This window comes from Curtobacterium pusillum, assembly GCF_007680845.1.
Taxonomy (GTDB): Bacteria; Actinomycetota; Actinomycetes; order Actinomycetales; family Microbacteriaceae; genus Curtobacterium; species Curtobacterium pusillum_B.
Genome location: NZ_VEIY01000002.1, coordinates 302217 through 415371, shown reverse-complemented (window position 1 = coordinate 415371; position 113155 = coordinate 302217). Strand labels below are relative to the sequence as shown.

At 72.4% G+C, this 113155-nt stretch carries 116 protein-coding genes and 1 pseudogene (1 of these 117 running past the window's edge); 73 read left to right on the top strand and 44 right to left on the bottom strand.

Going from position 1 to position 113155, the window contains the following annotated elements; translation table 11 throughout:
- On the bottom strand, positions 1-442 hold the 5' portion of the coding sequence (locus FS825_RS06385) for a class I SAM-dependent methyltransferase (RefSeq protein ID WP_144711625.1). 287 nt of this gene lie to the left of the window's left edge; only the first 442 of its 729 coding nucleotides appear in the window; the start codon lies at positions 440-442; the stop codon falls past the left edge of the window.
- A 36-nt stretch (positions 443-478) separates the two neighbouring features.
- On the opposite strand from FS825_RS06385, the gene FS825_RS06380 reads away from it, so the two are divergent.
- Positions 479-697 (top strand): hypothetical protein, encoded by a 219-nt coding sequence (locus FS825_RS06380; RefSeq protein WP_144711624.1) that lies wholly within the window; start codon positions 479-481, stop codon positions 695-697.
- 13 nt (positions 698-710) lie between these two features.
- On the opposite strand, the gene FS825_RS06375 is transcribed toward FS825_RS06380, so the two are convergent.
- The 3 genes from FS825_RS06375 to FS825_RS06365 form a co-directional block, all read right to left on the bottom strand.
- Positions 711-1616: a helix-turn-helix transcriptional regulator gene (locus FS825_RS06375; RefSeq protein ID WP_144711623.1), complete on the bottom strand. Its 906-nt coding sequence runs from the start codon at positions 1614-1616 to the stop codon at positions 711-713.
- 237 nt (positions 1617-1853) lie between these two features.
- The gene (locus FS825_RS06370) at positions 1854-3128 is read right to left on the bottom strand and encodes a hemolysin family protein (RefSeq protein WP_144711622.1); all 1275 of its coding nucleotides are present in this window, start codon (positions 3126-3128) and stop codon (positions 1854-1856) included.
- 83 nt (positions 3129-3211) lie between these two features.
- Entirely contained in the window at positions 3212-4153 is a 942-nt protein-coding gene (locus FS825_RS06365; RefSeq protein ID WP_144711621.1) for a M23 family metallopeptidase, read from the bottom strand.
- Positions 4154-4291: 138 nt separating this feature from the next.
- On the opposite strand from FS825_RS06365, the gene FS825_RS06360 reads away from it, so the two are divergent.
- Complete coding sequence (locus tag FS825_RS06360) at positions 4292-4786, top strand: hypothetical protein (protein ID WP_144711620.1); 495 nt, start codon at positions 4292-4294, stop codon at positions 4784-4786.
- 56 nt (positions 4787-4842) lie between these two features.
- Here the strand turns inward: FS825_RS06360 and FS825_RS06355 are convergent, their stop codons facing one another.
- On the bottom strand, positions 4843-6537 hold the full coding sequence (locus tag FS825_RS06355; RefSeq protein ID WP_144711619.1) for a cation:proton antiporter: 1695 nt from the start codon (positions 6535-6537) through the stop codon (positions 4843-4845).
- 27 nt (positions 6538-6564) lie between these two features.
- A complete protein-coding gene (locus tag FS825_RS06350) occupies positions 6565-6930 on the bottom strand; it encodes a hypothetical protein (protein WP_144711618.1) in 366 nt (121 codons plus the stop codon).
- 194 nt (positions 6931-7124) lie between these two features.
- Here FS825_RS06350 and FS825_RS06345 point away from each other — a divergent pair, with 194 nt between their 5' ends.
- From FS825_RS06345 to FS825_RS06335, 3 genes are all read left to right on the top strand, one after another.
- The gene (locus FS825_RS06345; protein ID WP_144711617.1) at positions 7125-9335 is read left to right on the top strand and encodes an NADP-dependent isocitrate dehydrogenase; all 2211 of its coding nucleotides are present in this window, start codon (positions 7125-7127) and stop codon (positions 9333-9335) included.
- A 230-nt stretch (positions 9336-9565) separates the two neighbouring features.
- On the top strand, positions 9566-10342 hold the full coding sequence (locus tag FS825_RS06340; protein WP_186377099.1) for a ThuA domain-containing protein: 777 nt from the start codon (positions 9566-9568) through the stop codon (positions 10340-10342).
- Positions 10339-11469 (top strand): PP2C family protein-serine/threonine phosphatase, encoded by a 1131-nt coding sequence (locus tag FS825_RS06335; protein WP_144711616.1) that lies wholly within the window; start codon positions 10339-10341, stop codon positions 11467-11469. Before FS825_RS06340 ends, FS825_RS06335 begins: the two co-directional genes overlap by 4 nt.
- A 9-nt stretch (positions 11470-11478) precedes the next feature.
- On the opposite strand, the gene FS825_RS06330 is transcribed toward FS825_RS06335, so the two are convergent.
- Positions 11479-11904 carry a hypothetical protein gene (locus FS825_RS06330; RefSeq protein WP_144711615.1) on the bottom strand — a complete coding sequence of 142 codons (426 nt, stop codon included), beginning with the start codon at positions 11902-11904 and terminating at the stop codon, positions 11479-11481.
- An 87-nt stretch (positions 11905-11991) separates the two neighbouring features.
- On the opposite strand from FS825_RS06330, the gene FS825_RS06325 reads away from it, so the two are divergent.
- The 8 genes from FS825_RS06325 to FS825_RS06290 all read left to right on the top strand — a co-directional run bounded on the left by FS825_RS06325 (position 11992) and on the right by FS825_RS06290 (position 18950).
- A complete protein-coding gene (locus FS825_RS06325; protein ID WP_144711614.1) occupies positions 11992-12654 on the top strand; it encodes a ScbR family autoregulator-binding transcription factor in 663 nt (220 codons plus the stop codon).
- 137 nt (positions 12655-12791) lie between these two features.
- Positions 12792-13670: an aminoglycoside phosphotransferase family protein gene (locus FS825_RS06320; protein ID WP_144711613.1), complete on the top strand. Its 879-nt coding sequence runs from the start codon at positions 12792-12794 to the stop codon at positions 13668-13670.
- Positions 13671-13730: 60 nt separating this feature from the next.
- Positions 13731-14342: a DUF6197 family protein gene (locus tag FS825_RS06315; protein WP_144711612.1), complete on the top strand. Its 612-nt coding sequence runs from the start codon at positions 13731-13733 to the stop codon at positions 14340-14342.
- Positions 14339-15034 (top strand): DinB family protein, encoded by a 696-nt coding sequence (locus FS825_RS06310; protein ID WP_144711611.1) that lies wholly within the window; start codon positions 14339-14341, stop codon positions 15032-15034. The genes FS825_RS06315 and FS825_RS06310 overlap by 4 nt, the downstream gene beginning before the upstream one ends.
- A gap of 206 nt (positions 15035-15240) precedes the next feature.
- Entirely contained in the window at positions 15241-15888 is a 648-nt protein-coding gene (locus FS825_RS06305; RefSeq protein ID WP_144711610.1) for an ABC transporter permease, read from the top strand.
- Positions 15875-17152, top strand: coding sequence for an ABC transporter ATP-binding protein (locus tag FS825_RS06300; protein WP_144711609.1), 1278 nt, complete (start codon positions 15875-15877; stop codon positions 17150-17152). The genes FS825_RS06305 and FS825_RS06300 overlap by 14 nt, the downstream gene beginning before the upstream one ends.
- Positions 17149-17910 (top strand): ABC transporter permease, encoded by a 762-nt coding sequence (locus FS825_RS06295; protein WP_144711608.1) that lies wholly within the window; start codon positions 17149-17151, stop codon positions 17908-17910. Before FS825_RS06300 ends, FS825_RS06295 begins: the two co-directional genes overlap by 4 nt.
- Entirely contained in the window at positions 17907-18950 is a 1044-nt protein-coding gene (locus tag FS825_RS06290; RefSeq protein WP_144711607.1) for a glycine betaine ABC transporter substrate-binding protein, read from the top strand. Before FS825_RS06295 ends, FS825_RS06290 begins: the two co-directional genes overlap by 4 nt.
- A gap of 4 nt (positions 18951-18954) precedes the next feature.
- Here the strand turns inward: FS825_RS06290 and FS825_RS06285 are convergent, their stop codons facing one another.
- The gene (locus tag FS825_RS06285) at positions 18955-19587 is read right to left on the bottom strand and encodes a TetR/AcrR family transcriptional regulator (protein ID WP_144711606.1); all 633 of its coding nucleotides are present in this window, start codon (positions 19585-19587) and stop codon (positions 18955-18957) included.
- Between the two features lie 80 nt (positions 19588-19667).
- On the opposite strand from FS825_RS06285, the gene FS825_RS06280 reads away from it, so the two are divergent.
- Complete coding sequence (locus FS825_RS06280; RefSeq protein WP_144711605.1) at positions 19668-20414, top strand: ABC transporter ATP-binding protein; 747 nt, start codon at positions 19668-19670, stop codon at positions 20412-20414.
- Positions 20411-21688: an ABC transporter permease gene (locus FS825_RS06275; RefSeq protein WP_144711604.1), complete on the top strand. Its 1278-nt coding sequence runs from the start codon at positions 20411-20413 to the stop codon at positions 21686-21688. Before FS825_RS06280 ends, FS825_RS06275 begins: the two co-directional genes overlap by 4 nt.
- Before the next feature lie 17 nt (positions 21689-21705).
- On the opposite strand, the gene FS825_RS06270 is transcribed toward FS825_RS06275, so the two are convergent.
- The gene (locus FS825_RS06270; protein WP_144711603.1) at positions 21706-21981 is read right to left on the bottom strand and encodes a hypothetical protein; all 276 of its coding nucleotides are present in this window, start codon (positions 21979-21981) and stop codon (positions 21706-21708) included.
- Positions 21982-22084: 103 nt separating this feature from the next.
- Between FS825_RS06270 and FS825_RS06265 the strand changes: the two genes are divergently transcribed.
- The 3 genes from FS825_RS06265 to FS825_RS06255 all read left to right on the top strand — a co-directional run bounded on the left by FS825_RS06265 (position 22085) and on the right by FS825_RS06255 (position 24715).
- Complete coding sequence (locus FS825_RS06265; RefSeq protein ID WP_144711602.1) at positions 22085-22756, top strand: hypothetical protein; 672 nt, start codon at positions 22085-22087, stop codon at positions 22754-22756.
- 67 nt (positions 22757-22823) lie between these two features.
- Positions 22824-24269 carry a phytoene desaturase family protein gene (locus FS825_RS06260; protein ID WP_144711601.1) on the top strand — a complete coding sequence of 482 codons (1446 nt, stop codon included), beginning with the start codon at positions 22824-22826 and terminating at the stop codon, positions 24267-24269.
- Between the two features lie 2 nt (positions 24270-24271).
- A complete protein-coding gene (locus FS825_RS06255) occupies positions 24272-24715 on the top strand; it encodes an SRPBCC family protein (RefSeq protein WP_144711600.1) in 444 nt (147 codons plus the stop codon).
- A gap of 65 nt (positions 24716-24780) precedes the next feature.
- Here FS825_RS06255 and FS825_RS06250 read toward each other — a convergent pair whose 3' ends face one another.
- Positions 24781-25599: a shikimate 5-dehydrogenase gene (locus FS825_RS06250; RefSeq protein WP_144711599.1), complete on the bottom strand. Its 819-nt coding sequence runs from the start codon at positions 25597-25599 to the stop codon at positions 24781-24783.
- 136 nt (positions 25600-25735) lie between these two features.
- Between FS825_RS06250 and FS825_RS06245 the strand changes: the two genes are divergently transcribed.
- On the top strand, positions 25736-25927 hold the full coding sequence (locus FS825_RS06245) for a PspC domain-containing protein (protein WP_144711598.1): 192 nt from the start codon (positions 25736-25738) through the stop codon (positions 25925-25927).
- Between the two features lie 34 nt (positions 25928-25961).
- Entirely contained in the window at positions 25962-27335 is a 1374-nt protein-coding gene (locus tag FS825_RS06240; RefSeq protein WP_144711597.1) for an L-serine ammonia-lyase, read from the top strand.
- 7 nt (positions 27336-27342) lie between these two features.
- Here the strand turns inward: FS825_RS06240 and FS825_RS06235 are convergent, their stop codons facing one another.
- The 5 genes from FS825_RS06235 to FS825_RS06215 are packed head-to-tail and all read right to left on the bottom strand — an operon-like array spanning position 27343 to position 32087.
- Positions 27343-28179: a class II fructose-bisphosphate aldolase gene (locus FS825_RS06235; protein WP_144711596.1), complete on the bottom strand. Its 837-nt coding sequence runs from the start codon at positions 28177-28179 to the stop codon at positions 27343-27345.
- Positions 28176-29213, bottom strand: a complete 1038-nt coding sequence (locus FS825_RS06230; RefSeq protein WP_260981042.1) for a 1-phosphofructokinase family hexose kinase — start codon at positions 29211-29213, stop codon at positions 28176-28178. Before FS825_RS06230 ends, FS825_RS06235 begins: the two co-directional genes overlap by 4 nt.
- Complete coding sequence (gene nagA / locus FS825_RS06225; RefSeq protein ID WP_144711595.1) at positions 29168-30298, bottom strand: N-acetylglucosamine-6-phosphate deacetylase; 1131 nt, start codon at positions 30296-30298, stop codon at positions 29168-29170. Before nagA ends, FS825_RS06230 begins: the two co-directional genes overlap by 46 nt.
- Positions 30295-31209, bottom strand: coding sequence for an ROK family protein (locus FS825_RS06220; RefSeq protein ID WP_144711594.1), 915 nt, complete (start codon positions 31207-31209; stop codon positions 30295-30297). Before FS825_RS06220 ends, nagA begins: the two co-directional genes overlap by 4 nt.
- Positions 31209-32087 carry an SIS domain-containing protein gene (locus FS825_RS06215; protein WP_144711593.1) on the bottom strand — a complete coding sequence of 293 codons (879 nt, stop codon included), beginning with the start codon at positions 32085-32087 and terminating at the stop codon, positions 31209-31211. Before FS825_RS06215 ends, FS825_RS06220 begins: the two co-directional genes overlap by 1 nt.
- Positions 32088-32219: 132 nt before the next feature.
- Between FS825_RS06215 and FS825_RS06210 the strand changes: the two genes are divergently transcribed.
- From FS825_RS06210 to FS825_RS06150, 13 genes are all read left to right on the top strand, one after another.
- Entirely contained in the window at positions 32220-33008 is a 789-nt protein-coding gene (locus tag FS825_RS06210; protein WP_144711592.1) for a DeoR/GlpR family DNA-binding transcription regulator, read from the top strand.
- A 159-nt stretch (positions 33009-33167) separates the two neighbouring features.
- Complete coding sequence (locus tag FS825_RS06205) at positions 33168-34382, top strand: Gfo/Idh/MocA family protein (RefSeq protein ID WP_260981041.1); 1215 nt, start codon at positions 33168-33170, stop codon at positions 34380-34382.
- Positions 34383-34404: 22 nt separating this feature from the next.
- Positions 34405-35730 (top strand): ABC transporter substrate-binding protein, encoded by a 1326-nt coding sequence (locus FS825_RS06200; RefSeq protein WP_144711591.1) that lies wholly within the window; start codon positions 34405-34407, stop codon positions 35728-35730.
- A gap of 10 nt (positions 35731-35740) precedes the next feature.
- On the top strand, positions 35741-36730 hold the full coding sequence (locus FS825_RS06195; protein ID WP_144711590.1) for a carbohydrate ABC transporter permease: 990 nt from the start codon (positions 35741-35743) through the stop codon (positions 36728-36730).
- The gene (locus tag FS825_RS06190; RefSeq protein ID WP_186377098.1) at positions 36727-37587 is read left to right on the top strand and encodes a carbohydrate ABC transporter permease; all 861 of its coding nucleotides are present in this window, start codon (positions 36727-36729) and stop codon (positions 37585-37587) included. The genes FS825_RS06195 and FS825_RS06190 overlap by 4 nt, the downstream gene beginning before the upstream one ends.
- 56 nt (positions 37588-37643) lie before the next feature.
- Positions 37644-38405: a hypothetical protein gene (locus FS825_RS06185; protein ID WP_144711589.1), complete on the top strand. Its 762-nt coding sequence runs from the start codon at positions 37644-37646 to the stop codon at positions 38403-38405.
- A complete protein-coding gene (locus FS825_RS06180; RefSeq protein ID WP_260981039.1) occupies positions 38402-38635 on the top strand; it encodes a hypothetical protein in 234 nt (77 codons plus the stop codon). The genes FS825_RS06185 and FS825_RS06180 overlap by 4 nt, the downstream gene beginning before the upstream one ends.
- A gap of 48 nt (positions 38636-38683) precedes the next feature.
- The gene (locus tag FS825_RS06175; protein ID WP_144711588.1) at positions 38684-40369 is read left to right on the top strand and encodes a bifunctional 3'-5' exonuclease/DNA polymerase; all 1686 of its coding nucleotides are present in this window, start codon (positions 38684-38686) and stop codon (positions 40367-40369) included.
- Positions 40370-40415: 46 nt separating this feature from the next.
- A complete protein-coding gene (locus FS825_RS06170; RefSeq protein WP_144711587.1) occupies positions 40416-41222 on the top strand; it encodes a phosphatase PAP2 family protein in 807 nt (268 codons plus the stop codon).
- Between the two features lie 10 nt (positions 41223-41232).
- The gene (locus tag FS825_RS06165) at positions 41233-42870 is read left to right on the top strand and encodes a serine/threonine-protein kinase (RefSeq protein ID WP_144711586.1); all 1638 of its coding nucleotides are present in this window, start codon (positions 41233-41235) and stop codon (positions 42868-42870) included.
- Between the two features lie 46 nt (positions 42871-42916).
- A complete protein-coding gene (locus FS825_RS06160; RefSeq protein ID WP_260981038.1) occupies positions 42917-46099 on the top strand; it encodes a GH92 family glycosyl hydrolase in 3183 nt (1060 codons plus the stop codon).
- Between the two features lie 34 nt (positions 46100-46133).
- On the top strand, positions 46134-46364 hold the full coding sequence (locus FS825_RS06155; protein WP_144711585.1) for a hypothetical protein: 231 nt from the start codon (positions 46134-46136) through the stop codon (positions 46362-46364).
- 64 nt (positions 46365-46428) lie between these two features.
- A complete protein-coding gene (locus tag FS825_RS06150) occupies positions 46429-46632 on the top strand; it encodes a hypothetical protein (RefSeq protein WP_144711584.1) in 204 nt (67 codons plus the stop codon).
- A gap of 20 nt (positions 46633-46652) precedes the next feature.
- On the opposite strand, the gene FS825_RS06145 is transcribed toward FS825_RS06150, so the two are convergent.
- The 4 genes from FS825_RS06145 to FS825_RS06130 form a co-directional block, all read right to left on the bottom strand.
- Positions 46653-47171: a GNAT family N-acetyltransferase gene (locus FS825_RS06145; protein ID WP_144711583.1), complete on the bottom strand. Its 519-nt coding sequence runs from the start codon at positions 47169-47171 to the stop codon at positions 46653-46655.
- 22 nt (positions 47172-47193) lie between these two features.
- Complete coding sequence (locus tag FS825_RS06140; RefSeq protein ID WP_144711582.1) at positions 47194-48120, bottom strand: aldo/keto reductase; 927 nt, start codon at positions 48118-48120, stop codon at positions 47194-47196.
- Between the two features lie 130 nt (positions 48121-48250).
- A complete protein-coding gene (locus tag FS825_RS06135; RefSeq protein ID WP_144711581.1) occupies positions 48251-48877 on the bottom strand; it encodes a CG0192-related protein in 627 nt (208 codons plus the stop codon).
- A 67-nt stretch (positions 48878-48944) separates the two neighbouring features.
- Complete coding sequence (locus FS825_RS06130; RefSeq protein ID WP_144711580.1) at positions 48945-49709, bottom strand: SDR family NAD(P)-dependent oxidoreductase; 765 nt, start codon at positions 49707-49709, stop codon at positions 48945-48947.
- A 35-nt stretch (positions 49710-49744) separates the two neighbouring features.
- On the opposite strand from FS825_RS06130, the gene FS825_RS06125 reads away from it, so the two are divergent.
- Both FS825_RS06125 and FS825_RS06120 read left to right on the top strand, forming a co-directional pair.
- On the top strand, positions 49745-50644 hold the full coding sequence (locus FS825_RS06125; RefSeq protein WP_144711579.1) for a putative RNA methyltransferase: 900 nt from the start codon (positions 49745-49747) through the stop codon (positions 50642-50644).
- Positions 50641-51198, top strand: a complete 558-nt coding sequence (locus tag FS825_RS06120) for a GNAT family N-acetyltransferase (RefSeq protein ID WP_260981037.1) — start codon at positions 50641-50643, stop codon at positions 51196-51198. Before FS825_RS06125 ends, FS825_RS06120 begins: the two co-directional genes overlap by 4 nt.
- A 33-nt stretch (positions 51199-51231) precedes the next feature.
- Here FS825_RS06120 and FS825_RS06115 read toward each other — a convergent pair whose 3' ends face one another.
- On the bottom strand, positions 51232-51651 hold the full coding sequence (locus FS825_RS06115) for a VOC family protein (RefSeq protein WP_144711578.1): 420 nt from the start codon (positions 51649-51651) through the stop codon (positions 51232-51234).
- Positions 51652-51713: 62 nt separating this feature from the next.
- On the opposite strand from FS825_RS06115, the gene FS825_RS06110 reads away from it, so the two are divergent.
- The 6 genes from FS825_RS06110 (at position 51714) to kdpC (ending at position 57392) form a co-directional block, all read left to right on the top strand.
- Positions 51714-52658, top strand: a complete 945-nt coding sequence (locus FS825_RS06110) for a helix-turn-helix transcriptional regulator (protein ID WP_144711577.1) — start codon at positions 51714-51716, stop codon at positions 52656-52658.
- A 61-nt stretch (positions 52659-52719) separates the two neighbouring features.
- Entirely contained in the window at positions 52720-52890 is a 171-nt protein-coding gene (locus tag FS825_RS18575) for a hypothetical protein (RefSeq protein WP_186377097.1), read from the top strand.
- Positions 52887-52976, top strand: coding sequence for a potassium-transporting ATPase subunit F (locus FS825_RS06105; RefSeq protein WP_144711576.1), 90 nt, complete (start codon positions 52887-52889; stop codon positions 52974-52976). Before FS825_RS18575 ends, FS825_RS06105 begins: the two co-directional genes overlap by 4 nt.
- Positions 52976-54661 carry a potassium-transporting ATPase subunit KdpA gene (kdpA, locus tag FS825_RS06100; RefSeq protein WP_144711575.1) on the top strand — a complete coding sequence of 562 codons (1686 nt, stop codon included), beginning with the start codon at positions 52976-52978 and terminating at the stop codon, positions 54659-54661. Before FS825_RS06105 ends, kdpA begins: the two co-directional genes overlap by 1 nt.
- Before the next feature lie 11 nt (positions 54662-54672).
- Complete coding sequence (kdpB, locus tag FS825_RS06095) at positions 54673-56787, top strand: potassium-transporting ATPase subunit KdpB (protein WP_186377096.1); 2115 nt, start codon at positions 54673-54675, stop codon at positions 56785-56787.
- Entirely contained in the window at positions 56784-57392 is a 609-nt protein-coding gene (gene kdpC, locus FS825_RS06090; protein WP_144711573.1) for a potassium-transporting ATPase subunit KdpC, read from the top strand. Before kdpB ends, kdpC begins: the two co-directional genes overlap by 4 nt.
- A gap of 8 nt (positions 57393-57400) precedes the next feature.
- On the opposite strand, the gene FS825_RS06085 is transcribed toward kdpC, so the two are convergent.
- The gene (locus FS825_RS06085; protein ID WP_186377095.1) at positions 57401-58165 is read right to left on the bottom strand and encodes an Abi family protein; all 765 of its coding nucleotides are present in this window, start codon (positions 58163-58165) and stop codon (positions 57401-57403) included.
- Between the two features lie 235 nt (positions 58166-58400).
- On the opposite strand from FS825_RS06085, the gene FS825_RS06080 reads away from it, so the two are divergent.
- Together FS825_RS06080 and FS825_RS06075 are read left to right on the top strand one after the other, a co-directional pair.
- Complete coding sequence (locus FS825_RS06080) at positions 58401-60893, top strand: ATP-binding protein (protein ID WP_144711571.1); 2493 nt, start codon at positions 58401-58403, stop codon at positions 60891-60893.
- Positions 60890-61597, top strand: coding sequence for a response regulator (locus tag FS825_RS06075; RefSeq protein ID WP_144711570.1), 708 nt, complete (start codon positions 60890-60892; stop codon positions 61595-61597). Before FS825_RS06080 ends, FS825_RS06075 begins: the two co-directional genes overlap by 4 nt.
- Here FS825_RS06075 and FS825_RS06070 read toward each other — a convergent pair.
- Positions 61581-62426, bottom strand: a complete 846-nt coding sequence (locus FS825_RS06070) for a helix-turn-helix transcriptional regulator (RefSeq protein WP_144711569.1) — start codon at positions 62424-62426, stop codon at positions 61581-61583. The genes FS825_RS06075 and FS825_RS06070 overlap by 17 nt on opposite strands.
- Before the next feature lie 111 nt (positions 62427-62537).
- On the opposite strand from FS825_RS06070, the gene hxlB reads away from it, so the two are divergent.
- The 4 genes from hxlB (at position 62538) to FS825_RS06050 (ending at position 65071) form a co-directional block, all read left to right on the top strand.
- Positions 62538-63101 (top strand): 6-phospho-3-hexuloisomerase, encoded by a 564-nt coding sequence (gene hxlB / locus FS825_RS06065; RefSeq protein WP_144711568.1) that lies wholly within the window; start codon positions 62538-62540, stop codon positions 63099-63101.
- 11 nt (positions 63102-63112) lie between these two features.
- On the top strand, positions 63113-63751 hold the full coding sequence (gene hxlA / locus FS825_RS06060) for a 3-hexulose-6-phosphate synthase (protein WP_144711567.1): 639 nt from the start codon (positions 63113-63115) through the stop codon (positions 63749-63751).
- 61 nt (positions 63752-63812) lie between these two features.
- A complete protein-coding gene (locus FS825_RS06055; protein WP_144711566.1) occupies positions 63813-64334 on the top strand; it encodes a GNAT family N-acetyltransferase in 522 nt (173 codons plus the stop codon).
- Entirely contained in the window at positions 64331-65071 is a 741-nt protein-coding gene (locus FS825_RS06050; protein WP_186377094.1) for an alpha/beta hydrolase, read from the top strand. Before FS825_RS06055 ends, FS825_RS06050 begins: the two co-directional genes overlap by 4 nt.
- A 118-nt stretch (positions 65072-65189) precedes the next feature.
- Here the strand turns inward: FS825_RS06050 and FS825_RS06045 are convergent, their stop codons facing one another.
- Positions 65190-66545 carry an APC family permease gene (locus FS825_RS06045; RefSeq protein WP_144711565.1) on the bottom strand — a complete coding sequence of 452 codons (1356 nt, stop codon included), beginning with the start codon at positions 66543-66545 and terminating at the stop codon, positions 65190-65192.
- A 172-nt stretch (positions 66546-66717) separates the two neighbouring features.
- Between FS825_RS06045 and FS825_RS06040 the strand changes: the two genes are divergently transcribed.
- From FS825_RS06040 to budC, 3 genes are all read left to right on the top strand, one after another.
- A complete protein-coding gene (locus FS825_RS06040) occupies positions 66718-67488 on the top strand; it encodes an HAD family hydrolase (protein WP_144711564.1) in 771 nt (256 codons plus the stop codon).
- Positions 67485-69995 carry a glycoside hydrolase family 65 protein gene (locus FS825_RS06035; RefSeq protein ID WP_144711563.1) on the top strand — a complete coding sequence of 837 codons (2511 nt, stop codon included), beginning with the start codon at positions 67485-67487 and terminating at the stop codon, positions 69993-69995. Before FS825_RS06040 ends, FS825_RS06035 begins: the two co-directional genes overlap by 4 nt.
- 161 nt (positions 69996-70156) lie before the next feature.
- A complete protein-coding gene (budC, locus tag FS825_RS06030) occupies positions 70157-70924 on the top strand; it encodes a meso-2,3-butanediol dehydrogenase (protein WP_144711562.1) in 768 nt (255 codons plus the stop codon).
- 28 nt (positions 70925-70952) lie between these two features.
- On the opposite strand, the gene FS825_RS06025 is transcribed toward budC, so the two are convergent.
- Complete coding sequence (locus tag FS825_RS06025; protein ID WP_144711561.1) at positions 70953-71465, bottom strand: DUF1697 domain-containing protein; 513 nt, start codon at positions 71463-71465, stop codon at positions 70953-70955.
- Positions 71466-71552: 87 nt separating this feature from the next.
- Here FS825_RS06025 and FS825_RS06020 point away from each other — a divergent pair, with 87 nt between their 5' ends.
- The 3 genes from FS825_RS06020 to FS825_RS06010 are packed head-to-tail and all read left to right on the top strand — an operon-like array spanning position 71553 to position 72879.
- Positions 71553-72017 carry a prevent-host-death protein gene (locus FS825_RS06020; protein WP_144711560.1) on the top strand — a complete coding sequence of 155 codons (465 nt, stop codon included), beginning with the start codon at positions 71553-71555 and terminating at the stop codon, positions 72015-72017.
- 3 nt (positions 72018-72020) lie between these two features.
- Complete coding sequence (locus FS825_RS06015; protein WP_144711559.1) at positions 72021-72365, top strand: hypothetical protein; 345 nt, start codon at positions 72021-72023, stop codon at positions 72363-72365.
- 46 nt (positions 72366-72411) lie between these two features.
- Positions 72412-72879: a hypothetical protein gene (locus FS825_RS06010; RefSeq protein WP_144711558.1), complete on the top strand. Its 468-nt coding sequence runs from the start codon at positions 72412-72414 to the stop codon at positions 72877-72879.
- A gap of 31 nt (positions 72880-72910) precedes the next feature.
- Here the strand turns inward: FS825_RS06010 and FS825_RS06005 are convergent, their stop codons facing one another.
- On the bottom strand, positions 72911-74383 hold the full coding sequence (locus FS825_RS06005; protein ID WP_144711557.1) for an NCS2 family permease: 1473 nt from the start codon (positions 74381-74383) through the stop codon (positions 72911-72913).
- A gap of 146 nt (positions 74384-74529) precedes the next feature.
- Between FS825_RS06005 and folE the strand changes: the two genes are divergently transcribed.
- The 5 genes from folE to FS825_RS05980 all read left to right on the top strand — a co-directional run bounded on the left by folE (position 74530) and on the right by FS825_RS05980 (position 78195).
- The gene (gene folE, locus FS825_RS06000; RefSeq protein WP_260981034.1) at positions 74530-75153 is read left to right on the top strand and encodes a GTP cyclohydrolase I; all 624 of its coding nucleotides are present in this window, start codon (positions 74530-74532) and stop codon (positions 75151-75153) included.
- Complete coding sequence (folP, locus tag FS825_RS05995) at positions 75150-76079, top strand: dihydropteroate synthase (protein WP_144711556.1); 930 nt, start codon at positions 75150-75152, stop codon at positions 76077-76079. Before folE ends, folP begins: the two co-directional genes overlap by 4 nt.
- On the top strand, positions 76076-76834 hold the full coding sequence (locus tag FS825_RS05990) for a pyrimidine reductase family protein (protein ID WP_144711555.1): 759 nt from the start codon (positions 76076-76078) through the stop codon (positions 76832-76834). The genes folP and FS825_RS05990 overlap by 4 nt, the downstream gene beginning before the upstream one ends.
- A 46-nt stretch (positions 76835-76880) precedes the next feature.
- Positions 76881-77534 (top strand): HAD-IA family hydrolase, encoded by a 654-nt coding sequence (locus FS825_RS05985; protein WP_144711554.1) that lies wholly within the window; start codon positions 76881-76883, stop codon positions 77532-77534.
- 115 nt (positions 77535-77649) lie between these two features.
- Entirely contained in the window at positions 77650-78195 is a 546-nt protein-coding gene (locus FS825_RS05980) for a type 1 glutamine amidotransferase domain-containing protein (protein WP_144711553.1), read from the top strand.
- 168 nt (positions 78196-78363) lie between these two features.
- Here the strand turns inward: FS825_RS05980 and FS825_RS05975 are convergent, their stop codons facing one another.
- Entirely contained in the window at positions 78364-78924 is a 561-nt protein-coding gene (locus tag FS825_RS05975) for an MOSC domain-containing protein (protein ID WP_144711552.1), read from the bottom strand.
- A 135-nt stretch (positions 78925-79059) separates the two neighbouring features.
- Between FS825_RS05975 and FS825_RS05970 the strand changes: the two genes are divergently transcribed.
- The 5 genes from FS825_RS05970 (at position 79060) to FS825_RS05950 (ending at position 84612) form a co-directional block, all read left to right on the top strand.
- Positions 79060-80643 carry a DNA-3-methyladenine glycosylase 2 family protein gene (locus FS825_RS05970; RefSeq protein ID WP_144711551.1) on the top strand — a complete coding sequence of 528 codons (1584 nt, stop codon included), beginning with the start codon at positions 79060-79062 and terminating at the stop codon, positions 80641-80643.
- A complete protein-coding gene (locus FS825_RS05965; protein ID WP_144711550.1) occupies positions 80640-81152 on the top strand; it encodes a methylated-DNA--[protein]-cysteine S-methyltransferase in 513 nt (170 codons plus the stop codon). The genes FS825_RS05970 and FS825_RS05965 overlap by 4 nt, the downstream gene beginning before the upstream one ends.
- A gap of 162 nt (positions 81153-81314) precedes the next feature.
- Positions 81315-82133 carry an alpha/beta fold hydrolase gene (locus FS825_RS05960; RefSeq protein ID WP_144711549.1) on the top strand — a complete coding sequence of 273 codons (819 nt, stop codon included), beginning with the start codon at positions 81315-81317 and terminating at the stop codon, positions 82131-82133.
- Between the two features lie 21 nt (positions 82134-82154).
- On the top strand, positions 82155-83036 hold the full coding sequence (locus tag FS825_RS05955) for a hypothetical protein (protein ID WP_144711548.1): 882 nt from the start codon (positions 82155-82157) through the stop codon (positions 83034-83036).
- Positions 83037-83136: 100 nt separating this feature from the next.
- Positions 83137-84612, top strand: coding sequence for an APC family permease (locus tag FS825_RS05950; RefSeq protein ID WP_144711547.1), 1476 nt, complete (start codon positions 83137-83139; stop codon positions 84610-84612).
- A gap of 130 nt (positions 84613-84742) precedes the next feature.
- On the opposite strand, the gene FS825_RS05945 is transcribed toward FS825_RS05950, so the two are convergent.
- Entirely contained in the window at positions 84743-85624 is an 882-nt protein-coding gene (locus tag FS825_RS05945; protein WP_144711546.1) for a LysE/ArgO family amino acid transporter, read from the bottom strand.
- Between the two features lie 69 nt (positions 85625-85693).
- Between FS825_RS05945 and FS825_RS05940 the strand changes: the two genes are divergently transcribed.
- The gene (locus tag FS825_RS05940; protein ID WP_144711545.1) at positions 85694-86602 is read left to right on the top strand and encodes a LysR family transcriptional regulator ArgP; all 909 of its coding nucleotides are present in this window, start codon (positions 85694-85696) and stop codon (positions 86600-86602) included.
- A 3-nt stretch (positions 86603-86605) separates the two neighbouring features.
- On the opposite strand, the gene FS825_RS05935 is transcribed toward FS825_RS05940, so the two are convergent.
- Entirely contained in the window at positions 86606-87151 is a 546-nt protein-coding gene (locus tag FS825_RS05935; protein ID WP_144711544.1) for a TetR/AcrR family transcriptional regulator, read from the bottom strand.
- A 122-nt stretch (positions 87152-87273) separates the two neighbouring features.
- Here FS825_RS05935 and FS825_RS05930 point away from each other — a divergent pair, with 122 nt between their 5' ends.
- Both FS825_RS05930 and FS825_RS05925 read left to right on the top strand, forming a co-directional pair.
- Positions 87274-88308 carry an aldo/keto reductase gene (locus FS825_RS05930; RefSeq protein WP_144711543.1) on the top strand — a complete coding sequence of 345 codons (1035 nt, stop codon included), beginning with the start codon at positions 87274-87276 and terminating at the stop codon, positions 88306-88308.
- A gap of 140 nt (positions 88309-88448) precedes the next feature.
- Complete coding sequence (locus FS825_RS05925; RefSeq protein ID WP_144711542.1) at positions 88449-88946, top strand: hypothetical protein; 498 nt, start codon at positions 88449-88451, stop codon at positions 88944-88946.
- Between the two features lie 22 nt (positions 88947-88968).
- On the opposite strand, the gene FS825_RS05920 is transcribed toward FS825_RS05925, so the two are convergent.
- Positions 88969-89748: an Fpg/Nei family DNA glycosylase gene (locus FS825_RS05920; protein WP_144711541.1), complete on the bottom strand. Its 780-nt coding sequence runs from the start codon at positions 89746-89748 to the stop codon at positions 88969-88971.
- Between the two features lie 92 nt (positions 89749-89840).
- Positions 89841-94631, bottom strand: coding sequence for an ATP-dependent helicase (locus FS825_RS05915; RefSeq protein ID WP_144711540.1), 4791 nt, complete (start codon positions 94629-94631; stop codon positions 89841-89843).
- Positions 94632-94792: 161 nt separating this feature from the next.
- Here FS825_RS05915 and FS825_RS05910 point away from each other — a divergent pair, with 161 nt between their 5' ends.
- Together FS825_RS05910 and FS825_RS05905 are read left to right on the top strand one after the other, a co-directional pair.
- Positions 94793-95458 carry a PadR family transcriptional regulator gene (locus FS825_RS05910; RefSeq protein WP_260981033.1) on the top strand — a complete coding sequence of 222 codons (666 nt, stop codon included), beginning with the start codon at positions 94793-94795 and terminating at the stop codon, positions 95456-95458.
- Between the two features lie 143 nt (positions 95459-95601).
- Positions 95602-96795: an MFS transporter gene (locus FS825_RS05905; RefSeq protein WP_144711539.1), complete on the top strand. Its 1194-nt coding sequence runs from the start codon at positions 95602-95604 to the stop codon at positions 96793-96795.
- A gap of 47 nt (positions 96796-96842) precedes the next feature.
- On the opposite strand, the gene FS825_RS05900 is transcribed toward FS825_RS05905, so the two are convergent.
- Complete coding sequence (locus tag FS825_RS05900; protein WP_144711538.1) at positions 96843-97466, bottom strand: NADPH-dependent F420 reductase; 624 nt, start codon at positions 97464-97466, stop codon at positions 96843-96845.
- 144 nt (positions 97467-97610) lie between these two features.
- Here FS825_RS05900 and FS825_RS05895 point away from each other — a divergent pair, with 144 nt between their 5' ends.
- Positions 97611-98153 (top strand): NUDIX hydrolase family protein, encoded by a 543-nt coding sequence (locus FS825_RS05895; RefSeq protein WP_144711537.1) that lies wholly within the window; start codon positions 97611-97613, stop codon positions 98151-98153.
- 545 nt (positions 98154-98698) lie between these two features.
- On the opposite strand, the gene FS825_RS05890 is transcribed toward FS825_RS05895, so the two are convergent.
- Together FS825_RS05890 and FS825_RS05885 are read right to left on the bottom strand one after the other, a co-directional pair.
- The gene (locus FS825_RS05890; RefSeq protein WP_144711536.1) at positions 98699-98902 is read right to left on the bottom strand and encodes a CsbD family protein; all 204 of its coding nucleotides are present in this window, start codon (positions 98900-98902) and stop codon (positions 98699-98701) included.
- A 139-nt stretch (positions 98903-99041) separates the two neighbouring features.
- On the bottom strand, positions 99042-100661 hold the full coding sequence (locus FS825_RS05885) for a DEAD/DEAH box helicase (protein WP_144711535.1): 1620 nt from the start codon (positions 100659-100661) through the stop codon (positions 99042-99044).
- Positions 100662-100895: 234 nt separating this feature from the next.
- Between FS825_RS05885 and FS825_RS05880 the strand changes: the two genes are divergently transcribed.
- On the top strand, positions 100896-101768 hold the full coding sequence (locus tag FS825_RS05880; RefSeq protein WP_144711534.1) for an endo alpha-1,4 polygalactosaminidase: 873 nt from the start codon (positions 100896-100898) through the stop codon (positions 101766-101768).
- A gap of 18 nt (positions 101769-101786) precedes the next feature.
- On the opposite strand, the gene FS825_RS05875 is transcribed toward FS825_RS05880, so the two are convergent.
- From FS825_RS05875 to FS825_RS05865, 3 genes are all read right to left on the bottom strand, one after another.
- Positions 101787-102152, bottom strand: a complete 366-nt coding sequence (locus tag FS825_RS05875; RefSeq protein WP_144711533.1) for a GntR family transcriptional regulator — start codon at positions 102150-102152, stop codon at positions 101787-101789.
- A 10-nt stretch (positions 102153-102162) separates the two neighbouring features.
- On the bottom strand, positions 102163-102732 hold the full coding sequence (locus FS825_RS05870; protein WP_144711858.1) for a DUF1684 domain-containing protein: 570 nt from the start codon (positions 102730-102732) through the stop codon (positions 102163-102165).
- A 170-nt stretch (positions 102733-102902) separates the two neighbouring features.
- Complete coding sequence (locus FS825_RS05865) at positions 102903-103394, bottom strand: hypothetical protein (protein ID WP_144711532.1); 492 nt, start codon at positions 103392-103394, stop codon at positions 102903-102905.
- A gap of 45 nt (positions 103395-103439) precedes the next feature.
- On the opposite strand from FS825_RS05865, the gene FS825_RS05860 reads away from it, so the two are divergent.
- The gene (locus FS825_RS05860) at positions 103440-104201 is read left to right on the top strand and encodes a carbonic anhydrase (protein ID WP_144711531.1); all 762 of its coding nucleotides are present in this window, start codon (positions 103440-103442) and stop codon (positions 104199-104201) included.
- A gap of 25 nt (positions 104202-104226) precedes the next feature.
- On the opposite strand, the gene FS825_RS05855 is transcribed toward FS825_RS05860, so the two are convergent.
- The gene (locus FS825_RS05855; protein ID WP_144711530.1) at positions 104227-104859 is read right to left on the bottom strand and encodes a GNAT family N-acetyltransferase; all 633 of its coding nucleotides are present in this window, start codon (positions 104857-104859) and stop codon (positions 104227-104229) included.
- Positions 104860-104955: 96 nt separating this feature from the next.
- Here FS825_RS05855 and FS825_RS05850 point away from each other — a divergent pair, with 96 nt between their 5' ends.
- Positions 104956-105564 carry a 2-phosphosulfolactate phosphatase gene (locus FS825_RS05850; RefSeq protein ID WP_260981031.1) on the top strand — a complete coding sequence of 203 codons (609 nt, stop codon included), beginning with the start codon at positions 104956-104958 and terminating at the stop codon, positions 105562-105564.
- 41 nt (positions 105565-105605) lie between these two features.
- Positions 105606-105908 carry a DUF427 domain-containing protein gene (locus FS825_RS05845; protein WP_144711529.1) on the top strand — a complete coding sequence of 101 codons (303 nt, stop codon included), beginning with the start codon at positions 105606-105608 and terminating at the stop codon, positions 105906-105908.
- Positions 105909-106032: 124 nt separating this feature from the next.
- Here FS825_RS05845 and FS825_RS05840 read toward each other — a convergent pair whose 3' ends face one another.
- From FS825_RS05840 to FS825_RS18840, 7 genes and pseudogenes are all read right to left on the bottom strand, one after another.
- Entirely contained in the window at positions 106033-107283 is a 1251-nt protein-coding gene (locus FS825_RS05840; protein WP_144711528.1) for an Nramp family divalent metal transporter, read from the bottom strand.
- A 101-nt stretch (positions 107284-107384) separates the two neighbouring features.
- Positions 107385-108353 (bottom strand): hypothetical protein, encoded by a 969-nt coding sequence (locus FS825_RS05835; protein WP_144711527.1) that lies wholly within the window; start codon positions 108351-108353, stop codon positions 107385-107387.
- Between the two features lie 209 nt (positions 108354-108562).
- Positions 108563-108895, bottom strand: a complete 333-nt coding sequence (locus FS825_RS05830) for a hypothetical protein (protein ID WP_144711526.1) — start codon at positions 108893-108895, stop codon at positions 108563-108565.
- A 649-nt stretch (positions 108896-109544) separates the two neighbouring features.
- The gene (locus tag FS825_RS05825) at positions 109545-109775 is read right to left on the bottom strand and encodes a hypothetical protein (RefSeq protein WP_144711525.1); all 231 of its coding nucleotides are present in this window, start codon (positions 109773-109775) and stop codon (positions 109545-109547) included.
- Positions 109776-109788: 13 nt separating this feature from the next.
- On the bottom strand, positions 109789-110724 hold the full coding sequence (locus tag FS825_RS05820) for a hypothetical protein (RefSeq protein ID WP_144711524.1): 936 nt from the start codon (positions 110722-110724) through the stop codon (positions 109789-109791).
- Between the two features lie 61 nt (positions 110725-110785).
- Positions 110786-111658, bottom strand: coding sequence for a hypothetical protein (locus FS825_RS05815; RefSeq protein ID WP_144711523.1), 873 nt, complete (start codon positions 111656-111658; stop codon positions 110786-110788).
- 89 nt (positions 111659-111747) lie between these two features.
- Positions 111748-113155 (bottom strand): annotated as a pseudogene (locus tag FS825_RS18840) (hypothetical protein); the annotation flags it as partial.

The window sequence follows — 113155 nt, the reverse complement described above, 5'->3', positions numbered from 1 at the left end:
CGTGGCCGAGCGCGTCGGCGATCCGCGTCAGCGACGGCCAGCGTCGAGCCTCGGCCGCCATCGCCTCGGGGGCGACCTCGGTGAGCCAGTGGTCCTCGATGCGGTCGGGGTCGAAGGTCAGCAGGGCGATCGGACCCGACGTGACCCGGCGCACCTCGGCCAGGCCGCTGTCGAGGTCGTCCCACTGGTCGAGGGTGAACGCCGTGACGGCGGCGTCGAAGGCGTCGTCCTCGTACGGCAGGCGCGCCCGAAGCGCATCGCCCGCCGGAGCGTCGATGGCGGTGACCTCGCGGCCGACCGGCTCGTACCTCGTCGATCCGTGGCCCACCTCCAGGACCGTGCGTGCGTCGCCCAGTGCCGCCGCGATCGCCCGGGCGAAGGCGGGCTCGGGGCGGCGGTGGCGGCGCAGGTCCGCGTCGGCCGGGCCCTCCGTCGTCGTCACGCCCCCACCCTCCGGACGCCCCAGTAGTGTCGGGGGATGCTCATGGACAGTGGCTTCGGCTGGGTCATCATCGTGTACCTCGCGGTCTTCGTTGCCCTCGCGGTGCTGACCGTCGCACTCATCGTGCTCGTCTTCGCCGCGATCCGCGTGCTCCGGCTGTCCGCGAAGGAGCGCGAGCTGCGCATCGAGCAGATGCGGCACCCCGCCCCGTTCGACGGCCCTGTCGACCGACCGGGCGACAGTCCGACCGCCTGACGCGACCGCTCCGTCAGTCGACCGGCTCGGCCTCGGACTGGCGGATCGCGGCGAGCTCCTCGGCCCGCTCGGTGGCCGCCCACGAGCCGAGCAGGGTCAGGGACCGCTCGGACTCGCTGCCCGGCTCCGCCGAGTACGAGAACATCACCAGGCCCGGGTCGCCGACGAGTTCGAGCGCCTCGTAGTCGAGCCGGAGCTCGCCCACGATCGGGTGCATGATCCGCTTCTTGCCGGTGCGGTGCACCCGCACGTCGTGTGCTGCCCACCAGGCCCGGAACTCCTCGCTCCGGGTCGAGAGCTCGCCGACGAGCGTCACGAGACCGGGCTCGCACGGGTTCGACACCGCTGCCGCGCGGAGGATCGCCACCGCGTCCCTGGCCGTCTGCGCCCAGTCCGGGAAGAACTCCTTCGCCGCCGGGTCGAGGAACGTGAAGCGGGCGGTGTTCACCGGACGCCCCGGACCGGCGAACATCGGCGCGTACATGGCCCGGCCGAGCTCGTTCGTCGCGACGACGTCGCCGCGCTCGTTCCGCACCCACGCCGGGGCACCGGTGATCGCGTCGAGGAGTCGTTGCACGCCGGGACGGACCCGGGTCGGGACGTTGCGGTGCATCACCTTCACGCCGGAGTTCGCCAGGCGAGCGAGGTCCCACAGGTGGACCCGCTCGTCCTCGTCGAGCTGGAGGGCGCCGGCGAGCCCCTCGAGCACGCTGTCCGAGACGCCCTTGAGGGAGCCCCGCTCGAGCCGCGTGTAGTAGTCGACGCTCACCCCGGCGAGCATGGCGACCTCGTGTCGACGGAGCCCGGGCACGCGCCGCACCCCGCCGCCGAACGAGGGCATGCCGACCTGCTCGGGGGTGAGCCGGGCTCGCCTGGAGGACAGGAAGTCGCGGATCTCGTTGCGCACGTCGATACCCATGTGTCGAGCGTACGACGCGCAGCCGGGAGCCCGAGAGGCACTGTCCGTACCCGGGTGCCGCGGGTGCCGCGGGTGCCGCGGGTGCCCGGGTGCCCGGGTGCCCGGGTGCGCGCCGGTCCGCCGAAGCGACACTTCTCGCGCGCCCTCGCCGTTCGTGCCGCCAGAGCGACAGATCCCCGCGAACTGTTCGCGGCAACCTGTCGCTTTCGCGAGGGTGCGCGGGCGGGCGCGGGCGGGCTACGCGGTCGCGTCGGCGGTGATGCGCACGCGCGCGACCCGGTGACCGTCCATGGCGGTCACCTCGAGCCGGTGTCCGTCGACGTCGACGACGTCCCCGACCACGGGCACCCGGTCCAACGCCACCTGGACCAGGCCGCCGACGGTCTCGTAGTCGCCGTCGGGCAGGGCCGGGCCACCCTCGGCGACGAGGTCCTCGAGGACGGTCGCCCCGTCCACGCCGTCGTGCTCGGCGTCCGGCTCGCCGGACGCGGCTGCGTCCCACTCGTCGCGGATGCGTCCGACGAGGTCCTCGAGCAGCGCCTCGAGCGTCACCATGCCCGCGCTCCCGCCGTACTCGTCGACGACCAGGGCGATCTGGTGCCCGCCGGTGCGCATGTCCGCGATGGCGCCGGACAGCGACTTCGTCTCGGGCAGCGCGAGCACCGGGCGGACGAGCGACGACACCGGTGCGGCCGGGTCCGTCGGGCGGAGCAGGTCGCGGAGGTGCACGAACCCGACGACGTCGTCCCGACCGCCGGAGGTCACGATGTAGCGGCTGTGCCCGGCGTCGATCGCGTGGTCGGTGGCCTCGGCGATCGGCAGTGCAGCGTCGATCGTCGACACGTCGTACCAGGGGCGCATCGACTCGCGCAGGATCCGGTCGCCGGCGTCCAGCGCGCTCCGGGCGATCCGGCGTCCTTGCGCGTCGACGCCGGTGTGCTCGTCCACGAGGCCACGGAGCTCCTCGGTGCTCATCGACTCGCCGCGGGCGTCCGGGTCGCCACCGAGCAGCCGTACGACGGTGTCGGTGGACCTCGACAGCAGCCAGATGACCGGGCGCATCAGCGTCGCGAAGCGGTCGAGCGTCGGGGCGACCGCCATCGCGAAGCCCTCCGCGCGCTGCAGCGCGAGCCGCTTCGGCACGAGTTCGCCGAGGACGAGCGACAGGTACGCGATGACGAGGGTCATCAGCACGAGGGCCACCGCCTCGGCCGGACCCTGCTCGAGCCCGAGGCCGGTGAACAGCGGCGCGACGTCCGGCGCGATCGACGACGCCCCGTACGCGGCGGAGAAGAACCCGGCGACCGTCACGCCGATCTGCACCGCGGACAGGAACCGGTTCGGGTCACGCCCGAGCTCGGCGACCCGCTGGCCCCGGGACCCGCGGCGCTCGAGCTGTTGCAGCTGCGACTCGCGGAGGGAGACGAGGGCGATCTCGGCAGCCGCGAAGACGCCGCCGACGAGCACGAAGAGGACCACGAGCCCGAAGGCGATCCAGGTGTCGGCGCCCATCAGCGGGCGGCCGGGTCAGATCGGCGACGGGCGGGCGGTCTGTGACAGTCGTCCATGCCTGTGACTCTGCACAGGGAAGCTGATCAGGCGGTGAGCGAACGCCCGATGCGGGCTTCGAGCCAGGCCTCGGGGTCGATCGGGGTGACGCCGTCCATGAGGACCTCGAGGTGCAGGTGTGCCCCGGTCGAGACGCCGGAGGACCCGACCTTGCCGATGAACTCCCCGGCCTCGACGGTGTCGCCGGCCTGGAGCGGCGAGGAGCCGGGGATCATGTGCCCGTACAGCGTGGAGACCTTGCGCCCGTCGATGACGTGGTCGATCACCACCGCGGTGCCGTACGAGAAGTAGGTGCCCGAGACCCGGACGGTCCCCGCGGCGACGGCACCGATGGGCGCCCCCATCCCGGGGTTGAAGTCGAGCCCCTGGTGCAGCGACGAGCACGCCCCGCACGGGGCCGAGCGGTAGCCGAAGCCCGAGCTCATCCGGACCGGCCCGGGGAACGGCGAACGGACCTCGCCGCCGTAGGACACCGCGGTGCCGGGCGTACCGGCCGTTCCGCCGCCGACCGTGAAGCCGTCGCGGTCGAGGGCGCTCGCCGCGATCGCCTGGGTCACGGCGTAGTCCTGCGTCCGGACGGCGGGAGCGAGGGTCGCGGTCGCGATCGACGTGCCGACGCTCGCGTGGGCCGGCATCGCGGAGGCGGCGAACATCGCGAGGGCGGCGAGGGCGCTCGTCAGGGTGATGCGGCTGGCGCGGGCTGTGCGGGACGGTCGGGAGGCGCGGGGTGCGCGCACCGGACGGCCCGCGGTGGGAGCGGGGCGGCGGACGACGTGCTGGATGCGTTGGTCGACGTGCTGGATGCGGCGGTCGACGTGCTCGGTCGTGGCGCGAGCGGCTGCGGCCTGACGGCCAGCGCGCGCGGGCTTCGTCTGGGCGGCGGCACGCTCGGCCTCGAGGGCGGCGCGTCGGGACAGGTGCACCACCGGGGTCGCCGGGTGCTGGTCGTGTTCGTCTGCAGTCGTCATGGCCGCCCACCATTCTGCACGACTCTGTCGCTTTGTACAGGTCCTTTCGTGATCTTCTCGTTACCAAGTGCCCGCTCCGGACCCGCACCGTCAGGGATCGGTAGTGTCCCCGGTGAGCGAGCGGAAAGGACCCTCCACATGGCCCGAACGCCGCGAGAGCGGCACGAACCCGTCGACCTGCGGTCGGCCGAGGTCGTGCTCGCCGGGACCCAGGACCTCCTGCCGGTGCTCCGTGCGGCAGCCGTCCGGGCCGGGGTCGACGCCGCGCGCATGCGGGTCGTGGGGGTCGACGACCTGCCGGACCCCGAGGAGGCCGGGCACGCGGAACTCGCGGTGATCGCGATCCGACGGCCGGGCGACGACCCCGCGTTCCACCGTGCGCACGAGACGGCGGACCACATCGCGCCGCTGCTCGCGCCGCACGCCGTGCAGATCGTCGTGACGGTGTCGGGGCTGACCCGGCTGGCGCCCAAGCTCGAGCGGACCCTCACGTCCGAGGTGCTCCACCAGATCGGGGCGGCGTCGGCGCCGTCCGGGTTCCAGCGACCGTTCCGGTCGTTCCGGATGCGCCTCGGTCTCGCGGGGCTGCAGACCGCCGGGGTCCGGGTCTTCCGGGTCCGCATCGGCGAGTAGCGGACGATCGCGCTCGGGGTTCTCGGGGTTCTCGGGGTTCTCCGGGTTCTCCGGGTTCACCGTGCGGGCGCCCCCCGGAGTTCGAGGGCGATCTGCTCGGCGTCGAGGTTCTGCAGCATCGACTCGAGCACCTCGGCGTCGAACGACCCGTCGTCGCGGGCGTCGAGGACGGCCGTGCGCTGGGCGTCGAGCACAGCCAGCCGTCGGGCCTTCTCGCGCCCCATCCAAGCCCGGAGCTCGGCCGGGTCAGCGGCCTCCAGGTCCGCTCTCGTGCGGGGCGGCTCCTCGCCGGTCCCGGGAACCTGGTCGGCGGCGGTCCGCATCAACTGGAGGAGTCGCTGGCGCTCCTCGGTGTCCTTCGCCGCGGTGTCCGTGGCCGGTACCGCGATCCGGCGGAGCAGCGGACCGATCGTGCCGCCCTGGACCACGAGCGACAGCAGGGCGACCGCGAAGGCGATGAACACCAGGAGCGACCGCTGCGGTGTGTCCTGCTCCGTCAGGGTCTGCGCGGCCGCCACCGTCACGGCTCCGCGCATCCCGGCCCAGACCACCGCCGTGCCCTCGCGCCAGCCGAGCGGCGCCTTCGTGTAGTACGCGATGTCGGCCAGTGTGCGCCGGACCCGGGTGGCGAAGCGGTCGAGTTCCCGCTCGGACGGCGCACGGTTGCCGGGTCGGTGTTCCCGGATGACGTCGCTCATGGCGTCGCGGTCGCCGGCCTGCATCTCGGTGAACCGATCGCGCATGCGGCCGCCGCGCCTGGCGCTGGCCGAGAGGGCGAGCAAGAGCGGCACGACGTACGCCGCGCGGACGACGATCGTGAGCACGAGGGCGCCGACCGCGATGAGGAAGGCCGGCCCGATGCCGATGTGGTCGTCCCGCACGGCACCGAGGATGCTCTTGAGCTGGTACCCCATCGTGAGGAACACCGCGCCCTCGAGCACGAGCTCGATGGTCTGCCAGTTCTGCGCGTCCGACAGTCGGTGCCCCGGCGGGAGCTTCCGGGGCCCGACGATCCCGGTGAACAGCCCGGCCACCACTGCTGCGACGAGCCCGGAGCCGTGCGCCAGCTCGGTCGGGACCGCGGCTGCGAAAGGCACGGCGAACGACAGCGCGGTGTTCACGGCGGCGTTCGGCACCCGCGAGCGGACCCAGACGTTCAACCAGCCGACGAACCAGCCGATGACCACGGCGATCGCGACGGCCCTGGCGAAGTCGCCGAGCGCGCCCCAGAACGAGAACGACGCGGCGGCGGCGGCGATCGCGGTGCGGAGGAGGACGAGCGCGGTGGCGTCGTTGAGGAGCGATTCGCCGTCGAGGATCGAGATCGCCCGGCGGGACACCGAGGTCTCCTTCACGATCGAGGTGGCGACGGCGTCCGTCGGACTGACGATGGCGCCGAGCGCGATGCCCCACCAGAACCCGAGCCCGGGGATCACCCAGGCGAAGAACAGCCCGAGGACGAGGCTCGATGCGATCACGAGCAGGACCGACAGGCCGCTGATGGCACCGAACTCACGCCGGAAGTTCATCGACGGCATGGACACGGCCGACGAGTACAGCAGCGGTGGCAGGACCCCGGCGAGGATCCACTCCGGGTCGATCGAGGCGTCCGGGACGAACGGCAGCAGGCTCGCGACGATCCCGACCGTCACGAGCACGAGGGGTGCCGCGACGCCGATCCGCGGCCCGAGCACGGCGGCTCCGGCGATGGCGATCACGGCGATGACGCCGACGACGAGGAATTCGGTCACGCGCCCAGCGTGGCACCGATCGGGGCGTCAGTCCCCGTCCGGCACCGGACTGTGGACGGCGGAGGCGTCGACCGCCCGGTGTGGAGGAGCGGTGTGCGCGACGACCGCGACGCTCCCCACCGCGAGGACGAGTGCGAGCGTCCCCGCGGTCACGGCGGTCCCGATCCGCCGCAACCGCGAGGACGACCCGCGCTCCCGCGGCGCGAACCGGGCGATGCCCCGCCGGGGTGTGGGTCCGACGAGCCACGGCCCGGAGCCGTCGTCGTCGTACGAGAAGGGCCCGGAGCCGTCCGGTGCGTACCGGTAGGGGCCGCTGCCGTCCACGGCGTAGGCGGAACGGAGGTCCTCTGCGGACCACCCGAAGTCCTCCGGTGTCCGACGTGACGTCGTCATGATCGCGCTCCCTGGTCGTGTGTGCTGCGGAAGACCAGTGCACGCGACGTGTCTATGTGTCGACAGTGCGCCTCCAGGACGTCAGCCGAGCGTCTGCTCGATGTCAGCGGCACCATGTATCTTGATGTCGAGACATCCCGCTGCGCGAGTAGCGTGGACGTACCGACGGCATGAACAAGGGAGTACCCGCCAGCATGGCCAAGATCATCTACACCCTCACCGACGAGGCCCCGTTCCTCGCCACCCACTCCTTCCTCCCGGTCATCCAGGCGTTCGCCGGCACCGCCGGCGTCGACGTCGAGACCCGCGACATCTCGCTCTCCGGCCGGATCATCGCCCAGTTCCCGGAGCGGCTCACTGCCGAGCAGCGCCTGGACGACGCCCTCGCCGAGCTCGGCGACCTGGCGAAGACGCCCGAGGCGAACATCATCAAGCTGCCGAACATCTCGGCGTCGATCCCCCAGCTCAAGGCCGCGATCAAGGAACTCCAGTCGCAGGGCTACGACCTGCCGGACTACCCCGACGAGCCGAAGACCGACGACGAGCGCGACGCCCGCGCCCGCTACGACCGCACCAAGGGCAGCGCGGTCAACCCGGTCCTGCGCGAAGGCAACTCGGACCGCCGGGCACCGCTCTCGGTGAAGAACTACGCCCGCAAGCACCCGCACCGCATGGGCGCGTGGTCGTCCGACTCGAAGACGAACGTCGTCACGATGGGCAAGGACGACTTCCGCTCGAACGAGCAGTCCTGGATCGCCCCCGCGGACGACACCCTGACGATCGAGTTCGTCGGGGCCGACGGCGCGACCACCGTGCTCAAGCAGTCGATCCCGGTCCTCGAGGGCGAGATCATCGACGGCACCGTGCTCCACGTCCGCGCGCTCGAGGCGTTCCTGACGGACCAGATCGCCGCTGCCAAGGAGCAGGGCGTCCTGTTCTCGGTGCACCTCAAGGCCACGATGATGAAGGTCTCCGACCCGATCATCTTCGGGCACGTCATCCGCGCGTTCTTCCCGTCGGTGTTCGAGCGCTTCGGCGCCGACCTCGTCGCCGCGGGCCTCAACCCGAACGACGGCCTCGGCTCCGTCCTCGCCGGCCTCGACGCGCTGCCGAACGGCGCCGAGATCCGTGCCGCGTTCGAGCAGGGCATCGACGCCGGCCCCGAGCTGGCGATGGTCGACTCGGACAAGGGCATCACCAACCTGCACGTCCCGAGCGACGTCATCGTCGACGCGTCGATGCCCGCGATGATCCGCACCTCCGGCCACATGTGGGGTCCGGACGGCGACGAGCACGACACCCTCGCGGTCATCCCGGACTCGAGCTACGCCGGCATCTACCAGGTCGTCATCGAGGACTGCCGGGCCAACGGCGCGTTCGACCCGGCGACGATGGGCTCGGTGCCGAACGTCGGCCTGATGGCGCAGAAGGCCGAGGAGTACGGCTCCCACGACAAGACCTTCGAGGTCCCGGCGGACGGCCGCGTCCGTGTCGTCACGAGCGGCGGCGAGACCGTCATCGAGCACGAGGTCGAGGCCGGGGACATCTGGCGCGCCTGCCAGACGAAGGACGTCGCGATCCGCGACTGGGTGAAGCTCGCGGTCACCCGTGCCCGCGCCTCCGAGACGCCCGCCGTGTTCTGGCTCGACGAGACCCGTGCGCACGACGCGAACCTCATCGGGCTCGTCCGCACGTACCTCGGCGACCACGACACCGAGGGCCTGCAGATCGAGATCCTCTCCCCCGAGGACGCCATGCGCTTCTCGCTCGAGCGCATCCGCCGCGGCGAGGACACCATCGCCGTCACGGGCAACGTGCTCCGCGACTACCTCACCGACCTGTTCCCGATCATGGAGCTCGGCACCTCGGCGAAGATGCTGTCCGTCGTCCCGCTGCTCGGCGGTGGCGGCCTGTTCGAGACCGGCGCAGGCGGTTCGGCGCCGAAGCACGTGCAGCAGCTCGTCGAGCAGAACTACCTGCGCTGGGACAGCCTCGGTGAGTTCCTGGCGCTCGCGGTCAGCCTCGAGCACCTCGCGGGCGTGACCGGCAACGAGCGGGCGAAGGTCCTCGGCGAGACGCTGGACCGGGCGACCGGCACGTTCCTCGACGACAACCGTTCGCCTGGGCGCAAGATCGGCACGATCGACAACCGGGGCAGCCACTTCTACCTCGCGAAGTACTGGGCTGAGGAACTCGCCGCGCAGACGACCGACACCGAGCTGGCGGCGGCGTTCGCGGACGTCGCGCGGACGCTCGGCGAGCACGAGGACACCATCGTCGCCGAGCTGAACGGCGTCCAGGGGCACCCGGCCGACATCGGCGGGTACTACCGTCCGGACGACGCCAAGACGAGCGCCGTGATGCGTCCGTCGGCGACGCTGAACGGGGTGCTCGCGGCCCTGTAGTCGCGCCGGTGGCGGACGGGAGGCGCGGTACCGGCTGGCACCGCGCCTCCCGTCCGTCGTGTGGTTCCGGCTGCCCCGGGCGGGCAGAACACGCCGCTCACGTTCGCCGAGCGGGCAGAACCCGACGGCCGGCGGCGCCGAGCGGGCCGTTTTTCGCCCGCTCAGCGGCGGGCGGGCCGCGGGCGCGCCGCGGGCGCGCCCGCGCCCCGGCTGCGGGTAGCGTCGTGGACATGTCGACGCCGACCGAATCCCGTCCCCTGAACATCGTCGTCTGGAACGAGAACGTGCACGAGAGCCGCGGTGACGCGACGGTCATCGAGCACTACCCCGACGGCATGCACACCGTGATCGCCGGAGCGCTCCGCGCACACCACCCCGACGCCACCGTGAGCACGGCCACCCTCCAGGAACCGGAGCACGGCCTCACCGCCGAGCGCCTCGCCGCCACGGACGTCCTGTTCTGGTGGGGGCACGCCGCCCACGACGAGGTCGCCGACGAGGTCGTCGACCGCGTGGTCGACGCCGTGCACGCCGGGATGGGCCTCGTGGTCCTGCACTCCGGGCACTACTCCAAGCCGTTCAAGCGCCTGATGGGCACGACCTGCTCGCTGAAGTGGCGCAACGACGGCGAGCGCGAACTCGTCTGGACGGTGGCCCCCGAGCACCCGATCGCCGCCGGGGTCCCGCACCCGATCGTCATCGAGCGCCAGGAGATGTACGGCGAGTACTTCGACATCCCCCGCCCTGACGAGGAGGTCTTCCTGTCCACCTTCGCCGGCGGCGAGGTCTTCCGCTCCGGCGTCGCGTACCGGCGCGGGCTCGGCCGGGTCTTCTACTTCTCGCCGGGCGACCAGGAGTACCCCGTCTACCACCACCCGGACGTCCAGCGGGTCCTCTCGAACGCGGCGGCATGGGCGGCTCCCGTGTCCGGACGACGCGAGCTGACCGCCGACCAGCACCCTCGGGACTGGTTCCTGCGGCCCGGTGCGGGTAGACAGGACGGGTGACACAGCTCGACACCGCAGCACACCGGACCGCCGTCGTCGAGGCGCTCGGCGTCCTCGGCAGCGGGCCCGAGGAGCGCTTCGACCGCATCACCCGGATGACGCAGGAGGCCTTCGGGGTCCCGCTCACGTTCCTCAACCTCGTCCACGGCGGCGTCGTGACCGCCCAGTCGACCCAGGGCTGGCAGCAGGGCGGGAGCGCGCCGGCCGAACAGGTCTTCTGCTCGACCACCGTGATGTCCGACGAGCCGATGGTGGTCCCGGACGCCAGCCTCGACCCGCGGTTCGCGCACCTCGCAGCCGTGACGGAGCAGGGCGTCCGGTTCTACGCGGGCGCCCCGTTGTCGATGCTCGACGGCACCCGGGTGGGGACGCTCTGCATCATGGACGCGGCTCCGCGGACCCTGTCCGCGGAGGACCTCGACCTGCTCGGCGACCTCGCGCGCTGGGCGGAGCGCGAGCTCGGGCACTCGATCGAACAGGACCGCGTCCGACGGGTCGTCGACGGCCTGGTCCCCGCACCGGTGACGGTCCCCGGGCACACGCTCCAGGTCCTGACGCTGCCGCGCGACGACTCCGGCGACGTGGCGGACTGGCGGCTCGCCGCCGACGGGCAGCTCCACGTGACGGTCGGTTCCGTCCCCGCCGCGGGTCGCGCCTCGGCGCTCCTCGCCGCAGCGGTCCGCGCGGCGGTCATCGCACGGACGGACGTCCCGATGGAGGACGCGATGGTCGGCCTGGAGGCGCAGGTCGCCGCCGACCTGTCGGCTGCGGACACGGTCGGCTCGCTGTTCCACCTGCGGCTCGACCCCGCGTCGGGGCACGTCGCGTACGGGGACGCCGGGCACGGCCTCGCGGTGCTCGTGCGCGCGGACGGCACCACGGAGTCGCTGCGGTCGCAGGACCTCCCGATCGGGCTGCAGCCGGCGGCGATCCCACGGACCCCGGGCTTCCTCGACCTCGCGTCCGGTGACCGGATCGTGCTGTGCACCGACGGGGTGCTCGCGGGGGTCGGCGCGTTGGACGACCTGCTCGGGCTGACCCGGGCCTCGGCGGACGGCGCCGAGCTGGTCGAACGCGTCCGTGCGGTGGCGACCGGCGGGTCGCTGGTCGTGCTCACCCGCGACTGAGCGGACCGGTCAGCGCTGGGCGGGCTTCGACGTCAGCGAGACGACGAGCAGGGTCGCGAGCATCCCGAAGCCGGCGAGCTCGATCCCGAGGCCAGCGAGCTGCCAGTAGGCGCTGCCGACGACCTGCGGCTGCGTGATCGACTCCGGCCACCACGCGTCGATGAGCGGGAAGGACCCGGGGAACGGGTCGAGGCCGAACACCACGAGCCCGCCGAGCAGCAGCACCACCCCGAGGCCCGCCATCGCCCCGCGGGAGCGCCGGAGCATGCGGACGACGAGTGCGGCCGCGATGCCGGCGAGTCCGACGACGGCGATCGCGAACGCGAGCACGACGATCGTCTGCGGCGTGAGGGCGACCCAGTCGAGCACGGCGATCGGCAGCAGCAGCCACCGTCCCGTCCGGGCCCACCGTGCCGGGTTCCGCCATCCGTCCATGCCGGGAACCGTACGACAGCCTCCCGGGGAGAACCCCGGTACCGCCCGGATGCCGACCGGCAACCGGGTCGGTACGATTGCAGGATCATGGCGCAGGACGGTGGCACGCGGCAGCAGCGAGCGGTCGCCACACGGGCTGCGATCATCGACGCCGCGGCACACGAGTTCGACGAGCACGGCTACCTCGGCACCTCGATGGACGCGGTCGCCGAGCGCGCCGGGCTGACCAAGGGCGCGCTCTACTTCCACTTCTCGTCCAAGGCGGACCTCGCCGGCGCGGTCGTCGCCCGGCAGCACGAGGTGTCCCGGCAGTACGGCGAGGCGGCGTTCGCCCGTGGCCGGACCCCGCTCGAAGTGGTGATGTGGCTGTCGCAGGGCCTGGCGACGCAGATGGTGCACGAGGTCGTGGTCAGTGCCGGCATCCGGCTGTCCACCGACACCGCGGCCGCCGAGGTGGACCGGAAGGACCCGTACACCGACTGGATGCAGCTGGTGGCCGAGCTCATGGGGCAGGGCGTCGAGGCGGGAGAGGTCGACCCCGTGTGGGACCCGGCGCTCGTCGGGCGCGTGGTGATCCCCGCGTACACCGGCGTCCAGACGGTCTCGGACGTCCTCGCGGACCGCGCCGACCTGTACGAACGGCTGCGCGAGCTCTGGACGCTGCTCCTCGCCGCGATCGTCACCGAGCGGACCCGCCCGGAGATCCCGCGGCTCGTCGGGATCATCGCGCCCCTGCCGACCGAGGTCTGAGCCCGGGGCGCGGCAACCCGAGCGACGCGGGTCCCCCCACGGACACCCACGTCACCGATCCCCATGAGGATACCCAGCGGTCGGTTTCCGCACTCGCCCCCGTTCACGGGTACCCGGGCCCTCGGTAGCCTGTCGCGATGGACACCCCAGCCGCCGAGGTCGACGTCGACGTGCCGCTCGTCCGGGCACTCCTCCTCGACCAGCACCCGGACCTCGCGGACCTCCCGCTCGCCGTCGTGGCCAACGGCTGGGACAACGTGATCGTCCGACTCGGCGACTGCTTCGCGGTGCGGCTCCCCCGTCGCGCCGCGGCCGCGGTGCTCGTCGAGCACGAGCAGCGCTGGTTGCCGGAGATCGCCCGACGGGTCGCTCCGGTGGCGCCGGTCCCCTTGCCGGTCCGGACCGGCCGCCCGGCGCTCGGGTACCCCTGGGCGTGGAGCGTGGTCCGGTGGCTGCCGGGGTCCCCGGTCGGCGAGACACCCGCCGGGGTGTCCGTCGCCGGGGCGCTCGCGGCCTTCCTGGGACTCCTGCACGTGCCCGCTCCGGAGGACGCTCCCGCGAACCCGGTCCGTGCCGTGCCGCTCGCGACGCGGAGCGACGCCGTGCTGACGCGACTCGCGACGGAGGACGTGCCCCGGGCCGGTGAACTCGCCGCGCTCTGGCGGACCGCGGCGGCACTGCCCGCGCACACCGCGCCTCCCGTCTGGGTGCACGGCGACCTGCACCCGTTCAACGTGCTCGTCGAGTCGACCGTCGACGGGCCGGACCGCCTGTCGGCGGTCGTCGACTTCGGCGACGTCACGGCGGGGGACCCGGCCGTCGACCTCGCGGCCGCGTGGTTGCTGTTCGACCGGGAGGCGCGGCGCGTCTTCCGCGCGCACGTGACGGCCGACGACGACACCTGGCTCCGCGCGCGGGCCTGGGCCGTCTCGATCGCGTCCACCCTGTCGCTGTCCGGCGACCGCGCGTTCCGGGCCGCGGCGCGCAGGGCCATCGGAGAAGTGCTGGACGACTGAGTCCGGGCGGGGCTATCGTGACCGCACCAATCCGTGCACGTGAAGATCGGAGGGGCCGTCATGACCCTCGAGTTCCGCGTCCAGCACGACGTCGCCACCGACGCCTCTCCCGTCCCGTCCGCCCCGACCCGCACCGGCATCCGCGGGCTCCTCGACCGGATGAGCGCGCGTCGCAGCGCCGCGCACGCCCGGCGCCTCGACGCCCGGCTGCAGGAGCTCGGTGACCTCGAGCGCCTCCTCTCCGGTGCGCGCACCGTGATCGAGCGGGGGTGGATCCAGCACGCGTGGTTCGCCTACATCGACGAGCACGGCCGGATGCGGAAGGCCTCCAGTGCCGCGGCGATGGACGTGCAGGGTCGGCCCCTGGTGGCCGCGTGCCTCGTCGGGTCGGTCGTCTCCGCCGCCGGCGGCCCGCACGCCGTGCACTCCCAGCAGGTCCAGCACGCCCTGGACCTCGTGTGGCACGCCCTCGCCGTGGACGAGGGCCAGCCGGTCCTCTGGTGCCCCGCGCCGGACGTCCGGATGGGACGCGTCCGTGACCTCACGAGCTGGAACGACGCCCCGTCGCGGAACTCGGCCGAGGTCGCGGGGCTCCTGCTCACGGCCGAACGCGTCGCCGTGCACGAGGCGGAGCGCGTCCGCGAGCGAGCGGTGGCACGATCGAGGGCATGAGCGACGTCGCCCCGGTCCCCGAAGTCCACCCAGCACCGGCCAGGGGGTCGATCACCTCGAGCGGCAACGCGCTGCTGTCCGACGAGGGGTCGACGCCCGCGGCCGACGTGGCGCTGGACAAGCAGACGCTGCACCGGTACCTGCAGAAGCACCGTGCCGCGCTCCTCGCGAAGCTCGACGGGCTGGCGGAGCGACAGGCCCGGTGGCCGGTCACGCCCACCGGCACGAACGTGCTGGGGCTGGTGAAGCACGTCGCCACCGTGCAGGTCGGCTACTTCGGCGAGGTCTTCGGCCGTCCGCTGCCGGATCCGCCCGCCTGGCTCGAGTCCGAGGAAGGCGACGACATGTACGCGACGCTCGACGAGACCCTGGACGACGTCGTCGCGTTCCACCACCGCAGCGCTGCGCACGCCGACGCCACGATCGAGGCGCTCGACCTCGACGCCCGCGGGGTCGTCCCGTGGTGGCCGGAGGGGCACCAGGAGGTCACGCTGCACCGGATCCTCGTGCACATGGCCCACGAGACCGCTCGGCACGCCGGACACGCGGACATCGTGCGCGAGATGCTCGACGGGCTCGCCGGTGACGGGGATGGCAACCTCGCCGAGAAGTCGGCCGACGAGTGGGTGGAGTGGCGCGAGATGCTCGTGGACATCGCCGAGCGGTCCGGGCTCCGAGGCCTCGCGCGATAGCCGACGGTCGTCCGGCATCGTTACCGTTCTCCCAGGGGCGACCACGAACACCGGCGCTGACCGGGGGTTCCCGGCGTGCTGCGGTCCCGCGCGCCCGCGGTGAACGTCCGTTCTCGTCCTGGGGCACGGCGCAACCTGCGTAGGTTCGAAGCCGATTGTGCCCCGGTCCGTGGGCACTTCGGCCGACCGGGAAGGAGCGCCTCCACGTGTTCCAGTACATCGGGGAGCGGTGGGACCAGATCTGGTTCGCGTCGTGGCAGCACTTCTCACTGGTCGTCCAGTGCACCGTGCTCGCCGCGGTGATCGCCGTGGTCCTCGCCACACTCGTCTACCGCAGCCAGCGCCTCACCTCGGTCGCGAACGGGGTGTCCGCCATCGGCCTCACCCTGCCGTCCTTCGCCGTCATCGGCCTCCTCATCGTCCCGCTCGGGTTCGGCGTCGTGCCGTCGGTCGTCACGGTGGTCTTCTTCGCCACGCTGCCGATCCTCCGGAACGCCGTCGTCGGCCTCGCCGAGATCCCGCCCACCGTGGTCGAGTCGGCGCGGGGCATCGGCATGAGCCGGTTCCGGACCCTGCTGCAGGTCGAGCTGCCGATGGCGTGGCCGATCATCCTCAGCGGCGTGCGCGTCTCCGCCCAGATGGTGATGGGCATCGCCGCGATCGCCGCCTACGCGCTCGGCCCCGGTCTCGGCGGCTTCATCTTCTCCGGGCTCTCCCGCCTCGGCGGCGCCAACGCCCTCTTCTCCGTCACGGTCGGGGTGGTCGGGGTCATCCTGCTCGCCCTCGTCCTCGACCTGCTCCTCCTCGGCCTCGGCCGACTGACCATCTCGAGAGGTATCCGTGTCCAGCACTGACTCCGCCACCACCACCGCCCCCGACGGGCACGTCACCGGCCGCAGCATCCTGCTCGACGAGGTCACCAAGCGGTACCCCGGCCAGACGAAGCCCGCCGTCGACGGCATCACGCTCGAGATCCCGGCCGGCAAGATCGTCGTGCTCGTCGGCCCCTCCGGCTGCGGCAAGACGACGACCCTGAAGATGATCAACCGGCTCATCGAGCCCACCGAGGGGCGGATCGTGGTCGGGGACGACGACGTCACCGGCATCGACGCGGACGAGCTCCGACGCCGCATGGGCTACGTGATCCAGGCCGGCGGGCTCTTCCCGCACATGACGGTCGCCGCGAACATCGCGATCGTCCCGAAGATGCTCGGCTGGTCGAAGGACAAGATCGCAGCCCGGGTCGACGAGCTGCTCGACCTCGTCTCGCTCGACCCCGACACCTACCGGGACCGCTTCCCCCGCGAACTCTCCGGCGGCCAGCAGCAGCGCGTCGGCGTGGCCCGGGCGCTCGCCGCGGACCCGCCCGTCCTGCTCATGGACGAGCCGTTCGGTGCCGTCGACCCGATCACGCGACAGCGGCTGCAGGACGAGCTCCTCCGCATCCAGGAGGAACTGCACAAGACGATCGTCATCGTCAGCCACGACTTCGACGAGGCCGTGAAGCTCGGTGACTGGATCGTCATCTTCACCGAGGGCGCGCACATCGTGCAGTACGACACCCCGGAGCGGATCCTCGCCGAGCCGGCCAACGAGTTCGTCGAGAACTTCATCGGGTCAGGCGCGGGGCTGAAGCAGCTCACGCTGAACCGGGTGCGCGACGTCGAGGTGGTCTCCGCCGTCACCTGCTCGCCGGGTGAGGAGACGAAGGCCGTGCTGCAGCGGATGAACGAGGCCGGCGGACACCAGCACGCCGTCGTCGTCGACCACCGCCAGCGGCCGATCGGCTGGCCGAGCAAGCGGCAGCTCGAGCGGCTCACGCGCATCCCCGACGGCGTCGAACCGGACCTGCCCGTGGTGGGCGAGGCGGCGACGCTGAACGACGCCCTCGACACCATGCTCGTCTCGAGCGCCGGCGCTGCGCTCGTCACCGGGCGCCGGGACGCCTTCCGGGGCGTCATCACGGTCGAGACGGTGATGGAAGCGATCACGCGTTCCCGGGCCGCCGCGGCGAGCGACCAGGAGTACACCCCGGTCGGGACGAACACGAACCCGATCGAGACGCTGCCGTCCGCGCCGGTCGCACCAGCGCCGGCGGCCTCCGGGGAGGAGCTGTGAGCGCCGTCGCCGCGGGGCCGGCCACAGGCGACCGCACCTCGTGGAAGGGCCTCCTCGTCCAGCCGATCGCCATCCTCGTGGTCCTCGCGGGGTTCGCGGTCTGGCTCGCGACGGCGGACCTGACCCCGACCGAGCGCACGACGCTCAACCCCGCGGACATCCTCACGCTCACGGGCCAGCACCTCGTGCTCACGCTCGAGGCGACGGTCCTCGTGCTCGTCATCGGCATCCCGCTCGGCATCCTGCTCACCCGCGGCCCGCTCCGGCGAGCGAGCACGTACGTGCTCGCGGTCGCGAACTTCGGGCAGGCGGCACCGGCGGTCGGCCTCATCGTGCTGCTCGGGGCGTGGTTCGGCCTGAACTCGTGGTCGGCGGTCGTCGCCCTCGTGCTCTACGCGATCCTGCCGGTGCTCCGGAACACCATGATCGGTGTGCAGAGCGTCGACTCCCGACTGGTCGAGGCCGGGCGGGGCATGGGCATGAGCGCGTTCAGCGTGCTCGTGAAGGTCGAACTGCCGCTCGCCGTCCCCGTCATGCTGTCCGGCATCCGGACCGCCCTCGTGCTGCTCGTCGGCACGGCCACCCTCGCGACCTTCATCGGCGCGGGCGGGCTCGGGCTGCTCATCACCACCGGGGTGAACCTCTTCCTGCCGAAGGTGCTCGTGTCCGGAGCGCTCCTGGTGGCGCTCCTCGCCCTGTCCATCGACTGGATCGGCCGCGTGGTCGAGACGGTCGCACGACCGAAGGGACTCCGATGACACACGCCGACCCGCGCGACGCACGCCGCGCCTCCCGTCCGACCACCCGACGACGCATCCTGACCGCCGGAGCCGTCGCAGGGGCAGCCGCTGTCCTCCTGACCGGCTGCGGACTGCAACCCGCGACCTCCTTCGTCCCGGCCACCGGGCCCGGCTCCATCGGCAAGATCGACGACCTGCCGGACGGCGCGCACATCACCGTCACGTCGAAGAACTTCACCGAGCAGCTCGTGCTCGGCAAGATCGCGGTCCTCGCGGCGACGGCCGCAGGGTTCGACGTCACCGACGAGACCAACGTGCCGGGCAGCGTCCCCGCCCGCCAGCTCATGACCACGCACGACGCCGACATGACCTACGAGTACACCGGCACCGCGTGGCTCACCTACATGGGCCACGCCGAGGGCATCCCCGACAAGACCGAGCAGTGGGAAGCGGTGAAGAAGGAGGACGCCCGCAACGGCCTGACCTGGCTCGAGCCCGCGCCGATGAACAACACCTACGCGTTCGCGGTGCGCAACGAAGCGGTGGCGAAGCTCGGCAACGTCAAGACGCTCTCCGACGTCGCGAAGCTCCCTGCCGCCGAACGCACGTTCTGCGTGGAGTCCGAGTTCAACTCGCGGGCCGACGGGTTCAAGCCGATGCTGGAGAAGTACGGCCTCGAGCTCGGCGGTTCCGGGCCGAACGGCATCCCGAGCAGCAACGTCAGCATCCTCGACACCGGAACCGTCTACACGGCGACCGACAAGGGCAAGTGCAACTTCGGCGAGGTCTTCACGACCGACGGCCGCATCAAGTCGCTCGGCCTGACCGTGCTCGAGGACGACAAGGGCTTCTTCCCGGCGTACAACGTCGCGCCGGTGCTGAACTCGGCGACGCTGGAGGAGTACCCGCAGCTCGCCGACATCTACGACCGGATCTCGCCGAAGCTCACCGACTCGGTGCTGCAGGAGCTCAACCGGCAGGTCGACGTCGAGGGACGGGAGCCGGCCGACGTCGCCTTCGACTGGATGGTGCAGGAGGGCTTCATCACGAAGCCCTGACGGCTCACCCCTGGGCTGCGATCCGGGACGCGGTGTCGCGGATCGTCCCGACCACCCGGGCGCGGACCTCTTCCGGGTCCGACCCCTCGTGCCGAGCGGAGCTCCGCAGACCGGTCATGCACATCCCGAGCAGCATCTCGGCCGCCTGGGGCGTCGCGGCGTCCGGCCCCCAGGCGGGGTCGCGCTCGAGGATCGTGCGCACGGCACCGGTCATCGCCTCGGCCACGGTCGTCATCCGGGACACCTGCCGGCGCATGAGCTGGGGGAAGCGGACGATCACCTCCTTGCGGGCGAGACGCTCACGCTCGTCGCCGAAGGACGAACCGAACACGAGGAACGCGAGGTCCACGACCGCCTGCGCCGCCGGCTCCCCCGCCACCGTCTCGAGGTGCGCGTCGAGGGTCTCCGGCCGCAGGTCGAGTTCGGTGTGCCCGAGGACCGCGTCCTCCTTGCTCTCGAAGTAGTTGAAGAACGTCCGCGGGGACACCTCGGCCCGAGCGGCGATCTGCTCGATCGTGGTGTGGTCGATGTCCTGCTCGAGGGCCAGCGAGCGAGCGGCCTCGGCGATCCGGTGGCGGGTCTCGATGCGCTTGCGGTCGCGGAGACCCATCTCGGCGGCGGGCGCGGTGTCGTGCATGCGCCGACTGTAACCCGAACGTCACAGGCCTTACAGGAAATGCAAACTTGCAGTCGTGCAGTGGACAGTACGGTTGGCGCATGACCACTCCCGTGCTCGAGGCGCGTGACCTCGCGAGGACCTACGGCCGCGGCGCCACGCGGTTCGATGCGCTCAAGGGGGTGTCGCTGCGGGTCGACCAGGGCGAGAGCCTCGCCATCGTCGGCAAGTCCGGTTCCGGCAAGTCGACGCTCATGCACCTGCTCGCCCTGCTCGACAAGCCGTCGGCGGGGCAGATCCTGCTCGACGGCACCGACGCGGCGACCCTGAGCGCCCGGCAGGTGAACCGCACGCGGAACAGCACCTTCGGGTTCGTCTTCCAGCAGTTCTTCCTGACGCCGAAGACCTCGGTGCTCGACAACGTCGTGCTGCCGCTGAAGATCGCCGGCGTGACCGGGGCCGAGCGGAAGCGGCGGGGCATGGCGGCGCTCGACGCCCTCGGGCTCGCCGACAAGGCCAAGAACGACGCGAACGACCTGTCCGGCGGGCAGAAGCAGCGGGTCGTCATCGCACGGGCGCTCGTCGGCGAGCCGAGCGTGATCTTCGCCGACGAGCCGACCGGCAACCTCGACACCAACACCGGGCAGGTGGTCGAGGACATGCTCTTCGGCCTGCAGCGGGAGCGCGGCATCACCCTCGTGGTGGTCACCCACGACGAGGAACTCGCCGAGCGCTGCGACCGACGGGTCAACGTCCGCGACGGGCTCATCGTCGCCGGGGGCGGGGACGGCGGTGCCGTCGACGGCGTCGTCGATGGCCGGGCATCGCACGGAAGGCACTCCGCATGAACTTCCTCGACCTGCTCCGCACCGCGGTCGCGAACACCTTCCGGTCGAAGCTCCGCACGACGCTCACGGTCATCGCGATCTTCATCGGCGCGTTCACGATCACGCTGACCTCGGCCATCGGCACGGGCGTCGGCAACTACATCGACGCCCAGGTCGCCTCCATCGGCGACACCGGGTCGCTCACCATCACGAAGGCCGTCGAGAGCTCCACCGACACCGGCCCGGCGAAGTACGACCCCGACGAGTCGAGCCAGAGCGTCGACCGTGGGCCCGCCTCGTTCGCGTACCTGTCGCAGTCCGACATCGACTCGATCAAGGGCGTCTCGGGCATCGGCAGCGTCCGGCCCGCCGTCGCGCTCAGCACGAAGTGGGTCGAGTACGACGGCCAGGGCAAGTACGTCGTCGACATCGCCGCGAACGCCGGCGAGCTCGACGCCGACCTGGCCGCCGGCAAGCAGCTCGACGACGCGTCGTCCGCCGGCAACCAGGTGCTGCTCCCGACGAACTACCTGAAGAACCTCGGGCTCGGCACGGCCGCCAAGGCGGTGGGCAAGCAGCTCACGATCGCCGTCGACGACTACCAGGGCAAGGAGCACACCCTCACCGCCACCGTCGCCGGCGTGCAGAACGAGTCGCTGTTCGGCGGCGGAGCCGGCGCGAACGCCGCACTGACCGACGCTATGCAGGCGGCGCAGGAGACCGGGAAGCCGTCGTCGATCGCCACCTCGTACGCCAGCGCCACCGCCACGCTCGACAGCGGCGCGTCGGCCTCGTCGGTCAAGAGCGCGCTGTCGAAGGACGGCTACACCGGGCAGACGATCCAGGACCAGCTCGGGCAGTTCCAGACGGTCATCAACGGCATCGTCGGTGTGCTCAACGCGTTCGCGGTCATCGCCCTCGTCGCGGCCGGGTTCGGGATCATCAACACCCTGCTCATGAGCGTGCAGGAGCGGACCCGCGAGATCGGTCTGATGAAGGCGATGGGCATGAGCGGCGGGAAGGTCTACACGCTGTTCTCGCTCGAGGCCGTCTTCATCGGGTTCCTCGGCAGCGCGATCGGTGCCGGGGTGGCGATCCTGCTCGGCACGGGGATCTCGAACGTGCTCGCCGGCTCCGTGCTCAAGGACCTGCCGGGCCTGCAGATCCTGCAGTTCGCGCCGTCCTCGGTCATCACGATCATCCTCGTCGTGATGTTCATCGCCTTCCTCGCGGGCACGCTGCCCGCGCGACGGGCGGCACGGCAGAACCCCATCGAAGCGCTCCGGTACGAGTGAGCGGGCGGGACGCGGGGTCAGGAACCCTGCGTCGCGCCCGTCCACACGGCGAACGCTCCGCCCACCAGCAGCAGCACGAGCAACAGGATCCACACCGCCACGGCGACGAGGTTGAGCAGGATGCCCCAACCGGCGCGGCCACGGGCAGCCGGCTCCCGGCTGCGCGACGCGATCCCGAGGCAGAGCCCCACGATCGGCGCGACGAACGTCCAACCGGCGAGCAGCGAGCAGATCCCGAGGACCAGACTCGCCGTGCCGAGCCCGGTGCGGGGCGGTTCCCTGTACGTGACCATGCGCTCGACGCTACGTGCCGACGGCTGGTGGGTCGTCCCTCCAGAGCGTGATCCCGGTCCGCCTGCGGACGGACGGTCGCCGGTCGCCGGTATCGTCGTCGGCATGGCCCTGTTCGGACGACGCAGCAAGCACGACGTGCGCGACCGACCCGTCAGCCAGGTCGAGCTGAAGCGCGCCGTCGACGAGGGCTTCCTCATCGCGAAGGCCGCCGTCACCATCGCCGTGGCGAACCGGATCATCACCAACGCGCTCCGCGACCAGGGGTACTTCGACCACGCCCTCATCGCCGAGGCGACGCGCGAGGAACTCCACCGCATGGCCGAGGAACAGCGCGGCGACGCCGAGCGCATGCGCGAGATCCGCTCGACGTCGAGCAAGCAGAAGGGCCGCTCGCGGCACCAGCACGACTACAAGCGCGGGGACGACCTCAAGCTCCGCACCCGCCAGGCCACGTACGAGCGGCTCGCCGAGATGCTCGACGCGCGCCGGTCCGACCAGGGGTTCGTCGACGGGATCGTGCTCCAGGCCCGTGCCCGCGCGTGGGACGACATCGGCACGACGGTCGTCGGCCGTCTCGGGTGGGCCCAGCGGCCGGCTGACGACTACGAGATCGGACGCGACGACCGGCTGCAGCAGATGCTCGACGAGGACTTCGCGACGCTGCTCGCCGAGCACCCGGTGGGGTCGACCGCGCCGGACGCGGACGAGCCGGACGAAGCGGATGCGGGGGACGACGGGACGGACCCGGCGGACCCGGACGCGGCGCGCGACTGACCCGGCGCGCCGGGCGTCCGTCATCTGACCGAGACCACGCGCAGCGCCGAGTCCCTAGGCTCGGGGCATGGTGGATGCGGTGGTCGTGGGAGCCGGGCCGAACGGGCTCGCGGCGGCGGTGACCCTCGCGCGCGCCGGCCTCTCGGTCGAGGTCGTCGAACGCGGCGACACGATCGGCGGCGGCGCCCGCACCTCGGAGCTCACCCTCCCCGGCTTCCTGCACGACGTCTGCTCCGCCGTGCACCCGATGGCGTTGCAGTCCGAGTTCTTCCGACGCTTCCGGCTCGAGGACCGCATCGAGCTCCGACTCCCCGAGGTGCAGTACGGCCACCCGCTGGACGGCGGCCGCGCCGGCATCGCGTACCAGGACCTCGCGAGGACCGCCGAGTCGCTCGGCGTCGACGGCCCCGCGTTCCGACGGCTGATGGAGCCGCTCTCCGCCAATGCCGACCAGGTCGCCGACTTCGCCACCGACGCCCTGCTGCACGTCCCGCGGCACCCGCTGACCGTGCTCCGCTTCGGCCTCCGTGCGCTCGAGCAGGGCACGGGCGCCTGGAACGTCCGCTTCCGCGACGAGGTCGCGCCGGCGATGGTCTCCGGCGTCGCGGCGCACTCGATCCAGCACCTGCCTTCCCTGGCCACCGCGGCGGCGGCGCTGTCCCTCGGCTCGTACGCGCACGCGCGGGGCTGGCCGGTCCCGATCGGCGGGAGCCAGGCGATCGTGGACACGCTCGCCGCCGACCTCGTCGCGCACGGCGGCCGGATCGAGACCGGTCGGGAGATCAGGTCCCTCGGCGACCTCACCCCCGCCAAGGCGGTGCTGTTCGACACGAGCGTGCCCGGGATGCTGCGCATCGCCGGGAAGCAGATCCCCGCGCCGCGACGCGGTGCCCTCCGTCGGTTCCGGTTCGGCAACGCGGCGTCGAAGGTCGACTTCGCGCTGTCCGACCCGGTGCCGTGGACCAACGAGGCGCTCCGGAAGGCCGGCACCGTGCACATCGGCGGGACGCGGGCGGAGATCGCCGAGGCCGAGGGGGCCGTCGCCCGCGGGCAGCACGCCGAGCGGCCGTACGTCCTGGGGTCGGAGCCCACAGTGGTGGACCCGGGACGCGCACCAGCGGGCAAGCACGTCTTCTGGGCGTACGCCCACGTGCCGGCGGGGTCGGACGTCGACCAGACCGAGGCGATCACGCGGCAGATCGAGCGGTTCGCGCCCGGGTTCCGCGACACGATCCTGCACGCGAGCAGCCGTACCGCGGTCGACCTCGGCGAGTACAACCCGAACTACGTCGGCGGCGACATCGCGGCTGGGGGTGCCAGCTTCTGGCAGCTCGTCAAGCGCCCGGTGCTGTCGTCCGACCCGTGGCGGATGGGCGGTGGCATGTACCTGTGCTCGGAGGCGTCCGCCCCCGGACCGGGCGTGCACGGCATGGCCGGCTGGCACGCCGCGCGGAGTGCGCTCCGCCACACGTTCGGGCTGCCCGAGCACGTCGAACTCGCACCGGAGGACTGATCATGGCGAAGAACGTCCGCATCCTGCACTGCCGACCCGAGGACGTCTTCGACGTGCTCGCCGACGGCTGGCTCTACACGACGTGGGTCGTCGGGGCGTCCCGCATGCGGAAGGAAGAGGCCGGCTGGCCACAGGTCGGCACGCACCTGCACCACTCGTTCGGGTCCTGGCCGTTCGTGATCAACGACGTGACGACCTCGCTCGAGTGGGACCCGCCGCGTCGCATGGTGATCCAGCCGAAGGGCTGGCCGATCGGCGAGGCACGGGTCTCGCTGACGGTCGAGCCGCACGCGCGGGGCTGCAAGGTCACGATCGTGGAGAACGCCGTGGAGGGCCCGGGCTCGCACGTGCCGAACGTGATCATCCAACCGATGATCTGGATCCGGAACCGCGAGACGCTGCGTCGTCTCGGCTGGGTCGCTGCAGGTCGCGCCGCCAACGGCTGACACTGCGCGGGACTGGAGGCGCGGTGCGGGCCCGCACCGCGCCTCCTGTCCCGTGCCGGGCCGCGTCACTCGCTGCGGCTGAACTCGCTCGCTCGGCGCACCTGGTCGTCGGTCAGCGCGACGCCCGTGTACCGCTCGAACTGACGAGCGGCCTGCAGCGCGATCACCTCGGCACCCGTGACGACCTGCTTGCCGGCCGCGCGGCCGGCACGGACGAGCGGTGTCTCGGAGGGGAACGCGACCACGTCGAACACGGTCTGCGCGGCCGCGATCCGGTCCTGGTCGAAGGCGGGCGCGTCCTCCTGGTCGCCGCGCATGCCGAGCGGGGTGACGTTGACGACGACGTCGGTCGCCGGCGCTTCGTGCTCCTCGGCCACCCACTCGTAGCCGTACTGGGCGGCGAGTGCCGGGCCGGTCTGCTCGTTGCGGGCGACCACGGTGAGCCGTTCGAACCCGGCGCCACGGAACGCGGCGGTGACGGCCTTCGCCATGCCGCCGGAACCGCGGAGGAGGACGCTGCCGGACGGGTCGACGGCGTGCGAGGCGAGCAGCGCGGCGACGGCTTCGTAGTCGGTGTTCGACGCCGTGAGGACGCCGCCGTCGTTCACGACGGTGTTGATCGACTCGATGGCCGCGGCGGAGTCCTCGACCACGTCGACGAGCGGGATGATCGCCTCCTTGAACGGCATGGACACCGAGCAGCCGCGGATGTCGAGCGCCCGGATGCCGGTGACCGCGCCGGCGAGGTCGTTCGTCGTGAACGCCTTGTAGACGAAGTTCAGCCCGAGCTCGTCGTACAGGAAGTTGTGGAACCGGGTACCGATGTTGCTCGGCCGGGCGGCGAGGGAGATGCAGACCTGCATGTCCTTGTTGAGGATGGGCATGCGGACAGTCTCGCAGCTCCGTGCCGATGGAGCGGTCCACGCGACGACGTTGTGGAGCGTGGTGGGGTTGTCCCCACCTCGGATCCGGGTGTCCCCCGGATGCGATCCGGCGTCGAAGATCCGTAGCGTCGTCCCCATGAACGCACTCATCCGTCCTCGCTCCGGCCGCCTCCTCGCGGGGGTCTGTGCCGGCATCGCCGACCGCTTCGGCTGGTCGCGCACCGTCGTCCGCATCGCCTGGGTGGTCCTGAGCCTCTTCCCGGGGCCGCTGTGGATCGCCTACGTCGTCCTCTGGATCCTCATGCCGAACGAGGGTTCGCGGCGCTGATCCCCCACCCGTCCGGACGGGTTAGTGTGGCGGGGTGCCGGTCTCCGTCTTCGATCTGTTCAGCATCGGGATCGGGCCCTCGAGTTCCCACACCGTCGGCCCGATGCGAGCCGGCTCCGCCTTCGCCTCGCTCGTAGCCGGTGCACCGGTCGCGACCGTGGACGTCCACCTGTACGGCTCGCTCGCCTCGACCGGGCACGGTCACGGCACGCTCGGCGCGGTCGTCGCCGGCCTGATGGGGTCCGACCCCGAGACGGTCGACCCCGATGCCCTGGCACGTGACCTCGACGCCCTCGAGGACTCCGGCTCGCTCCGGCTGGCGAGCGGCGCGGCGGTGCCGTTCCGCCCCGCCGACATCGTGCTCCACCCGCTGACCATGCTCCCCCGCCACCCGAACGCGATGCGGCTCCGTGCCCTCGACGCGTCGGGCCGCACGCTCGCCGAGGAGACGTACTACTCGATCGGCGGCGGCTTCATCACCACCGACTCGGACGGCGGCGTCGCCGAATCGGCGATCCCGGTGGACGACACGGTGCCGCACCCGTTCTCCAGCGGCGCCGAGCTCCTCGCCGCCTGCACGGCCCACGGGCTGCGCGTGAGCGAGGTCGCACTCGCGAACGAGACCGCCACCCGCAGCGCCGAGGCCGTCCGGTCCGGCCTCCTCCGCATCCACGGCGTGATGGAGTCCTGCGTCGCGCGGAGCGTCCAGCGCTCCGGGGTCCTGCCCGGCGGGCTCACCGTCCGCCGCCGCGCCGCGAACTGGTTCGAGCAGCTCACCCGCGACGACCCCGACCACGACCCGCTCTTCGCGATGGAGTGGGTGAACCTCGTCGCCATGGCCGTGAACGAGGAGAACGCCACCGGAGGTCGGGTCGTCACGGCGCCGACGAACGGTGCAGCGGGCATCATCCCGGCGGTGCTGCACTACGCGCTCACCTACGTCCCGGACGTGACCGCGGCGGAACGGGACGACGCCGTGGTCCGGTTCCTGCTGACCGCCGGCGCCATCGGCTCGATCTACAAGGAGCGCGCGTCGATCTCCGGGGCCGAGGTCGGGTGCCAGGGCGAGGTGGGGTCGGCGGCGTCGATGGCGGCGGCCGGGCTCGCCGAGGTCCTCGGGGGGACGCCCGAGCAGGTCGAGAACGCCGCCGAGATCGCGATGGAGCACAACCTCGGGCTGACGTGCGACCCGATCGGCGGGCTCGTGCAGATCCCCTGCATCGAGCGGAACGCGATCGCGGCCAACAAGGCGATCAACGCGGCACGGATGGCGCTGCGCGGGGACGGCGTGCACCACGTCTCGCTCGACCAGGTGGTCGAGACGATGCGTCAGACGGGCGCGGACATGTCGACGAAGTACAAGGAGACCGCGATGGGCGGCCTCGCGGTGAACGTCCCGCTCTGCTGACCGCAGGTCAGGCGTGCAGGAGCGTCAGGAGCCTCGCCGTCTCGGTCGCGATGGCGTCGCGTCCCGCGGACACGTACTTCCGGGGATCGACGACGTCCGGGCGTGCTTCGAGGGCCGCGCGCAGCGCGCGGGTGAACAGGCCGTTGAGGTGCGTCGAGATGTTGATCTTCGTCATCCCCGCATGGACGGCGCCGCTGAGCTCCGCGTCGGAGAGGCCGGACGAGCCGTGCAGGACCAGCGGGACCGGGACGGCCGCGCGGAGCCGACCGACCAGCGCACGGTCCACCGAGGCTTCCCGTGTCTGCATCGCGTGCGAGGTCCCGACCGCGACGGCCAGGGCGTCCACCCCGGTCGCTGCGACGAAGGCGGCGGCGTCGTCGGGGTCGGTGCGGACGCCGGGAGCGTGCACGCCGTCCTTGCCGCCGACCGCACCGAGCTCGGCCTCGATCGCCACGCCCTGGTCGTGGCACCGGAGCGCCAGCCGGCGGGTCGCCTCGACGTTGGCGGCGTACTCGAGGTGCGACCCGTCGTACATGATCGAGTCCACCCCGAGGTCGATGCCCGCGACCACCAGCTCCGGGTCCTCGACGTGGTCGAGGTGGACGAGGACGTCGACGTCGGCGGACCGGGCGATGGCCTGGGTCGCGGTCGTGATCGGGGCGAGGCCGCCGTGGTACCGGATGCAGTTCTCGCTGATCTGCAGGATGACGGGCAGTCCGGCCAGTTCGGCGCCGGCGACGATCGCCTCGGCGTGTTCGAGGAGCACGACGTTGAACGCGCCGACACCCCGGTCGGCGGTCCTCGCGGCGTCGAGCAGCCCGGGCAGGGCGAGGTCGGTGATCATGCGGGGCTCCCGGTTCGGTCGGCGTGGTGCAGGGGGACGTCGGTGTCTCGGAGGAACCGTGCGACGGCGTCGGGGTCGACCTCGCCCGCGACGGGGCTGAGGACCGCGGCGGCTCCGTAGGCGGCTGCGGAACGGAGCGCCGCGACGTCGACGGTCACCCGGACGGCAGCGGCGGCAGGGCTGGCAGGGCCGGCGGTCGGATCCGGCCGGCGGACCAGCGCGGCGAGGAGTCCGGCGGTCGCCGCGTCCCCCGCGCCCGTCGGGTTGCCGGAGACGTCGGCGACCGCGGGGACCTCGACCACGCCGTCCGCGGTGTGCGCGGCGATCCCGTCCGGTCCGCGCGAGACCACCACGACGGCTGCCCCGCGGCCGAGCAGCCGGAGTGCGCCCTGGCGCTCGTCGTCGGCACCGGTCGCCGCGAGCAGTTCGGACCGGTTCGGCTTGCAGACGGTGGCCCCCGCGTCGGCAGCGGCGAGCAGCGCCTCACCGGAGCAGTCCACGAGGCTCGGGACCCCGTGTGCCCGGGCGGTCGTGACCCAGCTGGCCACCACCGCGGGTTCGGTCCCACGGGGCAGGGAGCCGGCGACCACGAGCGCGTCGACGTCGCCACGGGCAAGGGCCCGCTCGACCGTCGACGTGACGGCTGACCACTCGGCCCTCGTCACGACCGGCCCGGGCTCACCGAGCATCGTCGGGTGCGCGCGGTCGTCGACGACGGTCACCGTGGTCCGGGTCTCCCCCGTGACCGCGACGTCGCTGTGCCCGAGCCCGAGGGCGTCGAGCGCGTCCGCGATCCACTGCCCGGACGACCCGCCGAGCGGCAGCACGGCGTGCGACTCGATGCCGGCCCCGGCGAGGACACGACCGACGTTGATGCCCTTGCCGCCCGGGCGCCGGGCGACGTCGAGGACGCGTTCGGTCTCGCCGATGCGCTGTTCCTCCACGCGGTAGGTCACGTCGACGGCCGGGTTGGGCGTCACGATGAGGATCACGGCGTGGGCTCCCGTCCCGAGGAGGTGTCGACGGTGCGCCATCGGCCGCTCGTGGCGTCGATCGCGACGAGGTCGGCGGGAGCCCCGGGGGTCAGCGGTGCGGGCAGACCGAGGAGCCGGGCCGGCCGGGTGGCGGCGGCCGCGACCACGTCGGTGAGCGGGGCGCCGTCGTCGAGCAGGCGACGCGCGGCATCGGCGACCGTGATCGTGCTGCCGGCGAGGGAGGACCCGTCCGCGAGCATCGCGATGCCGTCCCGGACGGACACCGGCGATCCGGCGATCGTGTGGTCGCCGTCCGGGCACCCCGTGGCCGCCATGGCGTCGGACACGAGCACGAGCCGGTCCGGTGCGGTCCGCCGGACGAGCTCGACCGTGGTGGAGTCGAGGTGGTGGCCGTCGACGATGCACTCGACGAGGACGCGTTCGTCGGTGAGCGCGACCCCGACGGGCCCGGGCGTGCGGTGGTGCAGCGGCGGCATGCCGTTGAACAGGTGGGTGACGAGCGTGGCGCCGGCGTCGATCGCGCGGCGGGTCACATCGGCCGACGCGTCCGTGTGGCCGATCGCCACGACGACGCCAGCGGCGACCAACCGGCGCACGGCCACGAGCGCTCCGGGGAGTTCGGGTGCGAGCGTGACGATCCGGAGCGCGCCGTCGGCGGCGTCGAGGTACGCGTCGACCTCGGCCGCCGTCGGGGCGTGCAGGAGGTCAGCGCGGTGCGCCCCGCGGCGGGCGACCGAGAGCCACGGCCCCTCGAGGTGGAGGCCGGCCAGGGTCCGGTCCGCGACGAGCGGTCGGAGGCGGGCGAGCGCGGCGACCGTGTCGCTGACGGGGCCGGTCGCGACGGAGGCGACCAGCGACGTGGTGCCGCGGGCACGGTGGTGCCCTGCCGCGACGAGGGCGCCGTCCCTGGTGCACGTGGCGAAGTCGTGGCCGAGGGCGCCGTGGGCGTGGAGGTCGACCAGCCCGGGCACCACCGTTCCGTCGACGACGGTCGTGGTGGCGGTCTCCGGCGGTTCACCGGTGCCGAGCGCACCGACGGAGCCGGCGTCGTCGACGACGAGCCAGCCGTCGCGCAGGTCGGTCCTGGCGGTGACGATGCGCCGTGCCCGCACGAGTGCACTCACGCCGGCACCCCGGCGCCCGACGCGGCGAGTGCCTGCCTGGCCAGCAGCCCCGCGCCGATCGCACCCGCGGCGTCACCGTGCCGTGCCGGCACCAGGCGGGGCACGCGGAGTCCGGCGAGCCGTTCGGACACGGCGGCCTCGAGCGGCGCGAACAGCAGCGGGCCGGACTCTGCCAGTCCCCCGCCGACGATGACGGTGTGGCACCCGGCGACGGCGGTGGTCCACACCAGGGCGTCCGCGAGCACGGCGACGCAGTCGGCCCAGGCCGCGGCGGCGACCGGGTCACCGGCGCGGACGCGGAGCATCGCCTCGTGCGCGGAGGACGTCCCGGAGCGACGCGCGACTCCCCCGGCCGACGCGATCTCCTCGACGCGGAGTCCGGCGTGCGGCCCGGCCGGGATGCGGACCTGGCCGATCTCACCGGCCCAGCCGTCCCCGGGTACGACCACGCCGTCGACGACGAGGGCGCTGGCGAGCCCGGTCCCCACGGGCACGAACGCGACGGATCCCCGGGTCAGGGTCCCGCCGGCGTCCGTGGTCTCCGCGAGGGCCCCGGCCCGCACGTCGTGGCCGAACGCGACCGGCATGTCGATCCCCCGGGCGCCGAGGGCGTCCCGCACACGGTCCCGGACGGGCACGTCGCGCCACCCGAGGTTCACGGCGAGGACCACCCTGCCGGCCCGGTCGTCGACCACCCCCGGGGTCACGAGACCGACCGCTCCCGGAACACGGTGCTCGTGCGCCCGGGCGACGAGGTCCGCGACGACGGCGGCGAGCCGCAGGGCATCGGGGTCGTCGCGTGGCGTCGGCACCCGGATCTCGTCGAGGACGAGCCCGTCGGCGTCCGTCAGCCGGGCCTTGATGCCCGTGCCGCCGACGTCGACCCCGAGCACCGCGCCAGCGCCCCGCATCAGGTGAGGATGACCGAGCGGGTGAGCGAGCGGGGGTTGTCCGGGTCGAGTCCGCGGCCCTCGGCCAGTGCGACGGCGAACCGGTGGACGACGACGAGCCCGGCGATGGGGTCGAGGTCGTGCTGGACGAAGCGGGCGCCGGTCGCGGCGACCTCGTCCGAGAGCCCTTCCGGCGCTGCGCCGAGCGACCAGACCAGGCGACCGGGCTGCGCGATCGCGATCGGGCCGTGGCGGTAGTCCATCGCCGGGTACGACTCGGCCCAGAACTGCGCGGCCTCCCGCGTCTTGAGCGCGGCCTCGAACGTGAGACCGACGGCGGCACCGCGCCCCACGAAGCTGACCTGCTCGGCGTCGAGCAGGTCGTCGATCGGCAGCGCGAGAGCGGTCTCCGCCTGTGTCGCCAGGGCATCGACGTCGTCCCCGATGGACGCACGGAGCAGGGCGAGCGCAGTGGTGGCGAACCGGGTCTGCACGACGGACCGCTCGTCGGCGAACGGCAGGGCGACGACGTCGTCCGCGACGAGCGCCGCCGGGCTGTCGGCGACGGCCGTCACGAGGACGGTGCGCTGCCCGGGCAGCGCCTGCAGCAGGTCGACGATCTCGGTCGTCGTCCCGGAGCGGCTGATCGTGACGACGCGGTCGTACTCGCGGCCGGTCGGGTACTCCGAGCCGGCGAAGGCATCGGTGACGCCGAGGCCGGCCTGTTCCCGGGCGACGGCGTAGCTCATCGCGATGAACCAGCTCGTCCCGCAGCCGACCACGGCCACGCGTTCACCGGGCTGGGGGAGCGCGGCGGCGAACGACGGCAGGAGCTCGGCAGCCGCGCGCCAGGTCTCCGGCTGGGACGCCAGCTCGGCGCTCACGAAGGTGTCGGTCATGGGGGCCTTCCGATCCGGATCGACCAGGGTGATCGATGATCAGGAAGCGTAGCGAGCGATCGTGCGCAACGGAAGGGTAATGCGTCATTTCCGATCACGGACCGCGTTCGGCGACGTCATAGGATGGCGTCCATGACTCCGCAACAGCGGCTCAACGCCCTGCTCGAACTCGTGAGCGAACGTGGCAACGTGTCGATCTCCGAGATCGGGGAGATGCTCGGGATCTCGCCGGCCACCGCTCGACGCGACCTGGCGACCCTGGCGGACCAGCGACTCCTCACCCGCACGCACGGCGGGGCCGCGGCACTGGGCGCCGGGTACGAGCTGCCGTTGCAGTACAAGATCGCCCGTCAGGCCGAGGCCAAGACCGCGATCGCCCGGGCCGCCACCCGCCTGGTGCAACCCGGCAACACGGTGGGCCTCAACGGCGGGACGACGACGACCGAGGTCGCGCGCGAGCTCGGCAAGAGCGAGCGGTTCACCCGTGCGGACGGCGAGTACGGCATCACGATCGTCACGAACGCGCTGAACATCGGCTACGAGCTGTCCGTCCGCTCGAACGTGAAGATCGTCGTGACCGGCGGGGTCGCGCGACGGCAGTCCTACGAGCTCGTCGGCCCGCTGGTCCGGGACACCCTCGACGAGTTCGCCCTGGACGTCGTCGTGCTCGGGGTGGACGGTCTGAGCGGCCAGTACGGTGCCACGACCATGCACGAGGGCGAGGCCGAGGTGAGTCGCCACTTCGCGTCGGTCGGCCGTCGCGTGATCGTGGTCGCGGACTCCACCAAGATCGAGCGCGCCACGTTCGCCCGGATCTGCCCGCTCGACCGCATCGACGCCCTCGTGACGGACCAGCCCGTCCCCGAGGCCTTCGCCGCGGAACTCGCGAGCGCCGGGGTGGAGCTCGTCGTCGCGGACTGATCCGCCCGCGTGGCCGCCCACCCGGCCACGATCGCTCGAGCGCCAGGTTTCGATCGTGTAAAACCCGCGGCTGCTTCCCCATGAGCGTTCTCTGAGCACCTATTGTGCATTCATGATCGATTCGGCATCATGGGCGTCACAATCACGCAAGGGAGCGAGATGAGCATGGGTGACGGTTTCACGGCACGACCACTGCGCGTCGGCGTCGTCGGGATGGGACAGCGCGCGGCCATCGCCCGCCACGTGGCGGAAGCGGCGGACGCCGCACCCGATCTGGAGGCGCGGGTCACCGCCGTCGCGGACGTCACCGACCAGGGGCGCTCGCGGGCACGGGCGGAGTACCCCGACGCCACGGTCGTCGAGCAGCACACGGACCTCGTCGGTCTCGTCGACGCGGCGATCGTCACGACGCCGGACTGGACGCACGCCGCGATCGCGGTCGACCTGCTGCGCGCCGGCATCGCGGTCTACCTCGAGAAGCCGCTCGCCATCACGGTGGAGGACGCCGACGCCGTCCTCAACACGGCGGCCGAGACCGGGACGCCGTTGTACGTCGGGCACAACTTCCGGCACGCGGCCGTCGTCCGCCTCATGCGCGAGATCGTCGACCGCGGTGAGATCGGGCAGGTCAAGGCGGTCTGGTGCCGCCACTTCGTCGGCAACGGCGGGGACTACTACTTCAAGGACTGGCACGCCGACCGTGCCAAGGTGAACTCCCTGCTGCTGCAGAAGGCCAGTCACGACCTCGACGTCATCCACGCCCTCGGCGGTGGCGACACGGCCCGTGTGGTCGGGATGGGGTCCCTGTCGGTCTACGGGGACGTCACCGATCGACGCGACCGGAGCGGTGAGCTCATGGGGGACTGGTTCTCCCTCGACAACTGGCCGCCGCTGAGCCAGACCGGCCTCAACCCGGTGGTCGACGTCGAGGACGTCTCGATGGTGATGATGACGCTCGACAACGGCGTGCAGGCGAGCTACGAGCAGTGCCACTTCACACCGGACTACTGGCGCAACTACACCGTCATCGGGACCGAGGGCCGACTCGAGAACATCGGCGACACCGGCGGCGGCGTCGTGAAGGTCTGGACCCACCGCCGTGGCTGGGACGTCGCGGGGGACCGCGAGTACCCGATCGACGGCGTCGCGTCCGGCCACGCCGACGCCGACCTCGTGACGATGACCGAGTTCCTCCGCCACGTCGCGCTGGGGGAGCCCACCACCCTGTCGCCCATCGCCGCCCGGGCGGCCGTCGCCGCCGGGGCCCTCGCGACCCGTTCCCTCCGGAACGGCTCGGTGCCCATCGACGTCCCGCCGCTCCCCGCCGCGACCGTCGCCCACTTCACCACCCCCACCCCGGCCGTCACCCGCTGACGGAACCGCGAAAGGACCCCTGATGCCCGCACACACCCCCGCGAAGGGCCGAGGCCGTCGCCGCGCGCTCCTCGGCGTCGTCGCCGCGATCGGTGCCGCAGCGCTCCTCGCCGGCTGCAGCACGTCCTCCGGCGCCACCGGATCCGGCAGCGACTACGAGAAGGCCGCGAAGGACACCAAGGCGACCCTGACGTACGCCGTCTGGGACGAGAACCAGGTCAAGGCGATCAAGGCGAACCTCGAGGGGTTCAACGAGGAGTACCCGAACATCAAGGTGAACGTCGACGTGACGCCGTTCGCCAGCTACTGGACGAAGCTCCAGACGCAGGGCTCCAGCGACACGCTGCCGGACCTCTTCTGGATGAACGGCCCGAACTTCCAGCTCTACGCGGCGAACGGCAAGCTCGCGCCCATCACCGGCGAGGTCAAGGCCGGCGCGATCGACCCGGCGAAGTACTCGTCCGCCCTCAACGACCTGTACACGTACGACGACACCCAGTACGGCGTGCCGAAGGACTTCGACACCATCGGCGTCTGGATGAACAAGGCGCTGTTCGAGAAGGCCGGCGTGGCCATGCCGTCGAAGGACTGGACCTGGGCCGACTTCCAGAAGACCGGAGCGGAACTCTCCGAGAAGCTCAAGGCCGACGGTGCGTACGGCGCCGCGGGCGGCATGGACGGCCAGACCACCTACTACGACACGATCCTGCAGGCCGGCGGCAACGTCATCAACGCGGCCGGCACGAAGTCCGAGTACTCGTCGAAGGCCGCCGAACAGGGCCTCCAGTTCTGGACGGACCTCATCGCCTCGGGTGCGTCGCCGTCCATCAAGCAGCTCACCGACACCACCGCCGACCAGTGGTTCACCTCGGGCAAGTTGGCGATGTACCAGGGCGGCAGCTGGTTCCGGTCCGCGCTGACGGGCACCGACCTCGAGAAGGACGTCGTGGTGTACCCGCTGCCGAAGGGCAAGGAGCAGGCGACCGTCATCCACGGTGTCTCGAACGTCGTCTCGGCGGGGAGCAAGCACAAGGCCGCCGCCCAGGCGCTCCAGGTCTACCTCGCGGGCAAGCAGGCCCAGCAGCAGCAGGGCGACATGGGCGCCGTGATCCCGGCGTACGAGGGGACGCAGGACGCCTTCACGAAGACCATGCCGAACGCGGACCTGCAGGTCTTCCTCGACGCGGTCGACTACGCGAAGCCGCTGCCGGTGTCGAAGAACACCGCCGCGTGGAACACCCTCGAGACGAACCTGCTGCCGAGCTCCTTCGACGGGTCGACCCCGGTCGACGACGTCGCGAAGCAGCTCGCCACGAAGATGGACGCCGCCCTCGCCAAGGAACAGTGAGTCGGACCCCGTGACGATCCACACCGAGCGGCACCCCACCGCGAACACGCCGGCCCGGACGCCGAACGCGTCCGGGCCGGCGGCCCCGGGGTCCGAGCTCCCGTCCCGTGGCTCGAGCCGCCGTCCGGCCCGCCGGACCGACGGCTTCTGGCCGTGGCTCTTCGTCCTCCCGCTGCTCGTCGGCGTCGGGACGTTCTACATCTGGCCGATCCTCCAGACCTTCTGGTTCTCCTTCACCACGTGGGGCGTGTTCGGCGGCGCGAGCTTCAGCGGGCTGGCGAACTACGCCCGGCTGGTGGCCGACCCGCAGCTGTACCAGTCGCTCCTCAACACGGTGGTCTACACGGTGATCGTGCTGCTCGGCATCCCGGTCGCGGTCTGGCTCGCGAGTCTGCTCAACACCCCCGGGCTGCGGTTCGCGCAGTTCTACCGCGTGCTGTTCTTCCTGCCCTACGTCGCGATGCCGGCCGCCATCGCCCTGGTCTGGCGGATCATGTTCAACGGCGACTACGGCATCGTGAACTGGTTCCTCGGCCGGTTCGGCATCGACGGCCCGTACTGGATCTCGACGCCCGGCTTCGCCCTCGTGGCCGTGTCGCTCGTCGGCCTGTGGTCGTCACTCGGCTTCTCGATGATCATCCTCGGCGCCGGACTCAAGGACATCCCGCCCGAGCTGTACGAGGCCGCCGAGCTCGACGGCGCGTCCCGGTGGCGTCAGTTCCGCTCGGTGACGGTGCCGCTCCTCAGCCCGAGCATCTTCTTCGTGGTGATCGTCACGACGATCTCGAGCTTCCAGCTGTTCGACCTGCTCTACGCGATCCTCGGCAGCACCAACCCGGTCATCCCGAAGACGATGTCCCTCGTCTTCTACTTCTACAGCGCCGGGTTCATCGACAACGACAAGGGCTTCGCGGCCGCCATCGCCATGGTCATCTTCCTGCTCATCGGCATCGTGACGCTCGTGCAGTTCCGGTTCCAGCGGAAGTGGGTGCAGTCATGACGAGCGCGACAGCACGACCCGGGGGGAAGCGGAACCGGCTGCAGCGTCGGGGCAGCCACTGGTGGATCCACGTGGTCCTCGGGGTCGGCGGGTTCGTCATGGCGTTCCCGTTCCTCTGGCAGATCATCATGTCGCTGTCCACCAACGCCCAGGTGCAGTCGGTGACCCCGACGTTCTGGCCGGGGGAGCTGCAGTGGCAGAACTACGCGCAGGTGTTCGAGCGGCTCCCGTTCCTCAGCCAGCTCGGCACCTCGGTGATGGTGACGATCATCCGCACCCTCGCGCAGATCGTCCTCTGCACGCTCGCCGGGTACGCGTTCGCACGGATGCGCTTCCGGGGCCGCGCGGTCCTGCTCGCGATCGTCCTGTCGATCCTCCTGGTGCCGTCGCAGGTGTACCTCATCTCGCAGTACCAGATCGTGCAGGGGTTCGGGTGGCTGGACACCCTCATGGGCATCGTCGCTCCGGGGTTGTTCAGCGCCTTCGGCACGTTCCTCATGCGGACGGCGTTCCTGAACCTCCCGCCCGAACTCGAGGAAGCAGCGCGCATGGACGGCGCGAACCCGTTCCAGACGTTCTGGCGGATCATGCTGCCGCTCGCCCGCCCGTCGATCAGCGTCCTGGCGATCACGACGGTGCTCTGGTCCTGGAACGAGCTGCTCTGGCCCCTCGTCGTGTCGACCAAGGCCGAGGACATGCCCCTCGCGGCCGGGCTGGCGACCCTGTCCAGCGACCGGACGATCGACTACCCGGTCCTCATGGCCGCGAGCCTCATGGCGATGGCACCCGTGCTGATCATGTTCATCGTGCTGCAGCGCCGGGTCATCGACGGGCTGGCGTCCTCCGGGCTCAAGTGACGACGGGACCACCGACAGGACCACCGACGAGCGCGACGTCGACCACCGCGGCCGGCGTGGCTGTCCTCGCCCGGGCGATCGGCACCGTGCCGGACCCGGGCGAGGTGGCCCACGCCCTCGAAGCCGTGGTCGCCCACCTGCCGTCACCCGCCCGCGACGCCGCACTCGTCGACGTGCTCCGCGCCTCCCGTCCCGCGACCGCGGCGTGGCTCCGAGCCCACGGCGCCACCGCGGCCCAGGCCGCCGACAGCGTCGCGGACGTCGACCGCAAGCTCGCGCGCTACGGCCTCCGCGGGACGGGTCTCGACTGGTTCTGCTCGGTCCTCACGGCGCGCGTGGTCACGGTCGGTCGGCTGCAGTTCGAGATCGGCGACGCCACGGCCGACGGCAGCGCAGCGTGGGGCGTGCACGTCCCCGAGGCCGGTCCGCTGGACCCCGACGCCTGCGACCGCTCGTTCGCCGCCGCCCCGACGGTCCTCAGCGCCGTCGCCCCGGACCACACGGCCGCGTGGTGGCAGTGCCGCTCGTGGCTGCTCGACCCCGGGCTCGCCGAGGTCCTCGGTCCCGACGCCAACTCCGTGCGGTTCGCGCGCCGGTTCCGCCTCGACCCGCCCGGGCCGGACGACGACGCCGAGGGGGACGACAGCGTCGCGAAGTTCGTCCTCGGCCTGACCGGTCCGGACGCACGGGCGACGGCACTGCGGCGACCGGTGCCACCCGGCCGGCTCGCGGCAGCCGTCCTCGACCGCTGGCGGGCCGGCGAGCACTGGACCGCCCGCACCGGCACCAGGAGCACCGGGGTACGGTCTCCGTCATGACGAAGCCCGACCGCGACCACCTCGACGACGGTGTGGACATGTCCTTCGAAGAGCGTCGCCAGGACACCCTCCGCCGCATGTCCGGCTCCGACGAGCACGACGCGGACCCCCGCGTCGAGGTGTCGCGTGCTGAGGACGGCGACGTCCGGATCGACGTCGCCGACTCCGCAGCGGTCCGTCCCGGCGACCCCGAGGGGACCGACCCGCGCTCCGCGACCACCGAAGCCTGAGACGCCAGCCGGTCACGGTCCGACGGTGGTGCACGGCATGATCGTTCCGTGCACCTCGTCCTCCGCCGCGTCGACGGCGGCGTCACCGCGACGCCCCTGACCGACGCGGGGACCGCTGACGGCGAGCCGATCCGTGTCGACGAGCCGCGCCTCCCGGCCTTCATCGCGTCCCGTGACGCTCCCGACGTGCGCTGGGTCTGGGACGACACCGCACGCTGGTACCCGGCCGTGCTCGCCGCCGGCGGCCGGGTCGGCCGCTGCACCGACCTGCGGCTGTGCCGCCGCATCCTGCGGTCCGCGCTCGCGGCACGGGGGTCCGCGCTCGCCGCGGCTCCCGCCGACGGGTGGGATGCTCCGGTCCAGGAGGCGCGGGTCGGCCGACCGGCGCAGGCCCGGCTCTTCGACGACGCTCTGTTCGACGTGTCCCCGCCGGACGACGAGCTGGACCCCGTGACCGAGCTGCGGGCGCAGCTCGACGCGGTCGCCGGGTCGCAGGCACCGGGGGCGCTGCGGTTGCTCCTCACGGCGGAGTCCGCGGGGGCGCTCGTCGCCGCGGAGATGCTCCACGCCGGCCTGCCGTGGCGCGCGGACGTGCACGAACGCCTGCTCGAGGACGCCCTCGGCCCACGCGTGCCGTACGGCGTCCGACCGCGCCGGCTCGAGGAGATCGCCGCGGTCGTACGGGAACGCCTCGGGGACCCGTCCCTCAACCCGGACTCACCCACGGACGTCCTCAAGTCCCTGCGACGCGCGGGCCTCATGGTCACGAGCACCCGGAAGTGGGAGCTGCAGGAGATCGAGCACCCGGTCATCGAGCCGCTGCTCGAGTACAAGCGGCTCGCTCGGCTGCTCACGGCGAACGGCTGGACGTGGCTGGACGAGTGGGTGCAGGACGGACGCTTCCACCCGAAGTACCTGGTCGGCGGTGTCGTCACCGGGCGGTGGGCGGCCGACGGCGGTGGGGCCATGCAGCTGCCGAAGCTCGTGCGGCCCGCGGTGGTCGCCGACGACGGGTGGAAGCTCGTCGTGGCCGATGCCGCGCAGCTCGAGCCGCGGGTCCTCGCGGCCATGTCGGGGGACCGGGCGATGGCGGCGGCCGGGGACGGGCGCGACCTCTACGACGGGGTGGTGGCCTCCGGCGCGGTCGAGACCCGACAGCAGGCGAAGGGCGCGATGCTCGGCGCGATGTACGGGGCGACCCAGGGTGAGGGCGGACGGCTCGTGCCGAGGCTGGCGCGGGCGTACCCGGACGCCCTCGCACTCGTGGAGCGAGCCGCTCGTGCCGGGGAGCGTGGCGAACCCGTGACGACCCTGCTCGGCCGGACCTCGCCGGTGCCTGACCCGTCCTGGTTCGAGTCCCGCAACCAGGCGTACACGGTCGAGGGCACCGCGGCGATGCAGCGCGCGGTGGAGTCGCGGGCGCGGAGCTGGGGGCGCTTCACCCGCAACTTCGTCGTGCAGGGCACCGCTGCGGAGTGGGCGCTGGCGTGGATGGGGTCGCTCCGGTCGCGGCTCGCCGAGCGGTTCCCCGGTCCGGTGACCGACGGGCCGCACCTGGTGTTCTTCGTGCACGACGAGATCGTGGTGCACACCCCGGCGGAGCACGCCGAGTGGGTGGCGGACCAGGTCCGCGCCGCCGCGGTCGACGCCGGCCGGTTGCTGTTCCGCGACTTCCCCGTGGTGTTCCCGCTGTCGGTCGCGGTCGTCGAGGACTACGGGTCCGCGAAGGACTGACGCGAGGCGGCGTCCGTGCACATCCGGGTTCGGGCAGGGTGGTCCGATGCAGTCCGAACACCACGAGGCACCCGACCAGCACCTCGGTGACGTCGACCTCACGACCTGGCGCACCCGCGCCGGGAGTGCCGCGGCCGACCAGTGGGCGTCCCTCGGTCATCGATGGGGAGCGCTCCCGCTGCTCGTGGTCACCCTCGCGATCGGCATCGGGGTGGCCGTCGCCGGGACGTGGGCTGCCTCCGAGGTCTACGACGCCGTGCGGGAGCACGACGACGTCGCCGTGCTCGACCGCCCGGTGCTCGACTGGATGCTGACGCTCCGATCGCCCACCGTCGACACCCTCGTGACGTGGTGGACCGACATCGCGGGCACGATCGGGATGCCGATCGTCGCGCTCGGGTTCCTCGTCGGCTTCACGATCCAGCGTCGGGCGTGGACCCCGCTCGTGCTCCTCGTCGCGGCGAGCGGGGGTTCGCTGCTCATGACGATCGCGGGCAAGGACCTCATCGGCCGGGCCCGACCGCCCCTCGCCGACGCGGTCCCGCCGTACGAGCACTCACCGTCGTTCCCGTCCGGGCACACGCTCAACGCGACCGTCATCGTCGGCACGATCGTGTACCTGCTGCTGCTCCGGCAGTCGCGACTCGTGACCCGGGTGTGGACGATCATCGTGGGCACCGCGTTCGTGGTGTCGGTCGGGATCTCGCGGGTGTTCCTCGGGCACCACTGGCTGACGGACGTCCTGGCGGCGTGGGCGCTCGGGCTGGCGTGGCTCGCCCTGGTGATCACCGCGCACCGGCTGTACCTGACGGCACTGCGCCGCGGTGCACGCCCCGTCAGGTCGCCCCGGTAGGTTGCCGGACATGGCAGAACGGGTCTTCGGCGGTCGGTACCGCGTCACGGGAACGCTCGGGCACGGCGGCATGGCCTCCGTGTACCGCGCAGTCGACGAACAGCTCGGGCGTGAGGTCGCCGTCAAGGTCTTCCGCATCGGCGCCGTCGACCACGGCGAACGGGCCCGGGCCGAGGCCGAGATCCAGACCCTCGCGGCACTCCGCAGCCCCGCGCTCGTCACCCTGTACGACGCCGCGCTCGACGACGAGGACGGCGACTCGTACCTCGTCATGGAGCTCGTCCCGGGCAGCGACCTCGCGACCCGGCTGCGTGAGGGACCGCTCGACCGGACGACCGCGGCGAACGTCGGTGCGCAGGTCGCGGACGGCCTCGCCGCGGCGCACGCGCAGGGGATCGTGCACCGTGACGTGAAGCCCGCGAACGTGCTGCTCGAGGCCGACGGTCGCCACGTGAAGCTCGCCGACTTCGGCATCGCGCTCCTCCGGGACGCGGCCCGGGTCACCGGCACGGGGACGATCATGGGGACGGCGGCGTACATCGCCCCCGAGCAGGTGCTCGCGCAGCCGATCACGGGCAAGGCGGACGTGTACGCCCTCGGACTCCTGCTCCTGGAGAGCCTCACCGGCACGCGGCCGTTCCCCGGCACCGCGGTCGAGTCCGCGACCGCCCGACTCACCCGCGGCCCGGAGATCGACCCGCACCTGCCCACGGCCTGGCGGACGCTGCTGCACGTGATGACCGCGCAGGACCCCGCGGAGCGTCCGACGGCTGAGGAGACGGCCCAGCGGCTCCGCGCCCTCGGCCACGACGACGTCGCACCAGCCACGCAGCTCCTGCCCGGGGGCCCGGGCACGTTCACGCGAGCCGCCGCCGGGGGAGCGGCAGCTGCCGGAGCCGCGGCCGGTGCGGCCGCAGCCGGTGCGGACCGAGCCGCCAGCGCGGACGAGGCGACGCAGGCGATGCCGGTGGGTCGCGCCTCCAGTCCGGACGACGCGACCCGGGTCCTCGGAACCCAGCAGCCGTCCGGATCGGACGACGTCGCGACGACCGTGCTCGGCACCCAGCGCAACCAGGCGGCCGGGGCCGGTACCGGGGCCGGGGCAGGTGCGGCGGCGGCCGGCGGTGGGCCGCGCGGACCCGTGGCCGCTCCGCCGACGCCCGCGGCGGACGAGCCGCGGAAGCGGCGGCGCGGACCGGTCATCGCGGCGGTGGTCGTCATCGTCCTGGTGCTGGTCGGCATCGCGGTCGCGCTCGTCGCGCTGAACGGCGGAGACGGCACGCCCGAGCCGACGGAGTCGAGCACGCAGTCGACCCCGACGGACGACCAGCAGTCGTCCGAGCCCTCCCAGCAGTCGAGCGAACCCGCGGAGCAGCCGTCCCAGCAGCAGCCCAGCGAGCCGTCCCAGCAGCCGTCCGAACAGCAGCCCTCCGAGCCGTCCGAGCCGTCCGAGGAGCCGAGCAGCCCCGCGGACGACCCGTCGGTCGGGCCGCAGCCGTCGAGCCCGGTGACGAACCCCGTCGAGGACCCGCAGAGCGCCGCCGACACCGCCGCCGACACTGCTGCGGACACCGCTGCGAAGGTCAAGGGTCCTGGGAAGTCCGACGATGCACCGGGGCACGACAAGGGCGGAAAGACCAAGCCCTGACACGCCGGGGTTTTCCTCCAGACGCTGGACCAAATAGGGTGGCAGCGTGCGAGAGCTGCAACGGAGCGGTGGGCCGACGACGGCCGTCGCCGCGCGGAACCACGGCGGATTCGAGTCCCGGGACGGGTACCTCGTCGAACGAGGAGCGGGGGAGTCGGCCGTCACCGCGGTCGTCCCCGGCTGCACCGGACGGGTGATCGCGGCCGGCGACGAACTCTCCTGGGTGTGGTTCCCGGAGCGCACCCTGCCCGACGGTGTGTCCGAGCCCACCGAGGCCGACCTCCCGCACTTCTGGGACGCGACGGCGTTCGCGCTCGACGTCGTCTTCACGGACGGCTCACGACTCAGCGACCCGGATGCCGGCGCTCGGGACCAGTACGGCGACGCGCTCAGCCCGGAGGCGCAGGACGCCGCCCGCAAGCAGTGGGTCGACCAGTGGAACCGGCGTGCGGTGGACCTCACGCCGTTCGCGGGTCGGGTCGTCGACCGACTGGAGGCGCGGCTCGGCTCCGCCCCGCAGCCGACAGCTGATGACGGCGAACCGCGCGCCCAGCACGCCACCGTCGTCGACGGTGAGCGTCCGGCGCTCCGCGGCTGGCTCGACGCCGTCCGGATCGAGCCCGCCCGCCCCACCCCGACGACCCCGCTCGGCCACGTCCGCACGACCCGAGGGACCCAGGCGTCCTCCCGGTTCTCGCGCGGCAACAACGCTCCGCTGGTGGGCCTCCCGCACGGTGGGGTCTTCGGCCTCCCGATGACCGACGCGTCGAGCAACCGCTGGCCGTACGCGTACCAGGAGCACGCCCGCGTCGACGACACCGGTCGGCTCCGTCCCGCGATCCAGGCGTTCGCGACGAGTCACATCCCGTCGCCGTGGATGGGGGACCGCGGCGTCTTCCAGGTGATGCCGTCCCCGCTCGAGACCCCCGACCCGGACCGGTCGGCGCGCGCGCTCGGCTTCGACCACGACCACGAGGACGACGGACCCCACCGGTACCGGGTCGACCTCGACGGAGGGGTCACGGCGGAGATGACCGCGGGGGAGTTCGCGCTCGGCTTCCGCTTCACCGGCGTCCGCAGCGTCGTGCTCGACCACCACGGCCGGGTGTCGGACGTCTCCGTGACGGTCACCGACGGCGTCGCCGTGGTGGAGGCCCTGCTCGACGACCGCCCCGGCACGCCGCCGCACTTCGTGCACGTCCGGATCCCGGGGGTGACCGCCGACCACACGACCGTGGGCGAGCAGGAGCTGCGCGGGTGGCTGTCGGTGTCGGGTGACACCGACGTGCTGCTCGGCATCTCCACCGTCTCCTTCGCGGACGCCCGCGCGAACCTGGACGCCGCCGGCTCCTTCGACGAGATGCGCTCCGAGGCCGAGCGGCGTTGGACCGGGGAACTCGCGACGCTGTCCTTCGGCGGCGCCACCCCGGACCAGCTCACCGCCCTGTACTCGGGCCTGTACCGGCTGTTCCTCTACCCGAACCGTGCCGGCGAGACCGCGCTCGACGGCACGCCCCGGCACCGCTCCCCGTACGGCGCCGTGCAGGCCGAACCCATCCGTGACGAACCCGGCCCCGAGGTCGTCGAGGGGCCGTTCACCACGACGAACGGGTTCTGGGACACCTACCGCACGGCCTGGCCGCTGCTGGCGCTCCTCACCCCGGACACGGCGGCCGAGCTCGCGCAGGGCTTCGTCGCGCACTTCCACGACGGCGGCTGGACCCCGCGGTGGAGTGCTCCCGGTGCCGAGGACTGCATGACCGGCACCACGAGCGACACCGTCTTCGCGGACCTCGCGGCGCGCGGCGTCACCGGGTTCGACCTGGCGGAGGCGTACCGGAGCGCACTGCGGAACGCGACCGCCCCGCCGCGGGACGAGCGGGTCGGACGGAAGGGGAGCCTCCCGGGTGCCTTCCGCGGCCACGTCGACACCGCGACCCACGAGGGGATGAGCTGGACGCTCGACGCAGCCATCAACGACTGGGGCCTGGCCGTGATGGCAGGCTTGCTCGCCTCGCGCGCGACGACCCCGGCGGACCTCGCCCGGTACGAGGCCGAGGCCGAGTGGTTCTCCCGCCGGTCCCTGCAGTACCGCAACGTGTTCGACTCCGAACGCGGGTTCTTCCTCGGGCGTGACCCCGACGGATCGTGGCGGGTCGGCTCCGAGTTCGACCCGCGCGACTGGGGCGACGACTACACCGAGACGAACGCGTGGGGGACCGCCTTCACCGCACCGCACGACGGTGCCGGCGTCGTCGACCTGCACGGCGGACCCGACCACTTCGATGCCGCGCTCGACGCGTTCTTCGCGACGCCCGAGACCGGCTCCTCGGAGCGCTCGGGGTCGTACGGGTTCCCGATCCACGAGATGACCGAGGCGCGCGACGTCCGGACCGGCATGCTCGGGCTGTCGAACCAGCCCGCGCACCACATCCCGTTCTTCCCGATGTTCACCGGGCGCCACGACGACGCGCACCGGATCGTGCGGGACTCCCTGGAGCGGCTGTTCGTCGGGTCCGACCTCGGGCAGGGCTACCCCGGCGACGAGGACAACGGCGAGATGAGCGCCTGGTACGTGTTCGCGACGATCGGCCTCTACCCGCTCGCCCCGTCGACCGGGTCCTACGTGCTCGTGCCGCCGTCCGTCCGCAGGACCGTGCTGCACCAGCGCGCATCGGGCAGTGGGACACCCACCGTCATCGAGGTCGCCGAGGGGTCCTCCGGCGCCTACATCGCATCGGTCACGGTCGACGGGGAACCGTGGACGTCGATCAGCATCCCGCACGCGGTCGTCGTGTCGGCCTCGCGCATCGAGTTCACCCTGTCGGAGACGCCCGAGGGCTGGGCAGCGGACACCCGTCCGGTCTCGGCGTCCGAGGTGCACGGGTACCGGGACACCCCGGTCGACCTGCTGCCCGTGGGGCTCAGCCCGCTCAGTGACGACACCGGACGGACCGTCACGGCGCTCACCGCGGGGACCTCGGTCGCCTTCGCGGTCCCGTCGACGCCGGTGTCGCTGTACACCGTCACCGCGTCGGACCCCGGTGTCTACTCGTGGGACGCCGCGCTCGGCGACACCCGCGTCACCGTGCAGGACGCGGAGTTCGAGTGGCCCGGCCAGACGCGGGTGTTCCGGCTGCAGGGTTCCGGGACCGCGTTCACCCTCACCGCCGTGTCCGACCTGCCGCTCACGCAGCTCGAACTCGTCGCGGCGGACGGACAGCGTTGACCCGCCGTTCACCGAGCCGGAGCATGCTCGGCCCATGTCGATGAGCACACCGTTCGATCCCGAACAAGACGGCCGGTCCATCCCCGTGGACGGCTCCGACGAGGACGAGCTCCAGATCGAGGAGGACCGCGGCGCCGACGTCGGCCCGGACTCCGGCGACCCGAGTGTCTCGCCCGTCCGGCACGACGACGAGGACGAGGCCGGCGGCGGACCGGTGTTCCGGCGCCCGCAGGCCGGCGACCGCCTGCACCCGGACGACCTCTGACCGCATCGGGTGCGCTGTCCCCGTTCTTGGCGGATTGCCAAGCGGGACGGGCATGCTCGTCGGCATGTCGATTGCGAACTCGTTCGATCCGTCGCAGGGTCGTGCGATCCCCGAGGACCAGGTGACCGAGAACGGTCTCGAGCTCGATGCCGAGACGGCCGCCGAGCTCGGCATCACCTTCGACGTCGTGGGCGGCGCGTCCGCCGATCCCGCGCGGGTGTCGCCGGTCGACGTCAGCGTGCCGAGCGCGCCGACCAGCGCCGACTGACCCTCACCCGGCGGCTTCGTTCAGGCGTCGGGCACCCGGTATTTGAAGCCGAGGTGTGAGGCACTGAACCCGAGCCGTTCGTAGAACCGGTGCGCGTCGGTCCGGTCGGCGTCGGACGTCAACTGGACGAGCGACGTCCCGAGGTCCCGCGCGGCCACGTCGGTCACCCACCGCATGAGCACGCTGCCGATCCCGCCCGAGCGCACGGCACTGCGGACTCGCACCGCCTCGACGAGCAGCCGGGCCGAGCCGCGGCGGGCCATGCCCGGGATCGTGGTGAGCTGCAGCGTCCCGACGATGTCGCCTGCCTCGTCCGTCGCGACGAGGACGGCGTTCGCCGGGTCCGCCGCGATCGTCCGGAGCGCGGCGGCGTACAGCGGACGGTCCTCGGCGTCTGCGACGTCACCGCGGGCGGCGCTGATCGGGTCGTCCGACAGGAGGGTCATCAGGTCGTCCAGGTCGTCGGCCGCGGCGTTCCGGAGCGTGACGGTGCCGGCGCGGGCGGAGAGCGTGGTGGGCAGGGCGAGGTCTCGGAGCACGACCCCACCCTGCCCGATCCGGTCAGGGGACGGTGTGCCCCGCCGCCGTGAAGATCCGGTACCACTCCTCGCGGGAGAGCTCGACGTCCGACCCGGCGGCCGACTCCCGGACGCGCTGCGGGTTCGTGGTGCCGAGGACGACCTGGAAGTGCGCCGGGTGCCGAGTGATCCACGCGACGGCGATGCCGGTCGGGGTGACCCCGTGGGCGGCGGCGACCTCGTCGAGGACGTCGTTCAGCTCGGCGTAGTGCTCGCGGTCGCCCAGGAAGACGCCGTCGAAGAAGCCCTTCTGGAACGGCGACCAGGCCTGCAGCGTGATCCCGTTGAGGCGCGAGTGGTTGAGGATGTCGTTGTCGCGGTCGATCGACTGGTCGAGGCCGGCCATGTTCGCCGAGACGCCCTGCGCGATGACGTTCGCGTGCGTGATGCTCAGCTGCACCTGGTTGAAGGCGAGCGGCTGCTGCACCGAGCGACGGAGCAGCTCGACCTGGCCCGGCGTGTGGTTCGAGACGCCGAAGTGGTGGACCTTCCCGGCGGCGTGCAGCTCGTCGAAGGCCCGTGCGACCTCGTCCGGCTCGACCAGGGCGTCGGGGCGGTGGAGGAGCAGGACGTCGATGGAGTCGGTGCGGAGCGCGGTCAGGGACTCCTCGACGGACTCCAGGATGTGCTCGTACGAGAAGTCGAAGTAGCCCTGGCGGATGCCGACCTTGGTCTGCAGGACGATGTCCGACCGCTCGGACGCCGAGAGCGTCACGGCCGCGCCGAACCGCTCCTCGCAGCCGTGCCAGCCGCCGTACACCGGGGCGTGGTCGAACATGGTCACGCCGGCGTCCCGGGAGGCGGCGTAGAGCGCGCGGATGTCCTCGTCGCTCATGTCGTTGATCCGCATGAGTCCGACGACGACGTCGGAGGCGGTGAGGTCGGTCTGTGGCAACTCCAGTGTCTTCACACCCACGATCCTGCCATCGTCCACACCGGACAGGCAGGCCCTGTCCGTACCGGCATCCGACGTGGGGACAGGCGGACGGGAGGCGCGGTGCGGCGCCGACCCGCGCCTCCCGTCCGACGTCCGGGCGCGTCTACTGCCGCAGCACGACGAGCACCGCGCGCTCGCCGGAACCCCACTCGGCGGTGAGGTGCTCGCCGGACGGCTGCGCCGTCCCGAGGTGCGCACCGACGACCCGGAGGACGGAGAGCGTGCCGTGCCCGGTGTCGACGAGCGACCGCGTGCCGTCGGACCGCACCGACACCGAGGTGACCGTGGGGGAGTCCGGCGCTGAACCGCTGCCGACCGCCCGACCCTCCGCGTCCCACACGCCGGACCCGTCGGCACGCTCGAGCGCTGCCTCGTGGCCGCCGGTGACGATCGCCCGGCGCACGACGTCGGCGTACACCGGGTCGCCGACGGCGTCGTACACCCAGCGCCGGCCGAGCACGGAGTGGTGCATCTCGGTGGCGAGGAGGTCCTCGGCGCCGGCCAGCGGCGCGCCGCGGTAGGTCAGGGGTGCGTGCAGCACCCGGCCGTCCGCAGTCCGGACGAGGATCGTCTCCACTCCGACCTCGCCGTCCGGGTCGTCGAACCGGAACTTCCCGGCGACCTCGAGTGCGACGCCCGCCACCACCCCGCTCCACGGCTGCGCGGGCAACCACGCGGCGAGCGCCTCGAGCTTCGACGGTCGGAGGTCTGCGCGGTGGATGACGGCCATGCCACGACCGTACCGACGCGCTCCGCACGGCGGACGACGACGGTCTGCGCCCCGAGCACACCGCCGGTCAGTGCACCGAGAACCCGCCGTCGACCGCGATCGACTGCCCGGTGACGTACGCGGAACCCGGTCCGGCGAGGAACACCGCCGCCGCCGCGAAGTCCGACGCGAGCCCGTTCCGCCCGACGAGCGTGCGTGCCGCGAGCCGCTCGACGGCGGCGGGGTCCGCGCTGAGCCGCCGGTTCAGCGCGGTCTGCACGAAGCCGGGGACGAGGACGTTGGAGGTGACCCCCTGCGCCGACCACGCCTCCGCCTGGGACCGGGCCAGCGCCTCCAGAGCGGCCTTTGAGACGCCGTAGGCGCCGCTGGCGGCGAAGGGCCGGTGCGCCTGCTGCGAGCTGATGCCGATGATCCGGCCGTACCCGCGCGCCGCCATCCCGGGTGCGAGCCGCTGCCCGAGGACGAACGGCGCGTCGAGGTTCACGGCCATCGTGGCGTCCCACGTGTCCTCGTCGAGCTCGTCCATCGGTGGTCGGAGGTTGATCCCCGCCGAGTGCACGAGCACGTCGACGCCACCTGCGGCATCGGCGACGTCGGCGAGCGCGTGCGCTCCGGCGCGGGTGGAGAGGTCCGCGACGATGCCGTCCGCGGAGCCCCCGCCCTCCCGGATCGCCGACACCGACTCGTCGATGGTGCCGCGGGTCCGCGCCGCGACGAGGACGTGCGCTCCGGCGTCCGCGAGGGCGAGCGCGATCGCCCGCCCGACGCCCGAACTGCCCCCCGTGACGAGGGCGGTCCGACCGTCGAGCCCGAAGAGCGTCTGCAGCGACATCCGACCAGGCTACCGACGCCCGTACGCTGGACGACGTGCGCGACGACCTGCTCCCCGTGCTCGCCTGCCCCGTGTGCGCCGAGCCGCTCGGCCGTGTCGACGGCGGCCAGGTCGGCTGCGCGAACGGCCACCGGTTCGACGAGGCGAAGCAGGGCCACCTGACGCTCCTCCCCGCGAAGCGCCGGGCGCTCACGGCGGACACCCCGGAGATGGTCGACGCCCGGCTGCGGTTCCTCGGTCGCGGGCACTACGCCCCCGTGGAACGCGCGCTGGCCGCGGTGGTCGCGGCGGAGACCGCGCCGGGGATCGTCCTCGACGTCGGGTCCGGACCGGGGACGTACCTCGCGCACGCGCTCGACGCCGACGACGCGGCCGACGCGGCCGACGCGGCCGACGCGCTCGACGCGGCCGAAGTTCCGGACGGGAGGCGCGGCTTGGCTCCGGGCACGTCGCCCCGGCTCCGTCTCGGGGTGGCGCTGGACCTGTCGGCCGTCGCGATCCGGCGGGCGGCACGCATCCACGAACGTGCCGGAGCCGTCGTCGGCGACGTGACCGAGCGCCTCCCGGTCGTCGACGGGGCCGCCGCGGTCGTGCTCGACGTCTTCGCACCCCGCAACCAGGCGGAGTACGCCCGCGTGCTGCACCCCGACGGCGTGCTCGCGGTCGTGACGCCCCGGACGGGCCACCTCGCGGAACTCGCCGAGGCGACGATCGCGGTGGACCCCGAGAAGGAGCGGCGGCTGCACGACTCCCTGACGCCGGCGTTCACGCTGCGGTCGTCGGAGGACCTGACCTGGACGATGGACCTCAGCGCGGAGGACGTCCACGACGTCGTGCACATGGGTCCGAGCCACCACCACGTCGACCCGGCCACGGTGTTCGCGCCGACGACCGTGACCGCCGCCGTGACGGTCAGCACCTGGACGCCGGCGTGAGCATCACCGACCGGCTCGCCGCCCAGCCCGAGCTGGCCACCGAGCGGCTGCGGCTCGTGCAGCTCGGGCCGGAGCACCTCGACGCGAGCATGGCCGCGCTCGACGACCAGGACGCGATGCGCCTCACCGGCACCCGGGGCACCTTCACGCGCGAGCGGGTCCGGGCGCACCTCGAACGGCTCCCGGGGGCCGAGGACCGCGCGGACTTCGCGATCACCGATGCCGAGGGCACGTACCTGGGGGAGGTCGTCCTCAACGAGCTCGAGGAGGACGACCGCGCGATGAACTACCGGATCGCCCTCGCCGGCCCGGCCGTGCGGGGTCGGGGGTTCGGCACGGAGGCGGGCCGGGCGGTGGTGGACTGGGCGTTCGACGAGGTCGGGCTGCACCGGATCTCGCTCGAGGTGTACGCGTTCAACCCCGTGGCGCAGCGCTCCTACGAGAAGATCGGCTTCGTCGTGGAGGGCCGCGCGCGGGACGCCCTGCTCTGGGACGGCACGTGGACCGACGCCGTGCGCATGGCGATGCTGGCAACCGATCCGCGGCCGCGCTGACGTGGGTGCGGCGCACCCGCGTCGCGGGGGCGATCAGTCGGTCGGGGCGGCGACGTCGAGGGCCCAGATGACGCCGAAGCGGTCGCGGAGCTGGCCCGCGAGCGGCGCCCAGGCCGACGGGCCGAGCGGCTGCCGGATCTCGGCGCCCTCCGACAGTCCGGCCCAGTACCGCTCGACCTCGGCGCTGTCGTCGCCGTGCACGTACACGTAGAACGCGTTCGTGCCCTGGTCGTACGGCTGGCCCGGCCACACGTCGAAGGCCATCACCCGGAGGCCGGCCTCGGTGGCGACCTGGCCCCACACGATCTTGTCGGCCCAGGCCGGCTCGTCGGTGGCGCCCATCGCGCCGTACGTCATGGAGGCGACTTCTCCGCCGAAGACCGAGGCGTAGAAGTCGAGGGCCGCGCGGGCCTGTCCGTCGAAGTTGAGGTGGGCCGTCGTCTCGATGCTCATGGGACGAGCATCCCCGGCATTGCGGTCAGATAGTGTCCGCTTCTCGGACGATACTGAACGACATGGCCGGACCCTCGTCGCGCATGCTCGCGCTGCTCTCCCTGCTGCAGGTGCACCGGGACTGGCCGGGCGACGAGCTGGCCGGCCGGCTCGAGGTCAGCCCGCGCACCCTCCGCCGGGACGTCGACCGGCTCCGCGAGCTCGGGTACCGCGTCGAGTCGCTCCGCGGACCGGCCGGCGGGTACCGACTCGCCGCAGGCTCGGACCTCCCGCCGCTGCTGTTCGACGACGACCAGGCCGTGGCGATCGCCCTGGCACTGGCGGTCGCGCCGGCATCGGGCGCGGACATCGCCGAGTCGGCGGCCCGGGCGCTCGCGACGGTCCGGCAGGTCATGCCCTCCCGCTTGCGGTCTCGGATCGACGCCGTGCGGGCGGTCACCGCCGCGGGAACGACCCGCACCGACCCGGACGTCCTCGTCGCCGTCAGCGAGGCCGTGCACCTCCGCGAACTCCTGCGCTTCGGGTACGGCGACGACGAGCGACCGCACCACGTCGAGCCGCACGCGGTCGTCGCCCGGAACGGCCGCTGGTACCTCCTCGACTGGGACCTGGACCGGGACGACTGGCGGACGCACCGGATCGACCGGATCGTCCCGAGGATGCGCACCCGGGTGCCGTTCACCCCGCGGCGGATCCCGGGCGACGACCCGGCCGCGTTCGTGTCCGCGCGGTTCAAGGGGTCGTCGGGCGCCGACGAGTGGCCCTGCGTGGGGACCGCGGTGCTCGAGACGTCGGCGAAAGCGATCGCGCCGTACCTGCCGCCCGACGCCGAACTCGAAGCGCTGGGCCCCGACCGGAGCCGCGTCACCCGCGGTTCCTGGTCGTGGGAGGGCCTCGCCGCGACGTTCGCGTCGGCAGCGGTCGACTTCACCGTCGAGAGCCCGGAGGAGCTCCGCGAGGCGGTCGTCGTGCTCGCCGACCGGCTGCGCGGAGCGGCCGCGCGTTAGTGCGCCGCATGCGTCCGTCAGGAGGGCGTTAGGGAACCGTCAGGAGCGGTCTGGAGGCGCGGTGCCGGATCCACCATCGGTGCAGCACCACTCGTGGTGCCGTCCGCGTCGCCCGGCGCGGACACCGCAGATCCTTCTGGAGTCCCTCGTGTTCGACGTCTTCGTCGTCGCCGGTGTCCTCGCCGTGTTCGGCGTGGTGGCACTGATCGCCAAGGGGGTGGAGCGGCTGTGATCGGCATCACCATCGCAGCGGCCGTCCTCGGCACCGCAGCAGTCGTGTACCTCGTGTGGGCGCTCGTGCGCCCGGAGAAGTTCTGATGAGCGCTGCGGACACGTGGGCCGGCATCGCCCAGGTCGCGACCCTCGTCCTGCTCCTCGTCGTCGCGTACCGTCCGGTCGGCGACTGGATGGCCCGCGTCTACACCCCCGTCCGGCACGGCCGTGTCGAGCGAGGGGTCTACCGGGTGATCGGCGTCGACCCCGACGCCGAGCAGTCCTGGCCCGCGTACCTCCGCGGCGTCCTGCTGTTCAGCGTCGCCGGCCTGCTCGTCGTCTACCTGCTCCAGCGCATCCAGGTCGTGCTGCCGGGCGACCTCGGCCTGCCGAACGTCGGGCCGTCCCTCGCGTTCAACACGGCGGCGTCGTTCGTGGCGAACACGAACTGGCAGTCGTACTCGCCCGAGGCGACCGTCGGCTACAGCGTCCAGATGGCCGGTCTGGCGGTGCAGAACTTCCTGTCCGCCGCGGTCGGCCTGGCGGTCGCCGTGGCGCTCGTCCGCGGGTTCGCCCGCCGGCGCTCCGGCACGATCGGCAACGTCTGGGTGGACATCGTCCGCGGGACCGGTCGGCTGCTGCTCCCCGGGGCGTTCGTCTTCGCGATCGTGCTCGTCGCCGGCGGTGTCATCCAGTCGTGGGGCGCCGGGACCGACGTGACGACCCTGGTCGGCGGGACGCAGCACATCCCGGACGGCTTCGTCGCCTCGCAGGAGGCGATCAAGGAACTCGGGACGAACGGCGGCGGCTACTTCAACGCCAACTCCGCGCACCCGTTCGAGAACCCGAGCGCGTGGACGAACCTCGTCGAGGTCTTCCTCATGCTCGTCATCCCGTTCTCGCTGCCGCGCACCTTCGGCCGCCTCGTGGACGACGACCGCCAGGGCTACGCGATCCTCGCCGTGATGGGCGCGATCTTCCTCGTGTCCCTCTCGGTGATGTCGATCGCGGAGCTCGGCGGCGCAGGCAGTGCCACACACGCGGCCGGTGCGGCGATGGAGGGCAAGGAGGTCCGCTTCGGGATCCTCGGGACGACCCTCTTCGGCACGACGTCGACCGCCACCTCGACCGGTGCGGTCAACGGCATGTTCGACAGCTTCACCCCGATCGGCGGGATGATGGCGCTCGTCAACATGATGCTCGGCGAGATCAGCCCCGGCGGCGTCGGATCCGGCCTCTACGGCATGCTCGTGCTCGCGGTCATCACGGTGTTCATCGGCGGCCTGCTCGTCGGTCGGACCCCGGAGTACCTCGGCAAGAAGATCCGCGCCCGCGAGATGACCTTCGCCGCGCTGTACATCCTCGTCACCCCGACCCTGGTGCTCCTCGGCACCGGGCTGTCCCTGGCGATCCCCGGCGTCCGCGAGCAGGTCATCGGCACGTCGATCTTCAACCCGGGCAACCACGGGTTGTCCGAGCTGCTCTACGCGTTCACCTCGGGCGCGAACAACAACGGCTCGGCGTTCGGCGGCCTCACCGCGAACACGACGTGGATGAACTCCGCGCTCGGCGTCGTGATGCTGCTCGGCCGCTTCCTGCCGATGGTGTTCGTCCTCGCGCTCGCCGGATCGCTGGCGTCCCAGGACCGCGTCCCGGAGACCGTGGGCACCCTACCGACCCACCGCCCCCTCTTCATCGTGCTGCTCGGCGGCGTCGCCATCGTCGTCTCCGCGCTCACGTACTTCCCGGTGCTCGCACTGGGCCCGCTCGCCGAAGGCCTCATCCGATGAAAGCCGAACCCATGACCACCGTGTCCACCGAGACCGAGGCGAGCCGCGCCTCCAGACCGGCCACCCGCTCGTCCGCATTCGGACCCCGCCAACTGGTGGCGGGCCTCCCGGGTGCCCTGCGGAAGCTCGATCCGCGACTGATGTGGCGGAACCCCGTGATGTTCATCGTCGAGGTCGGAGCCGCGCTGACCACGGCGACCGCGTTCGTCGAACCGTCCGTGTTCACCGCGTCCATCGCGGTGTGGCTGTGGCTGACCGTCGTCTTCGCCAACCTGGCGGAGGCGGTGGCCGAGGGCCGCGGCAAGGCGCAGGCCGACACGCTCCGGAAGACCCGCTCGACGACCAGCGCTCGCCGCGTCGTCGCGTACGCGGCCTCGGACCCGGCCGCTCTGTCGGCCGCCACCGAGGAGATCGCGTCGGTCGACCTCGCGAAGGGCGACGTCGTGCTCGTCGTCGCCGGCGAGGTGATCCCCGGCGACGGCGACGTGATCGAGGGCATCGCGTCGGTCGACGAGTCCGCCGTGACGGGCGAGTCCGCCCCGGTGATCCGGGAGTCCGGCGGCGACCGCAGCGCCGTCACCGGCGGGACCCGCGTGCTGTCGGACCGCATCGTGGTCCGCATCACGTCGACCCCCGGTGAGACCTTCATCGACCGGATGATCCGACTCGTCGAGGGCGCCGCACGGCAGAAGACCCCGAACGAGATCGCGCTGAACATCCTGCTCGCGTCGCTGTCGATCGTGTTCGTGATCGTCTGCCTCACGATGCAGCCCATCGCGGGCCTCGTCGGTGCGACGGTGAGCGTGCCCGTCCTCATCGCCCTGCTCGTCTGCCTCATCCCGACGACCATCGGAGCGCTGCTCTCGGCGATCGGCATCGCCGGCATGGACCGACTCGTGCAGCACAACGTGCTCGCGATGTCCGGCCGGGCCGTCGAGGCCGCCGGCGACATCACGACCCTGCTGCTCGACAAGACCGGGACGATCACGTACGGCAACCGCCGGGCATCCCGCGTGGTGCCCGTCCCGGGCGTCACGGAACCGGACCTGATGGAGGCCGCGGCGCTCTCGTCGGCCGCCGACAGCACCCCGGAGGGCCGGTCGATCGTCGACCTGGCAGCCGGGGCCGGGATCGGCGCGGGCCTGCCCGTCGGCGCGGTCGAGGTGCCGTTCACCGCGCAGACCCGGATGTCGGGGCTCGACCTGGCCGACGGCAGCGAGGTCCGGAAGGGTGCCGCAGCAGCGGTGCTCGCGTGGGCTGCCGCGTCGTCCTCGGTGCCCGAGGCGCACATCGTGTCGGCGATCGACGAGACGGTGGCTTCGGTGTCGGACTCCGGTGGCACGCCGCTCGTCGTCGCCCGCCGCGATCCGGCTGGTGTGGTCACGCTGCTCGGCGTCGTGCACCTCAAGGACGTCGTCAAGGACGGCATGGCGGCCCGGTTCGACGAGCTGCGCGCGATGGGGATCCGCACGGTGATGATCACCGGCGACAACCCCCGCACCGCAGCGGCGATCGCCGCCGAGGCCGGCGTGGACGACTTCCTCGCCGAGGCCACCCCCGAGGACAAGCTCGCGTACATCAAGCGCGAGCAGGAGGGCGGCAACCTCGTCGCGATGACCGGCGACGGCACGAACGACGCGCCCGCACTCGCGCAGGCGGACGTCGGCGTCGCGATGAACACCGGCACCACGGCGGCGAAGGAGGCGGGCAACATGGTCGACCTCGACTCCGACCCCACCAAGCTCATCGACGTCGTCCGGATCGGCAAGCAGCTGCTCATCACCCGCGGAGCGCTCACGACGTTCTCCATCGCGAACGACATCGCGAAGTACTTCGCGATCATCCCGGCCATGTTCCAGGTCGCGTTCCCCGGGCTCGCAGCGCTCAACATCATGGGGCTGCACAGCCCGTCGTCCGCGATCCTGTCCGCCGTCATCTTCAACGCGCTCGTCATCGTGGCGCTCATCCCGCTGTCGCTCCGCGGTGTCGCGTACCGCGCCGCGTCGGCATCGTCGATCCTCGGCCGCAACCTGCTCGTGTACGGGCTGGGCGGCGTGATCGTCCCCTTCATCGGCATCAAGCTGATCGACCTCGTGGTCGGTCTCATCCCGGGGTTCTCGTCATGACATCTGCCCGTTCCACCTTCCGATCCACGGGTGTGGCGATCCGCCTCACCCTCCTCTCCACCGTGGTGCTCGGCATCGCGTACCCCCTCGCGGTGTTCGGCGTCGGCCAGGCCGCGTTCCACGACCAGGCGAACGGCTCGCCGGTGACGTCCTCCTCCGGCACCACCGTCGGCTCGTCGCTCGTCGGCCAGTCGTTCGCCGGCTCCGCCGGGACGTCGGCGAAGTGGTTCCAGTCGCGCCCGAGCGCCGCCGGCGAGAAGGGGTACGACGCGAACGCGTCGAGCGGCTCGAACCTCGGGCCGTCGAACCCCGACCTGCGCAAGGCGATCGAGGAGCGCAAGGCCGCGGTCGCGAAGGCCGACGGCGTGCCCGCGTCGGAGGTGCCGGCGGACGCGGTGACGGCGTCGGGATCCGGTCTCGACCCCGACATCAGCCCGGCGTACGCGCTGCAGCAGGTGTCCCGCGTGGCATCGGCGCGAGGGCTGTCCGAGGCGACGGTGCGGAAGCTGGTCGAGCAGCACACCGAGTCGCGCCAGCTCGGGTTCCTCGGCGAGCCGGTCGTGAACGTGCTCGAGCTGAACCTGGCGCTCGCGAAGGCGTCCTGACCGTGCCGTCACGTCGCCGCCCAGGTCGGTCGCCCGCCGATGCCGACGACCAGGTGGTCGTGCTCGTCGAGCAGGTGCCGGACGGCGGCGGCGTGGCGGTCGCACGGGCCGACGGTCTCGGCGAGGTGCGCCAGGAGCTCGAGGGAGTGCGCCGGAGTGCGCTTGGGCAGCCCGTCGAGTCGGGCGACCAGGTCCGGCGGGGACCGGAAGGTCGGTGGTGGGACGCGGAACCTGCGGCCCCAGAGTCGGGTGTGATGGGCGCAGCAGTTCCGGACGTGGGTCAGGTGCTGGAGGCACGGGCGCAAGGTCGGCGGGGGGAGCTGGAACGCGTCCGCGATCTCGTCGCGGAGACCTGGCTCGAGGCCGCCGGTGAGGCGCGACAGTTCGCCGAGGCTGAGTTCCTCCGCGAGCATCCCGAACGGGACACGTTCGAGGCGTCGCTCGCGCCAGGCCGACGCGATCGCGGGGTCAGCGGTCCGGTCGAGTGCCGCCCGAGCGTGCCGGAGCAGGGCCCGGTGATCGAACGCGTCGCGGAACACCCGGCGGTCGAGGTACCAGTGCGATCCGGAACGGGCCGCGCCGGCAGCGTCCAGGTGCCCACGAAGGGCGAGTTCGATGCGTTCGGACAGCCCGAGCGAGACGGAGCGGAGCGTGCTGTCGAACTCGTGCAGTCTCCGGACCGAGGCGCCGGAGTGGTCGAGCCCGCGATCCCGCAGCGCTTGCCGGAACTGGGCCGTCCGGTAGCGGGACGTGGGGACGGTGGTGTCCGGCATCGAACGACTCCGAGATCGAGGGAACTGGTGATCTCGGGCGGGCCGGCAGCAACTACAGCGTGGGGAACGAACTCGCGCGGGGAAGAACTCCGTCCCGCGTCCGGGAGGGACGCGGGACGGGACAGTCCCACCCGATTTGAGGAAGCCCTCGGGCTCGAGCCTTGGTGGGAACGGTTGCAGGAAGAATATCAGTGGATCGGTCGCCGCGCAACCACCGGCGCGAGAGGATGAGCACGTGAAGCGCGGGAAGCTGCGGGTCCTGCTCGGTGCGGCGCCCGGCGTCGGCAAGACGTTCACCATGCTCGAGGAGGGGCACCGACTCCGCGCCGACGGCCGGGACGTCGTCGTCGCCGTCGTCGAGACCCACGGCCGGGCCGCCACGGCCGCCCTGGTCGGGGACCTCGAACTCGTGCCCCGCCGGGTGGTCGAGCACCGCGGGGTCGAGCTCGACGACATGGACCTCGCCGCAGTGCTGGAACGCCGGCCCGACGTGGCCCTGGTCGACGAGCTGGCGCACACGAACGCCCCCGGTTCCCCGCACGAGAAGCGGTGGCAGGACGTCGAGGCGCTCCGGGACGCGGGCATCGACGTGATCTCGACCGTGAACGTCCAGCACATGCAGTCCCTCGGCGACGTCGTCCGCGAGATCACCGGCACCGTGCAGCGCGAGACCGTGCCCGACGCCGTGGTCCGGGCGGCGGACCAGATCGAGGTCGTGGACCTCGCCCCGGCTGCCCTGCGCGAGCGGCTGTCGGACGGCCTGGTGTACCCGGCGGCGCGGATCGACGCGGCACTGTCGAACTACTTCCGGCTCGGCAACCTCACCGCCCTGCGGGAGATCGCGCTGCTCTGGCTCGCGGACGAGGTCGACGACGCGCTGAAGGCCTACCGCGCGGAGCACGGCATCGACCACCGCTGGGAGACCCGGGAGCGCGTGCTCGTGGCCCTGACCGGTGGGCCGGAGGGCGAGACCCTGCTCCGCCGCGGAGCCCGGATCGCGGCCAGGAGCGCCGGTGGCGAGCTCGCGGCGGTGCACGTCACGTCCGACGACGGACTCCGCGAACGGCACCCCGGCGCGCTCGGCAAGCAGCGTGATCTGCTCGAACAACTCGGCGGCACGTACCACCAGGTGGTCGGCGACGACGTCCCCACCACGCTCGTGCGGTTCGCGAAGTCCATCGACGCCACGCAGATCGTCATCGGGGTGAGCCGTCGCAGCCGGCTCGCCGCCGCGATCACGGGTCCCGGCATCGGCAACACCGTCATCCGTGAGTCCGGCGACATCGACGTGCACGTCGTCACGCACGAGCGCGCCGGCGGCGGGTTCGCGCTGCCGAAGCTCGGCGGCAGCCTGTCGCGCAGCCGGGTCCTCGCCGCGTTCGGACTCTCGCTCGTCCTCGGGCCACTGCTGACCTGGCTCCTCTCGTTCAGCACCGACCCCGACTCGATCACGGTCGACGTCCTCGCCTACCAGCTGCTCGTGCTCGTCGTGGCACTGGTCGGCGGGATGTGGCCGGCGGTGTTCGCGGCCGTGCTGTCCGGGCTCAGCCTCGACTTCTTCTTCGTGCAACCCGTGCACATGGTGACGGTGCAGCAGCCGTGGCACCTCGTCGCCCTCGTCATGTACGTGATCAGCGCGGTGCTCGTGAGCTTCGTCGTCGACCGGTCGGCCCGACGGTCGCGGGCAGCTCGCCGTGCCGCCGCCGAGTCGGGGCTCCTCATGGGGATCGCCGGCAGCGTCCTCCGGGGCGACGACGCCCTGCAGGCACTGCTCGACCGGACACGTGAGGCCTTCGGATTCCAGGGCGTCCGGATCCGGCAGGGCGACGAGGTCCCGGCGTCGTCCGGCACGTTCGGCGCCATGCCCGACGCGGCGACCACCCTGGCATCCGGGGCCGTGCTCGAGTTCGCCGGGGCACCCGACGACCCGACCCAGCGACGACTGCTCCGGGTGGTCGAGCAGCAGCTCGACGCCGCGGTCGAGCACCGCGAGCTGACCCGCACCGCGGTCGACGCCGAACGGATCGCCGCAGCCGACCGGGTCCGGAGCGCGATCCTCGCCGCCGTCGGCCACGACGTGCGTCGCCCGATCGCGGCCGCCTCCGCGGCCGTCCAGACGCTGCGTGCGTCCGACATCGAGCTGTCGCCGGCCGACCGGGAGGCGCTGCTCGCGACCGCCGACGAGAGCCTCCGTCAGCTGGCGGTGCTGTTGGCCGACCTGCTGGACGTCAGCCGCGTGCAGGCCGGGGTGCTCGCCGTCACCCCGGTGCCGATCGCGCTGGAGACGGTGGTCGCGCCGGCGCTCGACGAGCTCGAACTCGGGCCGGACGACGTGGACCTCGACCTGCCGGCCGAGCTGCCGCCGGTCCTCGCCGACGCCGTGCTGCTGCAGCGCGTGGTCGTGAACCTCCTCGCGAACGCCGCCCGGTACGCCCCCGAGGGCACCCGGGTCCGCGTCGCCGCGAGCGCGTTCGGCGGCGGGGTCGAGCTCCGGGTCGCCGACCACGGCCCTGGGATCCCCGCCGACCGCGTCGAGGAGGTCTTCCAGCCGTTCCAGCGGCTCGGCGACACCGACAACGACACCGGGCTCGGCCTCGGGCTGGCGCTGGCACGCGGGTTCACCGAGGGCATGGGCGGCACGATCGAGGTCGACGACACCCCCGGCGGCGGGCTCACCGTCGTCGTGCGGCTGCCGATCGCCGGGCACGTGGGAGTGGAGATCCGATGAAGGTCCTGATCGCCGACGACGACGCACAGCTCGTCCGGGCGCTCGCCGTGACGCTCGCCGCCCGCGGGTACGACGTCGTCACCGCGCGGGACGGACGCGCCGCCATCGACTCCGTCATCACCGAGCGGCCCGACCTGGTGCTGCTCGACCTCGGGATGCCCCGGCTGGACGGCCTCGGCGTGCTCGAGGGGATCCGGGCGTGGTCGCAGGTCCCGGTGCTCGTGCTGTCCGGGCGCACCGACTCCTCGGACAAGGTCGACGCGCTGGACGCCGGGGCGGACGACTACGTGACGAAGCCGTTCCAGATGGACGAGCTGCTCGCCCGACTCCGGGCGCTCGGTCGTCGGCAGGTCGCCGCGGCGTCGGCAGCGGGCGCGACCCCGACCGTGGCGATCGGGCCGCTCGTGGTCGACCTCGTCGCGAAGCAGGTGGTGCCCGAGGACGGCCCGGCGATCCGGCTCACCCCGACCGAGTGGCGGCTGCTCGAGGTGCTCGTCACCAACCCCGACCGGCTGATGACCCGTGAGATGCTCCTGACCGAGGTGTGGGGGCCGTCGCACGGCAACGACTCCGGCTACCTGCGGCTCTACATGGCGCAGCTGCGGCGGAAGCTCGAGCCGGACCCGTCGCACCCGCGGTTCCTCGTCACCGAGTCGGGCATGGGCTACCGGTTCAGCCCCGCCGGCGTCACGCCCGGGAGCTGACGGCCGCGAGCTCGGCGCGGGTGCGGGCGCCGTGCTTCCGGAGCAGGTTCGCCACGTGGTACTTCACCGTGTTCACGGTGATCCCGAGGCCCTCGGCGATCTCGCGGTTCCCGACGCCGGTGGCCACGAGTCGCAGGACGTCGCGCTCCCGCGGGGTGAGCTCGCCGTCGTCGGGGGCCTCGACCTCGGCCGGCGACGGGTCGAGCGGGAGCGTGATGTCGAGGACCGAGCCCCACCCGGCCGTGCTCGACACGTCGACCCGGCCGTTCAGCGTCACGACCCGCTCGGCGATCGGACGGAGGGCGTCGTCGTGCACGTCCAGGGTGCCGGTGCCGTCGTCACGCAGCTGCACGAGCAGGTTCCGCCCGTCGCAGTCCCACTGGATCCGGACCCGCTTCGCGCTGCCGTCGTCGACCAGCGCGAGCACGGCCGTCCGGACGATCGCCCGGGCCGCGTGCGCGACGTCGCCGGGCAGGGCACGGCCGGTGACCGGCGGTTCGACGAACTGGACGTCGAGGTCACCGAACCGGACCAGCGGACGGAGGTCGGCGCGGAGCCGCGAGAACGCGCCCGTGACCGGTTCGAGCAGGGTGCTGCGCTGCTGGTCGGTCACGGTGCGCAGGTCGACGAGCGCCGCCGAGGCGATCTCGGTCGCCTCGGCACGGGCGGCAGCGTCGGTGACCCGCGGGGACCGGAGCACCGCGAGCACCGACTCGAGCGTCAGCGCGTGCCGGTCCGCCTGCTCGGCGACGGTCCGGCCGTGCTCCGAGGCCGCGAGCCGACTGGCGGGGCCGAGCCGCGCCTCCCGTCCATGTCCTGCTGTGTCCACGGGAGCCGAACCTACCCGTCCCACCCGGATGGGCAGGCCCGTCCGATCGGGTGGGTCTCCCGTCGTCGCGGGTAGCGGTGCTCCGGCCCGTGCGGCGGCAGGCTCGTCGGCATGGCAGCAGCACCCCTCTCCGCGTCGCTCGGCCTGGTCGTCCGCGAGGTCGAGGACCTGGCGGCACGGATCGACGACGCCTCGGCGGAACGCGCGCTCGACCTGGTCGACCGCGGTCGGCGGGTCTTCGTGCACGGTGCCGGGCGGTCGGGTCTCGCGCTCCGGATGACGGCGATGCGCCTCATGCACCTCGGACGGGACGTCCACGTCGTCGGCGAGGTCACCACGCCAGCGATCGGTCCCGGCGACGTGCTCCTGGTCGCCAGCGGCTCCGGGACGACCACCGGCATCGTGCAGGCCGCCCGGACCGCCCACGACCTCGGCGCCTCCGTCGTCGCGCTGTCGACCACGGACGACTCGCCGCTCTCGGCCGTCGCCGACGTCACCCTCGTGCTCCCGGCCGCGACCAAGACCGACCGCTCCGGCGCGGCGTCGGCGCAGTACGCCGGGAGCCTCTTCGAGCAGGCGGTCGCCCTCGTCGGCGACGCCCTGTTCCACACGCTCTGGGCCCGCGGCGGGCAGTCCGCCGACGACCTCTGGCCCCGACACGCCAACCTCGAATGAAAGGCACCACCATGCAGCTCCAGTTCGCCATGGACACCCTGACCACCGAGGCCGCCCTCGAACTCGCCGCCGCGGCCGCCCCGCACGTCGACGTCCTCGAGCTCGGCACGCCCCTCATCAAGAGCGCCGGCCTGTCCGCCGTCACCGCGATCAAGCAGGCACACCCGGACAAGACCGTGTTCGCCGACCTCAAGACGATGGACGCCGGCGAGCTCGAGGCGGACATCGCGTTCGCCGCCGGCGCCGACCTGGTGACCGTCCTCGGTGTGGCCGGCGACTCCACCATCGTCGGTGCGGTGGCCGCGGCGGAGAAGCACGGCAAGGGCATCGTCGTCGACCTCATCGGGGTCGCCGACAAGGCCGCACGTGCCCGCGAGGTCGTCGCCCTCGGCGCGCAGTTCGTCGAGGTGCACGCCGGCCTCGACGAGCAGGCGGAGGAGGGCTTCACGTTCTCGACGCTGCTCGAGGCGGGCGAGGCCTCCGGTGTGCCGTTCTCCATCGCCGGCGGCGTGAACGCGTCCTCGATCGCTGCGGTGCAGGCCTCCGGGGCGCTCGTCGCCGTCGCGGGCAGCGCGATCTACAGCGCGCCCGACGTGGGCGCGGCGGCGGCCGAACTGCGTGCCGCGATCACGGAGTCCGCGGCCGTCTGAGCGCCGCGCCGCCCGGGCCGCCGCCGGGCCGACACCGGCACCGGGCGGTAGCGTCGGCGGCGTGACGATCGCGCTGCGCCGGGTGACGGCGGACGACTGGGAGCGCTGGCGGTCGGTCCGGCTGGCCGCGCTGGCGGAGGCACCGGCCGCGTTCGGGTCCACGCTCGACGACTGGGCGGACGCGCCGGAGCACCGCTGGCGCGCCCGGCTCTCGATCCCCGGGGCGCTCGACCTCCTGGCGTACGAGGGACCGGCCGCGGTCGGGATGGCGAGCGGGGTCCCCGGCGACGAACCAGGCACGGTCGAACTCATCTCGATGTGGGTCGATCCCGCTCACCGCGGCCGCGGTGTCGCGACCGACCTCATCGGTGCGGTCGCACAGTGGGCCCGAGAATACGGTGCGCAGAGCCTCGACCTGTCGGTGATGCCCGACAACGACGCCGCCCGTCGGACCTACGAGCGCAACGGGTTCGTCGCCGCCGACGAACCGGGAGACGCGCTGCCCGATGGACGGCACGAGGTCGTCATGCGCCGTGCCCTCACCGCGGAGCGCGGCCACCAGCAGGAAGCAGGGACCCCGTGAACCGAGCACTCCGCTGGACCGCGTGGGTCGTCGCCGTCGTGGTGCTCATCGCCGTGGTGTTCCTCGTCTGGGCGAACATCGTCATGCAGGGCACCAGGAGTGCGGCGCTGCAGGTCTGGCGGGACGACCGTGTGTCCGTCCGGGACGCCGGGGACTCCGTCGTGATGACCCCGACGGGCACCGCCGACGGCAAGGGGATCGTCTTCATCCCCGGGGCGAAGGTCGACCCGTACGCGTACATGGCGACGTTCCGGCAGGTGGTCGCATCCGGCACGACGGTGGTCATCACGAAGCCGACGGTGCACCTCGCGTTCTTCGACACCCGGCCGCTGTCGACGTTCGAGGCGCAGGCACCCGACGTCACGACCTGGGCCGTCGGCGGCCACTCGCTCGGCGGCGTCCGGGCGTGCCAGCTGGCGAAGGACGCCGACGGCCTGCTCCTGCTCGGCAGCTACTGCGCGAACGACATCAGCCGCTCCTACATCCAGGTCCTCAGCGTCTCGGGCTCACGTGACGGGCTCTCGACCCCGGCGAAGGTGGCGGCGGCACGGCACCTGCTCCCCACGACGGCGACGATGACCGAGATCGAGGGTGCGAACCACGCCGACTTCGGCGCGTACGGCGACCAGCCGGGCGACCGGACGGCCACGATCACCCGCGCCGAAGCGCGATCCCAGATCGCGGAGGCGGTCGAGCGCTGGGTCCGCGCCCTGCCGCCCGGTTCGGGGCTGCGCTGACAGCGGTCCCGACACCGACGGGGTCGGAACCGGCCGTGCGGTCACCGCGCGCGGTCCGGCGGCGGTGATCCGCGCCTCCAGTCCAGTGTCGACCGCCTGGAGGCGCGACCCGCCCCAATCAGTCAGCCTGCGTCGTCCCGCGGTCGCCACCACGGCCACGGGTCGCCCGCGCGACGAGGTACAGGACCACCCCGACCACGAGCAGGAGCGCTGCGTACAGCCAGACCTGCCCGCTCTGCTGCGTGAGCAGCAGGATGCAGGACGCGACGCCGAGCACAGGCACGAAGGTCCAGACCCGGAAGTGGTCGTGCTCGACGTGGTCCCGCCGGAGCACCAGGACGGCGACGTTCGTGCTGATGAAGACGAACAGGAGCAGGAGCACGACGGTCTCGGCGAGCGTGCCGACGTCCCCGACGAGGGTCAGCAGCATGGCGACCACGGTCGTCGCGACGATCGCGGTCCACGGGGTCTTCCGCTTCGGCAGCACCTTCGACAGGACGCTCGGCAGGAGTCGCTGCTCGGCCATGCCGTACGTGACACGGCTCGACATGATCATCGTGAGGAGCGCGCCGTTCGCGACCGCGACGAGGGCGATGAGGCTGAACACCCAGTCCGGGATCGGGACGCCGGACGCCGAGACCACGGCGAGCAGCGGACCGCTGGAGTCACCCAGCTCGGAGGCGGGCAGGGCGATCGAGCTCGCGAGCCCGACGAGCACGTAGACGACGCCGGCGGTGGCGAGCGCGCCGAAGAGCGCCTTGGGGTAGACCTTGCGGGGCTCTCGGACCTCCTCGGCGACGTTCGCGCTCGTCTCGAATCCGACGAACGAGTAGTACGCGACGATCGCGGCGCTGAGGGTCGCCAGGGCGGGGTTCGCGTCGGTGGGGAACGCGCCGATGCGGGAGACGTCGCCGCCACCGCCACCGAGCATCACTGCGACGACGACGATCACGATGACGAGTCCGGAGACCTCGATGACCGTCATCACGACGTTGCTCTTCAGCGAGTCGGAGATGCCACGGGCGTTGAGGCAGGCGACGAGCGCGAGGAAGACGATCGCGGTCGGGACGGGCGGCAGGTCCACGAAGGTGCCGAGGTAGTCGCCCGCGAACGCGAGCGAGAGGCCGGCGGCGCTCGTCACGCCGGCGGCGAGCATGCAGAACCCGACCAGGAAGGACACCATCGGGACCCCGTAGGCGCGCTCGGCGAACACCGCGGCCCCGCCGGCCTTCGGGTACTTCGTGACGAGTTCGGCGTAGGACCCGGCGGTGAGGAGGGCGAGGAGCAGCGCGAGGACGAGCGGTGCCCAGAGCGCGCCGCCGACGTCCTTCGACAGGGTGCCCATCAGGGCGTAGATGCCGGCGCCGAGGACGTCGCCGAGGATGAACAGGTAGAGGAGCGGGCCGGTGATCGCCTGCTTGAGCTTCGAGCCCTCGCCGTCGGCGCGGACCGGAGCCGCGGTGTCGCTGGTCATGGTGGTGCCTTCCGTCCCCGCCAGCGTGTCGGGACGGGCCTTCGCGACCTCTCAGTCGAACGACTGTGTGAACTCTTCCCACGGGCGGCGGCGCGCCTGGGTGTCGGTTCTGGAGCGGTCCTAGACTCGTGCGGAAGGAAACGCCGACCACCCCGTCCCAGGAAGGCCGCACATGACGACGCCGGACCGGCGCACCCCCGCGCGACTCGCAGACCAGCGAGCGCTCCTGTTCGACCTCGACGGTGTCCTCACGCCGACCGCGGACGTCCACATGCGCGCGTGGAGCCGGCTGTTCACGCCGTACCTCGCCGCGCACGGCGTCGCCCCGTACACGCAGCAGGACTACTTCGCCTCCATCGACGGCAAGCCGCGGTACGACGGGGTGCGGTCGCTGCTGGAGTCGCGCGGGATCGACCTGCCGCAGGGCACGCCCGACGACGACCCCGACGCCGACACCGTGTGCGGGCTCGGCAACCGGAAGAACGCCGAGTTCACCGCCGAGCTGACCGAGCACGGCGTCGAGCCCTACCCCGGGTCGCTCCGGTTCCTGACCGCGGCGATCGACGCCGGGTTGTCGGTGGCGGTCGTGTCGAGCTCCGCCAACGCGGTGCAGGTGCTGCGCACGGCCGGCATCCTCGAGCGCTTCCCGGTCATCGTCGACGGTCTCGTCGCGCGGGAGGACGGCCTCGCCGGCAAGCCCGCGCCCGACACCTACCTCGACGCGGCGGGCCGGTTCGGGCTGACCGCGGCCGAGTGCGTCGTGGTCGAGGACGCCACGAGCGGGGTCGAAGCCGGCCGGAACGGCGCCTTCGGACTCGTCGTCGGCGTGGACCGCGGGGCGGGCGCCGACGGGCTGCTGTCGCACGGCGCGGACGTCGTCGTCCGTGACCTCGACGAACTCGTCGACCAGCTCCCCGACCGCCCTCCCCACGGAGCAGCATGAACCCCATCACCTCGGACCCACTCGACCGCGTCCGCTACCCGATCGACGAGTGGGCACTCGTCGAGACCGAGTACGCGCCCGACGAACAGGGCGTCGCGGAGACGAACTTCGCCGTCGGCAACGGCTACCTCGGGTTGCGCGGCAACCTGGACGAAGGCCGCGGCGGCGTGCAGTACGGCACGTACATCAACGGCTTCCACGAGACCTGGCCGATCCGTCACGCGGAAGACGCCTTCGGGTTCGCGAAGACCGGGCAGACGATCATCAACGCGCCCGACGCCAAGGTGATCCGGCTGTACGTCGACGACGAGCCGCTCGTCCTGGCGGAGGCCGACATCCTCCGCCACACCCGGCGGCTGGACTTCCGTGGCGGGTACCTGTTCCGCGAGACCGAGTGGTCGACGCCCTCCGGCAAGCGGGTGCTCATCCGTGCCCGGCGACTCGTGTCCTTCACGGACCGGCACCTCGCGGTCATCGACTACGAGGTGACCGTGCTCGACGCGGACGCCTCGATCCTGCTGTCCAGCCAGATCCTCAACCGCCAGGACGTGCAGGACGAGTACCACGCCGGGATGCGAGCGGCGGCGAGTGCGTTCGACCCACGCAAGGCCGAGGCCTTCACGGACCGCGTGCTCGAACCGAAGCTCAAGCGCAGCACCGGGGGCCGCTCCCTGCTCGGCTACCAGGCGTCGAGCTCCGGCATGACGATCTGCGTCGGGGTCGAGCACCACCTCGAGACCGAGAACAGCTGGGACGAGTCCTCCTCGATCGAGGACGACCTCGCCAAGCACGTCTACCGGGTGCAGGCACGGGTCGGCAAGCCGATCCGCCTGACGAAGACGATGGTCTACCACACGTCCCGCGGCGTGCCGGCGCGCGAGCTCGCCGACCGGTGCGACCGCACGCTCGACCGGTCCCGGGCCGAGTCGGTGGACGCCGTGTTCGCCCGTCAGGCCGAGTGGATGGACGACTTCTGGGCGCGCAGCGACGTCGAGATCGCCGGCCAGCCCGCCCTGCAGCAGGCGGTCCGCTGGAACCTCTTCATGCTCGCCCAGGCCACCGCACGCACCGACGGGCACGGCATCGCGGCGAAGGGGGTCACCGGCTCCGGCTACGGCGGGCACTACTTCTGGGACATGGAGATCTACGTCCTGCCGTTCCTGTCCTACACGGCGCCGATCGTCGCCCGGAACGCCCTGCGCTTCCGCTACAACATGCTCGACGCCGCCCGCTCCCGGGCGCGCGAGCTGAACCAGCGCGGTGCGCTGTTCCCGTGGCGGACGATCAACGGCGAGGAGTCCAGCGCGTACTACGCCGCCGGCACCGCGCAGTACCACATCGACGCGGACATCGCCCATGCCCTCATGCAGTACGTGCGGGCCTCCGACGACCGCGAGTTCCTCAAGCGCGGGGCGATCGACATCCTCGTCGAGACCGCCCGCCTGTGGGAGGACCTCGGCTTCTGGCGCTCGAACGGCGACAAGAAGTTCCACATCGACGGCGTCACCGGTCCGGACGAGTACACCACCGTCGTCGACGACAACCTCTACACGAACGTGATGGCGCGGGCGAACCTCTGGTTCGCCGTGAACGCCTGCCGCGAGCTCGCCGTCGACGACCCGGAGGAGTACGACCGCATGGTGCGGCGGACCGGGCTGCAGGCGCAGGAGATCACCGATTGGGAGCACGCCGCCGAGTCGATGGAGATCCCGTTCGACCCGCACCGCGGCATCCACCCGCAGGACGCCCAGTTCCTCGACAAGGAACTCTGGGACCTCGAGAACACCCCGGAGTCGAAGCGGCCGCTGCTGCTGCACTACCACCCGCTGGTGATCTACCGGTTCCAGGTGCTCAAGCAGGCCGACGTCGTGCTCGCGCTGTTCCTGCAGGGCCACGAGTTCACCGCCGCCGAGAAGCGTCGCGACTTCGACTACTACGACGCGCTCACCACGGGCGACTCGACCCTGTCCGCCGTCGTGCAGTCGATCATGGCGGCCGAGGTCGGCTACCACGACCTCGCGCTGCAGTACTTCCAGACGGCGCTCTACGTCGACCTGGCCGACCTGCACGGCAACACGTCGGACGGCGTGCACATCGCCTCGACCGGCGGCATCTGGGGTGGGCTCGTCAACGGCTTCGGCGGGATGCGGGACCACGGCGGCCGGATGAGCTTCAACCCGCGGCTGCCGAAGGACTGGGAACGGATCACCTACCGCCTGACGGTGCGGGGTTCGCGCGTGCGGATCGACCTCGAGCAGGCGACGATGACCTTCACCGTCGAGACCGGCGAGGGCTTCACCGCGTGGGTGCACAACCAGCAATGGGACGTCACCGCCGGTGAGCCCACGGTCGTCCCGCTGCCGCACCACGGCCCGCGGATGACCGGTGGCGCGCCGACGACGAGCGACATCCAGGGCACGTTGCGCGCGGACGGCTCGGTCATCACGGCGTCGATCCCGACGATCTCGCTCGACCGCGACCTGGAGTTCGACGACACGACCGCCTGAGTCAGGGCGCGGCCCGGTCTCCGGTTCGGCCTGGAGGCGCGGGTCGCGTCCGACGCGCACCTTGCGAACGCACCCAGCCGGGTTCGGGCACCGTGGTGCGCCGTGCCCCTGCGGGCCGATGGAGTCTCCCCGGGCACGGTCGTGCAACGAGAGGAGACACCATGGGCAAGCGGTTCGAGGGCAAGGTCGCGATCGTGACGGGGGCCGGCTCCGGCATCGGCGAGGCCACCGCGAGGGCGTTCGTCGACGAGGGCGCGTCGGTCGTCCTGACCGACAGCGTCGACGAGAAGGTCCGGGCGGTGGGGGACTCCCTCCCGACCGAGCGGGTCGTGGCCCTGCACGCCGACGTCGCGAGCCCGGAGGACTGGGAGACCGTCGTGTCCGCGGCGATCGACCGCTTCGACCGATTGGACGTGCTCGTCAACAACGCGGGGACGTTCAGCTCCGGCGACATCACCGAGATCAGCCCGGACGAGTGGCGTCGCGTGATCGAGACCGACCTGTCCGGCGTGTTCTACGGCACCCGGGCGGCGCTCCCGTTCCTCCGCGAGACCAAGGGGTCGATCGTGAACACGTCGTCGGTGTCCGGCGAGGACGCCGACTGGCGGATGAGTCCGTACAACGCGGCGAAGGGCGGCGTGACGAACTTCACGAAGGCGGCCGCGCTCGACAACGGGCACTCCGGCGTCCGGGTGAACGCGGTCGCTCCCGGTCTCATCTGGACCGACCTCACGCAGGAGCAGGCGGCGGACGAGGAGCTGCAGGCGAAGTTCGCCGAGCGGGTCGCCCTCGGTCGCGGTGGGCGCTCGGAGGAGGTCGCGGCTGCGGTGCTCTTCCTGGCGAGTGACGCGGCGTCGTTCATCACCGGTGCGATCCTGCCGGTGGACGGGGGGACGACCGCGAGCAACGGTCAGCCGCCGCAGGCCTGACGCACCTCGTCGGATCCTCCGCCCCGCGTCAGAGGAGCTTCCGGAGCGTGTTCGCGTTGCGGGTCGTCGTCGTGCGCTTGAAGCGTGCGGCGCCGGCGCGCTTCGCGAACACCGTGTCCGTGCTCGACCCCTTCGGACACGACCAGTACACGACCCCGGACCCGCGGGCGACCCGTTCGACCGACTCGTCGAGCTCGAGGTCCGCGAGAAGGTCGTCGAGGGCGGCATCATCCGAGCCGAACAGGACGTAGTCGTGGCGGTCCTCGGCGGAGGGGAACGGGAAGCCGTCCACGATGGCCGCGAGGTCGTCGTGGGGGACGAGCACGATCCAGGCGTCGTAGCCGAAGCGATCGCGGAGCGCCCGCTCGACGTCGGCCTTCAGCGTGCCGGTGCCGTCCGCGGTGAACACGACGTTGCCCGAGGCGAGGACGGTCCGGACGTCGTCGTAGCCCCGTTCGCGGAAGAGCGCCGCGAGGTCGGCGCTCTTGATCGTGATCCCGTTGACGTTCACCCCGCGCAGCAGCGCGACCCACCTGGCCATGCCCGAACCGTACCGCGCACGCCCGACGCGGGACGTGCCTCCCGTCCGACCCTTGCGTTCAGAACGTGTTCTGAATACTTTAGTCGCATGACTCTCGTTGCTCCCGTCCGCACCCGACGCGCGGTGCAGTCGTCCGATCTTTCGCGGCATGCGAAGGACGTCTTCGCAGCGGCTGAGCGCGAGCCGCTGGAGGTCACCCGGCGCGACGGCAAACCGCTCGTCCTCACGACCAAGGAGCGCTCGGACGACGACGAGGCGGTGCTCGACATCGCAGCCCAGCTCCTCGCGGCCGCCACCGTCAACGAGCAACTGCCGTTGCACGATCGACTGGCCATCCCGTACCCGTGGATCACCATGCTGAGCCGCGCTGATCAGCAGCGCTTCGCGAAGGAGATCGTCGAGGTCGCCCGCGGATCGTTCTCGTTGCGGCAGCCGAGACGCCTCCTGCTCGAGATGCAGGCGTGGCGGAACTCCGCCGAGGCGATCGCGGCGGGTTGGGCCACGGCGGAGCCGGACCTCCTGGACGATCCGCCCGTCGTCGAGAAGCCGTGATCGGTGGGCACGAGGCGCGCCGACGTCGTCCGTCCCGTGCGCACGACCGAGTACACGATCGTGTTCGGGACGCGTGGGGCGGAGCAAGGGTGGCGTGATCTGGTCGCGACCCAGCGCAACGCGGTCGTCAGCGCTTGGGAACGTCTCGCGCACGACCCGGTCGCCGAGGACCTCCAGTGTCACGCCCTGCGTGGCGAGCTCGGGGTCGTGACCCACTCCGGCCGGGATTGGGTGCGGAGGCAGTACGAGTTGAAGCGCGGTGCTCGACTCTGGTTCACGGTCGACGAGCAGCGCCGGGTGGTGACCCTGATCGCGGTGCACACGCACCACCCGAACGCGACGAAGTGACCGACTCCTCGGAGCAGCAGCAGCCGCGATCCGGTAGACGGGGACCATGACGAACGACGCACCCCACGATGACACCCAGGGCCCCGACGACCAGCACCAGGTGCCCGAGGGCGTGTCCGAGGCGACGGTCGAGGCGCTCGGCACGCTGTCGGCCGCCGTCGAGGTGATCGAGCACGCCCGCGGCCTGCTGTACGGGTTCCACCGCCTCACCGGGACCGCGGACCTGAACCTCGGCGAGGCCGTCGAGCAGCTCCGGAAGGCCGGGCACACCGACCTGGCGGAGCGGATCGACACCGAGCTGGTCGGGCGGAACGTCATCGCCGGGCGGTGGACGTTCCAGGTCGTCGAGGACTACGACGACGGCTACTACGCCCTCGCGAAGGACCTCGAGCGGACGGCGCGCGAGGAACTCGTGCAGGGCCGACGGCACCTGTTCGAGGCGGGCATGAAGGAGGACCGGCGCACCGCCGGCCGCGCGCACCACGAGGCGACGCCGGCGGACCTCCCGAGCTGACCCCGCCCGATCGGTCCGCCCCGCGCGGCGCTCAGCCGACGCCGAGCAGCGCCTCCAGCGGGCCGCGCGCGAAGTACAGCAGGAAGCCGGCGGCGACGACGTAGAGCAGCCACGACACCTGACGGCCTCGGCCGGACAGCAGCTTGATGAGCACCCAGCTGATGAACCCGGCACCGATGCCGTTCGCGATCGAGTACGTCAGCGGCATGATCACGATCGTCAGGAACGCGGGCAGGGCTGCACCGAAGTCGGTCCAGTCGATGTCCTTGACCTGCGCCACCATGAGCGCGCCGACGACGACGAGCCCGGCGGCGGCGACCTCGAGCGGGACGACCTGGGTCAGCGGCGTGAGGAACATCGACGCCAGGAACAGCAGACCCGTGACCACCGAGGCCATGCCGGTCCGGGCTCCCTCACCGATGCCGGCGGCCGAGTCGATGAACACGGTGTTCGACGACACCGAGGCGCCACCCCCGGCGATCGCACCGGCGCCCTCGACCACGAGCGCGGACTTCAGGCGGGGGAAGGTGCCGTCCGGGTTCGCGACACCGGCGGCCTTGGCGAGGCCGGTCATCGTGCCCATGGCGTCGAAGAAGTTCGTGAAGACGAGCGTGAAGACGAGCATCGACGCGGCGATGGGGCCGATCCGGGTGAACGCGCCGAAGACGTCGGCGTGCCCGACGAGCGACAGGTCCGGCACGGCGAAGAACGCGCTCGGGAGGCCGGGTGCGTTGAGGTTCCAGCCCGTGGGGGAGTCGACCGAGGTCGGCACCTTGAAGATCGCCTGCAGGATGATCGCGATGACCGTGGTGGCGACGATGCCGATGAGCAGCGCACCGCGGACCTTGCGGGCCATGAGGGTGCCGATGATGACCAGGCCGATGAGGAACACGATCGTCGGGAGCGCCGAGACGGACCCGTCCTCGCCGAGCTGCAGCGGCGGCGACGCGTTCTTCGTCGTGCGGACGAACCCGGAGTCGACCAGGCCGATGAACGCGATGAACAGGCCGATGCCGACGGTGATCGCGGCCTTGAGCTGCGCGGGCACGGCGGTGAAGATCATCGTCCGGATGCCGGTGAGCGCGAGGATCACGATCACCACACCGTTGATGACGACGAGGCCCATCGCTTCGGCCCACGTGACCTGGTGCACGACGCTCACGGCGAGGAACGAGTTGATCCCGAGCCCCGCGGCGATGCCGAACGGCAGGTTCGCGATGAGCCCCATCGCGATGGTCATCAGGCCGGCGACGAGCCCGGTGGCCGCGGCGACCTGCGCGTTCTGCAGCCAGCCACCGAGGACGTCCTGCGGTGCCTGGTCCTGGCTGAACCCACCGAGGATGAGCGGGTTGAGGATGACGATGTACGCCATGGTCACGAAGGACACGAGTCCGCCGCGGATCTCGCGCGGGATCGTGGATCCGCGGTGCGTGATGGAGAAGTAGCGGTCGAGGCCGGTCGCGAAGCGGTTCCGGGGCGTGGTGTCGGTCTGCGTGGCGCTCACCGACCAAGGGTAAAGGACGCTGGGAACCGCGCGTCTCACAGGAACTCCACAGGCGGAGGACGGGAGGCGCGGCTCGGCCGGATCGGGGGACGTCGCCCTGCGTGCGCGCTCGCGTTCTCCGGCCAGGGCTGGTGTTGGATGAACGCGTGAACGAACGTCTGGACCGCGGTCGCATCGAGGCCGCGGTGCGCGAGCTCCTCCTCGCCATCGGCGAGGACCCGGACCGGGCCGAACTCGTCCGGACACCGGGTCGCGTCGCGGACTCGTACGCGGAGTTCTTCTCCGGGATCGGGACGGACGCGGTGGCGATCGCCCGGGAGGGCACGGTGCACGCCGAACCCGGCGACCGCGGGCAGCTCGTCATCGTGCGGGACGTCAAGTTCCGTTCGGTGTGCGAACACCACCTGCTCCCGTTCCTCGGGGTCGCGCACCTCGCGTACGCCCCCGGGGAGCGCCTCATCGGGCTCGGGACCCTGTCCCGCGTGCTGGACGCCGTGGCCTCCCGCCCGCAGCTGCAGGAGCGGCTCGGCGAGCAGGTCGCGGCGACCATCGCGGAGGGGCTCGGCGCGGCCGGCGTCCTCGTCGTGCTCGACGCGCAGCACCAGTGCGTGACGACCCGAGGTGAGCGGCAGACCGGGTCGACGACGGTGACCGTCGCCGCGACCGGCAGCCTGGCCGACGCGGCCGGACGCGCCGAAGCGATCGCCCTGATCGGAGCCGGGGCGGGAGTGGCCCCGTCCGCCGAGACCGACCACGGGACCGACGCGTGACGACCGACGGGCCGGTGCCGCGCCTCCCGGACGCCCCAGGCTGGGTGGTACCGGACCTGCGAGAACCGGTCCGCACCATCGGCCGCCGCACGTTCGACTTCGACCACCGGGTCGCCGTGATGGCGATCGTGAACCGCACGCCGGACTCGTTCCACGACCGCGGCGCGACCTTCGCGCTCGACCGCGCCGTCGCGGCGGCCGTCCGCGCCGCCGAACAGGGCGCCGACTGGGTCGACATCGGCGGCGTGAAGTTCGCGCCGGGGCCGGAGCTCCCGGCCGCCGAGGAGATCGAGCGCGTCGTGCCCGTCGTGTCGCAGCTCGCGGCGGAGTCCGACGTCGTCATCTCCGTCGACACCTTCCGCCCCGAGGTCGCCGCGGCAGCGATCGCCGCCGGCGCGAGCGTCGTCAACGACACCACCGGCCTGTCCGATCCGCGGATGGCCGCCGTCGTGGCGGACTCCGACGCCACCGTCGTCATCACGCACTCGACCGCCCCGTCCCGGCAGGAGCTCCCCGAGCCGCCGCGCTACGACGACGTGACGGCGTCGGTCGTGTCGTTCCTGCGGGACCGGGTGGACCGGGCGCTCGCGGCCGGGATCCCGGCGTCGCGGATCGTGGTGGACCCGGGCCACGACCTCAACAAGAACACCGTGCACACCCTCGAGCTCACGCGTCGGCTGCCCGAGGTCGTGGCGCTCGGGTACCCGGTGCTCGCCGCGGTGTCGAACAAGGACTTCGTGGGGGAGTCGCTCGGACGCCCTCGCGGTGAGCGTCTGGCGGGGTCGCTGGCGGTCGCGACCGTCAGCGCGATGCTCGGTGCCCGGATCGTCCGGATGCACGACGTCCCCGAGAGCGTCGACGCCATGCGGATGGTCGAGGCGACCCTCGGGTGGCGCGACCCCGTGGAAGCGAGGCACAACACGTGAACGTCCTGCCGCCCTCGGTCGCGGACCTCTCCGACGACGAGCTGCTCGCGCTGTACACGGCGGACGCCTCGTCGCCCTGGTTGCGCGTCAACTTCGTGACGACGCTCGACGGATCGGCCACCGGCGGTGACGACGGGCTGTCCGGGTCCCTCGGCGGCCCGGACGACCTCCGGGTGTTCGACCTGCTCCGCCGGGTCGCCGACGTGGTGCTCGTCGCCGCCGGCACCGTGCGCGACGAGGGGTACGGCCCGATGGTGCTGCACGACGACGACGTGGCCTGGCGTCGGGCCCACGGCCTGCCCGACCACCCGGTCTTCGCGATCGTCTCCGGCTCGCTCTCCCTCGACCCGGCGTCGCGGGTGTTCACGGAAGCGCCGGTGCGGCCCGTCTTGCTGACGTCGGCGGCCGCCGCCTCGTCCGGATCGTCGGCCGTCGAGGCACTGTCCCGGGTCGCCGACGTCGTGCCGTGCAGCAACGAGGCGGACCCGGACACCCTCGACGTCGCGCTCCTCCGGGACGAGCTGGTGGCCCGCGGTCTCGGGACGATCCACTGCGAGGGCGGCCCGTCGTTCTTCGGGGCGCTGGCGGCGGCGGACCTCGTGGACGAGCTGACCCTGACGGTCGACCCGTCGCTCGAGGGCGGTGCCGGACGCCGGATCGTCCGCGGCTCGGCGCAGACGCGACGGATGCGGCCCGCGCACGTGCTCCGCGGCGAGGGCGACGTCCTGCTGACCCGCTGGGTCCGGGCCCGCTGACGACCCCGCTGCCCGGCCGTCCGGCCTCTTGGGCTAGGGTCGCCCCGTGATCGACATCGTGGCGTCCGGGGTCCTCTTCGACATGGACGGGACGCTCGTCGACTCGACCGCGGTGGTCGAGGCCACCTGGACCCGGTTCGGTGCGACCCACGGCGTCGACCCGTCCGAGATCCTCGCGTTCTCGCACGGACGCCAGGCGATCGACACCGTGCAGCGCTTCCTGCCCGACCTCTCGCTCGACGAACAGCGGGCGATCGCAGCGGGGCTCGTGGCCGAGGAGAGCGCGAGCTCCGAGGGCATCGTCGAGATCCCCGGAGCGGCGGCGTTCGTCGACCGGCTCCTCGACCAGGGGGTCCCGGTGGCGCTCGTCACGAGCGCGCCGCGTGACCTCGCGGTCGGGCGGATGGCCGCCGCCGGGGTGTCCCTGCCGACGGCGTTCGTGCCCTCCGAGGACGCCGCCCGGGGCAAGCCGCACCCGGACGGGTACCTGCAGGGCGCCTCGCTCCTCGGCGTCCCCGTCGAGGACTGCGTCGCGTTCGAGGACGCCCCCGCCGGGCTCGAAGCGGCCATCGCGTCAGGAGCCACCACGCTCGTCGTCGGGGACCTCGACCACCCGGTCACGGCCCGCCTGCAGCGGGTCACGTCGTTCGACGGCGTCGAGGTCGTCCGCGAGGGGTCGGCGTTCCGCATCCGCGGCTGAGCGGTCGCCGACTGCTCGTCTTCTCCGGGAGGGCTCCCGACTGCGAGCGTCCCCAGGGCTCTCCGACGACGGTGGAGCTCGCGGCCGGAACCACCGGGCCGCGGAAGGAGCGACCATGGCAACCCTCGACGGCAAGAACGTCCTCGTCATCGCGACGAACTACGGCGTGGAGCAGGACGAGATCGTCGTCCCCACCGAGCAGCTCCGGGAGCGCGGTGCGACCGTGACCGTGGCGGCGCAGGAGTCCGACCCGATCCAGACCCTCGTCGGCGACAAGGACCCGGGGAAGTCCGTCGACGTCGACACCACCATCGGCAGTGTCACTGGTGCTGACGGCTACGACGCGCTCGTCGTCCCCGGTGGAACCATCAACGCGGACACCCTCCGGCAGGACGCCGACGCCGTCGCGCTCGTGACGGCCTTCGCGGACGCCGGCAAGCCCGTCGCCGCGATCTGCCACGGCCCGTGGACCCTCATCGAGGCCGGCGTGCTGACCGGGAAGACGATCACGTCCTTCCCATCGCTGCAGACCGACGTGCGGAACGCCGGCGCCGAGTGGGTCGACCGCGAGGTCCAGGTCGACGGCGGCGTGATCACCTCCCGGAACCCGGGCGACCTCCCCGCGTTCGTCGACGCGATCGAGTCGGCGCTGACGGCGTAGCGCGCCGCCGGGCCGCGCTCGCCCCCGCCCGCTCGCCGCCGCCCCTCGCCCCGGCGGAACCAGGTTCCGGACACAGCACCGCGGAGATGCACGGTGCTGTGCCCGGAACCTGGTTCCCGGGGGCCGGCCGAGCGCCCCACCGCCGGGCCGCGCCGCGGGCCTCGCGCGTCAGCCGAGCGCGACGGGCCGGGCCGTGCGGAGCACCGCGGCGCCGAGGGTGAGCACGCCGTCGGACTCCGGGTCGCACCGCACCCCGCCCCGCCCGCGCATCGCCCGGAACGCCCCGGGAGCGACCTCGTGGTCCATCCACGCGCACGGGTTCGCCGGGCGGTACCCCCGGAACAGCACGGGGCCGTCCCCCGAGTCCAACGAGAACGGTTCGCCCCGCAGCGCCTCGACGTCGGCGCCCCGGAGGAACACGTTGCGCCGGGTCGCCGCCGGGTCCACCCCTGCGCCGAGCTCGGCGGCCACGGCGTCGAGCGCTTCGAGCCCGATGACCGTCACGGACGCGTGCACGTGCGCGCGGGCGGCGAAGTAGCGGTCGCCCACGATGCCGAGTCCGGCGCGCAGTTCGACCCGGTCGCGGAGCTCCGGTCCGTCCGCGGGCAGCGCCCCGTCCGCCGGGCGCCCCTCGTACCGGTGCCGGGGCGACACGAGCAACATCGCGATCTCGACGTCCGTCCGGTGCGGCAGGTCGCCGGACCCGGCCACGCCGTCCACGCTCGTCATGCACCCACGCTAGCCGCGCCTCCAGTCCGTCCCGCCCACCCGTCCGCCCGCGGGCCGCGCGCGCGTCGGAACGCGCCGGGCTGCCCTGTCTGATTCCCGCCAGTCGTTGTCGGTGACGCGTGTCAGGCTGGGGTCATGCCCACCGCACCGGACGCGCTGCACGCCGAGCGCTACCGCGTCGTCGCCTCGCGCGACTCCCGGTTCGACGGCCAGTTCGTCACCGCCGTGCACTCCACCGGCATCTACTGCCGCCCGTCGTGCCCCGCCAGGACGCCGCGCGAGTCCGGGGTCACCTTCTACCGCACCAGCGCCGCCGCGCACCTGGCCGGCTTCCGCGCCTGCAAGCGCTGCCTGCCGGAGGCGACCCCGGGCAGCCCCGAGTGGGACCTGCGCGAGGACGTCGCCGGACGCGCCATGCGCCTCGTCCTCGACGGCGTCGTCGAGCGCGACGGCGTCCCCGGGCTCGCTGCCCGGGTCGGCTACTCCGAACGGCAACTCAACCGGATCATGACCGCCGAGCTCGGCGCCGGCCCGAAGGCGCTCAGCCGGGCGCACCGGGCGCAGACGGCGCGGACCCTGCTGACGTCGTCGGACCTGCCGATCGCGGACGTCGCGTTCGCCGCCGGCTTCGCGAGCGTCCGACAGTTCAACGACACCGTCCGCGAGGTCTTCGCGGTCACCCCGACCGAGCTGCGCGCACGCCGCGTCCTCCGGCCCGTCGCCGACGGCGCCCTGCACGTGCACCTGCCGGCGCGAGCGCCCTTCGACGTGCAGGGCCTCCTCGACTGGCACGCGATGCACGCCCTGCCGGGCATGGAGCACGTGGGCACGGACGACACGGGTCGGGTCACGTCCTACGGGCGGTTGCTCGACCTTCCTGGAGGCGCGGCTCGCTTCAGCGCGTCGGCCGCCGGCCCCGACGCGGCCGGCCGGGGGACCGGGATCGACCTGCTCGTGCGGGTCACGGACCTGTCCGACCTGCCGACGCTCGTGGCGCGGGTGCGGTCGTTCTTCGACCTCGACGCCGACCCGGTCGCCGTGGACGCGGTACTCGGTGCGGTCCCGGCGCTCGCCGACGCGGTCGCCCGGGTCCCCGGGATCCGGTTGCCGGGGGCGGTGGACCCGCACGAGACCCTGTTCCGGACCCTCATCGGCCAGCAGGTGTCCGTCGCGGCGGCCCGCACCGCGCAGACCCGGCTCGTCGCGGCGCTCGGGACGCCCGTGGACGCCGCGATCATGCCCGAGGGCCGGTTGTTCCCCTCCGCCGCGGTCATCGCCGAGCACGGACGGGACGTCCTCCGCGGGCCCGCCGCCCGGGTGGACACCATCGTCCGCGCGGCTGCGGCGCTCGCGGACGGGTCGCTCGTCGTGGACGGCGGGCAGTCGCTCGAGGACCTCCGCGCCGGACTCCTCGCGGTGAAGGGCATCGGGCCCTGGACGGCCGACTACGTCGCACTCCGGGTCCGCCACCACCCGGACGTGTTCCTCCACAGCGACCTCGCCGTGCGGAACGGTGCACAGGAACTCGGGTTGCCCGGTACGGCGCGCGAGCTCTCCCTATGGTCGGAGCAGGTGGCCCCGTGGCGGAGCTACCTGACTATGCACTGCTGGCGACCGATCATCGACCGCGCGATCGCGACGGCCGGAGCGGCGCACATGGAACCCGCGGCCCAGGCCGCTCGGACGGCGGCTCCGGCCGCGCGGAAGGACGAACGATGACCGACGCAACGATCCAGACGCTGGACACCCCCGACGGACCCTTCACCGTGCTCGAGGACGCGCAGGGCCGCGTCCTCGCGTCCGGGTGGACGGACTCCGCCGAACGCATCCTCGCGCGCCTCGCCGCGAAGCACCGGCCCGAGCGCGTCACGGACGGCACCGTGGCCTCGGCCGATGCCGTCGACGCCTTCTACGCCGGCGACGTCGAGCACGCCATGCAGGTGCCGGTGCGGCAGTTCGGCACCGAGCTCTTCAACGAGGGGTGGCGGCAGCTGCGTCGCATCCCCGCAGGTGCGGTCCTCACGTACACCGAGTTCGCCGTCGCGATGGGCCGACCGGACGCCATCCGGGCGGCCGCGAGCGTCTGTGCGCGGAACGCTCCGGCGCTGTTCGTGCCGTGCCACCGGGTGCTCCGGACGGACGGGACGCTCGGCGGGTTCGCCTGGGGGCTCGACATCAAGCGGGCGCTCCTGGAGCGGGAGTCGGTCGGGACGACAGCCCTCGTCTGATCTGGCTGACGAGTCGCCGCGACCCGGTGTTCTCCCCCTGGTTGCGGGTGTCGACGGCCCGGCCCGGTGCTGTCATGCTCGAGAGCACCGACCCTGTCCGGCCCGTCCCGAAGGACCTGACGCAGCCACCGTCGCCGGTCGCGCCACTCCCACGAGGACTCCATGCACCAGCACGTCGACCGCACGGTCGTCTCCGCCGACGGAACGGCCATCGCCGTCTCCGACGCGGGGACCGGCCCGACGCTCGTCGTCGTCGGCGGAGCCTTCGACCACCACGGCTCACCGTTCCTGACCGGGCTCACCGCCGGGCTGCGCGACCGCCACCGGGTCGTCACGTACGACCGACGCGGCCGCGGTGCGAGCGGTGACACCGAGCCGTGGACGATCGGGCGCGAAGTCGAGGACCTCGCCGCGGTCGTCGCGAGCATCGAGGGTCCCGTGACGGCGCTCGGCGTGTGCGTCGGCGCCGGGGTGGTGCTCCACGGCCTCGCCGGTGGGGTGCCGCTCGACGCCGCGGTGCTCTGGGAGCCGCCGTACCGCGCGAGCGTCGACCCCCACGTCGACGACGTCGTGTTCGCCGACGTGCTCGACGAACACGTCGCGGGTGGTCGACGCGCCCATGCCGTGCGGGCCTTCCTCGCGCACGTGCTCGGCGTCCCGATGGGGCAGATCACGGCGCTCCGGCTGAAGGGCGGGCTGTGGCGGTCCCTCGTGGTGGATGCGCACGTGCTGAGCCGTGACGTGCGCGTGCTCAACGGCCTCGCGATACCGGAGCGGGTCGCAGCGGCCGTCGGCGTCCCCGTCCTCGTCGCTGCCGGCGGCGACGGACTCGAGTGGATGCGCCGCGCGGCTCGGGCGCTCGTCGAGGCGGTCCCGGGCTCGGAGTACCTGGAGGTGCCCGGCCAGGGCCACGTCCCCGACCCGGAGGCGATCGGCCGCCTCCTCGCCCGGCTCGCCACCCGGACCGCGGCGCGGCGCTGACCACCGAGCGACTGCGAGAGGATGGTCGTCGTGAACGCACCCCGCCTCGGTCTCCTGCTCGACGTCGACGGCCCCATCGCGAGCCCGGTCTCCCGCACGATCGCGATCCCGAGGATCGTCGAGGACCTCGTGGCGCTCGCCGCGGAGGGCATCCCGGTGGTGTTCAACACGGGCCGGAGCGACGCCTTCATCCGGTCCGAGGTCGTCGGCCCGCTGCTCGCCGGAGGCCTCGCGGCGGGCGGCCGCGTGCACGCCGTGTGCGAGAAGGGCGCCGTGTGGTGCTCGATCGGCCCGCAGTACGAGGGCGGCATGGGCGAGCTGACCGTCGCCGAGGACCTCGCGCTGCCCCGCGACTACGCCGACGAGATGCGCGAGCTGGTGCGCGACGAGTACGCCGACCTGGTCTTCTTCGACGAGACGAAGCGCGCGATGGTGTCGATCGAGCAGCGCGTCGAGGTGCCGAACGCGACCTACCTCGCCCGTCAGCCGGAGTTCGACCGGAAGGCGATGGCCGCCCTCGAACGCCGCGGGCTCGGCGTCCGCCGGCTCGACGACGTCCGTCCCGACGCCGCCGGCGCGGTGCAGTGGCGGATCGACCCGACGATCATCTCCACGGACGTCGAGTCGGCCCGCAGCGGCAAGGACATGGGGGCCGAGCGCTCCCTCGAGCTCCTCGCCCAGGACGGCGAGCTGCCGCTGGCCTGGCGCACGATGGGCGACTCCCGGAGCGACTACGCGATGGCGGACTGGCTGCACGCGCAGGGGCACGACGTGGCGCACGTGGACGTCCGTCCCTCGGACGGCGTCCCGGTCACGCCGTACCCGGTGCTCACCGCACCCGACGGCGTGATCCACGACGAGGCCGGAGCGCGGTTCCTGGCGGACTGGCGCCGGACCGCCTGAGGCGAGCCGCGCCTCCCGTCCATCCACGCTGTTTGCGTGCCGGGCTGGTACACCAGTAACCTCTCGTGGTCCGCCGCCAGCCGATGACGGGAACCACCCCATGGCACCGAAGCTCCGCATCAAGTCCATCGAGGCCTCGCTGGCCGACTCGGAAGAGAAGGGGCGGTCGCTCAAGCGGTCGCTGGGGACCTTCGACATCGCGGCGATGGGGATCGCGGTCGCGGTCGGCGCGGGCATCTTCTCGGTCGGCGCGAACGCCGCGGCGAACTTCGCCGGGCCCGGCGTCATCGTCTCGTTCCTGCTCGCCGCCGTCACCTGCGGGCTGGCGATCATGTGCTACGCCGAGTTCGCGTCGACGATCCCGGTCGCCGGCTCCGCGTACACGTTCACCTACGCGACGATGGGCGAGTTGCTGGCCTGGATCGTCGGGTGGGACCTCATCCTCGAGACGCTCACCGCGAGCGCGGTCATCGCGAAGTACTGGGGGATCTACCTCAGCACCGCGTTCGACGTGTTCGGCGTGCAGCTGCCGTCCGAGATCGCGATCGGCCCGATCGGCTTCACCTGGGGGCCCGTGCTCATCGTCGGCATCTTCACGGTGCTGCTCGCGTTCGGCACCCGCCTGTCGTCCCGCGTCTCCGCCGTCATCACGATCATCAAGGTCGCGATCGTCGTGTTCGTCATCGTCGCCGGTGCGTTCTTCGTCAAGGCCGCGAACTTCAGCCCGTTCATCCCGCCGGCCCAGCCCGCCCGCGGCTCGGAGGGCAGCGTCTGGACCCAGTCCCTCGTGTCTTGGTTCACCGGCTCGGAGCCCGCGCAGTACGGCGTCTTCGGCCTGCTCGCCGCTGCGTCGCTGGTCTTCTTCGCGTTCATCGGCTTCGACGTCGTCGCGACCAGCGCCGAGGAGACCGAGAACCCGCAGAAGACCCTGCCCCGCGGCATCTTCATCGGCCTGGGCATCGTGACGCTGCTCTACGTCGGCGTGAGCGTCGTCATCACCGGCATGGTCTCGTACCAGCGCCTCGCGCAGGAGGACGCGCCGTCCCTCGCGTCGGCCTTCGACATCGTCGGGCTGCCCTGGGCGGCCGGGATCATCGCGATCGGCTCCCTGATCGGCCTGACGACGGTGGTCATGGTGCTGCTCCTCGGGCTGTCGCGCATCGTCTTCTCGATGAGCCGCGACGGGCTCCTGCCGCGTTGGTTCTCGAAGACGAACGCGAAGACGCAGACGCCCGTGCGCGTGCAGGTCGGTGCCGGCGTCGTGGTGGCCTTCCTCGCCGGGTTCACCGCGGTCGACAAGCTCGAGGGCATGATCAACATCGGCACGCTGTCGGCCTTCGTGCTGGTGTCGATCGGGATCGTGGTGCTGCGTCGCACTCGTCCGGACGCGCCGCGGGCCTTCCGGGTGCCGTTCTCGCCCGTGCTGCCGATCGTCTCGGCGGTGCTGTGCTTCTGGCTGATGCTGAACCTCGAGGTGGAGACCTGGCTCCGGTTCGTCATCTGGCTCGTGATCGGCTTCATCGTGTACTTCGGCTACAGCCGCCGGCACAGCCGCGTCGGCCAGGCGCTGCGGTAGCGCGCGGCGCGGCGCCGGCCCCGCCCCCGCCCCCGCCCCCGCCGGAACCAGGTTCCGGACACAGCACCGTGCATCTGCGCGGTGCTGTGTCCGTTCCGTGGTGTCCTGCGCGCGACCGACCGCCGCCCCGTCACACCCCGAGCACGAGCGCCACGCCGAACCCCAGCATCACCACGGCGACGACGCCGTCGAACACCCGCCAGGTGCCCGGCTTCGCGAACAACGGCCGGAGCAGCCGCCCGCCGAAGCCCAGCGCCCCGAACCAGATGCAGCTCGCGGCGACGGCCCCGGCGGTCCACCACCAGCGGTCGTCGACGCCCTGCTGGTTCGCGACGGACCCGAGGAACACCAGCGTGTCGAGGTACACGTGCGGGTTCGCCCACGTGAAGACGAGCATGGTCAGGACCGCGGCGCGCATCGTGACTGTGCGTGGCTCCGGTGCACTGCCGGGAGGCGCGGTGCGACCCCGCCCCGCCGCCGGGACGGACGACGTGGTGGCGTCCAGGGCGGTGGTCGCGTCCGTCCCGCCCGTCCCGCCGGTGGTCACGGAGGCAGGCGCGGGCGCGGGCGCGGACGCGGAGGTGGGCGCGGACGCGGAGGCGCGCCCGGTCGTCGCACCCGGCACGGGCACGGGGACGCCGTCGTCGGCGGCGCCGGACTCGACCTCGGAGCCGACCTCGGACTCGGACTCGGACTCGACCCGCATCGTGTCGCCCGTCGGCCGGAGTGCCCGCCGCGCCGCCAGCACGCCGTACGTGATGAGGAACGCGGCACCGACGAACCGGATCACGAGGAGCGCCACCGGGAACCGCTCGACCACGACCCCGACGCCGAGTACCCCGGCGAGGATGAGGACCGCGTCCGACACCGCGCACACCACGACCGCCGCTGCGACGACCCGCAGCCCGGCACTCACGGCGAGCCGGAGCAGGTAGGTGTTCTGGACGCCGATGGCGACGATCAGCGCGAGGCCGGTGCCGAGGCCGGCGAGCAGGGGGAGCAGAACGGTCACGGGTCGACCGTACGGGCGGCGCGACATGCAGTACAGCTCACGTTCCTGTTGCGCCGTAAGCTCAGCTGCATGCCCGGTCTGCAGCGTGAACACCTCGAGACCCTCCTCGCCGCGGTCGACCACGGCACGTTCGACGCCGCAGCCCGAGCGCTGTCGGTCACCCCGTCCGCCGTGTCGCAGCGGATCAAGTCGATGGAGCAGCAGGTCGGGCGGGTCCTGCTCCGACGGACGACCCCGGTCCGGCCGACGCCCGACGGCGAGGTCGTCCTCCGGCACGCCCGCCAGGCGCAGCTGCTCGACGAGGAGACGGCACGAGCGCTCGGCGGCGGTGACTCGGTGGTGCCGTCCATCCCCCTCGCGGTGAACGCCGACTCGCTGAGCACCTGGTTCCTCGACGCGTTGGCACTGGTCCGGGCGGACACCGAGGTGGTGTTCGACCTCCACCGCGAGGACCAGGACCGCACCGCCGAGCTCCTCCGTGCCGGCACCGTCATGGCGGCGGTCACCGCCGAGGCCGACCCGGTGCAGGGCTGCTCGTCCGTCCCGCTCGGCGTCGACCGGTACCGCGCGGTGGCCTCGCCGGCGTTCGTCCGGCGCTACCTGGCCGGCGTCGACACCGAACGTCGGATGCTCGGGATGCTCGACCGGGTGCCGCTGGTGGACTACGACCGCGACGACGACCTGCAGCAGGGCTACCTGCGCCGGGTGCTCGGACACGCTCCGGCGGGCCCGCGGCACTTCGTCCCGACGTCGGCGGACTTCGCGCGGGCGGTCTCGCTCGGCTTCGGGTGGGGGATGCTCCCCGAAGCGCAGTGCCTCGACGCCCTCGACCGCGGCGAGCTCGTCGAACTCACGCCGGGGCGCCGTGCGGACGTCGCACTCTGGTGGCAGCGCTGGAACCTGGCGTCGCCGCTGCTCGAGCGCGTGACCGAGGCGGTCCGGACGGTCGCGGGCGAACGGCTCCACCCGGCGGTCTGACGCTCAGGCGGCTGCCCGGTACCGCATCCCGTCGACCAGGAGTCCGACCAGGACCTGGCTCTGCTCGGCGGACGGTGCCCCGTGGCACAGGTTCGCGACCGCGTGCAGGAGCTGGGGCGCGTCCACGTCGGGACGGATCGTCCCCGCCGCTGCCGCAGCGTCGAGCAACCCCGCGAGCGCACCGCCGAGTCGTTCGGTGAAGTACGCGGGGAGCGCCTCGAACGCCGGGTCGCCGGAGTGCAGCGCGGCCGCGAGCCCGCGCTTCGTCGCGACGAACTCGGTGAATCGCTGCAGCCAGCGGGCGAGGGCCTCGTCCGGGGCCTCGGTGCCGGCGAGCTCGTCGGCAGCCGCGGCAGTGGCGTCGACGGCCCGCTGGAACACCGCGACGACGAGGTCGGAGCGCTGCGGGAAGTGCCGGTAGAGCGTGCCGACCCCGACCCCGGCCCGGTCCGCGATGACCTTCGCCGGGGCGTCGACGCCGTCGGTCGCGAAGACGGCCTTCGCTGCGTCGGTGAGTGCATCGGCGTTGCGTCGGGCGTCGGCGCGCACGGATCCTCCTCGTTCGGGTCTTGCGTAAACGGAAAGCTGTTCCGTATAGTTCCGGAAGGGCGTTCCGCTTCGTGCCACGATACGGCACCGACCACGGGAACGCCATCGACAGGAGGAACGCCATGCAGTACCGCACCCTCGGCCGGACCGGCATCCAGGTCAGCCCCTTCGCGCTCGGCGCCATGATGCTCGGCACCGACGGCCGCATCGGCAACGGCGACGAGCAGGACTCGATCCGCATCGTCCACCGCGCGCTCGACGCCGGCATCAACTTCATCGACACCGCCGACCGCTACTCGCAGGGCGGGTCGGAGGAACTCGTCGGCAAGGCGATCGCCGGCCGCCGGGACGACGTCGTGATCGCGACGAAGTTCAACGGCCCGATGGGGGACGACCCGAACCAGCGGGGCAACTCCCGACGGTGGATTATGCAGGCGGTCGAGGGCTCGCTCCGCCGGCTGGGGACGGACCACATCGACCTGTACCAGGCGCACCGTCCGGACGACACCGTCGACCTCGAGGAGACCCTCTCCGCGCTGACCGACCTCGTCCGCAGCGGCAAGGTCCGGGCGATCGGCAGCTCGGACTTCCCGGCGTCCATGCAGGTGGAGGCGCAGTGGACCTCCGAACGTCGGGGACTCGAGCGCTTCCGCACCGAGCAGCCGACGTACTCCATCCTGAACCGCGGCATCGAGCGCGAGGTCCTGCCGGTCGTCCAGCGGTACGGCATGGGCGCCCTCGTCTGGAGCCCGCTCGCCGGCGGCATGCTGACCGGGCGCTTCCGGAAGGGGCAGGAGACCGACCTCGCCCGCGCCACGATGTTCCGGCACAACCAGGACGAGCGGCGGATCGACGCCGTGGAGCAGGTCGTCGCCCTGTCCGAGGACACCGGGATCCCGATGACCCACCTCGCGATGGCCTTCGCGATCGCGCACCCCGGCGTCACCAGCGCCCTCATCGGCCCGCGGTCGATGGAGCAGCTCGACGACCTGCTCGCCGGCGCGGACGTGGCGCTCTCGGACGAGGTGCTCGACCGCATCGACGCGATCGTCCCGCCGGGCACGGACGTCGGACGCCTCGACCAGCAGTACAACCCGCCGGCCGTCCTCGACGCAGGACTCCGCCGACGCCCCACGGCGGAGCGCTCCGCCGAGTGAGGACGAGGGCCGGCCGGGGCTGCGGCCGGCCCCGCCGCCAGCCGGACCGCGCGGCCACCTGAGCCGGCGCGACGGGGGCGCCCCGCGCCTCCTGGACGTCCTGGGTCGACCCCCACCGGCACCCGCCTACCGTCCCGGCCATGTCCACACGAGCGAAGACCACCACGGCGCTGCTCGGCGCCGCCACCATCGCCTTCCTGCTCACCGCCTGCGACCCGGGCGGGGCGCAGAACATCGACCCCGTCGGCAAGGTACCCGGGTCCGAGGAGAAGTCCCAGTCGGCGCAGTGCGACATCGCCTCGAGCGCCACGGTCGACGCGATCGACAAGGCCGTCGGCAGCCACGACACCACCGAGTTCGCGAACATCCAGAAGGGCGACGGCGGCTGGTACCTCGGCGCGACGATCGTCCCCGCGGACAGCAACGACGCCAACGACGACGACGTGACGATCTGGGCGACGACGAAGGACCCCACCTCGGACGACTTCGACGGCCCGCTCTACGCGGTGAACCAGCCCGCGAAGGACTCGATCGCCGACGAGTCCACCTCGGCGTCGGCCGCGCCGAGTGCGTTCAGCGCGGACTCGAAGGCCGCCAAGCAGGTCGAGAGCTGCGTCATCGAGGCCTCGGACCGCTGATCGGCGACGGCACCGGCACCGGTCAGGTCTGGCAGCGCGGGCACCAGTAGGTGTCCCGCAGGGTCAGCTCGGACTCGCCGAGCTCCCCGTACTGGATCGGCGTCCCGCAGCGGAGGCAGGGCTTGCCCTTGCGGCCGTAGACCCAGAAGCGCCGACCGGGCCGGTCCACGCCGGTCGTGACGCGGGCGCTGCGGTCCCGGTTCGCCAGGATGAGCCGGCTCGCGAGGGCGATCATCCGCGCGGGGTCGTGCACCTGGCCCGCGGGCCGGGTGGGCAGGACGCCGCGGAGGAAGCAGAGCTCGTTCCGGTACACGTTCCCGAGCCCGGCGAGCACGCGCTGGTCGAGCAGCGCCAAGCCGATCGGGCGCTCGGGGTCGCGCACGAGGTTCGCGAGCGCGAGGTCGGCGTCCCAGTCGGGTCCGAGCAGGTCCGGGCCGAGGTACCCGACGATCTCAGGTTCCTGGTCGCGCGGGACGACCTCGAGGACGCCGAGCGTGAACCCCACCGTCGAGACGTCGGCGGCGTCGAGGACCACCCGCGCCTGGTGGGCCGGCCGCCGCCACCGGTCGCCCGGCGCGTAGACGTCCCAGCGCCCCTCCATCTTGAGGTGCGAGTGCACGGTCAGGTCGCCGATCCGGTGGAGGAGGTGCTTGCCGCGGGGCACGACCTCGTCGACGGTGCGCCCCACGAGGTCGAGGGTCGCGAAGGCCGGCACGCGGAAGTCGCTGCGGGTGAGGACCTTGCCGGCGAGTGCGGTGTGCAGTCGGCGGGCGGCCCGGAAGACGGTGTCGCCCTCAGGCACGGGTCGCCCCCGTCGCGTGGTGGCGGGGCGGACTGGAGGCGCGGCTCGGCCCGACGGGATCGGCGCGCCTCCGCGGGCGGGTGCCGTCGACGTCAGACACGGAGTCGCACTCCCTGCGGGGTCGCGGTGAACCCGGCTTCGCGGAGCGCCGCACCGAGCGGCGTCTCGAGCACGAACTCCCCGTCCACCCGCTCGACCGAGAGCTTCCGCAACCCGCCCCGGACGGTCGCGGCGATCGAGGCCGCGGCGACCGCCAGGTCGGCCGGGTCGTCGGTGAAGGTGAGCACCGACTTCCCGCCGCGTTCGACGTAGACCGCGAGCTTCCCGTCGACCGTCGTCACGAGTGCTCCGGCCTTCCGTCCGGGGCGGTGTCCACGGGCCCTGGTGCCGGAGCTGCCGGAGCTGCCCGAGCTGCCGGAGCTGCCGGTGCTGCCGGTGGTCGCGACGTCGGTGGTCCCGGCCCCGGCGGGCCCGGCGCCTCGTCCGTCGTCCGCGCCGTCGGCACCCGGCGCGTCGCTCGGCCACCCGAGGGACGCGCCGTACGGGTTCGCCGGGTCCGTCGCCGCGAGGGTCAGTGCCTCCCGCTTCCGGTCCGGGTCGGCGCGTTCGTCGTCGTCAAGGTCGCGGGCGTAGGTCCGGAGACGGTCGACCGTCGGCCCGGTCGCGAACTGCGCGGCGCCGAGCCCCTCGACGAAGTACCCGCGACGGGCCCGACCGGACTCCTCGAACCGGGAGAGCACGCGGTACACGCCCGCGAACCCGCCGCGGACGCCCTCGACCTGCACGGCCCCGCGGGTCACGACGCCGTACCGTTCGAGCAGTTGCTCGGCGGTGGCGGCGGCCCGGACGGTGGAGTCCGACTCCGCCAGGGGGAGCAGCGACCAGCGGCCGCCGACCGACGGCGGCCCGGACTGCGTGGGCATCGTCGGCCGACGACGGCCCCGGTACGCCCGAGCCCGCGGCGCCGAGGAGCTCTTCGCCTTCCCGCCGAGCATCGCCCGGAGCGGTGCGAACGTGTCGTTCGTGATCTGGCCGGCCCAGACGAGGTCCCAGAGCGCGGTGCTCAGGGCCTGGTCGTCCGTGCTGCCCACCGCCTGCCCGAGCTGACGGAAGAAGTACGCGCCACCGCCGGCGAGGGCGCCGAGGACGTCCCGCTGCAGCTCGGTCGTCTCGTCGCCGGAGGGCTCGGCGAGGGTGGTGGCAGCGCTCTCCGCGAGGTGCAGCCGGACCCACCCGTCGTTGCCGGGGAGCGTGCCGCCACCGGACCAGAGGACCTCGCCCGTGGCGGTGAGCTCGTCGAGCATGCTGGGCGAGTAGTCCGTCACACGGGCGGGGAGCACGAGGGTCTCCCACGAGCTGGCCGGCAGCGCGACGCCCGCGAGCTGGTCGATCACCTGGAGGACGCCGTCGACCCCGCGGAGGCCGCCGCGGGTCCCGGGCGTGTGCACGTGCTGCCAGGCGGGCAGGAACCGCGCGAGGGTGTCCGGGGACACCGGCTCGACCTCGTGCCGGAGCGCCGCGAGCGACTTCGTGCGGATGCGGCGGAGCACCTCGGCGTCGCACCACTCCGCGCCCTGGCGGTCGGGGCGGAACTCGCCCTCGACCACGCGGCGGTCCGCCACGAGCCGGCGGAGCGTGTCGTGCACGACGGCGATGCCCAGGCCCAGGCGAGCAGCGGCGTCCTGCGCCGAGAACGGGCCGTGTGACCGGGCGTACCGGCCGACGAGGTCGCCGAGGGGATCCGCCACGGGCTCGACGAACGCCGTGGGGACGCCGATCGGCAGCGGCACGCCGAGGGCGTCACGCAGGCGGGACGCGTCCTCGATCACCGCCCACCGTGTCGTCCCCGCGTGCGAGAACGACAGGACGCGGCGATCACGTTCGAGACCGGCGAGTGCCGCGCGGACCGTCTCGCTCGATGCGTCCCGGTCGTCGGCATCGGCGAGCCAGCTGCGGTCGACGAGCTCGGACAGGTCGAGGGCGCCGACGAGTCGCAGGACGTCGACGATCCCCTCGGTGTCGCGCGCCCGGCGGTCCGGCGAGAGTCGCTGCAGGTCGCGCTCGACCGAGGTGATGACCGCGGGGTCGAGGAGTTCCCGGAGTTCCGCGCGGCCGAGGAGCTCGCCGAGCAGGGTCGAGTCGAGCGACAGCGCCGCTGCCCGGCGTTCGGCGAGCGGGGAGTCCCCTTCGTACATGAACGCCGCGACGTACCCGAACAGCAGCGACCGGGCGAACGGTGACGGCTGCTCGGTCTCGGTCTCGACGAGCCGGATGCGTCGGCCGGCGATGTCGTCGGCGATCCCGAGCAGTGCGGGCACGTCGTAGACGTCCTGCAGCACCTCACGCACGGTCTCGAGCACGATCGGGAACGATGGGTACTTCTGTGCGACCTCGAGCAGCTGGGAGGCACGCTGACGCTGCTGCCAGAGCGGCGACCGCTGCCCGGGGTTCCGGCGGGGCAGCAGGAGCGCTCGCGCCGCGCACTCGCGGAACCGCGCAGCGAAGAGCGCCGATGCCCCGACCTCGTCCGTGACGAGGGCTTCGAGGTCGTCGCGCTCGAACACGAACAGGTCGGCGCCGGGTGGTTCGGCGTCGGTCTCGGGGATCCGCACCACGATGCCGTCGTCGGCCGCCATCGCGTCGCCGTCGATGCCGTGCCGTTCGCGCAACCGGGCACCGACCGCCAGGGCCCACGGGGCGTGCACCTGCATGCCGTACGGGGAGTGCAGGATGAGCCGCCAGTCGCCGAGCTCGTCGCGGAACCGCTCGACCACGAGCGTGGTGTCGTTCGGCACGTGTCCGGTCGCCGCGCGTTGGTCGCGGAGGAACGTCAGCAGGTTCGTCACGGCGCGCTCGTCCAGGCCGCCCTTCGACACGCGGGCGCGGGCGTCCTCGTCGGAGGCGCCTTCGACCTCGCGCACGAAGGCCCCGGTGGCACGGCCGAGTTCCGCGGGTCGGCCGATGCCGTCGCCCTTCCAGAACGGCACCCGCCCGGGCTGCCCGAAGGCCGGGCTGACCAGGACGCGGTCGTGGGTGATCTCCTCGATCCGCCAGCTCGTCGCGCCGAGGGCGAAGACGTCGCCGACGCGGGACTCGTAGACCATCTCCTCGTCGAGCTCGCCGACGCGGGAGGCCTTCTCGCCGACCATGAACACGCCGAACATCCCGCGGTCCGGGATCGTGCCGCCGCTCGTCACCGCGAGGCGCTGTGCGCCGGGGCGACCGGTGAGCGTGCCGTGCACGCGGTCCCACACCAGACGGGGCCGGAGCTCGGCGAACTCGTCGCTCGGGTAGCGCCCGGTCACGAGGTCGAGCGTCGCTTCGAACGCCGAGCGCGGCAGCCCGCTGAACGGAGCGCTGCGCCGGACGAGCTCGAACCAGTGCTCGACGTCCACGGTGTCGATCGCCCCCGCGGCGACGGTGTGCTGTGCGAGGACGTCGAGCGGGTTCGCCGGCACCGAGATCGACTCGATCTGCCCCGACACCATCCGTTCGACCGTCACCGCGCTGTTGACGAGGTCGGCACGGTGCTTCGGGAACAGGACACCGCGGGAGATCTCGCCGACCTGGTGCCCGGCACGGCCGACGCGCTGCAGCCCGCTCGCCACCGAGGGCGGTGCCTCGACCTGGACGACGAGGTCGACCTCGCCCATGTCGATGCCGAGCTCGAGCGAGCTCGTCGCGACGACGCACCGCAGTCGCCCGGACTTCAGGTCGTCCTCGATGATGGCGCGTTGGTCCTTCGACACGGACCCGTGGTGGGCACGGGCCAGCACGGGCACGGCTGCTTCGGAGCCGCCGCCGGCGGTCTGGCCGGAGGCGCCGATCATCTGTGCCGGCGGCCGCGAGTGCGCCGAGAGTCGTGCCGGCGACTGGGCGCGGGGTCCCGCCGCGGGCAGGCCGTCGTCCGCCGGGGACGCTCCCGCCGGCACGAGCACGCCGTCGCCCGCCGCCGCGAGCGCGCGCTCCTCGTGGATCTCGTTGAGCCGGGCGGTCAGGCGTTCGGCCAGTCGTCGGGAGTTGGCGAAGACGATGGTCGAGCGGTGTTCCTCGATGAGGTCGACCACGCGTTCCTCGACGTGGGGCCAGATCGACCCGTTCGTCGGTGACTCGGTCGCGTCGGCGCCGACCGGCGGGGCGCCGAGCTCGGCCATGTCGTCGACCGGCACGACCACCTTCAGGTCGAAGGTCTTCTGCGCCGGCGGAGCGATGATCGTCACGGGTGCCCGGCCACCGAGGAAGCGTGCCACTTCTTCCGGCGGCCGCACCGTCGCGGAGAGTCCGATCCGCTGCACGGGCTTGTCGAGCAGGTCGTCGAGCCGTTCGAGCGACACGGCCAGGTGCGCACCGCGCTTGGTTGAGGCGACGGCGTGGACCTCGTCGACGATGACCGTGTCGACGTTCACGAGGGTCTCCCGCGCCTGCGACGTCAGCATGAGGTACAGGGATTCCGGCGTCGTGATGAGGATGTCCGGCGGCTGCCGCAGGAGCCGCTGTCGGTCGGAGGACGGGGTGTCACCGCTCCGCACCCCGACGGTGACGTCCGGCGGCTCGAGCCCGAGCCGTCGGGCGGTCTGGGTGATCCCCACCAATGGGCTGCGCAGGTTCCGTTCGACGTCGACGCCGAGGGCCTTCAGCGGGGACACGTAGAGCACGCGCGTGCGCTGCTTCGCGGGCGGCCGGTCGGACGCGCTGATGAGCCGGTCGATCGACCACAGGAACGAGGCGAGGGTCTTGCCGGATCCGGTCGGCGCGATGACGAGCGCGTGCTGGCCGGTCGAGACGGCGTCCCACGCACCCGCCTGTGCCGCGGTCGGTGCGGCGAACGCGCCGCGGAACCACTCCGCGGTCGCGGGGGAGAAGCGCTCGAAGACGTCCGTCATGGTCCGTCCCATCCTGCCCGGCACCACCGACAGCGGACCGAGGGAACGTACGCCTTGACAAGCCGATACGTACCGATCTATCGTTAACCCATCGCGATACGACGAAGACCATCGAGTCAGACCGATCGCGAGCCGACTCAGCACAACCGAAAGGACTCGACATGTACTCCATGGACGACGACACCAACCACAACGACCACCGCCCGCGCGGCCCCCGCTTCGGCGGCGCGCGGCAGCACCACGGCGCCGGCTTCCCCGGCCGCGACCGCGGTGACCACGACCACGGCGGCCGCGGCGGCTTCGGACCGGGCTTCGGCCGCGGGTTCGGCGCCGGCTTCGGCGGCCCGGGCTTCGGCGGCCCCGGCTTCGGGGGTCCCGGCTTCGGCCGGGAGCGCCGACGTCGCGGCGACGTCCGCCTCGCGATCCTCGGCCTGCTGGCCGAGGGCCCGCAGAACGGGTACGCCGTGATCAAGACGATCGCCGAGCGCACCGGCGGCGCCTGGAAGCCGAGCCCCGGCTCGGTCTACCCGACGCTCCAGCAGCTCGTCGACGAAGAGCTCGTGGTCTCCACGGGCGACGGTCGCAAGACGCTCTTCGAGCTCACCGACGCCGGCAAGGCCGAGGCCGAGGCGAAGGCGGACGAGATCGCCGCGGCGTTCGAGGCGCCGGGCATGCCCGACGCGCAGCGCGAGTTCATCGAGGCGCTCCGGAAGACCATGGGCGTCCTGCACATGTACCGGACGACCGCGACGGAAGAGCAGGCCAAGGCCGCCACGGCCAAGGTCGACCAGCTCCGCAAGGACCTGCTGCAGATCCTCGCGGACTGACGCGACCAGAACGGGACGGGAGGCGCGGTGCCAGCTGGCACCGCGCCTCCCGTCCGTCGTCGTTCCGCGACCTACGTCATCTCACGGATGACACCGGGCCCGGCCGTCGGGATGCTGGTGACGTCCGACGAGAAGAGGCAGCCATGACCGACCAGGCGGACCGACGGACCAACTGGCGAGCGGTCGCGGCACTCGGCCTCGGCGCGTTCGCCATCGTCTCCGCCGAGTTCCTCCCGGTCGGGATGCTCGCGGACGTCTCGAGCGACCTCCGCGTGACCCTCGGCGCCGCCAGTGCCATCGTCCTCGTCCCCGGACTCGTGGCGGGCCTCGCAGCGCCCGTGGTGGTGACGCTCGTCCGCGGACTGGATCGTCGCAGACTCGTCCTCGCCCTGACCGCGCTCCTCGTCCTGTCGGACGTCATCACCTGGCTCGCGCCGGACTTCGCGGTCCTCCTCGCGGCTCGGGTCCTGGTCGGGCTCGCGCTCGGAGGGTTCTGGGCCGTCGGCCCGAGCCTCGGAGTCCGCCTCGCCACGCCCGAGCAGGCGAAGGTGGCGACGTCGATCGTCCTCGCGGGGATCTCGGCCGGCACGGTGCTCGGGCTGCCGATCGGGCAGGTGGTCGCAGCGTTGTCGGGGTGGCGCACCGTGTTCATCGGGGCAGCCGTCGTCGGAGCGATCGTGCTCGTCCTGCAACTGGTGTGGTTGCCGTCGATCGCGACTGCCTCACGGGTGACGGCGAGTGATCTGGTCGACGTGGTGCGGCGGACGAACTCACGTGCCGTGCTCATCGTGACCGCGATCGGGTTCACCGCGCAGCTGATGGTCCAGACGTACATCAGCATCTACCTCACGCGGATCGGGACCCTGACGCCCGAAGGGTCGAGTGTCGTCCTGCTCGTCTACGGCGTCGTCGGCCTGGTGGGGAACCTCATCGCGCCGCGGGTCCGGATGTCGCTCCCGCGGCTCTACGCCGTGACTGCGGCCCTCGTCGGCGTCGTGTTCCTGGTCATGCCGTTCCTCGCGGGGCGCTCCTGGCTGGCGATCGCCTTCGTGGTCGTCTGGGGGCTGCTCTGGGGCGGGATCCCGTTCATGCTCCAGACGTGGACGATCTCGCCGACCCCCGAGGAGCCGGAGGCCGGCTCCGCCGTCCTCGTGACGTTCCTGCAGCTGTCCATCGCTCTGGGTTCGACGCTGGGCGGCGTCGTCCTCACCCTGGGCGGACTGAGCGGGATCCTGGTCGTCGCCGGCGCGCTCCAGCTCATCGGGGCGGCGTTCGCTCTCGCGCCCTCGGTCGCCACCAGAGCGCGGCGCGGCAGGACCGCGACGAGTTCCTCCTGATCGCCGTCGCTGCACCGGGGCCCGGGCCTGGAACGTGCCGGAACCGGTCAGGACGCCCCGGGCGTCCGGACGACGGCCAGGTTGAACTCGCCGGTTCGGTACTTCGCCACCAGCGCCCAGAAGAGCAGGCCCGTGTGCTCGATGGCTCGCGCCGCCGTGATGCCGCCGAGGTCGATGTGTGACTCGTCCGACCAGCCGATGGACTCGAGGACACTCCTGACGAGGAGCTTCGCCGTATCGTCGTCCCCCGCCAGGAAGGCCGTCGTCGCGCCGGCGAGCGAAGCCGGGTCCGCAGCCACGTAGCCGGCCATGTTGCTCAAGGCCTTCACGACGTGGACGCCCGGGAGCACTTCCTGGAGTCGCTCGCCCACACTCGAGTTCGGGAACACGAGCCCGCCCTCGTCGTCGAACGCGTTGCTCGCGTCGAGCAGGACCCTCCCCTGGAGCTCCGCGCCGAACGTTGGCAGCAGCTCGAGGGCGACGAGACCCGGCAGGGCGTTCACGACCAGCTCGGCACCGGAGACCGCCTCGCTGACGCTGACGATCTCGCCGGGGAGCTCGCCCCGGTCTCGTGGAGTCCGAGAACCGAACGTGACGCTGTGCCCGGCGTCGGCGAGTGCCGGCGCGAGGTCCGTCGCGAAGCGTCCCGTTCCGAGCACGGCGATCTTCATCCGTCGTCCTTCCTTCGGTTCGCAGGCAGCGGGAACGACCTCGTCGAGGCCTCGGAGCTCGGAGGAGCCACGTGGACAACGGTATCCATCCACAAGTCCCGCGCGTTCCGCCGAACTCGCCGTGGCGCCTGGTAGACACGGTGCATGGCCTCGCTGCGCACCCCCGACCCCGACTCCGGCTGGCTGTCCGACGAGGAACTCGCGAACGTCCGTCGTCGACTGCCCATCTGCTACGTCGAGGCGATCCCCGTCCGCACGGACGGCCTCGGTGCTGTGACCGAGGTCGGTGTGCTCCTCCGGGTGTCCCCGAGCGGCTCGATCGCCCGGACCCTCGTCTCCGGGCGGGTGATGTTCGGTGAGTCGATCCGCACGGCACTCTTCCGACACCTCGAGAAGGACCTCGGGCCGATGGCGTTCCCGCAGCTGCCGTCCAGCCCGACGCCGTTCACCGTGGCCGAGTACTTCCCGCTGCCCGGCGCCTCGGTCTACACCGACGAGCGGCAGCACGCGATCTCGCTGGCGTACGTCGTCCCCGTGACCGGGACGTGCGAGCCCCGGCAGGACGCCCTCGAGCTCACGTGGATGAGCCCGATGGAGGCGGCGTCCGACGCGGTGGCGGACGAGATGGAGGGCGGTCGCGGCGCACTCCTGCGGGCCGGGCTCGCCTCGGTCGGCGTCCTGCACTAGCCTGCGGCGCCCGCCGCCGCCGGCCCGCGCGCGAGCGGGCAACATCGGTCCCGCTCGGCCACCCCGCGCAGCAGATCCCGCCCGCTCGGCGGCCGCCACGCGGCGTGTTGCGCCCGCTCGGCGGACGCCACGCGGCGCCCAGTCCGCGCGCCGCCCGGGCCGTGCGCGTCCGTGCCGCCGCCCGCACGCCCGCGCGCGAGCGGGCAACATCGGTCCCGCTCGGCCACCCCGCGCAGCAGATTCCGCCCGCTCGGCGGACGCCGCGCGGCGTGTTCCGCCCGCTCGGCGAACGGACGGCCGGCCGCGCGGCGCCGGGCCGCCCGACCCCCAGGCCGTGCGCGTCCGTCCCGCCCGCAGCGCGCGTGTGCGAGCGGGCAACATGGGTCACGCTCGGCCACCCCGCGCAGCAGAACGTGCCCGCTCGGCGGACGACGGCGGCGTGTCGTGCCCGCTCGGCGGACCGCCCGGGCGCCTCGGGCCCGCGCACGACGAAGCCCCCGGGTCCGAACGGACCCGGGGGCTTCGCAGCGCGGTACTCGACCGGCTTACTTGTTCTCGCTCTTGAAGCTGTCGGCGACGCCGTGAGCGGCGTCCTTGACGTCGGTGACGCCCTGCTTGGCCGAGGCCTTGGCCTGGTCGGTCTGACCTTCGGTCTTCAGGCGGTCGTTGTCCGTCGTGTTGCCGACGGCTTCCTTGACCTTGCCTGCCGCCTTCTCAGCGGCGTTCTTGATGTCTTCGATCCCAGCCATAGGCACTCCTTCCAACAGCGGACGTTTCCCCGTCGGCCACTCGCGCGGCCTCCGGTGACCAGTACGGTACGCCCGCGAGGGCCAGCGTTCCGAGCCGACGTGGAGGTTGTCCCCCTGGCTCAGGAGCGTCGGGACCGGATCAGCGAGCGGAACCGGCGGGACGGGAGGCGCGGCGCGAGCCACGACGTGCGCCAGAGCCCGACTCGGAGCCGGCTCCACGACCGGCGGCGTAGCCACCGTCGGACGACCAGACCGGGGCGGACCCACCGCGGACGCCGTCGTTCGAGGCGCGACGGCTGCCGCCGCCCCGACGCTGTCCGCCGGCACCGGCACCGGCGCCCTGCGAGGCACCGCGTCCGGTCGAGCTCACGGCGTCGCCGCGACCAGCGCCGGCTGCGGCGCCGCCACGGCGGCCGCCCGAACGCGACGAGCTGCCAGCGGTGGCTGCCTGCGGGGCCTGCGCCGCGCCTCCAGACCGACCGCCGCGACCACGGCGACGACCGCCACCGTCACCGGCCGACTCGGCCGCGCGGGGCTGACGCTGACGCTGCTGCTGGACGGGCTGCTCCTCGACGTGGCGGACCGGAGCGACCTCGCCGACGAGCGTGGTGACGGCCGGCGAGTTCGCGGTGACCTGCTGCGGCGTGACCTTGATCGCGGCGGCACGCATCATCTGCGCGACGTCGCGACGCTCGGCGGGCATCGTCACCGTGACGACGTCGCCCGACGAACCCGCACGGGCCGTGCGGCCGGAGCGGTGCAGGTACGCCTTGTGCTCGGTCGGCGGGTCGACGTGCACGACGAGCTCGACGTTGTCGACGTGCACACCACGGGCGGCGACGTCGGTTGCGACGAGGACGAGGGCCTCGCCGGAGGAGAACTTCGCGAGGTTCCGCTCACGGGCGCCCTGCGACAGGTTGCCCTGCAGGTCCACAGCGGGGATGCCCTGGCTGGAGAGCTGCTTCGCGAGGCGCTTGGCGTGGTGCTTCGTGCGCATGAACAGGATGCGGCGGCCGGTGCCCGAGGCGAGCGTCCGGACGAGGTCCTTCTTCGCGTCGGCGTCGGCGACCTCGAACAGGTGGTGCGTCATGGCCTCGACGGGACTGGTCTCGTCGTCGACGGAGTGCATCACCGGGTTGTGCAGGAACTTCTTGACGAGCTTGTCCACGCCGTTGTCGAGCGTCGCGGAGAACAGCAGACGCTGCCCCTGCTCGGGCGTCGCCTGCATGATCTTCGTCACGCCGGGCAGGAAGCCCATGTCGGCCATGTGGTCGGCCTCGTCGAGGACGGTGACCTCGATGGCGTCGAGCTTGACGTGCCCCTGCTGCATGAGGTCGGCGAGGCGGCCCGGGCAGGCGACGACCACGTCGACCCCGCCGCGGAGGGCGTCGACCTGACGACCCTGACCGACGCCGCCGAAGATGGTCGTGGTGTTGAGGCCCATCGCCTTGGCGAGGGGAGCGAGCGTCGCGTCGATCTGCGTCGCGAGCTCACGGGTCGGGGCGAGCACGAGTGCACGCGGGCGGCCGGCGCGGCGCTGACGCGGGTTCGCCGCGAGGCGGGCGGCCAGCGGGATCGCGAAGGCGATGGTCTTGCCGGAGCCGGTGCGGCCACGGCCGAGCACGTCCTTGCCCTTGAGTGAGTCGGGGAGCGTGTCCGCCTGGATGGGGAACGCGGTCTCCTTGCCCTGCTGGGCGAGGACGGCGGCCATGGGGGCGGGGACGCCGAGGTCGGAGAAACGGATGTCTTCGGTGGTCATGGTGACCTTTCGAGCCGGAGTTCACCGGCTGTGGGCGCACTTGCGAGGCAGCGCGCGGGCGGGATGCGCGCCAACGGGTGTGGCTGGCGCAGTCGCCGCAGCAGAGAAGCCTGGGCACCTTCGGGAGGTGCTCGATCATCGACCAACGAGCGGTCGGGAGTTCGGGGCGTCCGTACGACGCACGAGGCGATCGGCGCCTCGAGTACGTCCATCATAGCGTGCGAGGATTCCCGCGTGCGAGAACGGATCGTCCTGCTGGGGATCGCGATGGCTGCGGTGGCGGTGGTCGGGCTCGCCGGATGCACTGCGCAGCCCTCGTCCGGCGGGTCCTCGGCCGGCGGGTCTGCGGCGGGCGGGTCTGGGGCTCCCCACACGTACGAGAACCTGCCGACGTCCGGGATCCCCGACTACCAGCTCGGCGGCGGGTACACGCCCCCGTCCGGCGTGACGATCGTGGAGCGGGACAGCACCGACCACCCGGCCGCCGGGAAGTACTCGATCTGCTACGTCAACGGCTTCCAGACGCAGCCGGACGACGCGTCGATGTGGAAGCGGGATCACCCCGCCGCCCTGCTGCGGGACGACGACGGCCAGCCCGTGTCCGACCCGGGCTGGCCGGACGAGATGCTGCTCGACACCTCGACCGCGGCGAAGCGGACGGAGATCGTGACCGTCCTGACGAGGTCGATCACCCGGTGCGCCGACCGCGGGTTCGACGCGGTGGAGTTCGACAACCTCGACTCGTGGACCCGTTCGCACGGTGCGCTCACCCGGACGGACAACCTCGCGCTGGCGTCGGCACTGGTCGCGGCGGGGCACGACCACGGGCTCGCCGTCGGGCAGAAGAACACGCCGCAGCTCGGGGCCTCGGGGCGGAAGACCACGGGGTTCGACTTCGTCGTCGCCGAGGAGTGCGTGCACTACCAGGAGTGCTCGGCCTACACGAAGGCCTACGGGGAGCACGTGATCGACATCGAGTACTCGGACGAGACCGACCGGTCGTGGTCGTCGGTCTGCGCCGGCGACGACCGCCCGGCCATGACGATCCTCCGCGACCGGGACCTCGTCACGCCGTCGAGCGACGACTACGTGTTCGAGCACTGCTGACGCACGCGGGGCCGGCTGTCAGGCTGGCCAGACCTCCCGCAGCGCCGCCACGGCCTGGTCCGCCGACAGTCCGGCGTCCCGCGCGGCGAGGGCCAGGGCCCGCGCGGCGTCCGTCACCGGTTCCGGCACCTCCGCCGGCCGGACCACCCGGGTCCCGGCGCCGCGGGCGGTCTGCACGAGACCGGACTCCTCGAGGAGTTGGTAGGCCTTCGCGACCGTCCCCGCCGCGAGCCCGAGCTCGTCCGCGAGGCCCCGGACACTCGGCAGCCGAGCTCCGTCCACCAGGTAGCCGGCGGTGATCTGCGCCGCGATCTGCGACCGCACCTGTTCGAACGGCGGCACCCGGCCACCGACGTCGAGAGCCACCAGGCCCGTCCCGCTCATGTGCACCACCCTAGAAGTCGTACTGCTCGCCGACGGGGATCGGGACCGCGACCGTGTTGCCCGGAGGGGCGAGCGGGCACGCCCAGGCGGGGTCGTACGCGCACGACGGGTTGTAGGCGAAGTTGAAGTCGAGCACGAGCTCGCCGTCGTCACCGCCGAGGTCCGCGCCCTTGATCGTGTCGAGGAGGTAGCGCCCGCCGCCGTAGGTCCCGCGGGCCTTCCCCGCGCTGGCGTCCTTGACGGGGATGAACACCCCGCCCGCGTACCCGCCGTGCGACCACACGTCGAGGGTGCCGATGCCGGCCAGGGTCACGACCCCGAGCCGCTCGAAGTGCACGATGCCGTCCGTCCCGGTCTCGACGTCCATCGCCGTCAGTTCGGCGGGTTCGATGCGGGCCCGGAAGCGCCATGCGGGGTCGTAGTCCGGGACGGGGAGCGACTCGAAGTCGCGGGCGTCCTCGTCGAGGAGCGGACTCGCGGGGTGCTCCCCGAACATCGCGTCCCGCGTCTCGCGCCACATCGCGTGGGCGGTCTCCGGATCGGTCGTCGCCCGCACTCGGCGGTACAGGTCGAACGTCATGCGCCGCCAGTCCACGGTGGCGAGCGTGCTGTGCACGCGGTCGTCGGTTGCCGGCGGGGGCGTCTGGCTCACGCTCCGAGCGTACGCCCGGTCCGTCGGCGAGCACCAGGACTCGCGGGTCCCGGCCGATCCGCAGGTGTCGGCCTGGAGGCGCGGTGCGGCTCCGTCGGTCAGGCCGCGGCCCGACGTGGTCGCCGCCACTCGGGTGCGAGCTGTCGCATCCGCAGCGCGCGCCACTGCCAGATCACCCACATCCCCGGCCAGAGCAGGACGCCGAGCACCGCGGGACGCATCCGGTAGCTCAGTCGGTCGACGAGGAGGGTGCGACCGTCCCCGAGGTCGACCGTCGCCATCCGGTGCTGCATGGTCATCCGTCCGAAGAGGCCGCTCGTCCCGCCCCCGTTGTCGCGCTGCACGGGGACACCCTGGACGTCGTAGAGGTCGAGGTCCACGTGCGTGTCGCCGCTCGGGACGACCCCGAACGCGCTCGCCGTGATCGGGTGCGGCTGCCCGGGCACCCAGCGTGCGGGGAACCCGTTCGGGTCGCGGGACCGGTACACGAGGAACGGCTTCGTCACCGCCACCATGACCGCCGGGGAGAGCAGGGCATCGCGCACGGCGTCGACCGGTGCGTCGAGGGTGATCCGGAGGCCGACGTGCATGGCGCCGACGGTACTCGCGCCAACTGATATGTCACACTTCTCGGCATGCGATCCCTTCCGTACGCTTTCCTCGTCCTGCCCGCTGCACTCGTCGCCACCCTCGCGGGCTGCTCGCCGGCGACGCCCGAGACGGCCCCGCACGACCCCGGATCAGCGTGGTCCTACGTCGGTGCCGAGGGGCCCGACAGCTGGGGTGACCTGGCGGAGGACTACGCGCCGTGCTCCTCCGGGAAGCGGCAGTCCCCGATCGACCTGCCGGCGCCGGAGCGCGGGGCAGCGCTCGACCTGATCGGTACCGGTCCGGTGCGCGGCGTGACGGCCGACAACGGGCACACGGTGCAGTTCACCGCGGACGACGGCGCGACGACCACGATCGGCGGCGACGACCTGCAGCTCGTGCAGCTGCACTTCCACGCCGGGTCCGAGCACACCGTCCGCGGCGAGGCCTCGGCCGCCGAGTTCCACTTCGTCCACGCCGATGCACGCGGCGACCTCACCGTCGTCGGGGTCCTCGCCGAGCGCGGTCGGCACAACGCCGCGTACGACAGCTACCTCGCCGGCGCGACGTCCGGCGCTGGACGCGCCAGCACCGTGGTCGTCGAGGCGATGCTGCCGGAGTCGCGCTCCTTCGTGACGTACGAGGGTTCCCTCACCACGCCGCCGTGCACCGAGGGGGTGCGGTGGATCGTGCTCGAGGAGCCGATCGAACTCGGCCCGGACCAGCTCGCCGCGCTCGAGGCAGCGCACGTCGAGAACGCACGACCGACACAGCCCACCGGCGACCGGACCGTGCGTCACGAGCTCTGACGCGCGCCGGGGCGGGGCGGGGCGGTCAGGCGTGCCGGGCGGACCGGCGGCGGGAACCTTCCGCCCGGTCGTGCTGACGGAGGCGTTCCGCCAGCGAGAGTCGCACGGTCGGCCACTCCGACGCGATGATCGAGAACACCACGGTGTCCCGCAGGGTGCCGTCGCGGCCGATCGAGTGGTTCCGGAGGACGCCGTCCTGCTTCGCCCCGAGGGCCGCGATCGCCGCCCGCGACTGCAGGTTGTGCCAGTGCGTCCGGAACTCGACCGCGATGCACTGCCAGACGTCGAACGCGTGGGACAGCATGAGGAGCTTCGCCTCGGTGTTCACGCCCGACCGCTGGGTGGACTTCGACAGGAAGGTGGCGCCGATCTCCGCCCGACGGTTGCCGGTGTCGAGGTTCAGGAACGTCGTGGAACCGACCACCCGACCGGTCGGGCGGTCACGCACCGCGAGCGGCACCATGCGCCCCGCTGCCTGTTCCGCCAGACGTCGGTCGATCTCGTCGTCGACCTGCGCCGGAGCCGGGACCGAGGTGTACCAGGTGCGCCAGAGATCGCCGTCCGCGACCGCCGCCCGGAGGTCGTCCGCGTGCTCCGGAGCGAGGGGCTCGAGCGTCACGCGGTCGCCGGTCAGGGTGGGTGCGGGGGCGATCTCCATGGCATGGAATCCTACGGTCGCCGACCGGGCCGGATCGCTGACGCCGGGTGACCTGTGGAAAAGATCAGGGACCTGGCGGCGGCTATCGTGGCTCGGGTGGCAGCACGCACGCAGCAGAAGTACCAGGTCCGCTTCGCCTGGGGGACCGGGGGAGCGGCACGCATCGCTCCCGACACCCACCTGCTCGTCTGGGTCGACGTCCTGCCGGCCCGCGCCGGACGTGACGACGGCGACCGTCGACGGGAACTGCGCTCCCTCGCCTCGCAGTTGCCGGACGGTCCGGAGGTCGTGCTCGGCCACCTCGGGAACGCGCGCGCCGTGGCGGAACGCGTGACGCGCCTCCAGGCCGAACGCGGTGACCGGTGCGTCGTCGCGATCGTCGCCGCCGGACGCCACCACGCACCCGGTGACGACGCGGCCGAGGCGGCGGGCGAAGCCGCCGACGTGCCGGACGCTCCGGACTTCGCGGTCGAGGACCTCCTCGCTGCCGGCGCCCTCGTCGACGCGCTCGCCGAGGTCGGGATCGACCACACCTCGCCGGAAGCAGCGGCGGCCTGCGCGGCGTACACGGGGCTGCGGCGGGCGGTGAAGCACCTGGTGAGCGCCTCGGAGGCTGCTGCCGCGCTCGGACCGGCCGACGTGCACGCGGCGCTCGCCGCGGACGGTGAGCTCGTCACCCTGCGGGAATCGAACACGCGCGCGTAGCGTTCCGGACGTCACCCGAAGCACGAGCGAAGGAGCACGCCATGAAGGCAGTCGTCGGAGACACCGTGATCGCCGAGGCCCCGCAGGAGGACCTCATCCAGATCGAGGGCAACTGGTACTTCCCGCCGTCGAGCGTGAAGTCCGAGCTGTTTACCGAGAGCCCCACCCAGTACCACTGCCCGTGGAAGGGCGACACGCAGTACTACACCGTGAACGTCGACGGGCAGGCGCTGCAGGACAACGCGTGGTCGTACCCGACGCCGATCCCCTCGTCGTTCGACCGCGTGGGCAAGGACTACTCGGGGTACGTGGCGTTCTGGAAGGGCGTGCGCGTCGTCGAGTGACGCGTGACGGGCGCGCGTGGCGCGTGTGGAACCACGTTTCCGACGTCGAACCAGGCCGCGGGCCCGGTTCGACGTCGGTTCCGTGGTTCGACCCGGGCGGCGGCGCGTGGCGCTCGGTGGGGCCTCAGCCGGCCAGCGTGAGCACCACGAGCGCGACGTTGAGCGCGACGATCACCAGCGCGATGACCCCCGCGACGACGCGGGTGGTCATCGCGTTGACGTCCGCGCCCATCACGCTCCGCCGTGAGGTGTAGACCACCAGCGGCACGATCGCGAACGCGATCCCGAAGCTCAGCACGACCTGGCTCACCACGAGCAGCATCGTCGCGTCGGCGTTCACCGCGAGCAGGACGATCGCCGGCACCAGCGTCACGATCCGCCGCACGACGAGCGGCACCCGGACGTGCAACAGGCCGTGCATGATCTCCGCGCCGGCCATGCAGCCGACCGAGGTCGAAGCGAGTCCCGACGCGAGCAGCCCCACCGCGAAGAGCACGCCGACGGTCGGCCCCACGTGGGTCGCGATCGCGGCCTGCGCTCCCGGGATCGAGTCCGTGCCCGGGACACCGGGCAGGGTCGCCGCCGCCAGCACGAGCATGGAGATGTTCACGCCACCGGCGACGATCAGCGCCAGCCCGACGTCCCACCGCGTCGCGACGAGCACGCGGCGGCGCTCGGGTCCGGCCGGGACGTCACCGTGCCGGTCGCGCGCCAGGGCGGAGTGCAGGTAGACCGCGTGCGGCATCACCGTCGCCCCGAGCATCGACGCGGCGAGCATCACCGACTCGGAGCCCTCGAAGCGCGGCACCACGCCGGCGAGGAGTTCGCCGGGCGAGACGTGCGCGAAGAGCAGTCCCGCGCAGAACCCGATCGTGAGGATCGCGAGCATCGCGGTGACCACGGCCTCGAACGTGCGGGTGCCGCGGCGGTTGTGCAGCGTGAGGAGGAGCATCGACACCACGCCGGTGATGAGCCCGCCGGCGACGAGCGGCAGCCCGAACAGCAGGTGCAGGGCGAGCGCGCCGCCGATGACCTCGGCGATGTCCGTGGCGGCCGCGACGATCTCGGCCTGCGCCCAGAACAGCAGCCGCGGCGTTCGCTTCATGCGGAGACCGAGGTGCTCCGGGAGGGACTTGCCGGTGACGACGCCGAGCTTGGCGGAGAGGTACTGCACGACGACGGCGCTGGCGTTGGCGGCGACGAGGACCCAGAGCAGGAGGTAGCCGTACTTCGCGCCGGCGGTGAGGTTCGCGGCGACGTTGCCGGGGTCCACGTACGCGATCGCCGCGACGAACGCGGGGCCGAGGAGGGTGAGACCGGCGGCGCGCTTCCGAGGCGAGGTGGCCTCGGTGGGGCGGGCGGCGGTGTCGGTCATGAGGACCAGTGTGCCAGAGGATTCGGCGTGCCGAATTCTTGTTTTCGACGGATGTGCACATCGCGAGCCCGTCGTTGCTCTGCAGCGTCCGTCCCACGGGCCTACTGGTCGTGCGGAACGGTGCGGACCACCTCCACCTCGAAGCTTCGGACGGACGCGATCTGCCGGCCAGCACGCTCCGCGAGCCGGCGATCGAACCCGTCGTCGGCGGTGGCACCGAGCAGACCATCGGAGAAGACGCGCAGGACATCGGTCCCGTTCCACGAGGAGTACGGCTCGGCGACCTCCACGTCCTCTCCCTCGACGACGGCCACCGAGCCGACGGTCCGAGATCCGCCGATCTCGTCCTCGTCTCGCGGGGCCCGCAGAGCGAACACGAACTCGTCGCCGACGCGTTCCGGCAACGGCGACACCGTCTGGATGACCAGCGGAACTCGTTCGTCGCCGAGGACCGCCGCGTTGGATCCGTCAACGGGACGCCAACTGCCGTTCACGCACGCGTACCTGCCACGCAGGATCTCGGCCGGACCTGCTTGCGCGACCGTCATCCGGTACGGGGCGATCGGCCCGATTGCAGCTCGCGGCGCCCAGAACGCGGTTCGGCCCCGGTACATCGGGCCGAACGGTACATCGATGATGCGTTGACCACGTCGCGCGAGCGGTGATGTGTCCGCGACGGTCACCCAGCAGTCGTCGCCCTGTGACCAGAGGACGTCGACGGGCGTGTCGAGCAGGTACCCGAGTCCCCGGTGCCACTCGACCGGACCGTCGACCTCCGTCCCGTCGCGGGCAGTCCAAACGATCCGCGGAGCCGTCGTCAACGGCGGGTGTGGATCGAGGCCGGCAAGGAGCACGCCCTCCTTCGTCGCCGGTCCGAACGTGTTCTGCGAGGCCGCCCAGTCCGCGACGGACTCGACGTTCCGCAGGCCATCGAGCTCGGCGGGGTCGTCCACCTCGTGCCGGAACTGACCGGACCGCTCGTCCGCAGGGACCACGCCGACCGCGCGCAGCCAGCCAGGGTCTCCGGCTCCGGTGACGGTGACGCGATCGTCGATGACATGCACCGACACGTGGAGACCCCTCCACCAGCCGGTGATGTCCCGCTGGAGGTGTTCCGGAGGCCCATCCGTCACGAGCGCGTCCGCGCTCTCACCCTGGAGCAATCGTTCGTTGCCGTCCGAGAACGGGCGACGCGCTGTCGCCTCCCCGTCGAGAGTGTGCTGGAGGTGTCGGGTCATGGGAACACCGACCAGGTCGACGTCACCGCGGTTCCGAGCCCTCATCGTCTCCCCGGCCCTGCGCTCGGGTGCGTCCGAGTGCCGTCGCTGCCGACGACGTCGGACTCGAGTCCGACGAGGTCGGTCGGTCGGACGCGCGCTGTCGCTCGGTCACCTCGTCGAACGAAACGGAGTGTGGCTCCGTCCTCCGCACGGACAGCCCTCGCCCTCCCGTCCGCCGCCCGGACCTCCAGCGTCGCCGACTGTTCGACGTTCCAGGGCTCGTCGACGATCACCGACACGTCGCCGACCCGCGCGGTCGTCCGGATCGTGAGATGGCGGTCGACCGCGTCTCGGGCGATCCGTTTGTCCGCTCGTGACCGCTCGGTCAGCACGTCCGAGGACAGGATGGTCCAGCTCGGATCCGGCGCGGTCGGTGACCAGACGTGCAGCACCGTCTGCCCATCGCCGATCGTCCCCGGGAACCACCCGTCCGCGGTGTGCAGGTACGTCCCGGCCAGGATCGCGGTGAGGCCGTCCGTCGAGTCCCACCGGCGAGTGACGTCGGCGGTCCGCACGAACCCCGAGGTGTCCGACCAGAACAGATCGACCTGGTCGTCGACCAGAACTCACCGAACGCCCGTGCGCCGCCGGGCCGACCCTCGGAGGAGCTCACCGCGGTGAGGACGCTGCGCTCGACCGATCGGAGTCGCTCGGCCGGCCGCTCTTGGTGCTCGCCGAGCTGGCGTCGCCAACCGCGGTCGGTACCCGGGGCCGCCGGGGTCCCGTCGAGCCCGACGACGACGCCGTCGAGCGGCGCGGACGAGGAGGTCGGCACCACGTCGAAGCTGCGGAGTGCCGCTTCCCCGGCGAAGGGGCCGAGCGCTTCCTCGTCGCACGATGCATCGAAGCGCAGCTCGTCGGTGAAGGACCGGATGGCCACGAGCGCACTCCCGTCGACGCCGTGGGCGGTGAACCGTCCGCGTTCTTCCTCGACTCCTGTGGGGAGCGGTGGGCCGTCCCTGGAGACGGTACCGAACAGGCTCAGTCCGCCGTCACGGCCTCGGACGCGTCGACCGCGATGCCGTTCCACCACCCTGTCGTGCGCCGCTCGACGATCCGGAGCCCGGCTCGGGGGATGGAGACCGGGACGGCATCGCGGACGATCACGTGGTCATCGCCCGCAACGAGGAGGCCGAGACGGCCGGTCGCCACCAGCTCGCCCCCTGCCCACGCGCAGGCGGTCGAGCCGAGGACGGTGCGAGGGTCCGCCACCGTGTCCGCATCCTCAGACAGCGCCGGGCCAGCCGGGGACGCGCGTCTGTCGCACCTCGGCCTGGTCGACCGCGTTGAGCGGCAGGGTCGCTTCGTACCAGTCCGCGTCGAGCTTCGTGAGCCGGAGCCCCTCGTTCAGCCGGTAGTCGTGCTGCAGTGAGATCGCCACCGTGGCACCCGTGCCCGACTCGGTGCGGACCTGGTCGGCGAGCCGCAGCTCGAGGCCGTTCCAGTGGACTCGGCAGTCCAGCTCGTAGTAGTCCTCGACCTCGGCGGTCGGCACGACGCTGCTCCACACACCCGGGCTCGACTGGGTGAAGCCGTCTGCCTCGGCGGTGCGGTCCTGACGGATCAGCGCGGTGTGCGACCCGCCGTCGAGACGGTCCGCGACGTACTGCATGCCCCGGTGCACGGCGATGCCGCCCGAGAAGACCGAGACCTGGCGGGGCCGGACACGACGGTGCCGCTCGAGTTCCTCGCGGTACACCCAGCCGACGTGCGCTCCGGCATAGCGAGCCATGAAGACCACCTGACCGGTCGGCTCGTAGCGCCACATCTCGGTGCCGTAGGGCGGGCGGTGCGAGGGCATCCACGAGAGCGGCACGACGGAGTCAGTCGTCGCGACGAAACCGTTGCCCGTGAACGGCGGGTGGTCCACCCACCACCGGCCGAGGGCAGCGGCGGTCCGTGCGTCGTTCCCACCTCGGGCGGTCTCCACGAAGAGCTCGGAAGTGACGGGGAAGCGCAGGACGTCGATCGGTGCGGAGGCGTCGAAGGGCGAGCCCGGGTAGGCCAGCCCGTGCACGTCGATGAGATCTCGAGGGCCCTGCGCGCCGTCGACGGCAGCCACCGGGACGACGTACCCGGCGATCCGGTCGGCACGTCCGCTCGCGAACGCCGCGCTGAGTTGCGGCGTCAGTGCCTTCTGCGCGATCACCGTGTCCGCCATGGCACCCCTCCTGTCGTGGACCTCCAGCGTAGTGAAACGGCGCCCGTGGGCGTCGTGGTGGTCACACCCGTTCCTCCAGCACGTCCGTGAGGTCCGTCACCGCGACGGCGACCGCCCAACGATCGCCGGACGGAGGCAAGAACTCCAACGGAGCCGTCTCGAGGGTCCGGCTGTCGGGTCGTGTTCCGGTCCCGAGCACGACGGCACGGCCGCGGTCGCGCCACACGAGGTACGGCTGCGCCAGCTCGACCGGCAGACCGTTCCACCTGGCGGTCGTCCGGACCTCGGAGACCGGGCCGCACTCGTCGGTGGGCACCTCGACCACCGTGGTGTCGAGCCTGCGAGCACCCGTCGCGAACGCGGCAGCGAGGTCCGCAGGGCTGCGCAGCAGCAGGCCGGTGGCGCCCGGAGCGATGCGGAACGGCGGCGGCATCGACCCGATCGTGCGGTTCTCGAACCCGGGAGCGAGACCGTACGCCCGACCGTGCCATTCGGTCATCGGCCCGGCAGGCAGCACCGTCTGTCCGTCGCCGCTCCACTCCGACTGCATGGTCCCGACCATCCTCAGGCCTGCACGTGCACGGACGCGCACGCCTCCACGTGGCGACCCGACGAGGACTTGGTCGATAGCATCGAGCCCGTGCGGCGTCGCGAGGCACTCGTCGTCGCGCTCGCCCAGGACCTCCCACGCTGCGCCGGACACGTCCACTGCACGGAGCGTCCGGAACGACACCGGATCGGTCCGTTCATCCGTCGTGGACGGCTCGACGGCGACCCCGCTGTCGGAGAGTCCGAGGAAACTCGTGCGGGTCGTCACGGACCTGACCAGGCCGGGATCCTCCAGTTCCAGCCGGAACGCCCCGCCTTGGTCGGTCACCGAGAGGCCGAACGGTCTGAGGGCCGACGGGTCCGCACTGCCGCGCACGACGGTCACGCCGTGCTCCTCGGTCACCCGGACCGGGACGGTCCCCAGGAACGCCCGGACGTCCACCTCGCGCTCCCCCGCTCTGGGGCTCCTGCCGGTCACTTCGTGTCGAGGACGACCCAGTGGCCGTTGTCCATGACGGCGACGACATCCTGCGTGCCGTCGGAGTTGTATCGCCACATCTCGGCTCCGTCAGACAGCTGCGAGATCTGCAGCGTCGACTCCGGCACGGCGAGCGAGCCTTCACCGGCCCAGCCGTTACCGCGGTACGGGTTGCTCGGATCCGCCGCGTCGAAGTAGCGCTGTCCGTCACCGATCTGCAGCCCGCGATCGATCATCAGGTCGCGCCGCTGCGCCGGGGTCGCGGCGTCCCACGCGGCGCCACCGTCAGAACTGCCGACGCCGAACCTGTTCGACAAGTCCTTCGCGATGTCGTTCTCCACTCGCAGACCCGAGATGCTGGCCTGATCGAGCTGCGCACGCACGGCGAAGATGGGTTCCGAGCCGCTCCGCGAGAACATCGTGCCGTCGTAGCCGAGACCGAGGTTGCCGTAGAGGTCGCCGTGGCCGAGGTGGGCCACGTCGTCGAACCGAGCCACGAAGCCGCCCATCACTTGGACCGGGCCGTACGGATTGAAGTTCGGATCCCTCGGGCTGACGCCGTCGAACACGTCGGCGAGGTCGTCTCCCGCGAGGTGCCGGAAGTCAACCTTGAATGTGCCCATGACGTCGCCGGGGTTCACGACCTTCTGGAACGTCTCATTCGGCTGGAACCCCGGGGCGGCGTCGCGGATCGAGACGGCGGTGTGGAGTTCCGACGCATCGAGCTCGTCGAGGGGGCGCGAGACGAGGTGGTCGTAGTCGGCACGGGTCATACCGTGCTGAGCGAGGACCTGGTCGGTCGACGGGCTGAGCGGCACCGTCTGGCTCGGACGTGCGGCGCCCGGTGGGTACTGGGGCTCCCACGGGCGACCGTGCGATGCCTCCCAGTCCGCTCGGAACTGCGCACCCGGAGTGGTCGGAGCGTGCGCCGCGACTGCGGCTCCGGCACCTGCGGCCGCAGTACTGGAGTCTGCCGGTGCGTGTGCGGTGCCGGCGTCGGCATGCGCACCGGTCGCGGTGTCGGGGGTGGTGCGGACAGGGACAGCATCCGCGTGCGTGGCGTGGGGGTCGGTCGCGACGTCAGCCTCATGACCTGTGCCGTGGTCGGTCGGCGTCGATGTGTCCGCCTGGACGTGCGCCTCGGTCGACGCGAGGTCAGCCGTGGGGGGCGCGGTCATGTCGGAGGTGTCGTGGGGCGCGGTCGCCGCGTCGGTCGGGCGCGTCGGATCGCTGCCTCCGTCGTGCATCGTGTCCGCCGCCGGATGGTGCGCCGCATCGGGCCCCGCCTGGTGGGTGGGTCCGTCGACGCCCGTCGTGTCGTGCGAGGCGGCCGTGTCGGCAGACGTCGTCGCTTCGGTCGCCGTCGTGTCCGCGGGAGCGCTGCCACGGTGGTCGACCGGAGCG

Bases quoted from the DNA above. Each gene is read 5' to 3' on its own strand.
- FS825_RS06020 (WP_144711560.1), top strand. From the start codon at position 71,553: ATGACTCTCGTTGCTCCCGTCCGCACCCGACGCGCGGTGCAGTCGTCC.
- FS825_RS06330 (WP_144711615.1), bottom strand. From the start codon at position 11,904: ATGGACGGATGGCGGAACCCGGCACGGTGGGCCCGGACGGGACGGTGG.
- FS825_RS06155 (WP_144711585.1), top strand. From the start codon at position 46,134: ATGTCGATGAGCACACCGTTCGATCCCGAACAAGACGGCCGGTCCATC.
- FS825_RS06325 (WP_144711614.1), top strand. From the start codon at position 11,992: ATGGCGCAGGACGGTGGCACGCGGCAGCAGCGAGCGGTCGCCACACGG.
- FS825_RS05840 (WP_144711528.1), bottom strand. From the start codon at position 107,283: ATGACCGACACCGCCGCCCGCCCCACCGAGGCCACCTCGCCTCGGAAG.
- FS825_RS06255 (WP_144711600.1), top strand. From the start codon at position 24,272: ATGGCGAAGAACGTCCGCATCCTGCACTGCCGACCCGAGGACGTCTTC.
- FS825_RS05860 (WP_144711531.1), top strand. From the start codon at position 103,440: ATGCGATCCCTTCCGTACGCTTTCCTCGTCCTGCCCGCTGCACTCGTC.
- FS825_RS05950 (WP_144711547.1), top strand. From the start codon at position 83,137: ATGGCACCGAAGCTCCGCATCAAGTCCATCGAGGCCTCGCTGGCCGAC.
- FS825_RS05820 (WP_144711524.1), bottom strand. From the start codon at position 110,724: ATGGCGGACACGGTGATCGCGCAGAAGGCACTGACGCCGCAACTCAGC.
- FS825_RS06045 (WP_144711565.1), bottom strand. From the start codon at position 66,545: ATGACCAGCGACACCGCGGCTCCGGTCCGCGCCGACGGCGAGGGCTCG.
- FS825_RS06260 (WP_144711601.1), top strand. From the start codon at position 22,824: ATGGTGGATGCGGTGGTCGTGGGAGCCGGGCCGAACGGGCTCGCGGCG.
- FS825_RS06340 (WP_186377099.1), top strand. From the start codon at position 9,566: ATGTCGACGCCGACCGAATCCCGTCCCCTGAACATCGTCGTCTGGAAC.
- FS825_RS06235 (WP_144711596.1), bottom strand. From the start codon at position 28,179: ATGATCACCGACCTCGCCCTGCCCGGGCTGCTCGACGCCGCGAGGACC.
- FS825_RS05855 (WP_144711530.1), bottom strand. From the start codon at position 104,859: ATGGAGATCGCCCCCGCACCCACCCTGACCGGCGACCGCGTGACGCTC.
- FS825_RS06250 (WP_144711599.1), bottom strand. From the start codon at position 25,599: ATGCCCATCCTCAACAAGGACATGCAGGTCTGCATCTCCCTCGCCGCC.
- FS825_RS06085 (WP_186377095.1), bottom strand. From the start codon at position 58,165: ATGCCGGACACCACCGTCCCCACGTCCCGCTACCGGACGGCCCAGTTC.
- FS825_RS05895 (WP_144711537.1), top strand. From the start codon at position 97,611: ATGGCCTCGCTGCGCACCCCCGACCCCGACTCCGGCTGGCTGTCCGAC.
- FS825_RS06205 (WP_260981041.1), top strand. From the start codon at position 33,168: ATGAGCATGGGTGACGGTTTCACGGCACGACCACTGCGCGTCGGCGTC.
- FS825_RS06270 (WP_144711603.1), bottom strand. From the start codon at position 21,981: ATGGTCACGTACAGGGAACCGCCCCGCACCGGGCTCGGCACGGCGAGT.
- hxlB (WP_144711568.1), top strand. From the start codon at position 62,538: ATGGCAGCAGCACCCCTCTCCGCGTCGCTCGGCCTGGTCGTCCGCGAG.
- FS825_RS06170 (WP_144711587.1), top strand. From the start codon at position 40,416: ATGCAGTCCGAACACCACGAGGCACCCGACCAGCACCTCGGTGACGTC.
- FS825_RS06040 (WP_144711564.1), top strand. From the start codon at position 66,718: ATGACGACGCCGGACCGGCGCACCCCCGCGCGACTCGCAGACCAGCGA.
- FS825_RS06135 (WP_144711581.1), bottom strand. From the start codon at position 48,877: ATGGCCGTCATCCACCGCGCAGACCTCCGACCGTCGAAGCTCGAGGCG.
- FS825_RS06210 (WP_144711592.1), top strand. From the start codon at position 32,220: ATGACTCCGCAACAGCGGCTCAACGCCCTGCTCGAACTCGTGAGCGAA.
- FS825_RS06245 (WP_144711598.1), top strand. From the start codon at position 25,736: ATGAACGCACTCATCCGTCCTCGCTCCGGCCGCCTCCTCGCGGGGGTC.
- FS825_RS05870 (WP_144711858.1), bottom strand. From the start codon at position 102,732: ATGACGTTCGACCTGTACCGCCGAGTGCGGGCGACGACCGATCCGGAG.
- FS825_RS05875 (WP_144711533.1), bottom strand. From the start codon at position 102,152: ATGAGCGGGACGGGCCTGGTGGCTCTCGACGTCGGTGGCCGGGTGCCG.
- FS825_RS06380 (WP_144711624.1), top strand. From the start codon at position 479: ATGCTCATGGACAGTGGCTTCGGCTGGGTCATCATCGTGTACCTCGCG.
- FS825_RS05865 (WP_144711532.1), bottom strand. From the start codon at position 103,394: ATGCACGTCGGCCTCCGGATCACCCTCGACGCACCGGTCGACGCCGTG.
- FS825_RS05955 (WP_144711548.1), top strand. From the start codon at position 82,155: ATGGTCGTCGTGAACGCACCCCGCCTCGGTCTCCTGCTCGACGTCGAC.
- FS825_RS06290 (WP_144711607.1), top strand. From the start codon at position 17,907: ATGACACACGCCGACCCGCGCGACGCACGCCGCGCCTCCCGTCCGACC.
- FS825_RS05940 (WP_144711545.1), top strand. From the start codon at position 85,694: ATGCCCGGTCTGCAGCGTGAACACCTCGAGACCCTCCTCGCCGCGGTC.
- FS825_RS06370 (WP_144711622.1), bottom strand. From the start codon at position 3,128: ATGGGCGCCGACACCTGGATCGCCTTCGGGCTCGTGGTCCTCTTCGTG.
- FS825_RS05965 (WP_144711550.1), top strand. From the start codon at position 80,640: ATGACCGACGCAACGATCCAGACGCTGGACACCCCCGACGGACCCTTC.
- FS825_RS06010 (WP_144711558.1), top strand. From the start codon at position 72,412: ATGACGAACGACGCACCCCACGATGACACCCAGGGCCCCGACGACCAG.
- FS825_RS06375 (WP_144711623.1), bottom strand. From the start codon at position 1,616: ATGGGTATCGACGTGCGCAACGAGATCCGCGACTTCCTGTCCTCCAGG.
- FS825_RS05925 (WP_144711542.1), top strand. From the start codon at position 88,449: ATGTCCACACGAGCGAAGACCACCACGGCGCTGCTCGGCGCCGCCACC.
- FS825_RS06365 (WP_144711621.1), bottom strand. From the start codon at position 4,153: ATGACGACTGCAGACGAACACGACCAGCACCCGGCGACCCCGGTGGTG.
- FS825_RS06165 (WP_144711586.1), top strand. From the start codon at position 41,233: ATGGCAGAACGGGTCTTCGGCGGTCGGTACCGCGTCACGGGAACGCTC.
- FS825_RS06350 (WP_144711618.1), bottom strand. From the start codon at position 6,930: ATGACGACGTCACGTCGGACACCGGAGGACTTCGGGTGGTCCGCAGAG.
- FS825_RS05960 (WP_144711549.1), top strand. From the start codon at position 81,315: ATGCACCAGCACGTCGACCGCACGGTCGTCTCCGCCGACGGAACGGCC.
- FS825_RS06315 (WP_144711612.1), top strand. From the start codon at position 13,731: ATGACCCTCGAGTTCCGCGTCCAGCACGACGTCGCCACCGACGCCTCT.
- FS825_RS06320 (WP_144711613.1), top strand. From the start codon at position 12,792: ATGGACACCCCAGCCGCCGAGGTCGACGTCGACGTGCCGCTCGTCCGG.
- FS825_RS06285 (WP_144711606.1), bottom strand. From the start codon at position 19,587: ATGCACGACACCGCGCCCGCCGCCGAGATGGGTCTCCGCGACCGCAAG.
- kdpC (WP_144711573.1), top strand. From the start codon at position 56,784: ATGACATCTGCCCGTTCCACCTTCCGATCCACGGGTGTGGCGATCCGC.
- FS825_RS05930 (WP_144711543.1), top strand. From the start codon at position 87,274: ATGCAGTACCGCACCCTCGGCCGGACCGGCATCCAGGTCAGCCCCTTC.
- FS825_RS06220 (WP_144711594.1), bottom strand. From the start codon at position 31,209: ATGCGGGGCGCTGGCGCGGTGCTCGGGGTCGACGTCGGCGGCACGGGC.
- FS825_RS06200 (WP_144711591.1), top strand. From the start codon at position 34,405: ATGCCCGCACACACCCCCGCGAAGGGCCGAGGCCGTCGCCGCGCGCTC.
- kdpA (WP_144711575.1), top strand. From the start codon at position 52,976: ATGAGCGCTGCGGACACGTGGGCCGGCATCGCCCAGGTCGCGACCCTC.
- FS825_RS05915 (WP_144711540.1), bottom strand. From the start codon at position 94,631: ATGACGGACGTCTTCGAGCGCTTCTCCCCCGCGACCGCGGAGTGGTTC.
- FS825_RS06115 (WP_144711578.1), bottom strand. From the start codon at position 51,651: ATGAGCATCGAGACGACGGCCCACCTCAACTTCGACGGACAGGCCCGC.
- FS825_RS06345 (WP_144711617.1), top strand. From the start codon at position 7,125: ATGGCCAAGATCATCTACACCCTCACCGACGAGGCCCCGTTCCTCGCC.
- FS825_RS06110 (WP_144711577.1), top strand. From the start codon at position 51,714: ATGGCCGGACCCTCGTCGCGCATGCTCGCGCTGCTCTCCCTGCTGCAG.
- FS825_RS06180 (WP_260981039.1), top strand. From the start codon at position 38,402: ATGACGAAGCCCGACCGCGACCACCTCGACGACGGTGTGGACATGTCC.
- FS825_RS05910 (WP_260981033.1), top strand. From the start codon at position 94,793: ATGTACTCCATGGACGACGACACCAACCACAACGACCACCGCCCGCGC.
- FS825_RS05900 (WP_144711538.1), bottom strand. From the start codon at position 97,466: ATGAAGATCGCCGTGCTCGGAACGGGACGCTTCGCGACGGACCTCGCG.
- FS825_RS06215 (WP_144711593.1), bottom strand. From the start codon at position 32,087: ATGACCGACACCTTCGTGAGCGCCGAGCTGGCGTCCCAGCCGGAGACC.
- FS825_RS06025 (WP_144711561.1), bottom strand. From the start codon at position 71,465: ATGGCCAGGTGGGTCGCGCTGCTGCGCGGGGTGAACGTCAACGGGATC.
- FS825_RS05970 (WP_144711551.1), top strand. From the start codon at position 79,060: ATGCCCACCGCACCGGACGCGCTGCACGCCGAGCGCTACCGCGTCGTC.
- hxlA (WP_144711567.1), top strand. From the start codon at position 63,113: ATGCAGCTCCAGTTCGCCATGGACACCCTGACCACCGAGGCCGCCCTC.
- FS825_RS06230 (WP_260981042.1), bottom strand. From the start codon at position 29,213: ATGGCGCACCGTCGACACCTCCTCGGGACGGGAGCCCACGCCGTGATC.
- FS825_RS06265 (WP_144711602.1), top strand. From the start codon at position 22,085: ATGGCCCTGTTCGGACGACGCAGCAAGCACGACGTGCGCGACCGACCC.
- FS825_RS06360 (WP_144711620.1), top strand. From the start codon at position 4,292: ATGGCCCGAACGCCGCGAGAGCGGCACGAACCCGTCGACCTGCGGTCG.
- FS825_RS05975 (WP_144711552.1), bottom strand. From the start codon at position 78,924: ATGACGAGCGTGGACGGCGTGGCCGGGTCCGGCGACCTGCCGCACCGG.
- FS825_RS06150 (WP_144711584.1), top strand. From the start codon at position 46,429: ATGTCGATTGCGAACTCGTTCGATCCGTCGCAGGGTCGTGCGATCCCC.
- FS825_RS05885 (WP_144711535.1), bottom strand. From the start codon at position 100,661: ATGACCACCGAAGACATCCGTTTCTCCGACCTCGGCGTCCCCGCCCCC.
- FS825_RS06310 (WP_144711611.1), top strand. From the start codon at position 14,339: ATGAGCGACGTCGCCCCGGTCCCCGAAGTCCACCCAGCACCGGCCAGG.
- FS825_RS05890 (WP_144711536.1), bottom strand. From the start codon at position 98,902: ATGGCTGGGATCGAAGACATCAAGAACGCCGCTGAGAAGGCGGCAGGC.
- FS825_RS06190 (WP_186377098.1), top strand. From the start codon at position 36,727: ATGACGAGCGCGACAGCACGACCCGGGGGGAAGCGGAACCGGCTGCAG.
- FS825_RS06275 (WP_144711604.1), top strand. From the start codon at position 20,411: ATGAACTTCCTCGACCTGCTCCGCACCGCGGTCGCGAACACCTTCCGG.
- FS825_RS06130 (WP_144711580.1), bottom strand. From the start codon at position 49,709: ATGTCGCTGCAGACGCTCTTCGGGCTCGACGGTCGGACCGCCCTCGTC.
- budC (WP_144711562.1), top strand. From the start codon at position 70,157: ATGGGCAAGCGGTTCGAGGGCAAGGTCGCGATCGTGACGGGGGCCGGC.
- FS825_RS06280 (WP_144711605.1), top strand. From the start codon at position 19,668: ATGACCACTCCCGTGCTCGAGGCGCGTGACCTCGCGAGGACCTACGGC.
- FS825_RS06075 (WP_144711570.1), top strand. From the start codon at position 60,890: ATGAAGGTCCTGATCGCCGACGACGACGCACAGCTCGTCCGGGCGCTC.
- FS825_RS06035 (WP_144711563.1), top strand. From the start codon at position 67,485: ATGAACCCCATCACCTCGGACCCACTCGACCGCGTCCGCTACCCGATC.
- kdpB (WP_186377096.1), top strand. From the start codon at position 54,673: ATGACCACCGTGTCCACCGAGACCGAGGCGAGCCGCGCCTCCAGACCG.
- FS825_RS05845 (WP_144711529.1), top strand. From the start codon at position 105,606: ATGAAGGCAGTCGTCGGAGACACCGTGATCGCCGAGGCCCCGCAGGAG.
- FS825_RS05905 (WP_144711539.1), top strand. From the start codon at position 95,602: ATGACCGACCAGGCGGACCGACGGACCAACTGGCGAGCGGTCGCGGCA.
- FS825_RS05980 (WP_144711553.1), top strand. From the start codon at position 77,650: ATGGCAACCCTCGACGGCAAGAACGTCCTCGTCATCGCGACGAACTAC.